Below are 105,486 nucleotides of genomic sequence, written 5' to 3'. Positions count from 1 at the left end.
ATTTAGAATTTCTTCTATTTGAAAGATATATTTAAACTGTATCAAGCTATCAGAATCTTTCTCCTGCCCCTCCAGTTCTTCTTTCAATGAATTTTTTTCATCAATAATAAAATAGATACATTGACACCCATATTCAACTGCCTTAGGCATAAAATAGTCAGCAACCCATTTAGTATCTTCTGGTATGTTTTCAAATCCAGTTCTGGTATCCGCAACATAATTACATTTGTATTGCTTTATAACCTCTAATGCATGCTCTAAAGGTTTTCTATAATTACCTTTACAACAAAACTTTTTCCACTTCACAAATACTACATTATACGTCTCTTCATAATTCACATCGCAATATTCAGATAAATACATTTACTCACCTCCATAACTTTCGAATCACCTATATCTTGCTTGCAATTTCATTTTCTATAAGGCGGTTCGCAATTTCAAATGCCTTTATCCGTCTTTTTGAAATTCCATTTTTACCTCCACAACTCCAAATTTTAACAGTTATAAGTTCAGGGAAAGCTTCCGGGCCATGCTGATGAATTCTTCAAGATGGCGCAGGCCTTGCTGGTCAGAAACAGGCGATCCTCCAGAATATCGATATCCACCTCTCATATCTATAGTTTATATTTTTATAAATCGTATAAAAGCAAATTCATTTGCTTCCAACTGAACCTCCAGAACAGCCTGCCCCTTCTTTACCTCTACTTTTTGAATCATCAGTTTCGGCTCACATACCCTTCTGAAATATTTGATATCACTTCGTGATAACTCCTTAACATAATCCATTTCTCCCCATATACTCAGTACACTTCCGCTCTGCTCGTTCATCCGGTATGTTTTCATCTGATAAAGGCCGTTGTCTAGATCTTTGAGTTCTATTTTTAATTCCATCCCGTCCTGGTCTTCAAAGTATTTCCATATATGTTCTTTTTCCAGTTTATCCTCCTCAGTGAAATAGTAATTGTAATTCAATTTTTTCTGGTTATGACATATAATACCGTATGCACGGCGTCCGTCGGTTGTAACCAAGTGATTTTGACTATGTCCGACATAATATCCGTATAGCTGGTTCAAAAAATCAAAAGCAAATCCGGCAGGCTTTAAAATACCGTCTTTGGTCAAGAGTCCTGTACCTCCGTGAAGCAGTGCATTAGAGTCAAAATATTCAGATACCCTGTCACTTCCCAGAAAATAACCCAGAACATCAATTTCACCATAAATATCTAATATATTTTTAATGATATATGCACCCTTAAAACAGGTATCATTAATATAATTCCTGTCAGAGACCGTCAGGTTCCATTCCGTTACATAGAGCTTGATATCTTCCATACCAGCTTCATTCATCATCTTTTTAACAGATGACACACCATGATAAAGAAAGGCATTATCCGTACTTCGCTTTGAATACATTTCCAAATCTTCTTCGCCTCTCATATAAGCATAATTCAGAATAGAAATAAAATCCGGCCGGCATTCCTGCTGATTCCATTTCTGTAGAAATTTCTCGGTAGAGTTTAAGGCAAAATTTGTCTGTATTCCGCAGCCACCGAGTTTAATTTTTCGGCTGTAGTTTTTTACTATTTTTGATATAAGATTAAACAGAGTAAAGTAATCATTGTAATCGTTATCTCTTTCTATCATTTGCTCATCCAGCCACAATTCCATTTGCCATGTATCCACCTGATCCTGTCCATATCGGTTTATCAGATGGCTCATTAATGCTTCCATTATCATCTGCCATTCCTGCAGTTCCGTAAATACCGGTGATACTTCTTCAAAATATAATGCTTTTCGTACACTTTTCTGTATCCTTCTTGGCTTCTGCCCGAGTTCAATAAGAGGTTTTATCCCCTGCTGTATCAGGAAGTCGAGAATTCCATCCAGTCTGGAAAAATTGTATTCAGCATCCGGGTTCTTTATATCAATCAACATCTGCTTTGAAAAAATATTCCAGAATCGTACGTATTCGAAACCAAGAGATTCATTTAGGAGTATAATATGTTCTCTGACTTCTGAACGGAGAAGATCCTCAGCCGGGCCTGCATTCAGAAGCTTCTTCCAACAGGTCTTAAGCTGTATTTTATGCTGAACCGAATAACAGGCGGATATCAGGTTTTTGGACTGACTTTTTTTCTGTTTTATATTCTGTGGTGCAAAAAAACTTTCCAGACGCTTTTCTACGGCATTAAGGCTCTCCGCTTTATCTTTTTCCAGTAATTGTTCTTTTGATTTTTTACGAAATACAGAAGGTGTCTCTCCATATGCCTTTTTAAAGGACTTATTAAAAATAGCAACACTCGCAAAACCATTATCATAAGCTATCCGGGTAATTGGAACATTGGAATACAATAGCTCGTCCACTGCATGATACAGACGGATATTAGCCAGATACTCTGCAAAACTCATTCCAAAATTTTTCTTAAAAAAACGTGACAGATAACCATTTGAGAGGTAGAGCTTATCGGCAAGATCATTCAGACTAATTGGCTGATTGTAATTAGACCGTATGTAATTGTTGATTTGAAGTATCCGGCTCTCAAACCGGTCCTTTTCCGACATATTGTCTCTATTCAGTGAACTGACCAGAAAATTTACGGTTAGAATCTCCATGATTCGATAGCAGAGTGAAATATGTCCAAAGTCAGCGGTATTGCCCCGGGTATTCAGATACTGGGAAAGCAGCTTTTTCAAGACTATACGGAGGTCTTCAAAACTTTCGCTTTCATCTCGTGTAGAATCACACCAGATTATAATATCCAGACTCTGATATACGTCACTGATCAGCTCATAGCTGATCAGAAGCTTAACGAATAAAATGTTATCCGATCCTGACAGACTATGCTTTTTATTTGCATTAAGGACCAGAATATCTTCTTCCGTCATATGTGTTGTTTTTTCACCTGTTTTTACTGTCAGGTTTCCTTCCAGTATATATAAAAGCTCAAAATCTTGATGAAAGTGCTCATCTTCTTCTGCTCTGTTCAGAATTTGTATCCTGAGTTTTTCTTTCCTTGCATACCCATCCATAAAATAGTATCCTCCCGTACCCATATATATCTATATGATAAGATTAAAGTACTTACTGCAATTTGTAAAGAAATTCTGACACTGGAAAAAGTCATGAACATTATTCTGTCCACAACTTTTCCATGAAATATGTTTTATTGATTTATTGTTTTTTTGGCTCTTTCATCCAGCTTTGCTCTGATTGCAGCATTTTTTTCTTCGTTTAATGGGTAAAGCCTTAATGGCAGGAGACACAGCAGGAACAAGATGCCAAATACAAGGTTTACTGTCAGGTTAATTCCAGCTAATGCTGAAGCACTCTGTTCTGTATTAGCTATATAACCTGTAGCCCCCATTATCAGCAATGCTCCGGACACTCCGATCGCAGAACCAAATTTAGTTGATAAGGATACCGTTGCATAAGAAGTTCCATCTGCCCGAATCCCCATTTTTTCTTCCTGATAATTAATGGCTTCCGGAATCATCGCCATAGGAATCGGGAAAGAGAAACAGAAGAATCCATATAATGCGTGCAGTATAAGTAAGACAGGTATATTCGTATACCCAATCGTTCTTCCGACAATATAAATGGCAATAAGGGAACATCCTGCGCCAATGTATCCAATGGCACACATTTTTTTCTTTCCTACTCTGATAATATAATTTTTTGTTACAATAATGCCGATTACAGTACATAAGGAAGGCAGTGACATGAATAAAGAAATTAGGTCAAAACGCTGTACATTATATATCAGATAATACACAATAACACCCATGCGCCCAAAGAATGCTGTCATTGCTAAAAATTGAATTGCGAAAATCAGCATGAGTGGTTTGTTGCTAAGTACAGACTTAATGCTTTTAGAGACTGGCACTCTTGTCGCATTTGCAGCAGGTATAATTGTTTCTTTACATTTTGCATATACAAAATAGAAAAGTGGAAGCGCACAGATTGAATAAATAATGGCTACTTTTGTATATCCGGCAGCAGTATACGTAGCAGAACCATCAGAAAACCTAAGTAACAGCGGCGCGCTCACGGCATTTATAAAAACAGAACTGATATTTGTTCCCATCATTCTCCAGCTGGTCAGTTGTGCGATATCTTCCGGATTTGTTGTCATAACGGTTGACAGAGATCCATAAGACAAATTTACTACTGTATAAAGCATGCCGCAGGCTATGTAAGTAAAAGCTGCCCATACGATTGCTGTTTTTCCGGTCCCCAGAGTAGTAAATGCTAGAACCGCAAACAATGCCAGAAACGGACTTCCATAAAATATATAAGGGCGGAATCTTCCTTTCTTTGTATTTGTACGTTCAGCAATTGCCCCAAACATCGGGTCATTGACGCCATCCCATATTTTTGCAATCAACATAATAGCAGATGCCGCCGCCGGAGCCATACCTACTACATCTGTATAGAAAACGCTCAGATAGCTTCCAATAAAGGTCCAGCATAAATTACTGGCAAAATCACCACACCCATATGCAAAAAGTGTACCCTTCGATAATCTCTTCTTTGATTCCATTTAAATCCTCCCAATATTGTCTTGACAAAATATATTTTAAGGAATTAATATGAATACGAGGTTGTTTTTCATCCTTAAGCATATGAGATATGGCACTATCCCATATGCTTTTTTGTCAAGAATTTATAGTTTTTTATCTTATTATGATCTTCCCAGTAGTTTTTTCATCATGGCAATATGTCTTCTGGTCATTTCAACTGCATTTCCTGATGCATGGTCTTCATACTCCGAAACAATATATCCTTCAAAGTCAGATTCTTCAATTACCGGCATAATTTTATGATATGGAATACTCGCTTCCTGCAGATCTTCGCTTAAATAGTGGAATTTTCCATGCATATGGAAACAGTATGGCATTATTTCTTTCAGACCTTCCAGTTCTGCTGTGCAGTCTTTTCTGAACTGTACAAATCCGTACATTCCCTGAAGGGCGCCAAAGGCCGGACCCGTTGCCCCGGCCTTTGCTAGACGGCCCATTGCTTCTTCCAGTGGTACTTCATTCAGCCTCATTTCCTTTGCCATTTCTAAGATTTCCAATGGTGTTCCGGCTTCTAACGCTTCGTCCCACATTGGTTTATTGGGTCTGGTAGCAAAAAGCCCGAAATCCGGTACAAAGCCCAGATATTTTGACCCGGTCTTTTCAAAAACTTCCAGATATTCTCTCATAATTGGTGTATTGGGAGTTTCCGGATTATGTATTTCGATACCAACTTTAACATCATAAGCTTCTGCATACGGGGCCAGTCTTGCCATTGCACCGGGACTTAAGAGAAACTGTTCTCTCATAATCTTACACCCCATTTTATTGGCACTCTTCACATCATTAATGGCCATCTGCAGCATTTCATCTTCTGTCAGGTTGCGGTCGCCTCTCATTCCACGGTCCATATTGGCTCCATAGCTGACAGGTTTGATATCATAATACTGTGAAATTGCCTGGATCTCCCCGAGAAACTTATCGCTGATATAGGGATACGATGGAATCATCTGTGTAGCAACAATTTCATATCCTTCTGCTCCGATTTCTTTTGCCTTACGAATGCAATCCTCCAGCGACATCTCTCCTCTGCAGTATTCTCGTGTAAAACAATAGAGTGTAATACCAAGTTTAATATTACTCATAATTTTTTCTCCCTTCTCAAAATTCTGCAAGCATCAGTTTCTTGATCCCGCAGCTGTCGATCGGCATATATTCTGTATCACTAAGCGGCATATAAGGGGAATGGAACATTAATGTGACATCAATTTCATGCTCTCCCGGTTCTAATCCACCATCATTAAAAACTTTTATTGTTGCCGGTTCCGTGATTGTCCAGAATTCTGACACGAGATCATGAAGCTGGCATATACCAAACTCTTTTCCATGTATACAGAATTTAATGTTATCTTCATGAACTTCCTGCCCGTCAACTTTCACTTTCAGTTCGTCAATCACGGATAGAAAATGTCCCCTGTAATAGCTGAGTCTGATATCGAACTGATATCCAGTTTTATTACCATTTGTAAAGATATTTTTCAAGCTGTTATCACATACTACATCTACAAAATTTATTCTCATTGCAAAAGCCATTGACATTTACCTCCCGTGTTTAAAATTTAATTTCCCTATTTTCTTTAGCTGACTGGTATATTGCCTCCAGAACTTTCGTTACGGTCAGGGCTTCTTCCGGTTTTACCAACGGCTGTGTATTATTTTTTACCGCATTCAGCCATTGTCTGCAGTCAATGGTTCCCTCTTCACCGCCGCCGCCGCCAAAATAAGCCACGCCTCCGACAGATGACAATGTTTCTTCCATTAACTGCCCGTTTCTTCCCCGGTTATAGATCAGTTCGTTCTTGGAATAACTCATTCCCGAGTGTATCTCGGCACCGGCAGCTGTACCACATAATGTGGCAGAGGCTTCTCTGGATTCCTTCATATTAATTGCCCAGCTTGCCTCAAGATGAATGGCTGCCCCGTTTTTCAATTTTATGTATCCCATAGCGGAATCTTCTACTTCAAAGGTATCAGGATCCCACGGCCCGAACAGGTTCCCTTCTGTTGCCTGCTGCAGATTTCCCAGTTTGTAAAATACAGAACCTGTTACACTTTCTATTTCATAATTGTTCATGCACCACAGAGTAATATCCAGCGCATGTGTCCCGATATCAATTAACGGACCGCCGCCCTGCTGCTCTTTGTCCATGAATACACCCCATGTCGGAACACCTCTCCTGCGGACCGCATGTGCTTTTCCATAGTAGATATCCCCCAGTTCTCCTTTTTCGCAGGAGGCATGCAGATTCTGTACATCTGGGCGGAACCGGTTCTGATAACCAACCGTGAACTGCATGCCGGACTTCTTCCATGCCTCTATCATTTTCTCTGCTTCTGCTGTGCTGTGCGACATTGGCTTTTCACAATATACATGTTTTTTTGCTTCGAATGACGCAATTGCAATTTCGCTGTGTGAAACATTCGGAGTACAGATATGTACAACATCTGCATCCGTTTCTTTGAGAAGCTTCTTATAATCAGTATAAACACCTGCACCCGGTGCGCCATATTCTTTTGCTGCTTTTGCCGCACGTTCTTCAATAAGGTCGCAGAATGCCGTGATTTCCGCCAGTTCTGTATTATTTTGCAGTGCGGGGAAATGTTTCTGATTTGCAATACCTCCACATCCAATAATTGCCACTTTTAATTTGCTCATTTTAACTCCTCCTAATTTTTTATTGTTTTAATATTTACTCAAAAAGTATCGCCTCACGGGTTTGTGCTGATTGCCGGGCAGCCTCCATGACTGAAAGCACACGGCGCACTTCAGAAATCTTAATGATAGATTCTTCCCTGCCATTCAGTACACCATCTACATTTTTATAAAAATCAACCCAGTCGGTATCTACTTCCGGCAGTTCTTCTTTTACGATCCCTCCTGGCGGGACTGGTGCAAACTGTCTGGTCGGGCCTGCTTCTGTCTCTACTATTTGTGAAGGCAGTTTTTCCAACATCTTGCCGGTCCGGTAAATATTTCCGTCGCATCCAAAGGATTTTACAATCATGGTTCCTTTATCTCCTGCTGCCAGCCATCTCGGCTGATACTCCAGAATGTAGGTGGAAAGTTCAATATGGGCCGTAATACCGTTATCTAACTTTAATATGATCTTAAAATAATCATCGACTTCCTCATGAAGGACGTTTTTTATATCTGCATAGACAGATTTGATTTTTGCTTCAGGCATCATAAACAGAATCTGGTCAATCAAATGGACCCCCCAGTCATAAATCATGCCGCCGCCATATTTTTGATATAAATGCCATTCATGCATATATCCGTTACCTGAATGAAGCTTTGACTCAATCGTAAAAATATTTCCGAGCAGCTTTTCATCAAAGGCTTTCTTGACTATGAGCATATCACGATCCCATCTTCTGTTCTGGTGTGCCGTAAATACAACCCCTGCTTTCTTACAGGCGGTTTCCATTTCATCCAATTCTGCCACAGACAAAGCCGCCGGTTTTTCTGTGATGACGTGTTTTCCGTATTCTGCAGCTTTAATACACATTTCTTTATGAAGATGGTTTGGAACTGTCAGTACAACTGTATTTACGTCAGGATCTTCCAGAAGTTCTTCTGCTGTCTTATAAAATTTATATCCCATTTCAGCAGCGTCTTTCTGCTTCGCTTCAGCAATATCACACACGGCAGCAATTTCAACTCCTGCCCGGGGGGCATTTTGCGCATGCCATTTTCCCATGCCTCCGAATCCAATGATTCCTAGCTTGATTTTCATTTTGTATTACCTCCTATCTCTAATTTGTAAGTTTATTTTATCTTTTTCCTGACTTTAATACATCTTCCCTTTCGTATTGATTTACCTTCCCAAAATGACTTTGTGAAATAAATGAATAACCTGAATATAAAAGAGGTCAAAAAAGTACACAACTTTTTTGACCTCTTTAAATTAAGGTTTCTGGATACATTTATTATATTAATTTTTTTATAAAGGTGATCTGGTGATTTTGTTTCCTGTTTTACTTGCTCTGCGCCTGCACAATAATCTGTTCCAGTAATACCCCCACCTGCGTCGCTATCTCCTCAATTCCGACATGGAACTGATCCAGAACATAAGACTCGATAACGCCGAGGACTGCCATTGCCATAAACTTGCGCAGGACCTCGGTATTCTTCTGATCCGGCACTCCCTCCAGCTTTTGGTTCAGCTGCTCCATAATGAAATCAAGCAGGCGGTGCCGGAATGTGATAGTGCTTTCTGTTGAAAACAAAGCGGCAAAAAAGGGCTTATGGTCTTCAAAATAGTAAAACCAAAGGACCGTGCCTTCCACGAATCCCATATCCTTCTTTTTTTCACAGAGGTCTGTAAGCTGTCTGATCATCTCGTCCACAATCCCATTCAGCAGATCATATTTATCCAGATAATGCAGATAAAATGTTTTCCGGCTGATATCGGCCTTTTCCGTCATATCTTTTACAGTGATCGCATCGAATCCGACATCCAGCAGCATCTCGAGAAAGGCTGTCTGGATTGCTTTTTCTGATTTGGCGATCCTGCGGTCTGTTATCTTATTCATAAACATCCTCCTAATTACACACATTAAAAAAAATGAGTATTACTACATAGATTCCTGAATCTGGTCATTGCGAATCAGTGAAATCTATTCTATAGTTATTATACATGAGAGTAATAATACACGCAAGTGTCAATAAAGGAGGTTTTCTATATGAAAATAACAAAGAAAGTTATTCAGTTTCCTGTCGGCGGACATAAGGCCGCCGCTATTTTAAATGTACCGGAGCAGGCTGAAGGGAAAAAGAATCCGGCCATTGTCTGTGTGCATCCCGGGAGCAGCTGTAAGGAACAGACTGCCGGCATCTATGCCGAAAAAATGGCCGAAAACGGTTATGTGACGATTGTCTTTGACGCATCCTGCCAGGGGGAAAGCGGGGGAGAGCCGCGGTTTGCAGAATTTCCCGCTCAGCGTGTCGCAGACATTCATTGTGCAGTAGATTACCTGACAACGCTTGATTTTGTAGATGAGAACAGAATCGGCGTGCTGGGTGTATGTGCAGGCGGCGGTTATGCGGTGAATGCGGCAATGAGTGACCACCGTATCAAGGCAGTGAGTACCGTAGTGGGAGCCAACATCGGACGTGTCCAGAGGGAAAGCTGTGGCGATATCATCCAGATGATGGAGGCTGCCGGAAAACAGCGTACTGCTTACCCAGCCGCTTCAGATCATTGTGGGTGATAAGCAGGGTGCCTTTGGTTCTTACAGGGATGGTCAGGAATTATATAAGCGTGCAGCTTCACAGAAGAAAGACCTTATGGTATTAGAAGGAGTCAGCCACTATGATTTGTATGACCAGCCGGAACCGGTTGGAAAGGCCGTTACAAAACTTACTGATTTTTATCAGGAGAATCTGTAAGTTTTTACGAGAGATAAGGAGAATAAGAAATGTCAAGAACCGCAGAGGAATTAATGACTCATCATATTGATTCTATGATGAATATGAAAAAAGATTCGAATCTGGACGAAGCATTGTCCGATTATTCTGAAGATTTGGTTGCAATTACCCGTCTGGACGGCCGCACCCGCACGATGGGGCACGATACCCTCATAAGTGTAATGCGTAATTCTTTATCATTTGCAGTTAAGCTGGGGATGGATATAGAACATGCCGTTGAGAAACTGAACTTCCTGTACCGTCAGAGTACAGAGAATTATATAACCCTTGTGGCCTCTCTCCCTCCATTTTCATCGTTTGCTTCTTTTACCTATATGGTAGAAGACGGAAAAGCGGTTTACGTGAGTGGCTATGCAAAAACGGCAGTCAGCATGCCGTCTCTGGGTATAAAGGCACACCCGTTTCCGCGAAATGAAGAGGCAATGGCGGTTATGGAAAAGCATTTTGCAAATTTAAAGGAGCATGATATTGATGCTTTAGCATCAGATTATGCGGATGATGCGATTGTACTTTGTAATCTGTGTGAACGTCCGATAGAAGGAAAAGAGGACATCCGTCGTTATTGTGAGGGGCTGGTCCAAAATGCCGGTACGGGAATTGATGCCCTTACCGATTCTTCCGCAAAAATTACAGTAAAAGAAGCAGTCGCAGAACTGGGCTGTATCGCTTTCCAGCACAGGGCGAAAAAGCAGGCAGGAGTGTTGACACAGCGTATCCGGGATGGGAAGATTATATTTGAATCACTCACATTTCAGAATGCCGTAACGGTAATATAAGGAATCTGTTCAAAAAAGGCCCGTACAAGTCCTATTGTTGTACGGGCCAAAAAGATTCCGTTATCTAAAAATATTTTTCGCCTGTGGGAACTTTCCTCCTATTCACACCATTCTTTCACATTTTTTAAAATCCAATCCGCAAGTTCATCCACACCCTCACCGGTCTTGGCTGAGATAAAGATGATATCAATGTCCGGGTTTCTTTTTTTGGCATATTCAACCACTTTTTCTTTATTAAAATCAAAGTATTCCATTACATCAATCTTATTGATTACAAGCAGATGGCACTTTTCATACATAAGCGGATATTTTAATGGTTTATCATGCCCCTCCGGAACAGAAAGTATGGTCATGTTTTTTACGGCACCTGTATCAAATTCAGCGGGGCAGACAAGGTTCCCTACATTCTCCAGAATAATGAGTTCGAGATCTTTTTGACCGAACTCCCGGAGCCCCTGCCGTGTCATATCTGCATCCAGATGACACATGCCTCCCGTATGAATCTGAACAGATGGTATGCCTGCGTTTATCACAGTTTCTGCATCAACAGCACCATCGATATCAGCTTCCATGACGCCCCATTTAATTTTTTTCAATTTGTCTGCAAGCGCAAGAAGCGTAGTTGTTTTTCCTGATCCCGGAGAAGACATGAGATTTAATAGAAATGTATTCTCCTGTTTCAATTGATCTCTCAGTAAGCCTGCGTCCTCATTATTATCTGCAAAAACGCTTTTCTTCACTTCAATTATTTTTAAGTCTGACATTAGCTCTCCTTCTTATCCGTAAATATTTTATGTGAATGAAACCTCACATATTTTGAGTTCCTTAATCATACATTCATTTCCGGTGAGTAAGTATGTCTTCTCACTTCCACAATTTGGACAGATGCGCCCATATTGGACTGTTTCATACTCTTTCCCACACTCTTCACAATAAGTAACTGCTGATAATGTCTCATATTGCAGCGTAGCATCTGTTAGAACCGTATAGTTTTTTCGGAAATAATTCCAGCAATCTATTAAGTATTCCCCTACAATCCCGGAGACCTCACCGATCTGCAATGTAACTTCAGCAATCTTTTGAATGTCGTTTTCATCTGCAATTTTACTCACAGACTTTGCCACATATGTGACAATTCCTAATTCATGCATATTTTTTCCCCAAACATTCTAGTTCTGTTTCATTTTAGACATGATGATTTCCTTACGCTTCATTGCATATGGCATTACGGCTTTCATCATACCTTCTTCTGAACTATACATCTGTGAATTTTCTGGAAGATCTCTGGATATATGTATTGCATCAAACTCACACTTTGTCGTACAGAGTCCACACCCGATACAACGGTTTTCATCTACAGTTGTAGCGCCGCAATGCAGACATCTTTTTGCTTCTGCCCTTACCTGCTCTTCGGTGAGCAAAAGACGCATATCTTTATATGTCTTTACGGCTTCTCCCTCCTGCATTGCAGGTTTCTGCCGTTTCGATGTATCATAAGATTCAATCAGAACATCATCTCTGTCAAGTTCGATGAACTCCCGGCGATCTCTTCCAATCGTCAGACTTTGTCCCGGATGTACAAAGCGGTGGATACTTACCATGCCCTCTTTTCCATCCGCAATTGCATCAATAGCAAATCTTGCACCATGACTGATATCGCCGCCTACAAAAATGTCTTCTTCTGCAGTCTGGAGTGTGACAGGATCTGCTTCGGCAGTCCCGTTTGAGCGCGTTATGACTTTAGAACCATCAAGAATATTACCCCACTCTGCCTTCTGTCCGATGGACATCAGTACATTGCTACATGGAATGGTCATGACTTCTTCTTCGTCATACTGCGGACAAAATCTGTGTTCTGCGTCAAAAACGCTAATACACTTTTTAAATACGATACCTGTGACTTTCCCATTTTCCGTTAAAATTTCTTTTGGTCCCCAGCCATTTTCAATCTGAATTCCTTCTTGTTTTGCTTCTTCCACTTCATCCACAGATGCCGGCATTTCATTCCTGCTTTCCAGGCAGACCATAATCGTTTCCCCGGCGCCTGCGCGAAGTGCAGTTCTTGCCACATCTACAGCCACGTTACCGCCGCCGACAACTACCGTCTTTCCAGTAAGTTTCTGTGAGGTATCAAGATTCACCCTTCTCAGGAAATCGACGCCTGTTTCTACACCTTCTGCATCTTCTCCCGGCACTCCGGCCAGTCTTCCGTCCTGCATGCCAATTGCCACATAAAAAGCTTTGTAGCCTTCTGCGCGCAGTTCGTCCAGCGTAATATCTTTTCCAACTTCAATACCACAGCGGATTTCAGCCCCCATTGTCCTGATGATTTCAATTTCTGCATTAATTACATCTTTTTCCAGACGGAAAGATGGGATTCCATAACGCAGCATTCCACCCGGTTCCTTTTCTTTTTCAAATACAGTTACTGTATATCCTTTTGTCCGCAAATAATAGGCTGCGGTCAGACCCGCCGGGCCAGAGCCTATAACAGCTATCTTATAATCATCGCCCCACTGCCTGCCCTCGTCATTTTCACAGTCAGGAATGTATCGTCCTTCTGCTTTTAGCTCCTGGGCAGCGATGAATTTCTTTATCTCATCGATTGCAACTGGCTGGTCTATCGTTCCCCTTGTACATCTGTCTTCACACCTGTGATTGCATATTGCGCCACAGACTGCCGGGAATGGATTGTCCTGCTTAATCAGTTTCAGCGCATCCATGTATTTTCCTTCTCCGGCAAGCTGCACATAGCCCTGAACAGCAAGGTGGGCCGGACATGCAGTCTTACATGGGGACGTACCGGTTTCATAGCAATTAATCTTGGCATCATCCCGATAATTAAAATTCCATTTATCGACACCCCACGGAGTCTCATCCGGCAGTAAGGCTTTCGGATATGTAATTTCATTACCATCTTTTTTGCATAATTTTTGTCCCAGTTTTGCGGCACCTACCGGACACACTTCAACACATTTTCCACAGGCCACACATTTATCAGCCTCGACATGGGCACGATATGCAGACGCGGACAGATTTGGCGTATTAAACAACTGTGAAGAACGGATCGCATTGCAGACACCCGGTGCACAGTTACAAATGCCGACTACTTTGTCTTCACCGTCAATATTTACAATCTGATGAACGAATCCTTTTTTCTCGGAGCGTTCCAAAACTTCCATACATTCTTCATATGTAGCGTAATGTGCCTCTTTGCCAGACTCTACAACATATTCTGCCATGTCACCAAGAGCAATGCAGAAATCGCCCTCAATATCACCGGTGCCTTCTCCGCGTATACTCTGTTGTCTGCGGCAGGAGCATACTTCTAATGCATATTTGTCATATTTTTTTAGCCAGTGAGAGAGATGTTCTACAGAGACAGATTTGCTTTCAGCCGGAATAGCCTTTTCTACCGGAACAACATGCATCCCCGTCCCACCGCCGCCGGGCGGAACATTATCAGCGACCGGGCCTCCTGCCTGCGACATAATGTTGAATAATGTAGCCATCTGGGGATGCTCTTCAATCAGAGTTTTATTCATCATCATGTATTCACCGGAGCCGACCACAAATTTTGGAATGAAATAGCGTTTGCTTTTATCCTCTGTTTCTCTGTCAAACTCCAGAATACCTGTGTGGCAGAGCTTGTCACAGAATTCCTGTGCTTCCTCCACGGATATGTTATTTTTCTCAGCCAGTTGTTCTACGGAGTAAGAGTTTACTCTTTTCTTTTCAAAGGATAGCATAAATCGTGCTTCCTCTTTGCTCATAATCATATCAAGCGCCCAGACTTCCGGATCATTTTCTGTAATGGACTCTGGACTGGGCTTGTCTCTGCGGTCTGTAATGAGTGCCCCCAATTGTTTCAGAAGTTCTAGTTTTTCGCTGTCTTCGACATGATAATTTTCTGGAAGAAAATCGTTTTCATTCAGCATGTAATTTTCTAATGATTTGTTTGTCATATAATATCCTCCTTCATTCAAATAATTTATCCCAGGATTGTGCTAATAAAAGTATAGCATTAACTTTGCCGGTACAGACTTACTTATTGTTGCGAATTAATGCTTGACTTATGCGGTTTTGGAATAAATAATAGGAAGAAAGGAGGAGTGCATTCGTGGATATTTCTTATATTTTAGAATTTGTTGTATTAGCCGACACAAAGAGTTTTAGCGCAACTGCTTACCAGATGCATATATCTCAGGCGGCCCTTTCCAGACATATCCAGACAATGGAACATGAAGCAGGTCACCCGCTTTTTATCCGCTCCACAAGAAATGTTGAGCTTTCCGATTACGGGCGGATTTACCTGCCTTTTGCAAGGCAGATTTCGGAATGTGTAAATAACGCTGAAGCTGCAAAAAAAATATATGAAGAACAATCTAATATCAAAACAATGATAGGAATATCCCGCTATCCGGATTTATATTTAACAACGGAACTTATTTCCGGTTTCCGGCGAAATTATCCCAATATTCCTATCCAGATTATTGAAACCTCTTTGAAGGAACTTAGGGAGGAATTTGAAGCGGGCCGTCTGCATATTATCAGTACGTCATATGCAAAATGGGAAAAACCTCAACATAAATTTATTCCTGCGGGTGAGAGCAGCCTTGTGGCGGTTATGCCCAAAAGTCATCCTCTTGCGGAATTAGAAAGAATACCTATTAGGCAGTTGGCAGATGTCCCTCTTTTGGTTCCGGAACAGATATCATTTACCTATCAATATTTACTGTATACTTTCCATCAGGAAAATATGAATCCAAATATTGTGTATCAGGGAAATACGTCAGGTGCCTGGCATTTGTTAAAAGAGGGCATGGGTATCTTTATCCAGGACATAGCAATCGCAAAGTCCCAAATCGATGAAAATCTTGTTATTCGTCGATTAATGCCTGATATTTCATATACATTTGGGTTAGAACATCAAGATAATCTTACCCCTAATGAACGGATTTATGTGAAATACATAGAGAAAGAGTTAGCAAAATTCTAGGAGGAACGTATTTTTTTCAATAATATGCTATTTAAAATGACTGCGGTAAACAGGATTATAAACAGCGGTATGAATGCAGATGAACTTCTATTATTTTGTGATAATAGTATATATCCCCACGTAGCCGGAAACAGCTTTCCTATATTTTCAAGGATTTTAGGAAGGAATTCGGCCGGAAACATAATACCCGATAGCATGATTGAGGGTAAAAATATAATCTGGCTGTACATTGTCAATTTTGCCTGACTTTTGACTGCCAGTCCCAATATACATGCAATACTTAATGATACTATGATAAACAAAGCAAGGGCCAGGAAGTACAGCGGCAGATTTGACGGTATACTTGCGTGAAATATGATTGGAGCCGCTGCAAAAATGATCAGTCCCATAACCATTATATGAATGAAAGCAGATACGAATAATGATACGAGGCCAAAATACATAGGTATCCCATTGGCAGAATACATTTTCTTTATATCTGTTCCATATATTTCTACTATTGAAGGCGGTACTCCGGCCAGCGCACCCATAGAAACACCCATAACTGTCATGGATTGTATCAGGGTATTCTTTGCTTCGGGCATGAGTGATGTAAAAATACCACCCATAACGGCAAAAAACAAAAGCGGCACAAGATAACAGGTCACCAAAAGCGTTTTACTGCGAATATCCATTTTAAACTGTAGTTTAATACCTAGTAATAAAGCGTTCATTGATTTACCCCTTTGCAATATCTATAAAATGTTGTTCTAATGTGCCGCGGTTTATTTTTAAATCAAGAATGGTAATGTTTTTTCGTTTATATTCTTCTAAAATCTTTAATAAACTATCGGCAATACTGCCTGTCGAATATTCTTTTTCGCCATCTTCACTCAATATTTTTATCATATACCGTTTTCCGACTTTAGATGCCAGTTCGCCTGTTGTTCCTAAAAAACTGATAACCCCGTCATTAAGAATTGCGATGCGGTTACATAAAGTTTCTACTTCTGACATATCATGGCTTGCTAAAATGATCGTTGTACCCTTTTCCTTTAATTTGCGGATTTCATTATGCAGAGAAATTCTTCCCTCTACATCCAGCCCCGCTGTCGGCTCGTCGAGGAATAAAACATCAGGATTTCCGATAAGGGCAAGGGCTAAATGCAGTCTTCTTTTTTGCCCGGTCGATAATTCTGTGTAAAGTTTCTTTTCTAAATCGTTTATTCCAAGAGCATATAATAAAGAAGTATCTGTATCCGCTTTTTTCCACTTTGTAAATAATTGTACTGCTTCTTTTACTTTGATATAGGAGGGCAATGAGGCGGATTGCAATTGGATACCGATCTTTCCTTTTACCTTTATGGTTCCGGAAGTATATTTGCGGAAACCTTCGATACATTCAAGGGTAGTCGTTTTGCCTGCACCATTGATACCCAGAATACCAAATATTTCGCCCTGTTTTACATGGAAAGAGATCCCTTTTAAAACCTCAGTATTCCCGTAACTTTTCTTTAAATCCGTGATTTCTATTGCATAAGACATCGTTATACCCCCTCAAACGGATTGATACCGGCTTTTTGAAAATATAATTCTAATGCCGGCTGTAGATATTCATTAATATTTTTTTGCTTTTCCAGCCATTCGTGGTTATCATCCGTAAGGTTTACAAAATCTATAAGTTTAGGAAGCATACTCATTTCCCCATTTGTAAATTCCATGACCATAGACCAGAATTCTTGTGCGAGCTCCTGTACATGTTCGTCTTCCGGAGAAATGTTTTTCTGTTTTAATTCCAAAACTTTGTCATTTAATTGATTAAACCGCTCCATAAATTTTATACTGCTTTCCTTATCAAAGCGGTTAGATATATGATCTAATGTATCGTCATCAAAATGCTTGATAAGCCAGTAGTATTCATTGTTCATTTGAAGGTTGACGATAATATCCGCATACTTTTTGAAATCTACGGTCTGCATTTGCAGCACTTCTGTTTTTAAGGCATCAATATTAGCAGCTACCTCTGTTAACTGCCGTATTTTTTCCTGAATGGCAAGTGACTGTTCATTAAGGACATTTGCAACATCTGCCGGTGTGTCAAGGGAAACCAGTTTACTCTTTATATCATCCAGGGAAAACCCTAATGACTTCATCGACTGTATCTGGTGGAGTCTGACCATATCTTTATGCGTATATAATCTGCGTCCGCCCTCACTTTCGCTGGTGGGTGAAAGAACGCCCTCCTGATCGTAGTATTGCAGGGTGCGTACAGTTGTTCCCATTTTCTTGGCAAGTTCACCGACTGTCATAAAATTTTCAGGTATAGCTCTTTTTTTGTTCATAGCTTATTCCTCCTGCTTATACTATAAATCACGACGTTACGTCATGAGCAAGAACTTTTTGAAATTAATATGTTACTTTCCATGTCATTGGTTCATAAAAAATAATCCCTCTTACGCAGAAAAGGTTAATAACCAAATCTGCCTAGGAGGGATCAATATTTATGATACGTCTATGGAAATAATCCAGGCTTTTTTCTATAAATCACTATTCTTTTTAACATCTGTTTTATCTTATTACGGATTATTTTTCTAGGTTCATTTCTATAGTTACTTTTGTATTGCGCTTTTTCATCAGAATAATACCTATTGCAAGAAGCAGTACTGCCATTACATCACAAAGGATGACTGCCACCTTCCAGGGCGCAATTCCATAAGAAATTATTGTTCCCGGCGCAATTCCATTCATTGCATTGCTGTTAACCTTTGCATACAGAATATGATGGGTGGACTCTCTTAATGAAGATACTGCAGTTGCGGATGAAGTGTCACTCATTGCCAGATCATATGCAAGCAGCAGGTCGGAACCGTCTCGAATAGCCTGATCTGGATTTGCATATGCATTAGATGCACCAATCGCATCTGTAATTGCAGCCCCATCGAGTCCCCATTCATCACGCAGGATTGTGTGTACTGTAGCTTCGCATCCTCCTGCCCAGATGGCACCTATCATGTTGTATGCTGTCATAATTCCGCCAATTCCCTGCATTTCAACAGTATATGATTTCCCTTCTTCATCTAAACATACGACTTCTGCAGTGCTATCTTTTGCATAGATTTCATAAGTCTTAAGATAAAGTTCTCTTGCTGCCTGTTCATTTACCCATGTACACAGTACTTCGTTACGGTGTGCCTCTTGGTTATTAAATGCATAGTGCTTTGCATATATCATAAGCCCTTTGTTTTCTGCTGCACTACATTCAGCAGCAGCTATTGATCCGCCGAGTAGGGGGTCCTCTGAGTAGTATTCATTATTTCTTCCACCAAAGGCTGATCTGTGTAAGTTTAAGCCAGGACCATACCATCCATTAATTCCATTCTGCAGTGCTTCTTCCCCAATACAGTTACCTCTCCCAGCGGCAACTTCTGTATTCCATGTAGAGGCAAGTACAGTTTCCGTTGTATATCCATTAGATACCAAATCTGGCTTAAAGAAATTTACAAACCCATTTGGACTGTCAATATCTGATGTTACAGGTGCACCGATTGATGCAATCTCTGATGTTTCAAAGTGGCCATATGCACAAATACTATGCATCTCTTCCACACTTAACTGGTCCAGAATATCGTCCCACATAGAGTCATCATAATCTTTGCCACGAAGGTTAATCAACTGCAGACCATTATCAGCCTGCGTTGTAGGCATTTCGTCTGATTCATCCATGCTGGCTTGGACATCATAATTGATCCCGCTAATCACATCATCACCGGCAATCAGATCGGTATCTGTTGGTGAGGTAGGAAACGAGCCTGCAAAATCTTCACGTGTCATATTATGTGCATAACCTTCATCTGCGTTATCATGTGTATAATCTACAAAATGATAATTTGTTATCTCGTCCATCTGATTTACAGCAGTAACTTCATCAGAATTGCGCTTTGTATCATCATTGTCATATACAATCCCATCAAGTGTATATTCAAAATATTTACTGCTATCTGTACTATCAATAGAAGCCCAGCTATGAGAATTTTCACTTAAGTAAAATTTATAAGTTCCTTCATCTAGCAAATAGCATTTCTCTTTTTGATAATCATAAGAGGCAAGGTCATCACGTGCAATTGATATTGTTACATTCTGACTTTCTCCTGGTTCCAGCCTCTCTGTTTTGGCGAATCCTGCCAAAACAACCTTTGATTTTTCAACACCACCGTATGTATAAGGAGTCTCTGCATATATCTCAGCAACCTGCTTACCGGGAACATCACCCGTATTGGTAACAGTTATCTCAAATGTAAATGTCTCATCTTCATAAACAGGAGTATTATTGTATTGCATATCAAATGATGTATAGCTTAATCCATAACCGAACGGATAGACAACAGCATCATCATAACTATAAGAATCGAAATTACCTGCCTGAGCCTCTGCCGCCGCAGTTTCATAGTAACGGTAACCTACATAGATTCCCTCTTCGTATTCTACCTGATAAGCACCAGACGCCGGAGAATTATTCTCATCTATATTTGAATACTGATAAGTACCGAAATTATTCCAGGCAGGATCTTTTGTAAGATCTGCGGGATAAATGTCTGCTGTTCTTCCTGAAGGGTTTACTTCCCCTGAGAGAAGCCTGCCAACGGCTTTTGTTCCAGTACCCCCAACACCGCCAATCCAAAGGATCGAGTCAACGCCTAGATTATCCACTGTCTTTGTCTCTGCGAGTTCCCCAAGTTCCATTACGTTTGAACTGTTAATCAATACAATTACCTTTGAAAAATGCTCTTTTGCATATCTGATCAGATTCTGTTCATCAGTATCCAGTTCCAGATAATGTTTTCCTTCTTCACCGCCATAGTCAGAATACTGTCCCATATCCGTTGCCAGATCTGAACCTTCGCCTCCAACCCTTGTCACTGTAACAATGGCCGCCCCGGAATAGTCTTTGTAAGTATTTTCAATCTCTTCTGTATATCTATCTGTCTCCACCTCGCCAATAATCCAAGGCTCGTCATTACTAAAACCAGCACTGTTATGTCCATACTGATATACTTTCGTAATAGCTACACTTTCATCAGTTGTATTCGTCAGTTTGGTTTCATACTTATAATTATCATTTTGACTCAGACCATTATATAATTCAATTGTAGACGGATTCACTGAAAAACCTGCGAGCTCAAGTCCTTTCTGAAGAGACGTAAACTCACCTGCCTGACCGCTGACATCCTCGCCCTGTGCTCCTGCACAAATATAGACGCTGTTAATTCCAAGCAGAGTGACATTCTTTTCACTGTCAGATAAAGGAAGGGCACTTTTTTCGTTTTTCATCAGAACAGCACCCTCTTCTTCTTCTGTTTCAGTCTGGTGCTGTCCATTCTCTATTGCTTCTTCTTTTGAGCTTGTGCCCGTCTTATTATACGCCGCATCCCAATCTTCACTGCCTTCTTCCTTTGTAATCTTAAGTTCACCTGTCCCAAAAGTCTTGTCCATTACCAGATTATATTTTCCGAGAGCCAGAACATTTGCAGCTGCGGTAATAAGGAACATAACAGATAATGTGCCGGCCATGATTCTATTATAAGCTTTCTTTCCAATATTTTTTACGAAATTCGTAATCAAAATTATAGCTATTACTAACGCAAAAATTATTCCTATGGCCACAATTGCATAAACAGCATATGTGTTTTTAGAATTGCTTGTTGTTGCTTCGCTATCAATTTGTTTCTTTTCTGCTTCAGGTTTTTCCATCGTCATATGAGACATGAAATCAGAAGATTCTTCCGAATTGTCCCCAGGTGTATCTGCTGCCTCTCCGTTTGATGGTGCACCTGAATCGTCTGCGGCTCCTGCATCTTCGTCAATCCCGGCCCCACCTGTTACTTCTGTTGCTTCAACTGCGTATACTATGCCTGATTGTCTGTTGCCAAGTATTAAAAAAGATGCTGCCAGTACAAACAGTAACGCTTTCCATTTCCCTTTCATAAAAACCTCCTTGATTAAAGACTTCTAACAAACTTCATTCTTTTAATGAGCTCTTATAAAGAATAATCAGATTGTATATTCTTTTTTTAAATCACGGAAGTTTTTCGGCAAACTGTTGTTTTTTTTGCACCAACGTTATCGATTATTACTTATTTTCTATTTTTAATTCTGGGGAATTACCTCTGTTCTCATCAGGAAGGGGTATGATCATCTTTAATTTGAACCACCCATCCTTCTGGACAATATCCATCTGACCATCGTATTTTTTTACGATATACTGTATACTTTTCAATCCATATCCATGCAGAAGTTTATTTTCCTTTGTACTAATCGGTAAACCTTCATATAATTTATGCTGTATTTCGCAATAATTTTCAAACATAAGTAGAACGAAAGAATGAACCCTGTATACTACTACGCGAATAATCCGTTGCTCTTTATCCAGAAGATTTTCTTCATATTCAATAGCATTGTCCAAAGCGTTTCCAAATATAGAGCATAAATCTGCAACTTCCATAAAATCAAGCTCTTTTCCGTCAACGACTGTAATAATCTGAATTTCTTTCTTTGCACAAAGTAGTGTCTTTTCTGTCAAAATAGTATCTATGACCTGATTTCCTGAATGTATGCTCAAATCAAACTGCTCCATCTGTCTGGAAAGCTCATCCATATATTTTTTGTACGATAAATCTCCGCTCGACATTTTCCAGATATTAATCTGCTGTTTAAGGTCATGATATTTCATATTGACCATATCGATACACTCTTGTGAAAACTGATATTGTTTCTCCTGATTTCTTAATATCGTGTGTATCGCATAGTTCTCTTGATTTACTTGTTCATTATATAACTGCATATTGTGAGCATAAAGCATTGTCACCCCTGCAAGGTCAATCAATGTTCTGACGCTAAAAAGAGCCATTCCATATTCCCCTGCAAGCTCTGCCGAGGCATATTTAATACCTAACCCACTTGTTATGTATGAACCGACTCCTATAATCAGACAGGAAAACAAACTTGCATATTTAATCTGAATCTTTTCGTTACCTAAAGATGCCTTTCGCTCTAAATTCCATAATAAAAATATAATTCCCAAATATACCGATAATAGTATGATTGTTTCTGTTAATCTGGATATAGGAAATTTCCTTACTAAAAAAAGATATAACGACCAGGCCATAGAAGCCATGAACTCTGCAAGCACCAGCGAACGAATTGTGCAATAAACTCTTTTACGCCAATCCATTCTGCACCCCACCATAAAAAAGAGGTACATTAATATAATAGTTCCCGCCATAAAAAAAGTACCGATTTTATTATAAATAACATCAGATGCAATAAAATAAAAAATATGTACCACGGATAGAACCATTAGTCCGACATACTGATATATTTGTCTTGTCTTCTGCCCAAATAAGATGATATAAAGCAGACAGGACAATATCTCTGCTATAACTGTATAGTACTTAGGTGTATTTAACAGTATCCCTGCCATTATTATTTTCCCTCCCAGTAACTCATAAGCTCGCGAAGAAATTCCCCTCTGCGCCCCCGGCTGAGAAGTAACTCTTCACCCTTTACAAATACGGACTTTTCTTCAACCGCGCTGACATATTTAAGATTAATCAGATACCCTTTATTTCCTCTGCTGAAATTATACTGCCGAAGTTGTTCCTCATAGTATTTCATTGTCCCATAGCTTTCAAAATTTCCTTCTGAAATATGTATGCATAACACATGCCGCAGACTTTCTATATAATAAATATCATCTATATTGACTCTTCTTATTCCGGACTTCACCCGAAACGAGAGGAATGCCTTTTCATTTTTCTCAAGTTTCATACATGCCTTTTTCAGGCTTTGTGAGAATGGGAAAAAGGCAACTGGCTTCAGAATGTAATCGAGCGCTCCAACTTCATATCCTTTTATCGCATACTGCGCAACCGTTGTCACAAAAATAATAATCACCTTACTATCGCTTTTGCGAATTTCTTTCGCTGCTGTAATTCCATCCACCAGTGGCATCTGGATGTCCAACAGGATAATGTCAAACTGCGCTTTGACTTTCTGCAGTAATCCATCTCCGTCATAGAATACAGAAACATCAAATTCTGTATGATATTCCTTTTCATACTGACTTAGGTAATCTTTTAATTGTCCGCAGTAATCCCTGTCGTCCTCAACAATTGCTACTTTTATCATTTAACTCCCCACCTTTGCATGTCCGTTATTCTTTCAACGGTAAATTACCGTTAATTATACCATTAATCTATCCGTAACAGACAACTGATTTTATAAGTTTTGATTTGCGGTAAGTTTAGCTTGATCATTTTTAGACTGAGTTAATGCACAGACGGCTCATAAGCCAAAGGGGCAGGACTTTATTATCACACAATTTCTGACAGAGCATGACAAAAGATCTTCAAAAACAATCGTAAAACAGCCTGCACCCATGCAAAGGTAAGAGAGTATTAAATTATGATTCAGGAAGAACAGAAGAAGCAGGCCTATCTGGATACAATACGTGAGACGGTCACTAAAAGCCGGGATGAATTGCAGTTTAAGTTCTATCTGGATTTAATCTATGATGTCCCATTGTCTCAGGATGAAATTGTAAAGAAAATGGAAGCATACCAGATACCCACGGGTGGATTTAATTGTGTCCTGATAAAAATCCGGATTATAGACGGTACTTCCCAGCCCAAAGAAGATTTTATTCATTTGGTCTCTACGTTCCTCCGAAATATATTTGCTGATGTGAAACCGGTTATATTTCCGCTTCAGTCCAGATATCTGTGCGTTGTTTTATACGATAACGGGAAGTTGGAACATACGCCATTTATCCCATCATTAAACCAATTATTTATTTTTGCGGGAAGTTATCCGGCCTATAAACTGGATGCGGCAGTCAGCTGTCTGCATGCCTCGATTACAGAACTAAATACTGCATATTTGGAATGCTGCTATTGTTTCAAACACAATGTCAGGGCTGTTCAAAAAAGAAGTCGGGGAACCCATCACAGAATATCTCACCAGATATCGGATAGAGAAGGCGAAAGAGCTTTTAAAAGATAACACGATGAGATTAAGGGAAATTGCGGAAATGGTCGGATTCAATGATGTAAGTTATTTTTCTAATACTTTTAAAAAAGTTGCAGGGATGTCTCCTACAGAATACCGGACACTCTCTGAAATACTTTAAAATACGGGACCATAGGTCTTTCATATATTATTCTATTATGGTATTTTTATCATGCATGCCTTTATTTAATGTTCTATATATAAAAGAGGGTACTGTGATGACAAATGAATCACAATCCCCTCTTTTGAAACTATCTATCCCAAGCTTCTGTCAAATATCTCCGCATCCGCCAACGATCCTGTAGAGATCTTTCTAGCCTCCTGTTCCCATATCTTTCCGTTATACATATATTCCTCGGCCTCTTTGATTAAGTTCAAAGAGCCATCATGAAAACCGCCGTCATATTCTGTATTTAAAAATGTTTCTAAAATATCAAGCGCTTCCCATTCTCCTATAGTTTTGCCTCCCATACATAAGATATTTGCGTCATTATGCATTCTTGTCATCTTTGATAAGTAAGTACTTGTGCACAATGCGGCCCTGACACCTCTAAATTTATTTGCCATCATGCTGATTCCAATTCCGGTCCCACAAATCAGGATACCGCACCTGGCTTCTCCCCTTGAAACGGCTGCAGCTACTTTAGCGGCAAAGAACGGATATCTTGTAGATTCAATGTCTGGATCATTCTCTGAGCCGCAGTCTGCATAAGGAATCTTTTTTCCTTCTAAATATTCTATACATTTCATTTTTAATTCATAACCCGCCGTATCATTTCCTAAATAAATCCTTTTTCCCATTCTCGTTTACCCTTCCTGATAGATCCTGATATTTTGACCTTTCAAACCAATAAACGCCCCTTCTCCTGCTTCCGGAGAATCAGGATGTGCAAGCAGCCATTTATTACAGCCTGCCAGCAATTGATCTTCTCCTTTTTTGTCAAGTGCCGGACACTGGCCGTTCGTCCCAAGGAGAAGTCCGTTTGCCACATGATAGCCCTGACCTGCATGAGCATTGCACGGTGCATAGTGCAGCGTTGTCGCATATAATTCAATACCTGTACCAGCCGGAACAAAAAAAGCTTCTGCTTTACCTGCGTCATAAGTATAGTCTGTTCTGTCAATGTCAGAACGCTGCCCCAGCAAAAGGACTACATCCTCTGCCATAACACATAGTTCACTGCAGGTATGATATTCCAAACAATTCAGTGTATTGTTATACCCGTTGCAGTATCCTAATTGCATTGGCATCCCTCCAAATACACGGTTCTGTAATTCTGAAAATATGGTCAGTGATTCCAGTTCCTTACATGAACTAAGATACACAAATCCCGATTCAGGAAGAGGAGTATGGTTTCTTAACGTGTTAACTAATTCTGTGAAATCATACTCCGACAGTACCCGCCCATAATTCTGGAATTTCTTCTCATATATATTGTGGCTTTTCATCTCTTCCCTCTCTCTGATTTATTCCATATGCATCTTAGTAATTAGGTTGCAATTTTCCAAAGTCCTTTGTGTTTGTTTCACCAGTGCCTCTGTCATTCCAACCGCCAACTGTTCTAAATCGGGGTCTGGATTTGCTTTGAGACAAGTATCTGTCCATTTTGAGGGAATAGCCTCGATACCCCCAAAGGCCCCTGCTATGTACCCTGCCATGCATGCAATCGTATCGCAGTCTCTTCCGAAGTTAGCTGCACCGATAATTGTTTTTTGGAAGTCACCTGCTGTGTTTAAGAACATTCCGATGGCACAGGGAATGGACTCGTATGCTTCGCAGCTGTCATTATGACGCCCGTCTGTACAAAGAGGCTTGCCTCTTCCGCACCAGTCAATCAGAAGCTGGTCATAGTATAATTTTGTGAGTTCTTCCGTGTCCTTTGCCTCTTTTGCCAGCTTTACCGCCAGATGAAGCGGCTGATACATCTTACTGCACTTTCCGCCAGGTACATTCTCCAATGCAGCGGTAACCACGCTGTCCACAGTGCTGTCAGGATTCATCGCCTCAGCCACGGCTGCCGCAATAATCCCTGCTGCATCTCTGGAATGGTCATGATGTATAATAGACATCAAATCATAGGCATCCAAAGAGGCCTGTCTGGGGTTGCAGGCATTTATGATTCCCACTGGTCCGATGCACATAGCGGAGCTGTTTTCCCCGATATTCCCTGCACCTGCCTGACGCGCCGGCATATAGGTCATCACAAGCCGCCAATAGGAAGCTGCACTGCTGTACCAGCATCTGTTCACATCCAGATGCTTTACCCAGTAATCTCCCAATTCATCACAGGTTATCCTTCCCTCATGTTCAATCATGCATTGTGCATTCACAGTTGCAAAATAGCTGTCATCCGTATAAGTTCCCGGCTGGTCCGACCAGGCATACGCGCTGGGCGATTCTGGCATGAAAAAATCGTCCGGACGGGTCTTGTAGCTGATTAAATCTGTTACCGGACCGTCATGAAGCTTCCTTATAAATTCAGCATCCATCCCTTCCACAGGTCCGCCGAAAGCGTCTCCCACTACGCCTCCCATGATACATCCAAATACCTTTTTATATAACGCTGTCTGTTTGTTCATAAATACCATCCTTTCTTTTTACAACTTAGGTTTCTATTATCCTTTCACACTGCCAGATGTCATTCCTTCAACAAAAGTATCCTGCATCAGCATATAAATAATGAGGATAGGAAGCACGGAGATTACTGCCGCTGCATAGATATACGCTGGATCACCGCTATTTTTGCCTACAAAATTATAGAACCTGAGTGCCACTGTCCGAACGTTCTCATCCTGCAGGAATGTATTAGCAAATAAAAATTCGTTCCATACATTTACAAATACGATCAGCATAACTGTAGATAGTATGGGTTTCGCCAATGGCAGCACATTATACCAAAAATTCTGTATCTCTCCTGCTCCGTCTATTCTGGCGGCTTCATCCAGTTCTTTAGGCATTCCCTGAAAAAAGGCATGTACAAACATGAAGTTAAAGGGAATATTAATAGCTGTATAGATGACAATCATTCCCAGACGGGAATTCACAAGCCCGATTTTGTGGAACATGAAGAATAAGGTGGCAATGATAGCGAATCCCGGTATGGACAGTCCCGCGGTAAAATATGTACGGAATGCATTTTTCCCAAATGCTTCCAGTTTTACGATTCCGTAAGCTGCCAGTCCCGTCACCGTCAGTACAATCACTGCCGCCGCCAGACCGATAACCAGATTACTCAAATATGCCTGCAGATACCCTCCTTTCCTCCAGGCTATCATAAAATTTTCCAAATGTATGCTTTCCGGAAATGCAATCAGCTTCTTTTTTATATCCTCATTAGACCTGACAGAGTTGAGGAACATTACTAACAAAGGGACCATTTGTGCTACCGCAATCATAATCAGGACTAAGTAGGAAACTATTTTTACAAGTTTTTTCTTTTTATTCAAACTTCTCCCCTCCTTCTCAACTTCTGGACCAGTGTAAAGAGCAGATATATAGCCAGACATCCCCCGCAAACCGTAGTGCATAATGCGGATCCATAGCCTACTTCATAGGATATGAAGCTCTTTCTGTAAATCCATGTGGATACCAGTTCTGTAGCGTTCGAAGGTCCCCCCTGGGTCATAATCCACACATAGTCAAAGGTTGTAAATGATGCGATAAGAATAAAAGTAAAGTAGGAAATTATTGTCGGTTTAATCTGAGGAACTGTCACGCTGAAAAATTTTCTTAACGGACCGGCGCCCTCCATAGTTGCCGCCTCCAGAAGGGAGCGGTCAACCTGATGAAGTGCTGAGAACATAAGCACCAGTACGAATCCCCACCAATGCCAGTTGTCCACAAAAGCCACTGCATAGAGCGCCAGTTTTCCATTCCCAAGAGGAGCAAAATTACTGAGGCTTTCTATGCCCAATGCTTTAAAAACGGAGGCAATTCCTGAATAAGGGCTGTAAAAGGTTGCAAAAATCTTGCCTGCAATAGCCGCCCCTACAACATAAGGCAGGAAATAGATGGTACGAAGAAGCATCTGCCCTCTGCTGATGTTGGATAAAATCACCGCCAGTATAAGCCCTATAGCCAAAGGGATCACCAGAAACATCGCCATCCAGATTAAATTATTTTTTAATGCGTGGAAAAAGGAGGTGTCCGACAGCATAGTTACATAATTCTGAAGCCCTATAAACTTAGGTGCCTTCAGGCCATTCCAGTTAGTAAATGAATACCAGACCATTCCCACTGCAGGTATCAGTACAATGCCCACATGGATTAAGAACGCTGGCAGTACAAATACCATTCCCTTTAATTTCCTTCTGTCAAATTGTTTCATGATTCTCCCCCCTTAAGCCTACCCTACAAATACAAATCCTTCTGCCAGCTCCTTGTCCAATACCTTCTGGGCTTCCTCGCAAAACTGTTCTACCGTGTAATCCCCGTAATAAACCTTATCCAGATTGTTCATCATGTAAATATTTGTATCAGACGGATAAGAGGACCAAGGTGCATACCCGACTGTGTCCTGCCCCAGGATATCTCCCAGAGAATCCAGAGTCTTCCGGATATCATCGGCCATATCAGCCGGATACAGGTTCTCATCCACATCTCTGCATAGCGTAGGATATCCTGCTGCAATGGCATCAGCAAGCCGCTGCTCATCCTCATATAGATAATTGATCAGTTCCGCACATAAATCTGCCTGTTTTGTATTTGCATTCACTGACATAACTGCGCCAATCCCTGCAGAGCCAGATGCCGGAATACCATCCTTCATCGAAGGCCATACCGTGCATTCCCAGTCAAATTTCAAACTTCCCGGTGAGATAGTTTCCAGTGTAAGCCATGTGCCTTCTGTGCAGAATACAGCCTGTTCGTTCTGGAAAAACGTTCTAGCCTCATCGTTGGTAATGGCACCGCTCTGGCCCTGATTAATCCAGCCGGCATCCCAGTCCTTTTTCAGCAGTTCAAACGCCCCTTTAATCTCGTTATCCGTAAATTTAAGTTCTCCGGTAAACAGTTTCTTTATATTATCTCTTCCTGCATAGTTTCCCAAATAATGGTCATAAATCCATTGCTGGAATTCATTCGCACCGGAATAACCATATTCAATCGGGATATATCCCTGGGTAGCCGCCTTTTCACATACATCCTCAAATTCAGCTCGGGTCTTTGGAACATCACAGCCCAGTTCTTTTAAAAGGTCAAGATTGCAATACATGGAGGTTGCCTCTGAAGAATGAGGAACACCGTACAGCTTTCCTTCTACAGTAGCCGCATCCAGCCCCCAGTCATAAATCAGGTCCTCCCATTTATACTGGTTTTCATAATTGCTGAGATCTAACAGAGTTCCCGCCTCAACGTAATCCGGAATATCAAAACAGTCCAACATAAAAATATCCGGGCCGCCTCCGGCAGCAAGCTGTACGCGCAGAGTTTCCTGAACATCAGGCAGACATTGGAAATCAATATTCACCCCGGGATGTTCCTCCATAAATGGTTCGAAAAAATGGTCGAACCACACCTGCTGCATATCATCCTCCAGGCTTCCCCAGTAAACGGAGATTGTAGTTTCCTCACCTTTGTCACCGGACTTTGCCTTATCATCTCCTGTTGTACTGTTTCCTGAATCACCTCCACATGCTGTTATGCCACCTAATATTGTCACAATAAGCACCATGATGATTGTTTTGCGAAGCATGTTTTTCATACTCTCACATCTCCTTCCTCTTTTTAAGAGTTTTTATGGTTGACGGTTTTCTTATATCCCTATTATAAAATTCCTTTTATAGTTAGTACATTTACAATTTTTGGTAAAATTTTATATTATTTTTAGATACTTGATAAATAGTAAAATTTTATAATTTACCTGATTATTCCAGATTTATACGTTTGTTTTCGCTAAATTCATTTATTTTATGGAATTTATTTCACTGATATGATACAATACATTTTAATATATCTGAAAATAGATTTGATGGGAGGCAGGCGGTTTATGAATCAAAAAAAGTTCAGAGTCACTTTCAGAATACGGTTTTTCCTTTTGGCATTCAGTTTTTTATTTCTACTCATCATCTCTGTCCTATTGTTTATAATCCCCTATGCGCTATATACGCAGCTATATATATATCAGGCAGAGTATTATTGCAATAACTTTTTAGCCCAGGCCAATGTAGGTGTAGAAAGTGCCCTGGAAGAATTTAACCTTAAAATTCAGGAAGTGATGGACGATGAGGATATCCTGACTATGTTAGCCCACAAAGAGCCGCAGTCAGACTGTCAATATCAGTACCAGACAGCAGTGGCAAAATATTTTCAGCCAAAAACTCTGGATGAATATTATCTGCAGGAGCTGGATTTATATATCAAAGACACCGGTGAATCAGTATACTATGGCACAAAGCCTACCACACTATCGGATCCTTTTAACAGCATTTATTATGAGAGGGCGCTGGCCTATCCCACCCGGGTAAACTGGCTGCGCTATAATCCTGAAAATGACTGTTTAGAGCTGTCCGCCTTAGTTTACAATAAAGAAAACTATCAGGTCACAGGGCTGATGATTGTACGGCTCTCCACGGACTTTCTTATGTACAGCTTCAATGTTTACAACACACTGGATATTGACCGACTTTACATAACTGATCAGAATGAGCAGATTCTCTGTACCACAGAATCCGGATTTTTAGGGTGTTCTCTTAAGGACTTGGAATTAGAACCTGATATAGGGGTGCAGAGGACTGACACCGGTATCGCTATACTCCGGCCTCTCTCCAGAATTAATACCAATTTTCCCTATGGTGAATGGAAAAGTGTAATTCTTTTGGACCGTCAGACACTATTGAAGCCATTTCACCAGATTGCATGGGTATTCTATGGAATTGCTCTGTGCCTGCTTGGAATATCCATTTTCCTGATACTTCGTTTCTCCAGTTTTATTACTAAACCGATTACTGCACTGGTTTCTGCCATGAAGGAGGTGGAAAGGGAACAGCTGGATATTACTCTGCCGGAAACCAGTCCCCTCAGGGAGATGTCCGAGATTAACCAGGGTTTTAATAAGATGGTTTCTCGTCTGGATATGCTGATTAACAGTGTATACAAAAGCCGTCTGGCCAGACAGGAGGCCCAGCTTAAGTCCCTTCAGTCACAGATCAACCCCCATTTTCTGTTCAATACACTGCAGCTGATTAGTTGGAAAGCCTACGAATATGAAGCTACGCCTGTCTGCGATATGCTGGGCAGTTTAAGTTATATGCTTGAGACAGATCTCTATTCCGATGACAAGAATACTTTTACTCTGGCGGAAGAGGTGGAATATATACGCCAGTACAGTAAGATTATCAGGTGCAAATATAACGATAAGATTCGTATAATATTAGATATACCGGAAGAATTGTTGGACTGCAGGATTCCAAAACTGATTCTGCAGCCGTTTCTGGAAAATTCTATTACGCACGGACTCGCTCCGAAACCATCCCCCGGGCAGGTTTGCCTTTCTGTCCGGCGTGAAGGCCCTGATTTAAACATTACTATACAAGATGATGGAACCGGTATCCGAAGCGGTATCCTGCAGACAATAAAACAGCCATCTGCATCTCAAGGCGGCCACCATATCGCTTTGAACAATATACAGGACCGTATTCATCTCCTTTATGGAAATGCTTATGGGTTCACCATTGAAAGTCAGTTAAATGAAGGAACTACTATATATTTAAAAATACCTTATATCAAGGAAGGGAATGAAGATGATAAAAATATTACTGGTAGAAGATGAAGACGGTATCCGCACCAGCATAGCTAATGCGTTCTCTTGGAACAAGCTTGGCTGCGAGCTTTACAGAACAGCCGCATCCGGACTGGAGGCTCTGGAAATATGTATTCAGAATCCCCCTGATATTGTAATCTCTGACATTGTCATGCCTGGCATTGATGGACTTACTTTTGTGAAATACATAAAGGAAAAGCAGCCGGATATGCAGTTCATCATTCTTACGGGTCACCGTAATTTCGATTACGCGAAGGATGCTCTTAACCTTGGTGCCGCTTATTTTATGCTGAAGCCGGTTAATTATAACGAACTGAAGGAGGCAATTGTCTCCTTAGTGAGCCGGATTACAGATACACAGGAGGGAAGGAAACAAGAAATCCAGAAAGAGCAGCTTCTTTGCGGGCTTCTTTCTGGCCGTCTCCAGCCAGAAAATCTCCATGAAACACCGCTTAGTTCATGGTTTCAGCGTGTATCTTGTTATCAGGTTTTAACCCTTGCCTTTGATAATGGAGAGGAGACGGCTGATAACGTCCTCAGGCTGGAGAACCTTTCCATATTTGCCGGCCATATGCTAAAGGACTATTCCTGCCTTTTTACCAAAATGGACTCAGGATATTTCATTATTATCTTTCCTTATTATCAGAAGGAAGAAAACATGTTTGCCCAAAAGGAACTATTCCTCCTTTTACAACGCAAAACTGCTGATTTTTTCCGGACTCCTGTTTCAATGGGGGTAAGTAAACTGCTCACTGGTTTTTCTCAGTTACATGAAGGATACATTCAATCTATGCGGGCACTGGGGCAAAAGTTTTTCTCTGGGAATTCCAGTTTAAACTTCTTTCTTCCTACGCATTCAGAGGATATCTGCCAGATTACCGATTTTAACCTGCCCAGCCTCTCTGCCCAGAAAACCGCAGACCTGCTCAAGCGGTCCAATGGCCTTCTGTTGGAGCAGCTGGCCAACGATTTATTCTTTGAACTGTTTTCCCCGTACCACCAGAACATCGGCCTAATTAAAAGCTCTTTTATCATTGTAGCCATCCTATGCATCAAGAAGGTGGTGCGGGAGGATTCCCGCCAACTGGCATTGATTCTGGAAAAATACGGTAACTTCCAGATGGCAGTCAAGGCACAGACACTTCAGGACCTGAAGGATATCTTTATTAATCTGGTACTGGATCTCAGTGAATATCAGGCATTGAAGCTCAGTCCGAAACAGACAGTAATAGATAAGGTAATCGTCTTTATCGAAGAAAATTACCAAACCAATATCTCTCTTAATGATATTGCAAAGACCGTATACCTTTCTCCCTCATATCTTAGTTCTATGATTACCCGGGAGACAGGAAAGAGCTTTACTGACATACTAAATGAAATCCGTATTCAGAAGGCTATTGAACTCTTGAAGGATCCCAAACGGAAGATAGCGGATGTTGCCTATAACGTTGGATTTAACGAACCACAGTATTTCAGTATTGTATTTAAGAAAGTTACTCAGCTGACTCCCAGAGAATACAGGGAAATGTTCCTCAACGAACCGCGGGATATCTGACTCTCGCGGTTCGCTGAAGCTACATTTTCTAAATATCTAATGCCGCATGATACCCCAGATATACCGAATCGTTTTATTCATATAAAGATGCCCCGTTGCTCGCAATTACATCCCGGTACCATCCGAAGCTCTTCTTTTCATATCTGTTCAACGTCCCGCTTCCGTCGTCATTGCGGTCTACATAAATAAATCCATAGCGTTTTGCAAGCTCTGCTGTAGACGCACTGACAAGGTCGATGCATCCCCACGAAGTATACCCCATTACTTCCACCCCGTCTTCGATTGCCTCGCCAACCTGAATCAGGTGGTCCTTCATATATTCAATGCGGTAATCATCGTAAACGGTCATGCCGCCGTTTCCATCGTCTGTCAGCCGGTCTTTGGCGCCCAGCCCGTTTTCTGCGATGAAGAGTGGTTTCTGATATCTGTCCCAGAGCACATTCAGCTCATAGCGCAGTCCCTGCGGGTCAATCTGCCATCCCCATTCACTGGCTTTGAGTATTGGATTCGGCACGCCGCCGAGAAGATTCCCCTCCCCGCGTACATTCTTTTTGGGGTCTGCAGTTGCACAGACACTGACATAATAACTGAAAGAGACAAAATCCACAGTATTTTTCAGAATCTCTTTTTCCTCTTCTGTCACTCTGATATGGATATTATTCTTTTTAAAGTAACGGTTGAGGTATCGGGGGTATTCCCCGCGCACCTGCACATCTGCAAAAAATGTGTTGAAATGGTCCTGTTTCATTGCTTCAATTACATCGGAAGGATCCGGTGACAGCGGGTAGATCGGCATACTGAGTATCATACAGCCGACCTGAAATGCAGGATTGATGGTATGTGCGATCTGAACCGCAGATGCACTCGCCACTAATTCGTGGTGAATGGCCTGATATAAGTCGGATTGTGACAGTTTCTCTTTTGGCGTATTGATTCCCCCGCTCATGAACGGGGAGTGCAGCACAGAGTTGATTTCATTAAAAGTCAGCCAGTATTTCACCTTATCTTTGTAACGTGTGAAAACAGTTGTCACATACTTCTCATAAAACCCGATCATTTTAGGATTGATCCAGCCGTCATAATGTTCCGCTAAATATAGCGGTGTCTCATAATGGGAAAGCGTCACTAGTGGTTCTATGCCGTATTTATGGCATTCGTCGAATAAATCATCATAGAACCTAAGTCCCTTCTCGTTCGGCTTTGACTCATCCCCTTTCGGGAAGATGCGGCTCCATGCGATGGAAGTACGGAATACTTTGAATCCCATTTCCGCAAATAGTTTGATGTCTTCTTTATATCTGTGGTAAAAATCAATTCCGATCAGCTTCATGTTATCTTCTGTCGGTTTTTCTGTCCTCGGCCCTTTAATGCCGCGGGGCATCACATCCTGAATGGACAGCCCTTTCCCGTCTTCATTATAGGCGCCTTCACACTGGTTTGCGGCCACCGCCCCGCCCCATAAAAAATCTTTTGGAAACATCCTGCATTTCCTCCTGCTCTTTTTACTTAATTTGTACTCAAAAGTTCCATCAGGTACTGCCCTTCCCGTCTGTCTTTGACCAGTTCCAGCAGTTCATTTATCTTATCAATATCAATTTTCTGTTCTTTTGATTTGATGTGCACGTAAACGGCGCCGATCAGATTGGCGTCATTAAAAAATCTGCAGACAGAGACATCGGCGACCGGCAGGTCCCACGGGTAAACGGCATTGATCTTTTTTAACTCCTCTTTGATCATCTGCAGGAATAAAGGCTGTACACTGATTCCTCCCCCGATGACAATCTTTTCGGGATCCAGAATAAATTGATAATTATTAATCTGAATCGCGAGGCGCCTGACGTACTCCCGGATTCCGGCGATTGCCCTCTCATCGCCGCAGTTCGCCATTGAAAATACCTTTTCCCCGTCTAATTCTTCCGCCGGGATGCCGGTATGGTCAGAAACCGACTGAAGGAGGGACTTGATTCCTGTGTTGCCCGCCAGTGAATGGTCCAGAGAATATTCCGGCTGGGCCTCTGTCATCACATAGCTGAATTCTCCGGTCATATTGTGGATTCCGTTTAATACTTTCCGGTCATGGATGACTGCCCCGCCAATGCCTGTCCCGCAGACGACGACTACTGCATCGCTGCAGTCCATCAGCGCCCCCTTCCAGACCTCTGCAAGAGCCGCACATTTGGCGTCGTTTTCTACGGTCACATGTACACCACAGCGTTTTTCCAGTACTTCCACGATGTTTAAGTTGGTAATGCAGGTCAGATTGCCACCGGTGTACATGAACCCGGTCTCACTGTCAATAATCCCGGCCATACTGAGAGCAATCCCGTCTACTTTGTCCCTGTATTTTTCGTAAATAAGAACCAGCGATTCAATGAAGTCCTTAAGCGGTTCGGTTACCGTCGGCGATTTATCTTTTTCAAGGATCTGGCAATCTTCTGAAATCACTGCATACTTCGTAAATGTACCGCCCACATCAATTGCTAAATAATTCATTTTCCCAGACCTTCCTTAAAAATTTTCTGTTTATTATAGATGATATTTCCTTCTCTCTTGTCCGCACGGATAAACTGTTTATCGGCTTTTTTGGCAATATAATAGGTATTCCCCATGAAAGGAAACGCTTCGTCATCTGCGTTCCCTTCCATGATGTCACTGCAGACTTCCGTCACATTTTTCAACAGGTCCTTAGAAGCTTCCATCTGGTGGTGCATCATGAAAACCCGGTCAAAACGCCCTTCCAGTTTCTGCTGTAACCGGAGGAGGTTTTCTCTGTATGCTTCTACCGGAAGAGAATTTTCATCAAATAAAAACGTAGCCGTATTGCAGGCATCCCCGGTGATCAGAATGCGTTTTTCTGGTATCAGGACGACCATCGTGCCTTTTGTGTGCCCTGCAAGTTCGAAGACTTCAAGGGAAATCCCGCCAAGCTCAAAGACTGCCCCGTCCTTTAATTCGTGATAATCTGGCGGCATGGGCGGTACAAAATTGTCATCATCCAGAAGCCACGGCTCTTCCCCGCCGATGCTGGCTGCAATATAGCCCCTTCTTTCCTGAAGGGGACTGTGCTGCCGGCAGACCTCCTTGTCCTTGTGATTCATATACACCGTATCAAACTCCGGAGCTCCCATAGCATGGTCCACATGACCGTGTGTCAGGATTACGCTCAGAGGTTTCTCTGTCAGCGTTTTTATCAGCTTTTTCAGTCCCCTGATGCCAAGACAGGTGTCGATGAGGAACGCCCTTTCAGTTCCTTCGATCAGATACATGATTTCTCCGCTACGGCTTCGGATTGCTGTCAACTGGCCGTCAATTTTTTCCGGTTTATAATAATCTATCATTTCGGCTGCCCCTCTCTTCCTGCTCTTCGTCCAGCGCTGTGAGTTCCAATGCCAGCTTTTCAATCTCTTCCTCAGAGAATCCAAGGAACGACATTCCCTGAAGCGTCATCAGGCTTTCATTCAGGAATTCCTCATCACCGCTGCTCAGGAAATGCTGCAGAAGCGGGGAAATGCGGTCGATGATTTCTAAAGCCTTTGGATTTTGCATCATATCTTTAAATAAGGTCTTTTTTGTATAGAGGCAGCGCAGATCCGTGGATGGTTTATAATCGTAAGCATAAACACCTGCCGCAACTTCCTGTGTTCCGCCATTATAGAATGGCAGTCCGACCACGGCACTGCAGCCAAACGGCACCTCAACTGCCACATGTACGTTCCCATCCTTTTTGATTTCCCATTCTACGCGGTAAGTACCATATCCGCACTCATAGGACATCTTCATATATTTCAGTTTCTGGTTCATCAGCGGGGTAATCAGTGCTTTTTTGAATCCCGGTTCCAGTGCTTTCAATCCGGCCACATCCCGGTAGAGATATTCCACGATAGAACCAAACGAATAGTGATTTAAGGAATTCATTAAAACACCGCTTATCATCCCGTTATCCAACACGGAATTCCAGCGTTCCCAGACGGTAGTCGCGCCAAGGTCAATACAGTGCATCCATCCCGGATACCCTTTTTGCAGAAGGAAATAAAAAGCTTCTTCTTCCAGGCCATTCTCGGCTAATACCCGGCACATAACCGGTGCGCCTGCGAAACCGCCTTTCAGCTTATAGCAGTCTTTGTAAAGCCTGCTTTTCAAACCTTCGACCACCCGGCTCTTATCTTTATAGATTCCACTGTACAGTGCAATGATATAGCCGGTCTGCGTATCAATACTAAGGCGGCCTGTTTCCGTGTAATACTCCCGGATAATGGCCTCTTTAATTTTCCCGTACAGTTCACGGTAATATGCTTCCTCCTCACTCTTCCTCAGTATGGCCGCGGCATCCGCTGTTTTTTTCACCGACATTGCGTAATAGCAGGATCCAAGATAATATTCATCCGTGCCGCCCTTCATGCTCTGCTCGGTTCTTCCGTCCAGCGCCAGCCAGTCTCCGAGCTGGTTGCCAAAATCATATAAGAATTTCTGCCCTCTGGCTTTGTCTTCTTTCGTGATTTTATCTACCCAGTCCTTCATCATGGGATAAGAAGCCTCTAAAGCTGACTTATCCCCGAAATGCTCATACAGGACAGTGGGAAGGAAGGTCGCGATATCCCCCCATATACTGCTGAAAATCGGTCCGTTAGGATCCAGTACCGGAATCACTCCCGGTACAATCCCATCATATTTCTTCTGTTCTGTCCGAAGGTCGTGGAGGAACTTGTGATAAAAAGCCGCCGTATCCATATTATAGCTGGCCGTCCCGGAGAATACCTGCACGTCCCCGGTCCATCCTAACCGCTCATCCCTCTGCGGGCAGTCTGTCGGGAAATCGATGGAATTTGACTTTTGGCCCCACATTGTATTGGAAAAAAGCTGATTGACTCCGGTGTGCCCTGTCTCAATCTTCCCAGTCACTTTCATCTGTGAGTAAAGTGCCTTTCCGGTAAAATCTTCTGCCTTAAGTTCTCCCTGCCATCCGGTAACTCTAACATACCGGAATCCAAAATATGTAAACTGCGGCTTTACCTCCTCTTCTCTCCCGTCTGAAATATAGGTAAACTGGGACTTTGCAGCGCGGTAATTATCATTATAAAAATTGCCGTTTTGAAGGATTTCTCCAAAATCCAGCACTACCTTTGCCCCTCTGGGCTGTTTTGAATGAAAGGAAACATACCCTGCAAAGTTCTGCCCGAAGTCCAGAACGGTTTCCCCTGCCGGTGTGTGGATTACGTCTTTTACCCGTAATTCTTCCATCTCCATCACCGGAAGACTGTACCGCTCTGTAAGTGTCCCTTCTGCTTTTGCCAGGACAGCCTGTTTCATTTCATTCTCTTTCCCATCCCACAGCAAGCGGTTGATGGTTTCCCCATCATAAATATCACTGAGCTGTGTATCGGTTCCCTGATAGAGCCATGATTCGTCCGTTCCGATGACTTCGCTGCTTCCGTCTTCGTAGTTTAAGTGTATCTCAGCAATCATCTGAAAACGGCTGCCGAAGTTTTCCGCCTGACCTGCCAGACCGAATTTCCCTTTATACCACCCGTTGCCGAGGGATACCTTAAGTTCATGTTTTGTCTGTCCTTCTGCGAACCGGTCTGTAAGGTCATACGTGATATACTGGATTTCGTCATGGTAGTTGCTGTAATAAGGTGTCAGCACCTCTTCCCCGAGCTTTTTCCCGTTGAGCGAAGCTATAAAAAGTCCAAGCCCTGATATGTATAATCTTGCCGATGATACCTGCTTTTCTGCCGAAAATTCTTTCACAAAAACCGGATGGAAGGTATCGGCATCTTCTGTAGTAATCCATTTACCGGTCCACTCATCATCCAGTTTTGCCGTCTCAAAAAAGGCCGGCTCACTGACTGCTGTTTCATCTAAATCAGTAGTAACTGTCACACGTATAAAGTATCTTCTGCATGATTCGAGAGCAAAGTCCAGAACTTCTCCGGTCTGGCAGAGCGCTTCTCCTTCTTTCTGAAAGATAATATTTTCAAACTTCAGGTCTTTTGCAGCCTCGATCTTTACACTCTTCTGTTTCGCAGCTTTCGTATCTTCTACTTTCCATGAACAGTTTACGCTCTCCATCAAATAACCTAAGGGATTTAGAATCCCATTTATTTTTACATTAGATACTTTCATACGCTATCTCCTATTTCATTCCTTTTTCTTCCTTCAGCTTCTTCAGATCTTTGTCTAAGTTAAAGAATACGAGCATCATGACAAAGATTAAAGCACACATAATCATCGGTATGTAGTTGTACATAAATTTAATGGCTGTTATTACACTTTCAGGCTGTGCGCCCCCCTGTGTATCCAGCGCCGCATCAAAACCTGCCCCTGACAGAACCCATCCGAAGATCGCCTGGCCAAGTCCGAGACCGATTTTCTGTGCCGCCGAAACACCTGCATTTCCCATACCTACCGCATTCACTCCTGATTTCAGCTGTCCGTAAAAAATCGCGTCTGCGACCATACCCATAGCCATTCCGCCTGACATACCAAGACCGATACCCTTTATAGCATTGAAGACAATCATAAGCGGAACACTAAAATCAACAAATCCGAATCCCAGAAATCCCAGTGTCAGGCATAACATACCCGCTGTATAAATCGGGCGCTTTCCAAACTTTTTCATAAAGAATGGTGTAACAAACATAATCGCAAACTGTGCAATAGAAATGGCATTGTTCATCCAGCTGACCTGCCCCATATCGCCGAAGATATAAATGGCATAATACACGCCGCCTATGGAGTAGAAAATGATAACAAAGAAAATACACAGCATTGCAAAAAACATCATAACCCAGTATTTATTCGTTAACAGCGATTTGACTGCGGTCATAGTGCTTACTTTTTGTTCTGGTTTTTCATTTTCTCCTGAAGGTCTGTCTGTGACACGTTCCTTTGTTGTAAATACCGTAACTAATGTAACGAGTACCATAATCAGGCAGAGGATCGCGATTGTAACTGTAAATGCCTGCTGTGTAAAGTAAGTTTCTGCACTGCTTGAAAACTTCACCAGCATAATCGTAAATACAGAATTGATGAAAACATTACCCAATGTCTGGAAAATCTGCTGAATATTGCCGAGAAAACCTCTCTCATATGCATTTCTGGTCAGCAGCGAAATAAGTGAATAATACGGAACCTGCATTGCCGTCAGACATACGGTATTTACAATGTTGTACATAATGAAAACATAAACATATTTCACTGCAGTCGGAAAACTCTGTGGCACAAAGAACAGTAATACCGTTGCAATTGCAAACGGGATACACATGCGTAACAGCCAGGGCCGTGCCTTTCCCATTTTTGACTTTGTATTATCAACCATACGTCCGACAATCAAGTCTGAGACACCGTCAAATAATTTTGAAACTGCAATAATCGTAGAAATAATCGCTGCATCTAAAAATGCGACGTTTGTAAAGTAAACCGTAAGAAACGTTCCGATGATGCCGTTAATCATATTCCATCCAAACGCAGCAGAAGCATAGCCGATCCGTTCATTCCACCCCAGCCTTTGTTCCGGGTCATTGTGTTTTGTTGCTAAATTTAACATGATACTTTTCTCCTTCCCTTTGGTTAAACAATAACTAAAAACCTGCATGCACTTTGTTTTTATGTATGTATCCTATAGCAGATTGGGAGATTATTATATCTTTTTTATGTTATTTTTGTTCTTTTTCTGTACAAAATGGGGTTTCGCTTGCGAAAAGAGCACCCATGTTTCAGAGTGCTCCCATGAATCTTATCGCGGCAGAGTATACTTCGTATTTTTTCCTTTGCCTTGCTGCTGTAGCTGGCCGCTTTGCAGCATTTGTTTCAAAATCCGGCCTGTCGTGGTTTGACTCACATTCAGCAGTGTTTCCACATCCCGTCGTGAAATTTCGCCTTGTTTCTGAACCAGACGCATAATCTGTTCTGTTTTATCATTGCCGATTGCAGCTTTGGGTGCGGGAACAGGGGCAGCGTTCACGTTGAGATTAGGAAGTACAATTTTAAAAGCATTGTCCGTGGTCTGAATATTTGGCGCTTTCCCGGTGTTCTGATAAGCTCCCATGATTTTTCTCATTCCGGTGCCGTAAGCCTCTATGAGCTGCAGACGGTAAAATACATTTGCCAGCTTTGGATTGCGGCATACAGACAGGCCCATCATTACGTCATCCAAAGAAACCCCGGTGAGCAGGCCGCCGATGGAAACAAATTCAATGCGGTCTGTGTAAACACCGATAATAGTACTGGCGCTAAAGGAATAATCCCGGTGTACCAGCGAATTCAGCAGCGCTTCGCGCACGGCTACCTCGGGGTAATCCTTGTTATCAATCCGCAGCAGCTTGTCGAATGTGGCATGTGTCTGATTACGTAAGTCAATATACTCGTAAACTTCATCCATCTGCGCCAGCAGAGAGCCAGAAAATTCCCGGCGGTCTTTGAATACATTTTGGTCAGTGCCCTCGAAGGTGGCCGCCTTGACGGTGTGGGTACATTGGTCAGACAGCAGCAAGCCTAAATCCGTGTAAATCCCATCTGTGTTTAGTATCCCCAGAGTTTTCATCTGCGTCGGGCCAAACTTTAGCTTTCTCTTGGAAAATTCGGCACTGGCCGCATGGAAAGTCAACTCCTGCTCTAAAGAACGCATGTCTTCAAAACTGTCGCCATCTGTTTCTTTTATCATGCGGCGGATGGCTGTATCGGTGGCAGGCACTGACGATGTACCCTGACGTACATAAACACCCTCGGGCCGCAGCCCTTTTCGTGCCAGATAATAGGGCCTGTCTGTCCCACGCTGCACGTGGACGGCTACAATCTGTTTTCCATCTGTTTCCAGTGTTTGATAACGGACGAACATGGTCACATCCGGTTTGATAGAATCGCGCACCATATTGGTAAGCTGCTGTGTTGTCTGATCCGGACTTTCCACGCCGACAACCGCACCGTCGTCTGCCACGCCTACATACAAAATGCCGCCCTTGCTGTTGGCAAACGCCACGATTTCCTTTTTTATATCTTCTACGACAATCTGCTTTAGTTCTATTGTTTCACTTTCTTGAAACTTCATAAAATTGCCTCCATGCTTTTTATTCTACCCACATTCTAACCATTCTAACCAATTTTGTCAAGCGCGTGGTTAGAATGTGAACAGAATTAGTTACTGTTCAAAATTCTGCCGGCTTCTTCAACTCTCTGTATTTTTTCGGTGACATTTGAAATCTTGCCTTGAATACTTTCCCCAAATAACTTTGTGAAGGGAAGTTTACATATTCTGCAATCCGGGCAATGCTCTCATCTGAATAAATCAGCAAATTGGCCGCGTGTTCCACCCTTACCTGTACAATATAATCCTGCAGGCGCATCTCCGTCTCCCGGTGGAACAGCTTTGAAAGATAAGTCGGACTGATCCCCAGCACATCTGCAATCTCTTCCTGATATATCTTCTCACGGTAATGCTTCTCAACGTAATCCTTGCATCGCTCCACATAGTTGGACATGCTTCTGCTTTTCTGCTGTTTCAGGACACGGCTGGTTAATTCTTTGACTGCCTGATTCCGGTATTCAATAATCTGTGCGATATCACTGCTTGAGTCACTTTTCTGAATATAAAAATCGCTCAGGCGGTAGGCAATCGATGGCGAAAGCCCTCCTTCGATTGCCGCCCTTGTACAAAGTGTGATCGCCACTACAGCCACATTTTTCCAGTGGCTGATCTCCTTTTCCGAAAGCTTCCCGAGGTCTACGTCCATATTCCGGGAATACAGAATCGCATCTTCAACAGCTCCGTTCCTCACACAGTCCAGAAGTTTCCGTTCTTCCTGATATGTATGGTGATAAAGTTCATCCTCGTCTTCTTTTAGCTGGAAAAATACCTGCTCCTTTTCTATCTGCTCTTTTGTGTCCTGAATGAAATGATTTGCACGGTTCAGTTCGTCATAGCTATATTCCCGTAGCAGGATTTCCCCGGCCAGCAGACCGGCAATATCCAGCACCTCAGAAAAAGTGAAGTGCCGTAGTCTCTTTTCGTTATCTCCGTTTATCCCATAATGCCGATAATACTGATGCAGTTCCAGACGGCTCAGTAGCTTAAGGCTCATGGGACCTGCAAAATAATAAGCGCCGCCGCTTTTCAGACAGGCAAAACAAACCTGATAATCGTCCTTGTAAATATACGGTTCCGTTTGTGCTTCTGCCTGTTTCATTAGATCTTCCCTGAGAGCATTGGATAGATAGAGCGGGTTACTTAAGTTATGTTCCTGACAACAGCAGACTCCCTTTTCTGTTATGTAAAAAATGCCTATCTTTAGCAGGCCTGCGATTTTTTGTAATTTATATTCTGGCGGGTTGTTCATCTCATCACCTCTGTGCGTTTTTATAGCAATATGTTCTTAGCTAAGTATAACATAAAAGAGGGCATGGCTGGTATGTCCCTCAGTCCTAAGAGGGGATCCCCATCCCCACCGGTAAAGTTAGCCAGTCTTTTTTCTATATCGGACAATGACAAATGCACCAATCAAGATTACCAGAAGTCCAATCCCAACATCAACACCGATGAAAATCTTGGTCATAGTATCTAATCCGCCTGCATTCGTATCTTTTACTGTGTAGTTTCCACTGTTTGCCACAGTGTACATAATATTTTTGGATGCCTGGCGTAGTGCTTTTGCCAGTGTGGCAGAATCTGTGTCTGTAAGTTTATTGGATTCATGCTGCATAAATCCAAGCATACCATCATTGCCATTGCGTACACAGTCATCCGTATTCTGATATCCATAAGAACCATTCCAGTCTGTCAGTACCATGCCACGGAATCCCCATTCCTCACGGAGCACGGTATTCAGCAGATTCGGGTTGGCACCAGACCATCTGTCTCCTATGAACACGAAGGAAGACATTACTGCAAGAGGTTTGTTATTTTCAAAGTCAAAGTTCTTTACAGAAATTTCAAACGGTTTTAAATAAATCTCACGAATTGTCTGCTCATTGGAATATGTAAGCAGCATACTGCAGCGGTTTCCTTCCTGCTCGTTCAGTGCAAAATGCTTGATGTACGCATATACACCTCTTTCTGCTGCTGCATTCACCTCACTGGATGCAATATGCCCGGAAAGCACGCTGTCCTCTGAGTAATACTCAAAGTTACGCCCACCGAACGCTGAACGGTGTATATTCATAGCCGGTCCATACCAGCCATAAATACCGCAGTCTGCATACTCTGCTGCTAATGCATCGCCCACATCATATGCCAGCTCTTTGTTCCAAGTCTGCGCAATCAGTACCTCTACCGGATATGCTGTTCCATATACCTGAATATACCAGTCATTTAAGCCTGATGTTCCGTCACTGTCTAATGTAGCCACCTTCCCTACTGATTTGACAGCTACCGTCTGGAATCCTGCCAGATTGACCAACTGAGTCATATCTTCCATGGAAAGCTGGTCCAGCAGGTCTTCCCACAATGGGTCGTCATAATCCTTCCCTGTCAGGTCTGCCAGTTCCACTCCATGATCCTCACCCATTACCGGCATTTCATTCTCTGGGTTATTGTATTTTGCTGGGTCATAGAAGGCAACTGATTTTTCTGTCACGCTTGCCAAGGTTGCTTCATCCATGGCGTAATCTTCCTCGGATGGGGCAGCGATAGCCTGGCTGTAATTTGCAAATCCATTGGCACGGGAGAGATATGTCACATCCCCGGCAGAATAATCTTCAAACTGGTTTGTTGCTGTCAGAATATCTGATTCTCTCCCTTCTTCGTTATAGATGATATCCTCATCTACGATAAAACGCTCCTCTGCAATGACGGTATGAGAATCGGAGCGAAGAGAAATCGCATATTCTCCCTGTTCCAGAATATATCCGCCTCCCGGTACTTTGAACTCGGAAGAATCATAAGAAGCCATATTTTCTTTTGAAATCTCGAAAGATAAAGTCTCCGACTCGCCCGGCTCCAGTATATCTGTTTTTCCAAATTCAATCAGATTTACAGAAGCTTTTTCAATTCCACCTTCTGTATATGGTGGTGTGTAATAGATTTCTACTGGGGTTTTCCCAGATACTTCCCCGGTATTGGTTACAGTCACATCCATAGAAATACTATTTCCATTGTCCGCAAAATTTGCAATCTCCTGTGTAAAGGCTGTATAAGAAAGACCATAGCCGAAGGGGTATTGTACCATTTCACCATAATTAATCAGCCCTTCTTCCGCAGCCGTCTCATAGAATTTATACCCTACATAGATACCTTCTGTATAGTTTACAAACGCCTGTACTCCCTGATAGGCCGGATCTGCCTCTAAAGAGGCCTCAACCAGTTCCTGAGTATTGTTAAATATAAAACTTCCAAAATTATTATAAGTTGGTGTGCTTGTCAAATCATACACATAGGTATCCACGGTCCTGCCGGATGGATTCATGGTGCCGTTTAAAATTTCTCCAAGTGCCGCCATTCCGGTAGCGCCTGTTCCCGGAGCCAGTATGACAGCATCAATAGCTTCATTTTCAACCCACCCAAGTTCCAGTGTATTATTTGCATTAATTAATACAATCACGTTCTCAAATTCAGAGCTTACCATTTCAATCATGGCTTCTTCTGTACTGGAAAGCTCTAAGTAGTGCTCTCCCTGCTCGAAATCATCATAGTCACCATTATTGTTATATATACCATCGTAATAATCATATAAAGCGTTCCCATACTCACCCCGCGGATCGTATGTACCATCGATCAAAGCCTTCATATCCATAGGCTCATCTCTTCCTTCACCACCGGTTCTTGCAATTGTCACAACTGCAGTATCGGAAAATTCCTTTGCCTCATCCATAATTTCATCCGTATAATAATCGACTGGCGGCTCTGGCAAAGACCAGTCTGTCATTCTCCAGCCTTCTTCGTTCTCAAAAGCTCCCGGTCTTTCGTCCGCATATTCTTTATACAGATTAATCAAAGTATCATTCGTCTCAAAGCCTGCCATTTCAAGAGATTCCGTTATGCCTATGCTGCCCGTACTATCGCTGGCACCGGATCCTGTTCCGCTGAAAACTGGTGACACAGAAGCCCAGCCAAATACATTGACCGTTTTAATATCTGATGCTAATGGCAGAGTACCGTCATTTTTCAGCAGCACCATACCCTCTTCCCCGACTTTCTGAATAACCTCTTTGGAATGTTTCACCGTCTCTTCGGATACCGAACCCCGTCCATTGATAATTGGAGCAAGGTTATTATACATCGGTCCAAAACTAATGATATTGGCAATTACTGCAACTACTAATACCCATGCCAGCCCAGCACTCCAGCGTACCACATGGCGGGTTCCTTTCTTTACAAACCAATGCGCTGCAATCAATATAATAGCTACAAGGACTGACACTCCCAGAACCACATAGACATAACCACTCAACTGGTTCGCATAGTTATCGATGTCTGCCTGACTGACTCCCAGACTTAAAAAGAATGGTGACAGAAGTTCCACTAAAAACTCAATCATTTCCTTTTCCTCCTATAATCCTCTTATCTTACATTTCCCTGAGTACCGGCTCTCATTTATATGCAATTATAACAAAGGAAAAGGATTTTTACCGTTATCCCGGAAAGTGGTTACTTTTTCAGGATAACTGGTTGTTTTCAGGGAGAAGAACATTCAAAATAAATTTGCCGTCACGCACATTCATAAACATCTCTCCATGATATTTTTCAGCAATATAGCGAATACTTTTCACACCAAATCCATGATAACGTTTATCTTTTTTGCCCGTAACCGGCAGACCGTCCTGAAATTCGGGTACAATGCTACAGCGGTTTTCAAGACGTATCAAAAACGTATCCTGATGTTTTTTAATATGCAGACTGATGCTGCGCTCCTCTTCCTTCTCCAGAAGAACCCGTTCTATAGCATTATCCAGCGCATTCCCCATCAGGGAGTAGATATCTGCCGGATGCATGAAATTAATAAGCGTACCATCTGCCATACAACTGAAGGCTACCTTATATTCATTGAAAATCAGACTTTTTTCCCGCAAAATGTAATCAAGTGCTTCACATCCAGTGTGGAAAATCGCATCATAAATGGAAACTGCCTGCTGCACTTCCTTCATGTATTCAGTACGGTCTCTTCTGTCTTCCATTTTTGCAAATGTCTTTAGCTGATGTTTCAGGTCATGGCACTTTATATTAATAATATCAATTGTCTCCTTGGAACTTTTTTGCTGGGCATTTGCCAACTGCAGAAGCTGTTCCATAATTTCCTGTTCTTTTTTCATACGATTCTCTCTAAGGACATAATATTCCATGCTCAGAACCAGCATACAGCATAAAAATCCATAGGCCGGACAAAGCACTGCCGTATAAATATTGACTGGGGCATTCTGTGGATAAGAGTAAAACACACTAAGCCCTACTGCCGCCACTGCCAATACCAGTGCAAATATGGCAATACGGATATCTTCGCTGCGTAATCCGTCTTTATCCTGATTCTTTTTTACCAGTAACAGATATATCAGCCACGCCCATAAAATATATAAGAAATACTGCGTAAGTATACGCAAGACACCCTCAACCTCTAGTGACTGTCTCGTTATATACAGTAAAATCCTGAGTAATGCATAACACATATGCTGCGTTGCATACCCTCCGGCAATTACAAATACTGTCTCCAATATACTCAAATCATAACTAATGAAAATGGGCAGGACAGTAATTACTGCATATCCCAAATATAAAAACACATAAGGTATCAACGATTCACCACTAATATAGTCTATAAAATTCATCCAAAGTCCAGACAGCACAATCGTTATGAACATTGTTCCTGTCATTCTGGGAATAAAATGTTCTCTTCTTGGCTTTTTTGCCAGAAATGCAGCTTCACAAATCAGAAGCTCTGCCGGAAAATGAATAAAGTTTAAATTCAATATACTGTAAATATCCACTAGAAACCTCCTCCTATATATTCTGCGTATTCCTCGATAAACTGTTTCCTCATTCTTCTGGAAAGAGGTAATTCTTTCTTTCCAACCAATACCATATCTTTCCCTATATAACGAACATTCTCAAAATTTACCAGACACCCATGCGTGCATTCTGAGAATGACATATTTCCTAGTTTATCCTTCAATGTCTTGATGGTGCCCGGCACCCGTATTGTCTCACCTAACGTATGGAATACCAGATTATCTTTCTCTTTTTCCACATACAAAATATCTGACAATAGAATCCGGTGAACCCCTGCTTTGCTGTTCAGGAGAATTTGGCGCTGTTCCCTTCTTTTTGAAAACCTGATTGCCTTTTCCAGTTTTTCTGAAAAAAGGTAATAACTTACCGGTTTAACAATAAAATCAATGGCATTTACCTCGTAACCACTAATGGCATACTGTGCCATATTTGTCACAAAAATAATTCCGACAGCCTGATCCTTCTTACGAATTTCATGGGCCACCTGCAGCCCGTCACTTCCCGGCATTTCAATATCCAGAAAGATAACATCATACTGACTGTTGTACTCTTCCAAAAAATCAAAGCTGGCCTCATATACATCGGCCTGTATCGTATCATTTCGTTCGACCTGAAATTTCTCTATGTACTTCACCAATATCTGTGCATCCGATTTTGTATCATCTAATATTGCCACCTTCAAATCAGTTCCCCCTATCTTTTTATAAACAAAGGTCACAACATGCTCCGTCACAGAACCCCCCCCCAGCTTTTCTAACCTGCTGATTTCTTCCGGGGTCAGCTCAATCTGTGACACTGCCAGCGCTTCTTCCACTTGGCTGACTTTTGTCACACCGATAATGGGAAGTGTTCCCTTAGCAATTGCCCAGGCCGTTGCTACCTGTGCTGGACTGGCATCAAAGCGTGTTCCTATGATTTTCAGTTCATGGATAAGTGCAGTTAGTTCTTTCAGATGTGGGTTATAGGAATCTCCCCGTCCTGTTCCTGCCGGGAAAGGATTTGCCTCGGTATATTTTCCTGTGAGCGCCCCCTGTTCCAGTAGATATCCATTACATCCGTGTGAAGACGCGCCTTACTGCCGTTGATCATCTCTTGCATGGCATCCGGCGAGTCACTGGCAGTCTGTGGGGTAAATTTCGTGGAGATTATCACATCATCACGCACTACCTCTTTCACGAAATTACCAAGAACATGCACCTAATGCTATATGTGGTATCTTTTTCTTGTTATCCATTATATAATTCCTCCGTTATGTTCGTTCTGTTTTAATCTAAAGGCTAGATAATCTAAACAATCGATCTCTTTCTGTTTGGAGTGGACTGTTTCCAACAGATCACGCTTATGAACAGAAAGCAGCCGCAGCAGTTCTTTCCTGTCATTTTCTGTGGCTAAAGCCATACATTTGCTGATTGTTTCTTCACTACATCCGGCGTCCTTTAGGTTTTGGAGTAAAAGTCCTCTCCGATCTGATGCCTCTGCCATATGGTTCACCTCCTTACAAGTAAAGTGTATAGCATACTCTCAGAAATGTAAAATACCTGTTTTTCATTTCTAGTTATTCTTGAAATGAATTTCTTCTCATGGTATACTTTTCATATTTAAAATCAATGAGGAGGATTGCATGGAAATCCGAGTTTTAGGATATTTTTTGGAAGCTGCACGAGAAGGGAATATCACCAAGGTTGCTGGACGTCTTCACATTTCCCAGCCCACGTTATCCCGGCAGTTAAAAGAATTGGAAGAAGAATTAGGAAAAAAACTGTTTATCCGAAGTAATTATTCCATTAAGCTCACAGATGAGGGGATGCTTTTGCGTAAACGGGCAGAAGATATCCTTGATATGGTTGCCAAGACTACGGATGAATTCAAATCTTTAGATGACATCAATGGCGGGGATATCCATATTGGATGCGCTGAGTCAGAAAATATCAAGTATTTTTCCCGGATAATGAAAAAAATCCAAGAGAAATACCCCCGTATCCGCTGTCACTTTTACAGCAGCGGTACCGACGCTGTAAACGAGCGGATAGAGCGGGGGCTTCTGGATTTTGCCATTATTGTTCAGGAAGTCGATCTGTCCAAGTATAATTATTTGAAAATGCCCTCCTCCGACACATGGTGACTGATTATGAGAAAAGACAGTCCTCTGGCACAAAAACCATTCATTCAGCCAGCGGATCTGCTAGACCACCCACTGATCTGTTCCCGGCAGAGCATGACGGAAGAAATGCAGAAATGGCTGGGTGAAATGCTGGACAAACTAAATATTATCGCAACATATGACCTGCTTTTTAACGCCTCCGTCATGGTGCGGGAAGGTCTGGGATATGCACTGGGATTTGACAATATTATCTACACCGGGCAGGAAAGCCCCTTATGTTTCCGTCCATTGAATCCGGCCTTACAATCTCCTATGTACATTATCTGGAAAAAATATCAAGTGTTTACTCCTGTTGCCTCTGTACTACTGGAAGAAATGAAAAAACAGTTTTCTGACACTGATTTAGAATAACGGGAAACTTTATTACGAGAGACTGCATAAGGCTGCCAACTATCGTGACAGCCTTATTTTAATTAAGCCATAAGTTTCTTTGTAAAGTCTTCCACTGCCTCTGATATTTTAATCTGCTGCGGGCAGACCGTCTCACAGTTTCTGCAGCCAATACAGGCATTGGGGCTTTTTCCTCTAATGTCATTTTATTGATCAAATCTTGATGTTTCATCTGCTCACCTCTATTCTACAAAGAGACCTGAGACTATCTCTGTCTCAAGTCTCTTCTGACTTACCTGCTATTCTTCTACAGTCTCAACGGTAATCTTAGAATTTTTTTTTCTTATATAGTTTCGTATTACAATGACTTCAAGTGCAATTAAAATCACTGCAAGCGCTGCGTCTACACCATAGAATATCTGCATCCATACAGGAATCGTTCCAGGTGTGTAATCTTCATAGGCCACACTGTTTACCACTGTGTACATAATATTCTTGTTCGCCTGACGCATAGCCAATACAGAAGTAGCGCTCTTCTGGTCTGTGATCAGTGCCTCTCCTCCAGTTGTCCCTAACATACAGTCGCTTCCGCCGCGGATGGCTCTGTCTGCATCCATATAACCATAGTTTCCAAAATAATCTGTCAGAACCATTCCCTGGAATCCCCATTCATCACGGAGGATATTGTTCAGAAGCGGAGCATAACCGCCTCCCCATTCATTTCCTATATAATTAAATACTGACATGACTGCCAACGCTTCTCCGTCATTATTTTTCACACACGCTTCAAATGGCTTCAGGTAATTTTCTCTTGCTGACTGCTCCGTGAGCCATGTGTTCAACATAGCATTACGGTTCGTTTCCTGTTCGTTGAAACCAAAGTGCTTCAGATAAGGATACACACCATTCTCATATGCTCCCTGAATGGTATTGACTGCCATTACAGCGCTCAGAACACCATCTTCTGAATAATACTCAAAGTTTCTTCCTCCAAATGCAGAGCGGTGAAGATTCATGGCTGGCCCGTACCATCCGGCAAATCCAAAGTCCACAGCCTCGTTGGTGATTCCAAGACCTACTTCATGGGCAAGTTCTTCATTCCAAGTCTGTGCAATCAAACTTTCTGAACAGTATCCAGTTCCATAAGAGCCAGTAAAGAAGGAATTAATACCTGCCGGTCCGTCAGTGTCCTGTGTAGCAACTTTTCCTACCGATGTCACTTCTACTGTCTGGAACCCGCCATATCCGATCAGGTTCACCATGTCATCTATTGAAAGGTTATCAAGAAGCTGTTCCCATCTTTCATCATCATAATCAGCATCTCTTAAATCAAACAGCTCAATCTCATTATCGGCACCTGTTGTGGGCATGACGTCTTCTTCTTTGTTGTATTCCGTTGGATCATATGTACCATTTGCCAGTATCTCAGCTTTTGCTTCTCTGTCCGCATCTGTAGGGCCGGCTGTGGCTGATGCATAATTTGCAAACCCATCTGCACGTGACAGATATTCCACATCTCCTTCCGCTGACTGCATCTGATTGGTGGCAACGGTCACGTCATCCGTTCTTGGATTTGACTCATCATATATGATGGTTTCCGCCACATTGTAATTCTGTTCACTAACTACTGTATGGGAATCTGTCCTCAGACTAATTGCGTAGTCCCCGCGTTCCAAAACATAACAACCATTTCCATAAGTGTCATAGGACGCCATATCTTCTTGATTCCATGTAAGTGTTAAAGCTTCACTTGCACCTGGATCAAGCATCTGGGTCTTATCCAATGCGATCAGATTCACAGAGGCTTTTTCAATTCCGCCATTGGTGTAGGGCGGTGTATAATAAAGTTCCACTACGTCCTTGCCTGCAGAATTTCCTGTATTCGTAACTGTAACTTCTACTGTCAGATTTCCATCCCTATCTGTGGTGATATCACCCATTGACTGCTCAAATTCTGTGTAGCTGAGGCCATAGCCAAAGGGATACAGCACAGCTTCTTCATAATTAAGAAATCCTTCTGCATCTGCCGTTTCATAAAAACGGTAGCCTGTATAAATATTTTCAACATACCTGACAAAGCCTGCCACTCCGTCAGCAGCCTCCCACTCTGCCTTTGCAGCATCCAGCATGTCCTGTACATTTGTGTAAGTCATACTTCCGATGTTATGAAAATATGGTGTCTGTGTAAGGTCACGTACCCAGGTATCCGCTGTTTTTCCGGATGGGTTTACCTCCCCTGTAAGAATCTTTCCAAGGGCATTGAAGCCGGTGGCACCTGCGCCTGGAATAAGGAATGCTCCCTTAATCTGCTCATAATCATCCAGCCAGTCCAGTTCAAAAGTATTGGATCCGTTATAGACCACAACTACATCCTCAAACCGGCTGCATACCATATCTATCATCCTCTGCTCTGTCTGACTGGGCTCAAGATAATGCTGTCCATCTTCAAAGTCTGCGTATTCCTCAGAAGTGTTATCATACTTTGCATTCAGATATTTTGTACCCGGCTCATTCCATGAACCGTCCATTACAGCACCCATATCATGAGGCAGATCGGAACCTTCTCCTCCTGCACGTGATATAACAACTAATGCCGTATTTGAAAACTCCTGTGCATTGGCCAGCATCTCCTCGCTGTAATCCTCTGCCGGTATCTCCGGAAGTGTCCAATCCTGTCCCTCCTGGTTAATCCCTATGACCGGACGTTCACTGCGGTATTCTGTATACATATCAGATAATTCTGTGTTAAGTGAGAACCCGGCATTTTCCAGTCCATCTAAAAGACTCACTGCCGTACTCGCATCAACTGTTCCTGATCCGCTTCCGCCATATACCGGATTCGCAGATGACCAGCCAAATACGTTTAAGCTTCTTGTCTCAAGCGGCAAAGCACCGTCTTCGTTCTTCACCATGACAATTCCTTCTTCTGCCACACGTTCTATCACATCTCTTGAATTTGCCACAGATTCCTCTGTCAGCGTTCCCATCTTAGCCATCGCACCGTTAATTGTGTTGTGCATAGGTCCCAGACAAATTGCATTTACTGTAACTACCAGAACCAAAAGAAATGCAAATACCGACTGTAAACGTACAAACCCTTTTAAAGGTTTTTCCAATTTCTTTACTGCCACTAAGGCTACTACTAAAGCTACAAGCATCACTCCGATAAAAACCAGATATCCCTTAATCTGTGTAATGACACTTATGACGTCTTCCCAAGCTATTTCCATAATGTCCTCTCCTTTTCCTTATCATTACTGAACACACGGCCATGCAGTTCTTATGTAATAAAAATACCACTATTCTATTTAAAAAACGTGTTGTGGTATAGTTGGTTATTCTGGAGGTAAAACCGGTACATCTCTTTTATATATAAGACAAAACGTCTGCGCATAGAAGAGAACTTTCTTGTTTCTTCCATGCGCAGACGCTCATCAAAACCTGTTAATAAAACATAATATCTACCCGAAAACGGTTATCCACTTTCTGCATCAGCACATCTCCCTGATACTTTTCTACAATGTATTTAATACTTTTCACTCCGAATCCATGATATGCTTTATCTCTTTTTGTTGTCACCGGAAGGCCGTTTTCAAAAACCAGTTCTTTATTACAGTAATTTTCCACATGAATATGGCACCCCTCGTTTCTTCTTGAGATATGGATACTAATGATGCGCTTTTCCCGGTTTTCTTCCTTAATCACACTTTCAATCGCGTTATCCAACAGATTTCCAAACAACGCATACACATCCGTTGTTTGCATAAAATTCAAAAGCGTGCCATCCACCATAGAACTGACTTTTATACCATTTTCTTCACACATCAGACTTTTTTCCGTGAGTATCAGGTCCATTGCACTGTTACCAGTCTGGTAAATATTATCGTAAATCGTAACTGCTTTTTTAATTTCCTCAATATATTCTTTTTGTTCCTGATCATCTTCAATCTTCGCAATTTTTGAAATTCTGTATTTTAGATCATGGCTTTTAATATTGATGATGTTTACTGTTTCCTTTGACAGTTTCTGCTGCTCACCCATATTGTGCAGCATAGTCTCCATCATCTCATTTTCATGCGTGATCCTGTTCTGCCAGGACAGTGAAAATGCTATAAATATAGAAAGGACGCTGCAGATGATCGCATATACTTTACACAGAACATTCCGTAAAATGCCTGCTTCATCGCCAAATGTGCCCGTATCCACTAATACACTGATAAAAATGACCGTAAGCAGTATCACGAGCGCAAGGACGATCATCCGCATATCCTTATCCACCAGCTCCCCCCTTCCTTCGTATCTCCTTATGAGCAGACAATACACAATCACTGCTGCTAATATATATGGAAAAAATCTGAGCAGCAGGAAATCCCATACAGCCGGCAGCCTCAGGTTTGTCAGCTCATGGAAAATAGTATACGCTGCATAAGCGATGTGCTGTGTCGCATAGCCGCACACACCTGCAAAAAGAACTTCCTTTTTCTTTACTTGAAAACAGAAGAACATAACCATAAGGGTTAGTACAAATAAAGCAATATAATATGACATATATGTAGCCGGATTATTTCCCGGAATGGAACGAAATGCAGTAAAAGCCGACAACGCCATGATAAAATATCCAACCAATGCCAATATAAAGCGTCCAGCAAAAAAGTCTTTTTTCTTCCAGTAAATCACAAAAACAGACTCAGCAATCATAAGCTGCATGGAAAAACGCACGCAGGAAATATACTCCATTCCCTCCATCAATACACACCCCCTATATATTTCATAAAATCTTCCCGAAACTCTTTTTTCCGCTGCCTGCTCAAAGGAAGGCAGATCTGATCCAGCCATACAGTATCCTTCTCAATTTTTGTAATGTGGCGTACATTCACCAGACACCCATTAATACACTTAGAAAATCCTTCGGACGCCAGGACTTCTTCAACCTTTTTCATCGTTCCCCTGACACGATAATCTGCATCTTCCGTATGATACACCACATAATTCTTATCCTTCTCTATATAGAAAATCCTGGACAAATTAATTTTTTCAACGGAATCCTCCGTCTCAATTATAATATTCCGCTCTTCATTCAACTTTAACAGCTGTATTGCTTTCTTCAATTTATCTGCAAAAACATAATACTCCAAAGGCTTTACGATAAAATCAATGGCATTCACTTCATACCCCCTGATGGCATACTGCGCCATATTTGTCACAAATACAATTCCTGTCTGGCTGTCCTTCCTGCGGATTCTCCTTGCCGTCTCCAGACCGTCCATATGGGGCATTTCGATATCAAGAAAAATAACATCATAGTTTCCTTCATAATCTTCTACAAAATTAAGACCATTGAGAAATAACGTTACCTTACACCGTATTCCTTCTTCTCTTTCATAACGCTTAATGTATGACTGCATTAATTGAAGATACCCTGTATCATCATCCACCAAAGCAACCTTAAGCATACTTATTCCCCCTCAAAAAAGTGGACATGGCCAGTGCCATAAAAATGCCAATGGGTATTTTTTCATTATTTTCTCCTTTTTCTGTGAAACAATTTGTCAGTACCTGCCTGTGCTTTGGTCAGCAGCTTAGCAGCATAATAGCCCAAAATGACAAACAATGCCATGATAGCCAGATAATCCAGAAAGAAGAATGCAAGTGGCTCTAAAAAGTCGAAAAAGACAAACTCAGTCCGCAGCAGCATATAATCAGCCAACCCGCGCTGTACAAAAGCATAGATTCCATAGACGGATAGCAATGCAGCGGCAATGTGTAACATGATCCGCCGTTTGGAGGATGCCTTTTCCATACGGAATGCCTTTCTCAGCATCCCCATTATCATCCCTCCATGAAGTCCAAGATGGACAGAGGTCAGCACATAGCACCAGTAGGATGCAACCAAATGTACGGTTCTTGCAAGCGAAGCGCCGCTTTCAATGGAGAGGAATGGAAACACATAGTGGCTCATTATAATACCACTTGCCATAAGGGAAAGCATCAGCAGGAATATCAGAAGGTTCACCGTAGTCCCCAGTATCCTTACACCGCTGTATTTTCCCCGAAACAAGTTCTTGTGCCACTTAAAGTTCAGTACATGATGGAGTATAAACAGCAGAAACATGGCAACTCCTGCCCACTCGTGGATGTCTTTTCCCAGCAGCGAATAGGCCATTAAGACGGGAAGGAGCACTGTCATGAGGATATCTATTATTTTTTTCATTGGCCATCATCTCCTTTTTGGTTTTCAGTTGTCGTAAGCGCTGTCGTGAGCTATCCAGATGGGCTATTGCAACCCAAGCCCGTTTGTTTAACCATTCTTCGACGTCAGCCTGCGCACCATCCACGCTGGAGCCGCTTACAGCCAGGCTGTCAGGAAGGACGTCATCTGGTACCAGGCTGGCAATATCACCCTCACTTCTCCCCAATGCACTGCCGCCGTGGGTGCAGAAGGGAACGATTGTCTTACCGGAAAAGTCGTATTCTTCCAGAAACGTGAACACCCTGTTTCAGTATTCCTGTCCTCTGTATCATTCTCTTCTGTTGACTGTATCCTTTGCTTTTGCTCTTTTTCCTCTTCCGCATCTGTCGTGCCATACGCTCCCAGCAGGCTCATCAGAATCACTGACACTAAAACAAATGCTGTTTTTTTCATATCCCGCCACCTGCTTAAAAGAGAGCTGTTTTAAACTGTACGAAATCCAAAAACATATCGCAAACATCCCCTTTATTTTCTGCCCCTTTTTCTCTCATTCTTATATATTACAAAGCCAATCCGCTAATCCACCTTGTCAGTTCCTCTACCGAAACACTGCCCGAAAATCTTTTTCCGGGAATCCATTTTGCTGTATCAGCTACACAAGCCTCTAAGTTTTTCTGACTGTTTCCAAGCCCGCTTCCCCCTGATGTGGCAAACAAAATTATATTTTTCCCTGCAAAATCATAACTTTCCAAGAATGTATTTATGATAGTCGGTGCAACATACCACCACACCGGAAATCCTACAAATATGGTTTCATATTGTTCCATATCCTGTACTTCCGTTGCAATGGCAGGACGTGAAGCGGGATTCTTCATTTCTACTGAGCTCCGGCTGTTCTGATCGTTCCAGTTTAAGTCAGCCCTTGTATAAGGCTTCTCGGGTTTGATCTCATATAAATCTGCTTCCGCTGCCTCTGCCAGTTTTTTTGCAACTCCTTCTGTCACTCCGCTTGCTGAAAAATACGCCACCAATTTTTTACTCATCTGTTCTTCCTCCCTATTGATAAATTTGTAACTGTTCAGAATCATGAACTTACATGGTTATTCTAAAACAAGGGGCACGTCGGTCCCTTATATATTGTTGATCATTCCTCCAGACTTCCCAGCCATTCAGTGACTGCATCATCTGGATTCGCCGCACCGGAATCACTGACAGAAAGTCCATTTTCAATTACTTTTGCATCGGGTTCCATTTCCTGTATCGTTGCTATAGAACCGGAAAAACCACTTCCTCCGCTGGTGCAGAACGGCAGGATTGTCTTGCCTGATAGATCATATTCATCTAAAAAGCTGTAAAGGATCATAGGCATATCGCCCCACCAGTTGGGGAAACCTAAGTAAATAGTGGAATACGTATCCATATTGTCAATGGTTCCGGAAATTTCCGGTCTTGCATCGTTTCTCTGTTCATCCTGGGCAATGTCCAAAAGATCATTGTAATCATCTGTGTAAGGATCAGCAGGAACTATTTCAAAAATATCTGCGCCAGTCTGGGTCTGAATTGACTCCGCCACTGCCTTTGTGTTTCCGGACCAGGAAAAATATACGACTAATGTACCGGATGTCTCCTCAACTTCACTTGGCTGCTGTGATGCCTCTTCCTGAACCGCTTCTTGCTGATCTTGTGTATCACGTTCCTGTTCTGTTGCCACGGTCTCTTTTGCTCTGCCTTCCTTTTGTTCTGTATTATCGCTGTTTCCACATGCTGCAAGCGACATCATTAATATACCTGTAATCAAAATACTTACTAATTTTTTTACCATAAGTCCTCCTGTTCGTTTTAACGATTTCTTTTTACTTCCTGAATCCTTGTGTTCTATTTGAATTGTCATAGATTTTTGCCCATATCGTATGCCTTCTGTGGAAATTCGGAATGTTCAATCCCCGACCTGCTTCCACAGCCAGCTGCAAGGATCATTCCTGCATCTTCCCATTGCATATAGCCGGCAAGGGTTTTGTAATAGCCAGTCAACGCCTGCATGGTCCATTCGTTACTGTCAAATGCGGTTGCCATAAGTATTGATTTTTTGCCGCCTGTAAATTTGTAGGTATTCGCATAAAAACGGTCAATCACTGTTTTTAACTGTGCAGAAACCGTAAAATAATAAAGCGGGGTCACCAATACTACCATATCAGCGTCTGCCATATGTGGATTTAATTTTTCCATGCCATCTTTCCAGACACATGGCGCTGAACCCATGCCGCATTTATCACAGCCAAGGCAAGGATGCAGTTCTTCAAATGCTGCGTCAAAACGATAGACTTCATGCCCGGCCTCTTTTGCCCCACGGATAAATTCATCCGCCAGCAGCGCCGATGTCCCCTTTCTATGAGGACTTCCTGTAATCACTGTTATCTTCATCTTTTTCCATCTCTTTTCTAAATAAATAAGACTATTTTCCTAAGGTCATACACTTTGTAATTACATCACCAGCAGCCAGATAATTATAATTTGGCATTTCAAAGTGCACCGGTTTAAATTTTGTGTAATCGGTCTTTCCGTTTTGATTGATGATGGACTCTTCCACAAAGGTATGCTCAATTTTTGCACACTTCCCGAAATAGCAGGGCGGGCAGCCGGATCATTTTGATCTTTTTATCGTGTCACCTCAATCCTTTTGATTACTTTTGCCGGTACCCCACCTGCAACCGTATTTCCCGGAACATCTTTTGTCACGACTGCACCGGCTGCAATAACTGTATCGTCACCGATAGTAACTCCTGCAAGAATCGTTGCATTGGCCCCGATCCAGACATTTTTACCGATATGGATCGGGGCTGGGACCATGTCTGCCCTGTGTTTTGGGTCCAGACTGTGATTTAGGGTTGCAAGGACTGTGTTGTGCCCGATCAGGGCCCCATCTCCGATCGTGATCCCACCCTGATCCTGAAATTTACAGCCGGAATTGATAAATACATGCTTCCCTATAGTAAGGTTTTTACCGCAATCAGTATAAAAAGGTGGAAAAAGCGTGAATGTCTTATCCACTGGTTTTCCGGTCAGCTTCTCCATAATCATCCTGGTTTCTTCTGGTGAATGATAACTGCCATTCAATTCGGCTGTAAGCCGCAGTGCTTCCTGAGATAACATATGCATACACTCATGTACTTTTGATTCCGCAGTTATGGCTGCACCGCTGTTCATCACCTTTATGAATTCTTTTACTTCCATATATAAATTCTCCAGTATCTACATCTTCTCTTTCTCTATGCGGAGATCATTGTCAGCCAGAAATTATCGCTGAAGTTTATAACCCTCTCCCCATACGGTATGCTCTTTCGAGTGCCGGATGGCCCTCAATCTCCCCCGCTTTGTCTGCGCCGCCTGCAAAAATGCTTCCTGCAAGCCGTGCTTTTTCAAAGCAGGAAATCCATCCTTTAAGTCCTGTAAGTGCTCCGTCCACAGCATGTTCGTCTTCGTCAGCCGCTGTAGCCAGTAAATACACATCTCTAAACCGGTAGTCCAGGAAAAAGAGCGGGTTTGCCCGGTCGAGCATGGTTTTCATCTGGCCGCTCATCTCGTAATAATAGACTGGTGTAGCGAAAACAAGTACATCAGCCGTCAGCATTTTACGTGCAATTATATCGCCATCATCCTGAATCACGCATCTGCCAGCTTTCTGACAGGCGAGGCATCCCCGGCAGAAAGCGATCTCTTTCCCACGGATACTCACTTTTTCCACATGATGCCCTGCCTCCTTCGCTCCGCATATGAGCTTATCAGCCAGAATCTCAGAATTGCTTTCATTACGCAGGCTGCTTGAAATAACTAAAATATTTTTCTCCATCTTTCTCTTCTCTCCTTTTGTTTTATTCCCGGTAGTTTGCTATGGGGTCTTTGACTTTTTAAGCTGGTATACCAGATAATCCAGGCAGTAAATCTTTTTCTCTTCGCTATGTACAACATTTAAAAGCTGCTTTCTGTGCTTTTCTAACAATGCAAGCTGCTTTTCCTTTTGGTTTCTATCAAAGTATAATAGAAAGTTTTCGATTGTATCCTGACTGCATCCCGCATCCCTCAGGTTTTGGACAACAGCTTCTCTGGATTCTAAATTCATCATTTACTTCACGACACCCTCCTGCATTTTCCTTCTACTAACTGTGCGTTTACAAGTTCCTCTTTGATATAAGCATATTCATATTTCATAAAAATAGCAAATACTTATATTTAATACATTTGTATAATTGAAACCTATTCATTTTTATGATAGACTACTGTTAAAATGAATTATCAAATATACCCAGAGGGCGTAAGGAGGTATCAGATGGAATTACGGGTTCTACAATATTTTCTTGCAATTGCAAGAGAGCAAAGTATTATACGGGCTGCAGAATCACTGCATCTTTCCCAGCCTACACTTTCCACACAGATGAAAAATCTGGAAGAAGAACTGGGCAAGCAGCTGCTGATCCGTGGGACAAAAGGCTCACGGAAAGTGACTCTGACCGAAGAAGGGATGATCTTACGGAAACGGGCAGAAGAGATTCTTGATCTGGTAAAGAAAACGGAAAAGGAAGTTACCCTTGCCAATGACATCATCCTAGGGGATATTTATATCGGAACCGGGGAAACCGATGCAGTGCGGATCTTAGCGAAAGCGGCAAAGAGTCTTCAGGATACCTGCCCCGGAATTCAATTTCATATTTCCAGCGGGAACTCCACCTTTGTAAAAGAACGTCTGGATAAAGGCCTGCTGGACTTTGGCATTGTATTTGGGGCCGTAGATTTAACGAAATATAACGCGCTGAAATTACCAGCCAAGGATGTATGGGGCGTCTTAATGCGGAAAGATTCGCCGCTTGCGGAAAAAGAGGCAGTGTCGCCGGAAGACTTGTGGGATAAACCTCTGATCATATCCCAGCAGGAAGAAAAAGGTGGTATCGTGATCCAATGGCTGGAGCGCCAGATGCCGGATTTGAATATTGTTGCTACATATAATCTTATTTTTAATGCATCACTTCTGGTGGATGAAGGTCTTGGTTATGCCATCTGTTTCGATAAGATTATCAATACGACTGGAACCAGCAGCCTTTGTTTCCGGCCGCTGGTTCCGATGCTGGAGCAAGAAATGAGTGTGATTTGGAAAAAATATCAGGTATTTTCAAAACCGGCTGAAAAATTTATTGAAGTGCTGCGGGAAGGTTTAGATTAACTCAAATCCCCACACGCGTAACGCTTCACAGCTTACGCGCATACACAACTGTCCCATGATTTTTTGTATAGGAATATTGCAATTCTATATATCATATGCTATAATGCCGATAGGCAACAAAAAAGATGATAGTGTCCATGCGGCACAAAAAGAACGAACCCCCGGAAGTACGCTACTACTTCCGGGGGTTCTTCTTCTTTTTCGGTGAAGTCAACCGTTTGGGCTATGTTACCGCTACTCTTCCTCGTCTAGCCACTTGCATATGTAGTAGGCAACTACACCTGCCAACACGGAAAGAATAAAAGATGATAGAGAATCCACGCAGCACCCCCCTTCCTGTTACCAGTATAGGGGCGGTAACATGTCTATTCTATCATATTCCTTATATTTTTCAACAAATTTAAATCCCAATAGCACGCATCTGCCCCATGATTTTTTCTATCCGCTCCTCATGTTTTTTCGGCTGATACTTCGGAAAATCCAGTCTGCTGACAATTTCCCCGTCCCGCATGAATAGCACGCGGCTGGTTCTGGCTGCAACGCTGGCATCATGGGTGACCAGCAGCACTGCAGTGCCTTGTTCATTTATTTTTGAAAGAAGTTCCATGACTTCTTTTGCCGACTTAGAATTCAGCGCCCCGGTTGGTTCGTCGCCGAAAATAATCTCCGGGTCACTCATCAGTGCCCGGCAGATCCCCGCCCTCTGGAGCTGCCCGCCGGACACCTGGGTGATGTCTCTTTGTTCCAATTCCCCGATTCCCACCTGCTTCATCAGAAGCCTTGCCTTTTTCGTAAGTTCCTTCACATTTTTACGATGGTCTCGCATAAGCGGTAAAATAATATTATCCAGTATATTCAGGTTCTTTAATAGTGTAGGCTGTTGGAATACAAATCCCATTTTCTTTCTGCGCAGATCGGAAAGCGCGTCATCTGATAATCCTGACAGGTTCTGATTTTCAAAGACTACATTTCCGCTGTCTATTGCATCCATGCCGCTGAGTGCGTAGAGCAGGGTCGATTTTCCGGAACCGGAAGGCCCCATTACAGATACAAACTCTCCGCTTTCTATTTCCACCGACACGCCATTTAACACATTACGCTTTTCTTTTCCGGCACCAAAAGACTTTATGATTTTATTGCCACATAGTAATTGATTCATTGTTTACTCCTTTATTGATTCGTAAATATGCACATCGCCCGCCCGGAATGTTCCGCACACAGTTGCAAGCAGTGCCGCAAGTGCCATGATAACCGGAGACAGTAAATAGGTGAATAGTGGGTTGACTGTAAAATGGAAGGCGGCTGCACCTATGGAGGACATCGCCATGCCGGATATTTTTTCACCGAGCGTACCTGCCAGTATTGTACCGGCAATGATTCCGGCTGCCAGTATAAAAGCGGCACGCCATGCATACTGGGCCCTGATATCTGAGCCTGTGAAGCCGGAGGCTCTCATGACGGCAATCGAATAACGGTCCTTTACCGCCAGCAGCTTCATGAACAGCAGTGTTACAAGCAGTGTGACAGCAAAAGCCGCCAGAATGGCTACCAGTGACGCTGTCTTTACCGAGTGAAGCGTCTGCCCGAATGTCTGTGCCATATATTCCTCAATCCCGGATATCTTTGCAAAGCTGAATTGATTAGAGAACATCTCTATCTTGTCAGAGAGCAGCCTCTGATCGGCCAGTGTGACACAGATCATACTCCATGCCGTTTCAGCAGTATCATCCTGAAAAACCGCTTTGGCTGTTTTCCCGCCATTGGTGATGTCCGGGTAAATTCCGCAGACTGACAGTTCTTTCTCGCCATTTGCTGTCAAAAGTATGAGCCGGTCCCCGACATTTTTACCAATCTCTTCTGCATTCATCGAGGATAATGCAATTTCATTTTCTTTTACCGGCATCCTGCCAGAGGAATATTGGAGCGGAAAAACGGAATGATCCCCAAGTTCAATTTTCATATTTTCTGCGGTATCACTGTCCGTCTTTACTCCGAACGTTTTGGTGGTAAACAGGGCATATTCTTCCACATCCTGATCACCATTCAGATATGTTCCGATATCTGCCGTCTTTTGGTCGATCTGGCTGGTCTGCTGGATGTCAATCCGCATATCACAGCGGCCCACCCCAATATACGCAACAAAGTCATCTCCTGAAATTGTATGATACAGGTTCTGCGGCACGATCATAATAAAGCTTGCAAGTATAATGACTGCCAGCATTGTAAAATACAGACGCTTTCTCGACAGGACATCCTTTATCCCAAGAAATAAATTCGTAGATAGCAGACGATTAGCTGATAATTTCATCCTTCCGAACCCGCTGACAGGTTCCTGTACTGCGCCGAAGCTGAGCGCCTGCACCGCCGATATTTTATGGAAACGCCGCAAATTCATATTTACATAGAAAAGAACCAGCAAAAACACGAGGGCCGCACCTGCTGACCCAAGCATCATAGTGAAAGCACTGCTGCTGCCATTCCCAAAATTCAGACGAATGCTCTCCTGCATTGATTTTTTCAGTAAAAGTGATAATAAAAATCCGATGATACATCCCATAGCAGCTATAGACGCATAAATCGCCAGATAGATCCTTCGAATATCAGATGTCCGCATCCCAACTGCCTTCATGGCTCCGATTTCCCGGTAGTCTTCCTCGATCTTTGCAAGGAGTGTAAATCGTATGCATAACAATGCAATCAGGATGACAAGCAAACCAACTAACATGATTACGGCGATCATGATGCCGTCAGAAACAGCGCTGATTATTTTAAACAGCGGCCACGTGAGCGCTGGTCCGCCGGCCGGAAGGCCAGCGGCATTGTATGCTGTTTCAAAGGCGCTTAACTCTGATAGATCATACAGGCGGAATTCTATCAGATATTCCACACTTCCAATCTGTTCCAACAGGTCATAGTCTGCTTCACTCACAACAAATCTTTTTGAGGACGCAAGTGCCGAGTTCATCTGCGAATCCCGGACAAAGCCAGCTACTGTAAATGTCCTGTCGCCGATGCTGGCCTGGTCCCCTTCCTTGACAAGACCGTCTTTAAAATAGCAGACAGGAACATACACTTCCCCGTCTTTAGGGGAAATCCGTCTGTTATCCAGATCAAGCAGAAAATCAAACCTCTCGCTCTGCACGCAAAATCCGTTATCCTGTACACTGCCTGCAAGAGTATTCTTCCCCAGAGTAATCTTGCTGTTATCCACATTCAGGAATTCAATAGTCTGATAGTCTTCCACATTGCTATTATTCTCCGCAAATGCTTCCAGATCTGATCTGCCAATTGTTCCGGAATGCATCTGCATGAAATGGGGCGTTTTAGCGTCCGCCATGAGACTGTCAATTGCTCCGAGCATATCCACGGTGAGCATCGTAGCCAATGACATCAGCATTGCCGCCACAGTGACAAAAAGCACCGTGGTAAACGAGACCACTTTATTTCTCAAAATATTTTTATAAATAATCCTACTATTCATACACACCCCTATTCTTATTTACATATTAATTTTTTCAAAACATTTGCCTGAAATAAGTAAGCTGCCCTTCCTCTACGCCAAGAAGCCTTTCCAGACAAAAGATAAATGCTTTGATTTTTTCGCGGCTTTGTTCCCCTGTCAATTCAAATACGTCGTCATCAAGCATTAGATTCAGATAGCACACCGCAATTTCCATACACTCAAGAGGATAAGGGGTAACATATAACCCTTGTGCAATTCCGTCGTTAACAATCCCGGCCATGATCGGGGGGACACGTTGCAGGATGATTTGCTTTGTTTTCTGATTCATTAGCGCATTCTGTGGTTTATGCAGGTGATCTATGATTTCATTCCCTCCCGTTTGGTCAGTATCTTCTATATGAAGTGCTGAAATTGTGGCAATCATACGTTCCTCTACAGACAGGCTTGTATCTCCGGCTGCTTTTCTGGCCCTTTCCAAAATTTGTGTTGTCTGTCGTTCAATGAGTGAATCCATGATATCTTCTTTGGATTTGAAGTGGTGGTAGAGAGTTCCCTTTGCAATCCCTACAGCCGACATAATGTCGCTGGTGCTGGTATTATCAAATCCTTTTTCTGTAAATAGTCTTGCAGCAGCATCTAATATTTCATTCTTCCTGACATTCGCTTCTTTAACGACTCTCATAGTAATGCCTCCTTTTTTTCGCAGACCGACCGTCGGTCTACAAAGGGATAGTAACATAAGTATAGACCAATGTCAAATATAATATTTCACAGAATCAAAATAGCTATAATAAAATAAGAGTGATTGTAATTCTGCCATAAATCGAATCACAACACTCATATCTTTTTTTATCACTTGTTAATCCAGCCCGACATGCCCGCTGTTTATTCCGTCAGCCCCTGTCTCCAAAGGAAGCCATTCGAGTACTTTTTTCAAATGGGTATTCCAGAAATCCCATTCATGCCCTCCGGCCGACTCTTCATAGGTTACATGATAGCCCAGATCTGACAGATACCTGCTCAGATCCCGGTTTGCTCCCAGCAGCGAGTCTTCTGTTCCGCAGCACAAATAAATATCTGGTTTACATGTTTCCGTCCCTGCTAATCTGCGGGCCAGCCACTTGGGGTTCATATCACTTTCCGGCGCTTTATCCAAATCACCAAAACAGCTTTCCGCATAATCACGCCCCTCTATCCAAAACGGTACATCATTCGTTCTTTTTTCGATGCCATCCATAATACTGGCTGCTGACAGACCTGCTATGTATCCAAAAGTATTATGGTATTTCAGTCCATTCCTGATGGCCCCAAAACCGCCCATTGAAAGTCCGGCAATAAATGTATCCTCTCGCTTTGTAGATAACGGAAACATTTTTCTCGTCAATGCGACTAATTCCTGTCCGATAAATTCGCCATATAAGTTATGGGCTTTTTGGTTATCAACGTAAAAACCGTTCTCCCCAGCGGGCATTACCACTGCCAGATTTCTTTCCTCGGCCCATCTTAAAATATTGGTTCCTGTGACCCAATCCATATGGTTTCCGAAGATTCCATGCAGAAGATATAAGGTTTTAAACGGTTTCTCTTCTCTTTTTGGCATTCCCGGGAAATCGATCTTATCTATTGGAAGGATTACATTTACAGGAACTGTTCTCATTAATGACTGTGACATGATATTCATCTGTATAAAAGCCATGACGTCTTCTCCTTATTTTCAGAAATTTTCTCCTAGTTTTTAACATCCTGATTTTTCACTGTTGCAGCAGGCACATCCCCTGACTTGAAAATCCTCCTGAGCATCACGATCGAAGCGATCGACAGCACGAACTCTGCAACGAATTGTGCATACGGGAGTCCATACAGAGGGAACAGGTAATTCAGCACATACAGCATCGGGATCTCTAAAACGATCTTTCGCAGGATGGCAAATGCAAGCGCTGACCGGCCGTGCCCCACTGCCTGAAATACACCAACTGCGATAAAATCCATACAGAGGAACGGCAGGCAGAGGCAGGCGCCCCGCAGGAAACGGGTCCCGTAAGCGATAATACTCTCATTATTCATAAAGGCATTGATAATCGGCCCGGCTCCTACGCTGAAAATAACGAGCACTGCGGCCATCATCGGGACAACTGTCTTGATCGTGAACATGATGGATTCTTTCATTCGCTTCCGGTTGCCGCTGGCATAATTATAGCTGATTAATGGCATAACCCCCTGGGAAAATCCCAGAGCAACCTGAAGCGGCACCATATTCACCTTCTGGGCGATTCCCATTGCCGCTACTGCATGGGCACCAAAGGGTGAGGTGAAATTGTTTAAAATCGTCATGCCGGTCACATTGAGCAGATTCTGGATTGACGCTGGAATTCCTACGCCGCAGATTCCCAGTACAATCTCCTTCTGAAAACCGAACTTCTTCGGAGAAATGCATACCACGGTACTCTTCCTGCGTACATACAGCAGGACAAAAAAGTAACAGCACGCCACACAGTTTGACAGGAAGGTGGCAAGGCCGGCACCGGCAGCACCCATATTAAGCCCCCACGGCAGGATGAAAATCGGGTCCAGTATCATATTTAAAAAGCATCCGCTCATCGTTCCGATACTGGCATGCAGGGATGACCCTTCCGCCCTCACCATATAAGCCATTACGACATTCAGAATCGCCGGAGCCGCGCCGCATATTACCGTCCAGCGAAGATACTCAAGAGTCGCCCCCGCCGTACTGGCGTCAGCTCCCAGTAAGGACAGCAACGGATTCTGTAAAGAAAAGCAAACAAGTGAAAATAGCAAGCCGGACAGCAACGAGCAGTAGAACCCGAAAGCCGAGCTCCTGCTGACCTTATCATAATCCTTGCTCCCCAGCGCCCTGCTCATCATACTGGAGCTTCCGACTCCGAACAGGTTGTTAACTGCGTTGAACGCTAGCAGCACCGGCCCCGCAAGTGTCACCGCAGCGTTCTGCACCGGGTCATTCAGCATTCCAACGAAATATGTATCTGCCAGATTATAAATCACCATGACCAGCGAGCTGAGCACGGTGGGAATCGACATCTTCATGACGGCTTTCGAGATAGGCATTTTTTCAAATAGCTGTATTTTTTGGTTATCTTCCATTTTGATAGTTCCTCCTCTATTAAACAATCATAAGACTTATAGCGTATGATTTCAAGGAAGATTTTTACTGTTCCTGGCTCCGGAGGTCGACTGCCTGCTTTTGCTTCCTTTTGTATTTGCTGAGCTTATTGATTCGAGATCTTCTGCTTGCGGAATACTTTCCATGTAATGGGCAAACAATGCCGCCCGCAATCTTAATGAAAGGGGCGGCAATATGTTAAATCATCTGGTTCTAATCTCATTCGTCATGTCCTTTTTCATCTGCTGTGTGTATTTTTGGATGAGCTGCTGCATTTTCTGTATTGATTCCAATTCACCTTTGCACAGGACATAGGTCATCAACGAAATATCACCATTTTTTTCATATTGGCGGAATGCCTGACGGTATTTTCCTTTTGGTTCAATTGCTAATGGCAGCATACCCTGATTAATTAATTGCTGGTTGAGCATCATTCTTCCAACCCTTCCATTCCCATCCTGGAAAGGGTGGATGCGTTCAAATTGGATATGCTGCATTGCCACCCTCTCCAGAATTTCTTTCACTGTTCCCCCTCCGCACTGCACTTCTTTTAAAAATTGTTCCATCAATGCCGGAACAGAGGCATGATCCGGGGGATAGTAAACAGCCTCTACCAGAGTACCTATATAAACCTGTTTTGTTCTGTACTCGCTATTAATCCCCCTGATGAAACCATTCGCGTTTTTCAGCCATTCCTCAGTAACCATTCTCTTTTTGAATGGAATTAACATCTGCTCGATTGCCTTGTACATATTTTTTGCTTCTTGATATTCCGAATACGTATGACCGCTCCTTACTTCATCATACTCAATCAGGGATACCGTTTCTTCCAGATCCAGTGTATTTCCCTCTATCGCATTGCTTGACCAGCAGAATCGTAAGGAAAAATCCCGGATAAAAGGTTCCCTGACCATTGGATCATCCCAATAAAATTTAACTTTCTTCAGTTCTAATTCAATTTCCTTTATGTGATGTTCATTATTTATAATCGCCATACTTCTCCTTTTCATTATGCTATTGCATATCGCTGCAGCACTTTATATGAAATGTTTCCCATTATGGTTTCCGACACCAAACAGGTTGTTAACTGCGTTGAATGCCAGCAACACCGGTTTCGAGATAGGCATTTTTTCAAATAGCTGATTTTTGGATTATCTTCCATTTTGATAATTCCTCCTCTATTAAACCATCATAAGACTTATAGCTTATGATTTCAAGGAAGATTTTTTCCTCAGAACTGTATATATCGACCAGAGCGTGTTTGATAAATCAAGTCTTTTGAAGGTGTTTCTTTTTATAACGATTAACAATTAATACAATTGTCAGTGAAAGTATATTCGACAGTACAATTCTGGCAATTTGTAATTCATCAGTTCCGCTTTCTGTCACAACGTGAAGTGTGTTCCCAATGAAATTATTAAAAAAGTGTTCGGAAATTCCTACCCAGAGGGTGCCGGTCAGGGATACACACAATCCCCATTCAAGGCCTAAAATACCGGCCAATATCACATATCCAACTGCCATAACCACAGCTGTTGGAATTTCCATTAGTCCGTCATATACACCAAGCACCACCATTACAATATGCCATATTCCAAACAGTGCCGCTTGTATCCAGTTGGCTTTGGAGAAACCGAAACGGTCTTTCCCGAGTTATAGAATGATGCCGCGAAACAGACCTTCTTCCGCTAATACATTGATAATATTGACAGCTACACAGATGGCCAGTGCTGCAAAGGTGGCTGTAACCTGCGTGGTTGCGCCGGTGAGTGCAAAGTTGCTTACGAAGAACTGTAAAGAAACATGATGCCCCTGTAACCGCAAAATCAAAATTTCAACAAAATAAGATATCCCGAAGGTAATTATGCCAAGGGCCAGTCCCGACAAAATACTTTGCTGCATTCGTTTGGTGCGAAAACCAATATCAGTCAACCGCAATTGGGAACACCTTAGCACAATGAAGACTGCAAGTATGCAAAAAAGTTTTGTTCCGATATTATCTGCAACAATAGTTTGGTCTGTGCGAATATATAGAAATTCTATATACTCCGCAATAGAGCAAAAACCAAAAAGTGCCGCGATTTTTAAAACGGTGCCGCCCTTTTTCTCAATCATTTCAGCAGGCCTCCCTTTAGTTGTGAAAGGATATACTCCATTTGCTGTTCAAGAAATTCCTCATCTAACGTAAGTACAGTACTGGAAATGCGGAGTCCTTCCAACAAAAGCACGATATTTTGAGCAGCAGCATCGGGGTCTGTCGAGAATTCGCCATTATCCACACCGCTTTGAATTATTCGCCTCAGCTGGCTTCCCGCATGATTAAAGTTGTTTTGCATTTCTGCTTTATCAAGTACCTTACTGTGTGCAAACAGATATTCATAAGTAGCAATAATCAGGCTGTCAGCTGGATTTAGAAGTTCCCTTTTTTGTGCGTTTAGAAAATGTCTCATTTGCTCCTCTGCACAGAGAGTACCTTCTGCCTGCCCAGTACAAAGGTTTTGTTCTGTCTTTGCCCGCAGTTTTAGTACAGCCTCAAAAATTTCCGAAGTATTGTTAAAATACAAGTATATACCTCCACGGCTAATGTTGCAGGCTGTTACAATGTCCTTCATAGTAACGTCCTTAAAGCCTTTTTGTGCAAATACTCTCTGTGCTTGTTCAAGAATGTATTCCTGTTTTAAATCTGATTTTTTACCCATTTAAATTTAACTCCACGATAAAACTGACACAAGTGTCATATTTATAATATGACACTTGTGTCAGTTTTTGTCAAGGCTATTTTTCTGCGATTAGGATTATTTCGTTCTTCCTGCCCCCTTCTGTGCTGACCATTACATGGATTTCTCCGGGTTCAAAACCGGCCCGGACGACAGCCAGAACATAACCGTCATATAACTTCCATGTCGTATTGTCATAGTAATTATCAGTTTCTGGATCTGCACTACCCATGCCCTGTAAGGTTCCTGCCCCTGTGACAGTTACGGTCACTTCTTTTACTTCCTGCATATTGCAGGTTCCGTTTTCATCCTTCACAGAGATCATAAGATAGGACAAATCCGCGCCGTCCGCCTTCAAAACAGTGCGGTCGGCCTCCACGCTGAGTTCTGCCGCAGTATTTGCAGTCTTCAATGTCATTTTTTCAGCTTCCACACCTGCTCTGTAATTTACTGCCTTCAGTATTCCCGGCTGATAGGGTGTTTCAAAAGAAGCATAGAAGTCATGTTCTTCTCCGGCGGGCTTTCTTCCCAGTGAAATGCCGTTCTGATAAAGCTCCACCTCGTCCGCATCAGAATAGACATTTATCACGGCACCCTTTCCTTCGTATCCCTTCCATGTCCAGCTTTCCAGTTCATCCTTCCACGACCAGGCGCTTATGGTCGGTTTTTCCCCGTAATGATTGACACGTTCTACTGCAATGTATGGTTCCTTGCGAAGGCCAAAGACGATTTCCCTGTAATAGCTGATTGGACGGCGTCTTCCGATCAGGTCGATATCGCCCATGCCAGACAGGCTGATCGGCCAGTTCGGCATGAACCCCTGCCGCCCGTCATAATAGAAGCAGCCAGCTCCGGCCTCCCCGATATAATCGTAACCTGTCCATGTCATATCCCCGATCACATGGGAATTATTTTTTACAATCTTCCACAGACGTACAAGATCCGATGGTAATGTTTCCGTACCGAGAATCACGCGGTGAGGAAACAGTTCGTGCTCCATTTCGTGACGGGCAGTTAAATAATTATATCCGACCAAATCTGTGACTGAGGCAAATTCATCTAATAATTCAGTGACTATATGGTTCGCTGCAAACGCGTCCGCCAACGGTCCTTTCATCAAATCGGTACTTCCATTCGCTGCATCCGCGCCTGCATCTGACTTCGGCGTTTGTGAAGTCTGTCCCTGCATCTGCATCATTTCTTCCATCGTCATTCCTGTTATGTCACACATGATTTCTCCCATATGGTCCATACAGGAGAGTAAGCCGTTGATAGCTACTGTTACATAGCGGCTGTCATCCAGCTCATGGATTTTTTCCGTAATCAGCCGGTTTAACTGTGCACCTTTTGCAGTTGCTGCCTCCTGAATCTCATTTCCGGAAATATACATGATAACGGAAGGGTGGTTATAATCCTTGGCAATCATTGCCTCTGCATCCTGCGCCCAGTAATCCGGGAATTTGTCTGCATAATCGTTATTGTTTTTAGATCTCGTCCAGAAATCGGACAGCTCATCTAAAACAAGCATCCCTTCCCTGTCACATGCCTTAAGCATCGCTCTGCTCATCGGGTGGTGGGAACTTCTGAGGCAATTGAACCCCGCTGCTTTTAACTGCTGCACTCGCCGCTCCTCCGCTCTTTCCAGAGTCACAGCACCAATCACCCCGTTATCATGGTGGATGCAGGCTCCCCGGAGATTAACTTCTTTTCCGTTTATCCGGAATCCCTTTTTCGCACTGAGTGAAATCTTCCGGATACCGAATTGCTCTGTTGTCTCATCCAGACATTCCTCATTTTCCATAACTTTTACGGTACAGCTATAAAGCGCAGGTGTCTCACAGCTCCACAAATCCGGATTCTCAATCTGGATTCTGGTGCGCAGATGTTCTTCGGCACCGCCAAATACCGTAACAGGCAGGTTTACGGCTGCGGCCTCTTCCCCTTTTGGATTCTGCAGAGTAATAACAACCTTCGTTTTTCTCTTAGAGATTCCTTTATTGGTAAGATGCATGTCCACTTCAACCGATGCAAGATCACTCTCCACTTCCGGTGTTCTAATACGCAGCGAATCTGCCTTAACGTGGACCTGGTTTGCTACATATATGCATACATCCCTGTAAATACCGCTGCCTGAGTACCATCTGCTGTTTTCTTCTGCGGAGTTATTAGCAATTACAGTCACTGTATTGTCTGTGCCATAATTTAAAAAATCATTCGCACAGAGCAGGAATTCCCGATATCCGTTCGGGCAGCCCCCCGCATAATCTCCATTTATATAAACTCTTGCATTTTCATATACACCTTCAAATGCGATGTATATCATTTTTTCACTCCATTCCTGCGGAGCTTCAAAAACTTTTGTATAAGTATAGCATCCGCCCGGATAGAATCCCGTCTGATGTTTATTTTTCGTATTTTGCGTACGATGCTCATGTATCATTGCATCATGCGGCAGTGTCAGCTTCTCCATATCTGCCTGTAATCCCATCACAGCTGCCATCATCGGGTTTTCCCCCGGCTTGGACATTATCCAGTCTCTATTCCACTTCTTTCTAATCATAGTTTTATCCTCCTCTATGCAAAACGAATCATTGTACGAATCATATAGGCCACATTGCTCTGCAGTCTTGCCAGCTCAATTCTTCCGTCCTCAACGCCATCTACTATCTGGCTTGTATAGGTGTCATCTTTGGATCCCGGGGTAATCCAGCAGTTTCCGGCCTGGACCATCTCGGCTACATCAACGGTATCATAGCTGGTCCAGTCTGTCATAATAAAACCGTCAAACCTGTTTTCTTCCCTGAGCAGACCGCAAAGCAGTTCAGGATCTGCAGCTGTCGGCCGTCCGTTTACCGCATTATATGCTGTCATAAAGGAAGCCGGCATGTGTACCTCCATCGCTATTTCAAATGCTTTGAAATAGATTTCCCTGATCGCACGTTCTGAGATGATACTTTGGTTCCTCTTTCTTGTAGATTCACAGTTGTTTGCCATCAGATGCTTCATACAGCTTGCAGTTCCGGCACTCTCCATCCCCTTGCTGTATTCCCCGGCCATCACACCGGCGAGGTACGGGTCTTCGGAAAAATATTCCGGCTGGCGTCCGTTCAAAGGATTTCTGTGGATATTGAGGGCCGGAGCCAGAATCATCGGTACTCCGAACGCCTTTGCTTCTTCCCCGATTACTTTTCCCACCTTGGCAGATAATTCTTTATTAAATGTTGCACAAATGGTGACTCCGGAAGGCATTCCAATATTTTTCATATTGAGGTTCACTCCGGAGTTTCCATCAGAAACAGGAAAATCAGGGAGATTCAGCCCTTCTGCCTGAAAGACTTTTCCGGCCTCTCCGATTCCTTCCATTCCCCAGCCTGCCGATGCACAAACGGAAATTCTGGCAAGCTCCTGAACGGAAAGCTGTGCCACAAAAACATCCACATTTTCAGGATTTTTCTTGATATCCTCATAAGTGAGCGGCTGAATCGGTTTTTCACCATGAAATACTGCGGGATATTTCTTACGCTCTTGATAAGGCTGGAAAGTTGTCTTTCCTTCTACAACACCGGAATCCTTTCCTTTCGGATAAGTCTTCTCCGGATTTCTTTTGGAAAGAGTCTCTATCTCTCTGCCCGGTATCATCAGATTCGTTACTTTCTTAATCACTTCTTCCGCAGCCACATAGAATTCCCCACAGTTTGGAGCTTCCGAACTATTTCCGATAAATATCCGATAGTTACCTGATTCCAGAATATAGGATGCATCCTCGCCACGATAAGAAGTAAGATGCTTTTTAGGAATAACAAATGTAAGTTCCTTTTCTTCCCCTGCTGTAAGTTCTTTCGTTTTCTCAAATGCCACAAGTTCCCGCTCCGGCTTTTCTAACGTTTTGTCAGGTTTCCCGATATATACCTGAACGACTTCTTTCCCAGGCAGATTCCCCATGTTCTTAACATGAACAACACAAGTCAGATTTTCCCCATCATAACAGAATGATTCCGGCTCTATCACAAAAGTGGTATAACTTAAGCCAAACCCAAATGGGAAAGCCGGTTTTTTGTGAAATGTGGTGAAGTAGCGGTATCCCACATAGATATCTTCTTCATAAACGGTATCTGCAAACAACTCACATTCTGCATCCAGCCGTGGTTTATCGGCACAGTCGTAAAAATTCTGCGCGGCTGGAATATCGAAATAGTCCTGTGCCCATGTATCCGGAAGTTTCCCGGATGGATTTACATCACCTGAAAGGATATCCATCAGAGCGGGACCGGCAAGCATTCCGGCATACCCGAGATAGATGAGTCCGTCCACTTTGTATTTTTCCGCAAAGGTAACATTGATGGGGTATCCGACATTTAAGATGACTACAGTTTTTGAAAATGTGTCTGTCAATTTCCGAATCAGAACATCCTCTTCATCATCCAGATAAAACTCCCCTTTTGCCGTGGAGCAGTCCATATTCTCTCCCGCAGCCCTTGTAATCAGCATGACTGCAATATCAGATTTTTCTTTTGCTCTTTCAAGCATATCTTCCGGCGGAATCAAATCTTTGTCACATCCATAGAAAACAGATAATTCTTCATTTAGTGTATAATCCGTCCGGTCATGGACTGCTTCTGCCAGATTTGTGCTGTATCGAGGATTAATTTTCCCTGCTCCCACGGCTCCGATGCGAAATTCATGTACACCCTTTCCGAATAGGTTCAAAGTTGTATTTCTTTTAAGCGGAAGTACATCGTTTTGATTTTTCAATAGCACGATCCCCTCCTGTGCCGTCTGAAGTGCAATTGCTTCATGTCCGGCATACTCTGCTTTCGGTTCTTCCCTGTCAATTCCGGTGACCGTCAAGTCCTGCGGATTCATCTCATTTCCATCTGTATCCCGGAAGCCCTCCACATGTAAGGTATAGTTCTTAGCGTATTCCGTTACGAGACCACGGAGCGGTACACCGAGAATCCACATGTTTCCCATAAGTTCCATTGACTCTAAGACATAACCTTCAATAGGTTTTCCGTCTAAAGTGACCTTACCTTTCACGGAGTCATCCATCTGCTTTGCCCACATCAATATCAGGCATCCGGATAATCTGCGGTCAAGCATAAAATACAAACCATCAATGTCGTGAAAATCATAGACCAGCGGTCCCGTGGCAAAAAGAAGCGGTTTATCATTCTTTCCTGTAGGTAAACTTGCGAAAAAATCTTTCATTCCTGTATTGTCCTCCTTTGAGACGTCATTATAATCGTTTACTAATAGAATTATAATAAAAAAGTAACATGGAAGTTTTCCTCCATGTTACTTTTATGTCATCATTGTTCTTTTTGTCTGCCAAACTCTAAAACACAATCGTCTGTTGATGTTTATTCCTGTATTCTTTTGGAGTCATACCATAAAATTGCTTAAAGTTCCTTCCAAAATGGCTCTGCGATGAAAAGCAAAAATACTCTGCAATCAAAGCAATGGAATAATTCGAAAATTTAAGCATATTTGCGGCATGTGCACAGCGCTCTTTCATAATATAATTCTGAATCGTGATCCCCTCTACTTCCGAAAATCTTCTGGCAAGGTAACTCCTGTTAATTCCGATTGCAGGGGCGATATCTCCGACCTGAATTGGTTTTCTCAAATTTTTTGCGATATATTCCTTACACTGCTCTATATATAGCACATTGCTGTTTTCCTCTTTCGACTGCCGTACACATAGGGTGAACTCGTACTCGGCTTTTGTGGCAAGGGCATACATTTCTTGAATATTCTTACTTTTTTCCAGCCGCTGCAGGTAAATATCTGCAAGGCTGTAAGCCCGTTCCTGTTTCATTCCTCCCTGTGCTGCTGCTCTGGCCATAAGGCTGATTAATGTTACGGTAAGATATTCTGCCTGTTTTGCGGCATTTTGAGCTACAATTCCGACATGTTCTGTATCTAAATTATCCGTTCCCCGGATAATTCGATTCATAGCATCAATATCTCCGTCACGTACGGTCTGCATCAAACGGTTTTCAAATTCTATACTATTGTGGTCCCACTCTATTTCGGACTGTTCCAGTTGGTATTGTTCTTCTTCTGCCAGAGAATTCCATCGAAATATCGAATCATTTTGTGAGGCAGTCTGTATCTTTTCTACCGGAATCTCCTCGCCTGTTTCCAGATACGTTAAGAAGGATAAGATTTCCATTACAGTTTTAATTTCCATACGATGAATGATAAATTCATGCCCCAAATGGTGCTTATGGCAATATTTCATTGATATAGCTTCACTGACAGGATTTCGCGAAACCGGGCCAAGTAATATTAGTTTATCTTTGCTGTCTCTTATTGCACCAAAATAAATATTCTCATCTTCCTGAAGTAAAACAGGAACCTCTTGTTCTTTTGTGACTTCATCAATAAATTGAAATGTTTCTGTTTTTTTATTTAAACTAAATTTATTATGATCTGGATAGCTAAAAACCGAATTCTGATTATCATAAACGGAAATAGGAATATTACAAATTTTACAGATTTTTTTTAATATTATTTCTTCCATAGTAATCTCCATAACATAATCTTTTTCATAATGAATCCGGTCGTTCACCGGACAAACCATCGTCTTACTTTAAAGGAAGCTGTCCTCTATAGCCAGCTTCCTTTATTATACACGATTATGTCCATAAAATTTTATATTTTTTGTAGCTTTACTTCCGAAAGTTTTTGTTCCAGCTCAGAAAGCATCTCATCTGTCAAATCATCTGGTGAAAATTGATTCATAATCTTCAAAGAGTACGCTCCGGCCGATGGATTTATGGGTGGCTAGGCGTTATGATTCCGTCTTTCTTCAAGTTCAGCCTGAATCTTGCCTGTTTCTTTTTCCAGCTTATAGAAATGAAGAATCACCAGCATAATGACACAGAGAATTGCGGGGATAAGGCTGTATGACCACGAAATCGCCATTTTTGCTGAGGCTGTCTGCTGTCCGGCGCCACCTATAAATCCTGATACTGCCATTAAAAGACCGAGCAGTCCGCTTGCCAGTCCGCCGCCGACCTTTGTTGCAAATCCATATACAGAGTTTACCATGCCTTCTACCCTGACTCCCGTTTTCCATTCACCATAATCCATACACTGTATTACAAAGATACTGCCAATCATCATTAATGCCGATGCCCCTGGGATTCCTGCAATGAGAGAACCAGCCAAAATCATAGTTACATTTGCACCTGCAAAATATTTAATTATATTTCCGATAATTGCCGTAACAAGCCCAATCCTGACAAAATTCATTCCACCGATTTTACGGACTGCCAGCGGGAACAATAATAGTACAAACGGTGTCAATATCCCAAGCATTCCAATTAGGGACATGGAAGCCAAATCACCAACTATGTACTGAAAATAGTAACTTCCAACACCTGAGCCAAGACTATTATACACACTGCATAAAAGTGCTGCCGCCGCCAGAATAAACAGGTATTTATTGTGACTGATACTTTTAATAGAATCTTTAAATGAAATAGTAGATATATTCTTTTGCGTATCATCCTCCGCTGTCTCTATTTCTTTTATACAGAAGAAACGGATTAAACCAATAATTGTAAACGGAACACCAAAAACTAACATGATTTTCGTCCATCCTCCCGGCTGTGTTCCCCAGGATGCCATCAAAATTGGCAGAACAATACTGACTGCTGTTGGGAAAAGAGTAGCCATTATACCGGCTACTGTCAGCGCTTTTGCCCGAAGTCCTTCATCTGTAGTAGAACGTGCGAGAAAAACAGCTTCTGAGGAACTAAGAAATGTAACACACACTGCATTAATCAGCACATACAGCACAAAAAAGTATATTGCCTTGCCTGTAGTACCCATACTGGCAGGTGTACTGAACAATAGTACCGTCAGTATCCACGTTGGAATTAAAAACAGTTCATACGGCCTTGCTTTCCCTAACTTAGTATGTGTTTTGTCAATGATGAAACCTGCAATTAAATCGGTAACTCCGTCAAATATTCTTGAAACCAGCAGTAATGTTCCTACAAGTCCGGCAGATAACCCGGCACTTTCTGTCGCATAGAAGGTAACCTGCATCAGAAGCATAGTGTTAACTCCAAGCGCAAATCCTCTTGTACTCCACGCCCACGGATACCAGCGGTTTCTTTTTTTCTGTGTTTTAACTTCCTTCATTTTCCAACTCTCTCCTATCTTCTTAATTATTTCTGCTTTTACAATTCTGACATTGATTAAATAATAATTGAAGTTACAGCTCTTAAATATCATGTATGTTGTTATTTTGACATTAGTGTCGCTTATTCATCAAATGTATATCAGCTACCGAACTTTTATCACTGCTCCTTCTGTAATGCCATTTTCATTGAATGTATCAATTCTCGCATAGACACTTTGTCCTTTCACAAGTGCAGCAATCCGTTTTTCATTCTTTTTATATACAATACAACTGTGATACAGCTTGTCTGGCACATATCCCCAAAGGATATTTACCCCCACAGCATCTTCCGCATTCCAGGATACATCCATATCCAGATCTCCCTCCAATTTGATTACAACATTTTCGGCTTTCTTCGGAAGATCTCCATTTCCGTTTCCAAATACACGGATTCCCGATACAGTTGGAACCATATCGTAAGGTAATTTTACAATTGTGAGCTTTATAAAACGGAGTTTTTCTGTCTCCGGTAGCTCAATAAAATCATCACTGTAATCTGTATTTGTTCTGCTCTTATCCATAAGTATGTGATAATCTGTACCATCCTCAGAACCTTCCAGTACCCAACAGGTCTGCTGCTTTTCCATGTCAATGTACCGTTCGTCAAGATATGACTTCACCGCCTCTTTACCTTCCGGTATTGGAAGATATAGTTCGTCTTCTACGAAATGAAGTTGTATCGCTGCTACATCCTTTGCTGTTCCCAAATCTATCTGTAGCCATTCTCCTGATTGACAGGTATCGGCTTTCCAGAATGTTCTGATATCCTCATCCGTTACATATTGCATTCCATTTCCAGATGATGCTGTCACTTCTTTTCCATAAGAAAGCAACATCCAGTCTGGTTTCTCAAATGGTTCTGCATCCATCGCAATCGGCCAGTCTGCATATCTCTGATCACAGAAAAGTTCTCCGTCCTCGTCCACTCCTGCCTTCCACAAGCCTAATCTCCGTTCAAATTTTTCACTGTGCGCAATTCGCATAGACGCTATATGCCACATCTTTCCTTCCTTATCTACCAATGTAGAACCATGACCTGCGGCTGTAATGAAACCATCCGGCACATAGGAATACGGGTTATTTTTTGCCGAAACAAAGGGACCAAGCGGAGAATCTCCTACATATACTGCATCTCCATATACGTTATACTCTGTTCCCGGAAATGCGTACTGCAGATAATATTTACCCTGGTATTTTGTCATCCATACCCCTTCCAGATATGGCTTGTTTCCAAATGTTATGCGAAACTTTTCACGGTATGTCTCCTCATCAAACTGTTCCGACATACCCTGTCCATCCATCTGCCGTTTTACAAATACAAGTACATTGTCTACTTCCGCTTCAATCTCTTCTTCCGTCTTTGGCGGAATATGGTCTTCGCCCATCCGTTCATATCCCCGTTCCTTTTCGCTGGCTGTAACCAATCCCTGTTTTTCTCCAATAGGTGCCATCGTTTCTGGATTCAGTTCCACACCATAAATCGGTTCCGTATTGGAGCTTCCCCAATACAGATAAATCCTTCCATCATCATCCACAAACAGGTTAGGATCCCAAAAAGGAAATGTTCCCGGAATTTCTTCAAAGGATTCTGTTCTCGGATCCTCTGTCCGATAAAAAGAGCAGTTCTTATCTGCGCTCGATGCAGAAAAATACATATACTCACCCACTGCCCTGACATCCGGCGCATAATCATATGCCGGAAGTTCAGGACCGAATTCATAAAACTTCCAATCATACAAATCTTCACTTGTAAAAAATCCAGCCGTCATGGATGGGAAAAGATAGTAGAGCCCTTTGAATAAAATCAAAGTTGGATCTGCTGCCTCGCGAAATACAGCAAATGGTTTTTCTTCCCCTTCATAATTAACGGAACGTTTAAACTGATATCGATATTCTAAATTCATCGGATTACAGTAATGCTTTTTACTTTTTTTCAATTTCCATTCTCCTCCTTATCAATAAAAGATATAGCTGTTCAGAACGCTGCCTTTTGTTTTGTTAATAAAATAATAATAAAAAAGTAACATGCACGTTATCATTCATGTTACTTTTCTGTTACTATTGTTGTTTGTTTTAGTGTAAATACAAACATAGATGTAAAATTAAGAGTATCATCATACAGAATACAGCCATTATATTGTATCTCAAGAATTTTATTAAACACTCTTTTGTATACAAACCGCCTCGTCAGATAGAGGCTTTCTTGAAGTATCTCGCAACAGTAACTTTGTCAATACAAAGAATACGGTACAAGTCAGTGCCGCGCCGACAGACACGTCTGATAAAAAATGCGCTCCCGCTATAATCCTCGCCAGCATCACACAGACAATCCAAACCAATGCTGCCGCATACAGGAACTTAGCTTTCTTATGTAACTTCGGAACCAGTCCCGCCAAAAGCACGATTGACAGGATCATACATGCGTCGGCCGCATGACCTGACGGGAACGATTTAAATGTATCATCCAACGGTGTTCCTGCAATACGATACCACGGTGAGAAACGTGAAAAATCATCCAGCATACTATAAAACCGTGGTCGTCCCCAGATATTTTTCAAGATTCCGCAAATTCTGCCGACTCCAAAAAACATAAGGATAAGAGTCAGGCTGGTTCTGATTAATATCCCTCTTTCGTTCACCTCGGCAATTTTCTTTGCCCCAAGCTCCATACCTGCAAATACCAATATCGCAAATATCATCATAGCTGCTCTTCCGACAGTTCCCCACTCCAGAAAGTATCCAGCGATAAGAAATGGGAGCACTGCATAGTATAGTGATGCCACACCTAACACAAGTATAATGACTACACTAAGCAGCTTCTTGCCTTTATCTCTGACTGCAGATAACAGCATAAACCCAAAGGATACTGTCAGCATGGCCGGAACCTGCCCAAACCCATAAAAAAACTTTCCAAACAGATTATCAGGATTATAAACTACCTGCGATATCTGCAGATCGAAAAACGTTCCGCATAAAAGAAATACTGCCAGAACCCCCATTACACATCCATATACTTTTTTACTCATAGAGCATCCTCCTTTTTTGTAAATTATATATAATACTTTACAAAATGATTTCTGCCCCACATAGCATCCCTGTGCTTTTTTTTACATCTTTATACTTTTTCTCCAACGTTATTGCCGCACTTTTTTGATTACGGTATTCTTTTGGTGTCAGCCCGGAATATTCCTTAAATCGATTTCCAAAGTGGCTTTGTGATGAAAAGCAAAAGTATTCAGAGATAATGGAAATCGGATAATCTGAATTTTTCAGCATATTAGCTGCCCGGGCACATCGCTCTTTCGTAATATACTGTTGAATTGTTATCCCTTCCGCTTCCATAAATTTTCTGGAAAGATAGCTCCTGCTCACCCCAATTGCAGGCGCTATATCTCCGACTTTTATTGGTTTTTGCAGATACTGGTTAATGTATTCTTTACAGCGTTCAATATGTGGAAACCGACAATTTTCCATCTTAGTTATTTTAACCTTTTTCGTGAATTCAATCTGAGCTCTCGATGAAAGCGCTAGCATTTCCTCTGCTTCTTTACATGTTTCCAGTCTCCTGAGATATACATCTGCCAGTCCATACGACTTTTCATAGCTCAATCCGCCTTTTGTTGCCGCCCTTGACAGCAGAACAATCAGCGTTACAGCAAGATATTCCACACGTTTCCGCTCGTCAGCAGCTACATCTCCGATATGCCTATCCTCCAATTGCTCTGTCCCGAGAACAAGCTTATACATTGCATCCATGTCTCCGTTTTCTACAATCTGTATCAACTTATTCTCATATTCCATGCTGTTATGGTCTCGTTCATATTCAGATTGGTTTAGCTGCTGATATGCAGTGTCCCCGGAAGCACTCCATTTTATAATTCCCTCATTGCAATTTGCAATTCTAATTGAATCTGTCTCTATATCCTTGCCATTAATCAGGAAGCCGGCTAAAACAAGAAGTTTAGCCATCTCCTTTTTCGATTGCTGCTTCAAAAGCGGATCCTCATTTAAATGATACCTATAATGATACGAACGCTTTCTCTTTTTATCTGCTTTTTTCTCCGATGCAGGACCAAAGATAATCAGGTTTTCTTCCTCATCTTTTAGTACCCCGTAAAAAATACTATCATCCTCAAACAGCAAAAATGGCAGTTCCCTGAAAACTGCCATTTCTTGCATATAATCAAATAATTTTTGCGCCTTGTCATGCAGACATTTGCTTTCTGATGTCAATTGCGGTTCAGACACACAAGTATTTCTACATGCAAATACTGACCGAAAAATATTTTCCGGAGGATATTGTTTTATTTTCTCACTGTCCTGATATACAATGACCGGTACCTCAAATATCTGATACAACTTTTTTAGTATTCTAGTGTCCATTTTTATTTTCCTAAATCCTCCTGTTTTTATATATTGTATAAAGAGAGTCTGTCGAATAAAATATCATGCATATTACTTTTTTAACTTATATGTTTTATAAAACAGATGAATTTTGGAAAACGTCAAGTCTAAACAGACAGGATATTATTGTACACAGGGGATTAATTTTGCCAAAATGAAACCGCGCGTTCTATCCAACCCTCTGCTAAAGTTCCGTCTCCCGCCCCCCATCCATGATTATCACTGTCAAAGGTTTCATACTTATGCGGAACATTATTTTCAGTCAGTGCATTTACTAACATCTGGGTATTTTCAATCGGCACAGTATGATCCCTCGTGCATTGCCATACAAATGTCGGTGGATAGTCTGGTGTGATTAGCAATTCTACAGAATATCGGCTTATTATTTCCTCATCATAAATATTTTCTTTGCCAAGAAACATTATTCTTGAAGAATCATGTGATTTTTCTCCCATTGTTACAACCGGATACCCTAAAAATACTGCTGACGGAGAGGGCAGGTTATAGTGTTTCCACCCTGCCGACTCGGTTCCAAAGCAGGCCGCCAGATGTCCCCCTGCCGAGAACCCGGTGATAGCATAATCCGATATATCAATTCCCAGTATCTCTCCATTTTTCCTAATATAATCAATTGCATATGCCATGTCATCTAATGGATTCGGCGCTTTCGCATTTTCACCACAACGATAATTCAAAGAAAATGCATGGTAACCTAATTGATTTAAATGTACACATGTAGGGTAAGCTTCAATCATAGATGCACACCCCAGATATCCCCCTCCTGCACATACAATTACGAATGGCGCTTTCTTTTTCACCGGAAAATGGATTAAATATCTTTCTTTTATGGAGGGATCGGTATCTGCGTCACCCTGATCCCATAGTGGATAGTATATTTTTTGTCCTTCTTCAACTATTTCCAGCAGCCGGTTATATCCATCTGTTATACTCTGCGCATTCCAGCAGGATAGTCTGGAAAATTGTTCTAATGTCATTTCTGATAGTGCCCCCTCAGATGGTGCAATTATGCTCCCATAACCACTAAAATCTGATAATAGACTGATTTGTTTTAATGTATTTGAAGTTGTCAGCATGATTCTCCTCATTTTTTCAAATTTGTCTCTCTCATATTGTTGTATAAAACCTGTATTCTCCGCTGCCTTTTTCGTATCTTTTACCATCAGGCAAAATAATAACAGCAGTTGTGTTACAAGGGATTTTAACATATAATTCAAAGGCCTCTTCTTCCTTCTTCCATTCTGATACAATATCACCATATTCCGATGTAAAAGTTCGCTTAGCCCAATTCAATCTGTCATCTAACTGTGGCTGAATCAATATTCTTTTGAAACCAGGTTCTTCATAATTAATCCCATTTATATTTCGAAACATCCAGTCATCCACACACCCGAATGCATAATGATTCAAACTCATACAGAATACCATACCGTATATTTCAGACACAAAAGGAGCTCCGTTTTCGTCCAGTGCAAACCAACTCTCCCAGATAGTTGTTGCTCCATGTTTCACTTCATATAACCATGATGGTGCCTTTTCATTAAATAACAAATCATAGGCCAGATCCTGACGTCCTATCTGGCACAACGCATCCTGCAGAATTGGCATTCCCAAAAATCCTACATCCAGACATCCCTTGTTCTCCTCTATCTTCCGTATCAGATTTCCTGCGAACTTCTCCTTATAATTTTCCGGTACTAACCCATAATACAGCGGCATAGCATATGCCCCCATCAAGTCAGCGGGCATATTTCCTTCTTCATCTATTACCCCTTTGTGAAATGATATTCTCATCCTATCAGCCATTTCTCTATAATATTTTTCATCCTCGGTATTCCCAAGAATTTTTGCAATCTCGGACATACTCGAAACGGAATAAAAACCATAGATTGGAGCTACATATCTGGTCGAGACCCGGATTGCCTCAAATGTGCTTTCTCCATATCCGTCTTTAGAATAACTAGGTATCAGATGTTCGCCAAAATGATGGCCTGTGTTCCAAAGATACTGTTCTACATCTTGCGGGAGTTCACTGTCTTCAGGCTTTTCTTCTTTTGCCGTCTTAATCACAAAATCACACCAGTGCTTCATAGAATTGTACTGTTTCTTCAAAATATATGTATTCCCTGTCAGACAATACATATAGTAAGGAATTAAAATGGCTGCATCTCCCCAGCCTGCAGGTGCTACTGCGTCCGGAGTTTTAAATTGATCTGCATACATCTTATACTGGCCAATATAGGCTCCCGCCAAAGGCACTACAAATGGCACTGATCCATTATCTTTTTGTTCACAAATAAGATTTTCCAGCCACCTTGTCAAAAATGGGGTGACATCTTCATTTAACAGTGCAGTCTTTGTGTATACCTGGATATCACCTGTCCATCCGGCTTTTTCACGCTGGGGACAATCCGTTGGTATAGAAATCATATTTGCGTACTGTGACCAGCGTGTATTTTCATACAATCTATTAACATCTTCGTTGGAACAAGAAAATGTTCCGGCATTTTCTTTTTCAGAACATAAAACAACAGCTTTAATGTCTTCTCCCTTTAAATCTTCTATTCCCTCAACCATGACATATCGGAAACCCTGAAATGTAAAATGTGGTTCGTACTCCTGCGCCAGTCCAGCGGAAATATATTCAATCCTCTGATCAGCCGAGGGATTATTATCAAAAAAATTTCCTTCTGCATCTAGTCCTTCTGTATGAATAATTGTTACCTGAGTATCTTTTGGGACATCAATCTTTATTCTTACACGCCCCGCAATTACCTGACCAAAATCTATTATTCGTTCCCCTTTTGGAGAGATAAGAAATTGTTTCACAGGCAGTGTAACAATTGGGCGGACAGGTTGTCCATATTGTGCTTTCAAATTATTGTATCCGAATGCCACAGGTATAGCATCTGACCAATCCTTATCATTGAAGCCTGATATTTCCCATCCATATGGGTTCAAATTTGCGTCATAACGCTCTCCGGCAAACAAATCTGAACACCGGACCGGACTTTCTTTTACCTTTACTGTTTTATCACTGCCAAAACAATCCACCTCACCATCTGTATAAGTGACTTCTAACTGCGTCAGAACTGCAAATGCCGGATCATAAGCTTTATCTTCAGCCTTTGTCATAAATCCATGATACCAACCGTCACCTACATGCATGCCAATGATATTTTCTCCAGGCTTTAAATTTTCTGTGACATCATAAATCTGATAGCATAAATAATCCCTGTATACAGTACATTCTGGCGCAAATTCGCGATTGTCCGGACGATTCCCATTTATGGTTAACTGGTAAACACCATGACAGGTTGCATAAAGCCTTGCTTTTTTTACTTTTTTATTCAAAATCACTCTCTGACGAAACAGGACTGCTGGTGGCTGCTCCCCTAAATGTGCCTGACGTCCTATCACAGGAAACGGTGACTTTACCCACCGTGCCTGCCAGTCTCCCTCGTGTAAAAATGCTGTTTCAAATTCAGAGCTCGCTTCTGCCCGGTTTCCATGATTATCCTGTATGCTGATCGTCCAAACGTACTTTGTTCTGCTCTTTAATTCTTCTCCTTCATATTCTACATATGTAGATTGTCCTGAGACACATCTTTTACTGTCCCATACAAGCCGGTTTTCCTCATCTGTCACTTGCAATTGATAGGACACCTGCACGACATTCTCATCATTACTTTCCAGAACCCATGAAAAATATGGCTCCTTATCTATTCCTCTCGGACACTTCATGTGCATACATCTTAGTTTTTTTATTTCCAACATAATTTTCTCCTTCTATTTTTATAAAAATAATCTATTTAATTTCTGATTCTACCTTCATGTTTGCATAGATGAATATTGTAATAATTGAAAAAATTAACGGAAATCCGAGATACAAGAAGTTAATTGCATTACCGGCCGTTGATGTCTGAACTGCTGCCGTGCCATCGAATCCGCTCCATGTAAGGATCCATCCGCAAATCGCGGTTCCGAATCCCTGCCCAACCTTAGTGCCGACTGTTGCGCAGGAAAATAAAGAGCCGGTAACGCGGTGCCCTTTTTTCTGAAAATGATATTCATCTGCTTTTACCAAAAATGGTGTATAAGTTGCAGAACCCGGAACCATTCCTAAAGCCTTAATCAGCAAACCTGCAATCAGTATCAGCATTCCTGCAAACTGCCCGGCAGCAGCAACTGCACAACCTGCGGTCGATATAACCGCACCCAGTACACAGGCTTTTCTCATGCCCAGCTTATCAATTATCTTAGGCATAAATGGCAGTCCCAGAATCAGCGGAATAGTCGTACACATTCCTAAGACCCCCATAAGCCCTGCATTTCCCAGTGAATATGTAGCATAATAGGCCATACTCGACTGCATAATGCCGGAATTCGCATATCCGACAAAATATAATAATAAGATTAAAATAAAGTATTTATTTTTCAACAATTCAACAATTGTCTCGCCAAAAGAAATAACTGGTGTATTTACGGAATCCCCTATTCCTGCTTCCTGAATCGGTACAATAAACTCTTCTTCCGGTAATTCTTTCAGTGAAAAAAATGGAATCAATAAAATAATGACACCGACTACTGCATAAATCAAAGCAACTATTCTCCACCCAGTCTGTCCGCCTCCGAATGATTCAACCAGTCCGGAGGTAATTGAGGCAACAATGACACCTCCAATAGTTCCGCTTAACATTGCCGCGCCGCTCATAGTAACCTGATCATGCTGATCCTTTGTTACACGGGCAAGCATCATATTGTACGCAACTTGGTTCATTGTGTAAAAAACAGCGCTTATTAACAGGTAAAAAATAAATATCCATATACTTTTTCCCCGTTCGCCCATTGAACCCGGTACATTAAAAATCAAGAACATGCAGACTCCCATTGGTATACAGCTAATCAGATACCAAAATCGGGTTTTTCCCATTTTCACTTTGGTCAAATCGATAATTCTGCCCATAAAAATGTCTGTAATACCATCCAGTAATTTTGCCGCCATCAGCAGTGTGCCTATGATTGCCGCGCTGACTCCGATGACATTCGTACAATAAAGCAATAAAAATGTTGTAATTGTTCCCCAGGTAAATCCTCCCCCCGCATTTCCCAGTCCATAGGCAATCTTTTTTGCCATTGACAATGAACCTTTCTTTTGTTTGCTCATACCATTTCCTCCTTTTAAAACTGCTTAATGATAGATTCATTTTAAATTTTGTTTTTGGCTTCTACAATTCACATAGCCCGACTTCTGCAAAAATGGAATGACTTTAATCCGACTTTTTATTTAATTTTTCCTGAAAGAATGATACAATTCAAACATACTATTGATAGTTTATCGTATTGGAGGACGCCGTATATGAAGCAAATTTTAGAATATATCGAATCTGTTTTCAAAAATGAGCGAATTAAAAATTTTAATAATTACGGAACAGAGTACCTGTCATTTACAGAAAAGCAAAATACATGGAATCCGTACACTTCAAAAGGATATATAGACAAGATTCTGCAAATCCCATATGAATATTTTATGACGGTAGAATACTGTACCCCTGCTGAGGGAAACGACTATCGGCTGTCTACGTACTCTCCCTGCCCCCTGCCCATATCTCAGAAAACTTATCTTTTGGAAAATAATTATGAAGATGATAATTTACACAGACATGATTTTTTTGAAATGATTTATGTATATAAAGGTATGCGCACAACACAGATTGAAAATCAGATAATCCATTTATATGAACATGATATCTGTATTTTTGATACTAAATGTGCCCATCTGGATATACGCTCCCAAAGCAACGGCATAGCCTTTTATTGCTGTATTACAAGTAAAATACTGGATGCTTATTTTTTGAACAACCTGACAAATAAGAGAATACGTAATTTTTTTCTTCTAAGGGACAGCATCAAAAATGATGTCAGTTATTTACAACTTCACGCTTCTTCCGATGCAGCCGAAAAGATAGAAAAAAATCTTGTTCCTATATTCTATGAAATGGAATCAACCGAGCCCGGATATGACAGAATTTCTCAAATATATACGTTACGCATTTTGAATGCTATCAAACAAACCGATACTGCGAATATTCATACATTTTCGAAACGTCTTCAGGGAACTAAATTATTTCAGGCTGTTTCGAAATATATCAGCAGTAATATAACTGATATTAGTTTGGAAAAACTCTGTAATCAGTTTCATTATCAAGCAGATTATTATAGCCGACTGATTAAAAAAAATACCGGATTAACCTATTCTCAATATGTACACGCCCTAAAGATGGATAAAGCCAAAAATCTATTAATAAATACGGAAATGACAGTGAATGAAATATTAATTTATCTCGGCTATCAACATCATTCTTATTTTTATAAAGCATTTCAACAGGAAATGGGAATGACACCCTCTGAATATAGAAAGCAAACAAGAAAAATTACTATTTAAAGCTCATAGTGTCAAATTCTATATTTTTAGCAATCCCCTTAATAATTAATACAACTGCCACAAGTGTCCTGTTTACTATGTGACACTTGTGGCAGTTCCGTACACCATTATTTCGAGTGATATAATATTAAAATCTCCTATTCGAATTCTTCTAACGTCCATTCATCCCGCCACTCAATATAAGCCCTTTCTCCATCAAACCTGATCGGGAACCATACATAATCTGAAAGGGAGGAGTTTATTCGCATTGCTTTTGCGTCTTCTTCTGTAAAGACAAACTCTATTTCAGGGTCAAATATCTCCTGAAATTTTTTATGTACTCTTGCATATGCTGCACCGCTATAGAAGTCTTCCCCTTCCTCTTTCGCCAGATCTGGCAGCCAGCGGTCCCCCAGAGCGATATACAGGTCCTTCTTTTTGGGATGTTTAAACACAGAGGTAATCTGGCAATTAAATGAGGTACGTGATTTATCGTTTACATGTGGGTCGCCCTGTACTGTATATGGGCCATGCCATAATTTAGAAACTGACACTTCTGATGGATTTGGATGAATAGCAGCGTACACCCCAATGCCAGATATCATCCCGGCCTGTTGTCTTTTCTTTATTTTCACCATACCAATAGTAAGTATCGTCTACTGTTATGATACTTCCGCCATGAGCCTGAATTCGTTTTCCTTCCGTATCAAGCCATATCTGACCCGGTTTTATAGATTTATACATTTTTTTCTCTCCTTATTGTATACAGAATGGGAAACAGGTTATAATGGCCGGAAATTTTATACTTGAATCCCGGCATTTAATTCCTTCGTTTTTACAAAAACATCTGCCTTATTTATTGACTCAGTCTTTTTAATAATTGCAAGTGCCCGGCCATGAAATAATTCTGCTGTTGTTTCTGTAAAATTGTTCTGAGGTTTTGGATTTCCACTGCCAAATCCGGCCAGCGCCGCACCTTTGACCACAATATGTACTTCCATATCTTCATCTGTCACGATGATACCGTTTTCATCCTGCAATTCTATATTTACAAAAATGAATTCAGCACCTATTTTAGCAGGCTGCTCTGCATATAGCACCAGTTTTCTATTGCTTCCGGCCGTTTTTAGCTCATCTTTTCCGATTTCTATCCCATTTTCATATGAAATTGCTGTCAATGTTCCTGCTTCATAAACGGTTTCAAAGTATACTCTGTATTCTGCATCTCTTCCTGCTGTTTTTTTACCCAAAGATTTCCCGTTACACAGGAGTTCCACCTCATCTCCTGCTGAATAGATTTCTACAATTACTGGTTTGCCGTCACAGTCTTTAAAAGTCCAGCTGGCAATACTATCGCTGAGTACCCAGGGGGTCTTGATTAGATTTTCACTGTATTTCTGCGGGTTTTGTACGGTAATATAGGGTGCCTTTCGAAGTCCGAATACGATTTCACGATAGTAGGATGCAGGCCGTCTATAGCCTGTGATATCAATATCGCCGCAGTACGCCAGCTGACAGGGGAATCCTGCGCCAAATCCGCCGTCTCCCCAGTTATATGCGGGTATGCCGACACCTGCTTCTCCAATATAGTCCCATCCGGTCCATGTAAAATCGCCGATTACATGTGAACACTTTTTCACAATTTCCCAGTTTTTTGCAATTTCCGGCGGGTAAGTCTCACTTCCTACGATAACTCTATTGGGGTAATTTTCTCCATCTTTTTCATATCTTGCAGTCATATAGTTGTATCCGGCAATGTCTGTCTCGGCACAGGCTTTTTCCAGTCTTTCCGTGATAGCCTCATGCATTACAATTTTATCCATATACTTATCCATAACAGACATAAAAACATTCACATTACCTTCTGCCTGACCTTTTATGCCTGCCTGAGCTGCAACCTCGGCCACAATCTCATTGATTGAGTCTCCGGCTGCATAAACTCCATTAATAGCGGCAAGTGTATATCTGGTGTTATCTAAAGATTTGATCTTGCGGCTGATTTGATAGGCAACCCGGGCACCATGATTTGTCCCGATTTCGGGAATTTCATTTCCAATAGAATATAAGATGACACATGGGTGATTATAATCCTTTCGGACCATAGCCGTTACATCCGTTTCCCACCATTCATTGAAATAAAGACCATAATCATAATCAGATTTACAGCGATTCCACATATCAAATGTTTCATCCATTACATACATCCCCAGTTCGTCGCAGGCCCGAAGCATTGCCGGTGCCATCGGGTGATGTGACATACGGAGTGCATTGAAACCGGCCTCTTTCAATTTTTTTACCTGTCTGTATTGTACTTCTTCATAAGTCGCTGCGCCAAGCAGCCCACTGTCATGATGAATACAGGCTCCGCGAAGTTTGACCTCTTTACCATTGACACAGAATCCTCTGTTTGCACTTAATTTTAAAATACGGATACCAAATGATGTCAAATTCTCATCAATCAGGGTATCTCCCTGATACAATTTGCTGCTGCATGTATATAAAACGGGCGTTTCTTCCGACCATAATTGGGGTGTCATTATAGCAATTCTCTGTGATGTTTTTCTTTCTTCCTGACCAAATAATGTCATTTCATAGCGGTCAGATGCAACAACCTGACCGTCAGAATTCTGAATAATAGTTTCAAGTGTATAGTCCTCTGATGCATGGCCCAGATTTTCTAATTCTGTGCTCACAAGAATCGAAGCATAGTCATTAGCCACATTCTCTGTTGTAATTTGAACGCCATCCTCTTTGATATGTACAAGATCTGCAATGAGTATATAAACATCCCGGTAAATACCACCGCCGGAATACCAGCGGCTGTTTGTCATTGCCCCGTTTCTGACCTGTACACGTATTTCATTTTCTTCCCCATAACGCAAAAACTCATCCAGACATGCATAAAAGGTTGTATAACCAAACGGTGACTTTGCAGCCAGTTCCCCGTTCACATACACCATAGCGTTCATATAAACGCCTTCAAATTTTAATTTTACAGTTTTATCCCTGTACTCCACCGGTGGTGTAAATAGCTTTACATAATTATAAACATCTCCATCACGGAAACCCGTATTTCCTCCATTGGGACTTTCTGCATATGCCCCTTTCTCAATCATTGCATCATGAGGCAGGGTGATATCATTTGCAATTTCGGGTATATTCCATGTCAAAGCAAAGGCATCTTTATCTATCCAGTATTTCCATGAGTCGTTATATAGTTGTTCTAACATACTTATCTCCTTCATTACGCCAATTGAATGACCTCTCCCTCTGTGATTCCTGCTTCATTAAATGTATCTATTCTTATATAGCAAGATTGATTTTTACGAATGGCACTGAGTATATACTTACATGAATCAAATACCATGCAGCTATGGTAAAGCTTTTGAGGACGATATCCCCATAATATATTATATCCAACTGCAGGAACCTCAGCCCATTTCACTTCGAAATCAAGTTCTGATATTTGTTTTATTTTCGCTTCGCTTATTTTATCCGGCAGTTCCTCACCGCCTGTGCCGAATACACGGATCGCCGAGACACATGGAATTTCATCAAATGGGAGTTCCAGAACTGTCAATTTGATATATCTTATCATATCACCTTCAGGAATTATAACCAGATCATGCGGCAAGTCTGATTCAGCGTTTCTTAAATCCTTAATGGTAAAATAATCATTGCCATTTATTGATCCCTCAAGGAGCCAGCGGGTTCGCCTGTCTGTAGTATCAATATATCGTTCTTCCATTGCGAGGTTTACAGGGTGGGCTCCATATGGCAGTTCATCTGCCATTAAATCATCATCCATAAAATTAATCTGTATTGCATGAACCTTCTGTTCTTTCCCCAGATCAACCTGTACCCACTGCCCAGATTGATTTGGTTCAGCTTTCCACCAAGTTCTAATATTTTCATCAGTAATATATTCACAGCCGTTCCCTGATGATGCCGTGACACACTTTTTATATGATAAAAGCATCCAATCCGGTTTATCAAATGGTTTTGCATCTGCACGTACTGGCCAGTCAGCATATCTTTGATCACAGTACAAATCCCCATCCTCATCAATACCTGCTTTCCAGAGACCTAAACGGCGTTCAAACATATGGTTGTATGAAATCCTCATACTTGCTGCATGCCAGAAAATTCCTTCCTTATCTATTATGGTTGACCCATGCCCGGCACCGTTGATAAATCCTCCTGGTTTATATGAATAGGGATTATTATCCGCAATTTCAAATGGGCCAAGCGGTCTGTCTCCAATATAAACACAATCATTATATATATTATATTGAGTACCAGTTACGGCATACTGAAGGTAATACCTTCCTTTATATTTGGTCATCCACGCCCCCTCAACATAGGGAGCATTTCCCATCATTCTTGGAACAAACTGTTCAATCGGGACAGCCGAATCGCCAAGCATATCTTTGCCAATCTGTGGATTTTCTCTTATTTGGGCAAGTAATTGACTGGAAATGCTCTGAATCTCTTCTTCACTTTTCGGAGGCCTGTGATTATCTCCGGTTCTTTCAAAACCATACAACTCAGCATGTGAATCAATGAGTGGGATTGGTTCTGTTAACGGATGCATTGTAAGCGGATCAAGTTCAACGCCATAGATTGGCTCTGTATTTGTACATCCCCAATAGAAATACACTCTTCCGTCTTCATCACAAAATAAATTTGGATCCCAAAATGGAAAAGTACCTTTTATTTCTTCAAATCCCTGCGTTATTGGATCTTTTGTCCGAAAGAAGGAACAGTTTTCACTTCTTTTTGACGCTGAAAAATATAAGTAATCTCCTATCACTCTGACATCCGGAGCATAATCATATACAGGCATGTCTCCTATATAATTATGCATTGTCCAGTGAATCATATCATTGGATGTCAGAAAACCTGCTGTCATAGAAGGGAACAGATAGTATATCCCGTTGAATTCGACTATAGAAGGATCGGCGGCCTCCCGAAAAACACGGTATCTTACGCCGGATTCTCCCAAAGCCCTGATAAAGGAATACCGATAACTAAAATTAATTGGATTACAATAATAACATTCTTCCTTCTTTTTCATAACTTACTCCTTGAATCCCTTGCTTTTCTAATATAACCACCTGCGTATGAGACGGGGTCTTTAGGTTCCTGCCATCAAAAGTATACTCAATTTCCTGCGGTACCTTAAGTTCTGCTTCCACGGTATTACCCTTCGCCTTAACTTTAACCCTGATTTCCCCGTACCTTGTCTTATAAGTACAGCAGAATTCGTTCATCGTTTCAGGCAAATAAGGACGGATTACGATTTTCTTAAAACCGGGCTCTATCGGAATGATTCCTGCGATTCCGTTATAGTACCATTCAATGATATGTCCCATCATATCATGGCAGTGGCTGCGCGGATTCTCTTCCCAGTATTCCCCGAGTGTCGTTTCTCCGGCCAGTATAAAGGCATAATAACTCGGATGCTCCGGTTTCAGAATATACTGACAGATTAAATCGTTCATGCCATATCTGCGTGCAGTCTGAATCACATAGGGAAGTCCGACTTCTCCGGCAATGAATGCCCCCTTTTCTTCTAATACACAGTGGAATGCCTTTACAATATCCTCTTCTTTATCTTCCGGAACCAGCCCCCAGTAAAGAGGGAGTGCCTGTCCGGCCTGTGTTAAGTATAGTTCGTCAGGATGGTCCCATGTCCGGTAGCACCAAAACCCTTCGGGATGCTGTACAAGCAATTTTTTATTGTAATTATCCCGGATGTCCGCGGCATCCCGCTGAAGCATAATCAGGTCCTGTTTTCTGCCGGTTATTTCGGCAAATTGCATCAAAACCACGGCGTCTGCATAAAGAAATGCAGTTTCTATATTCTCTCTTGCCAGTGCCCCTTCTTCCGGATTTCCCCAGTCACCCAGACCGTGGTTGATAAAGCCATCTTTATTTAGCTTTGTTTTCAGATATTTATAGTAACGCAATCCAGCATCGTAATTTTCTTCGATGATTGACCGGTCTCCGTAGAACATATAATGCCAGTATGTTCCCAGAATACATGTGCTCCCCCAGGGGATGATATCGTAGAAGCTGCCCATCCCCGGCACAGGCAGGACATTGGGAATATAGCAGGGCGCCTGACCCGGCATCATTCCGTCACCCGGATAAAACTTATTTCCTGAGAAATCATAGAAATAATCCTCCTTGGTATGCTGCCCCACACGCATATCCTGAAGGAATTTTCTCCACAGGCTTTCCCCATTTTTCATATACATAATGGAAGCGGCCATCAGGTGGTTCGGTTCCTGCCATGCAAATCGTTCGATTGTCGGACAATCCGTATGCACACTCACCATATTGGCTTCTACTGTTTTTTCAATCATGTGATAAATCTGATTGTATCTCTCATCATCACAGGAAAATGTTCCGCTCTGTTCATATGCACTCGTAATGGCATATGCCCTTAAATTACGCATCTCTGTCCGGCCAGTATCCTCATCAGTTAATCCTTCGACAGCAATATATCTTCCGGCAAAATAGGTGAATTTCATCTCACAGGTTTCCCACTGGTTTTCCTGCCCGATTATGTAGGTAATGCAGGAGTCTACAGTAACCCATTCCTTTGCAATCTGGTCAGCATCTCCTTCCGGCGTCAGTTTTTCAGCCGGATAGATTTTAATGATTTTCCCTTTTTCCCCCTTTACCTCTAAGGAAAGTATGCCGGACATGTTTTGTGAAAAATCATATATTTTCCGATTGTTGAAATCATGCAGGTAAAGTCCTTCGTATTCCTTAATGATTCTTATCGGGGGCTGGGACTGGTTCTGCAATTTTCCCACGGGTGCTTCACATGCCGGGACAATATATGCATGTTCCCATCCGGAATCATCAAAGTCCTGTCTGTTCCATCCATTCTGGGCCTTAGAACCGTCTATCGTTTCGGAACCGTATACATTGGAATGCTGTACCATGTGTTCTTTTACTTTCCATTTATCGTCGGTTTGAATGACTTCCCTGCTGCCGTCTTCATACTCTATATCCACTGTAACTGCCAGTACCAGATTTTTGCCGTAAGGCTGATAGGGGTTGGGATTGGGCGGCATGAATCCGGGGAATGTAAATGTGTAATGTTCGTCATCTTTGATAAACCATCCATTTCCAACCTCTGCGCCCAATACATTTTCGCCTCTTTTCAGATAAGAGGTAACATCGAACGTAACGTATAAAATGATTTTACGATAGTCTGTCCATCCCGGGTCAAGGATATGGTCATCCACCTTTTCCCCATTTATATAGAAGTTAAACTGGCCTAATCCGCATACCTTTGCCGTAGCTTTTTTGACTTCTTTTGAAACCTTTGCTGTTTTTCTTGCATAAAATGGAGTTTTACTGCCATTCGTAATCCACTGTTTTAGTTCACTCATCTTTTCGCCATACCCCTTGTGCCTATTCTTTCGCTTCGTGAAATATAATGTTTTTTATATGCAGCTCCTGTGCTTTGAGAAAATGAAGTTCTGCTTCCATCTTATCGCCGCTGGTTTTATCAACTGTAGCCTCTGTTTTGCCGTCTTCTGTAATCCGTACATTTCCAACACAGTTTCCATCCAGAAGTACTTCAATCTCTCCGGTTCCTTCCGCCTCAATGACGATGTTTGTAAAACCAGATTCACTTTTTACATATCGGAAGACTGCGCGGTCACCCTCTGCGATATGGGTCAGATGTTCACTTCCCTGTCCATCCGTATCAATATACATACGTCCGCTTAGTCCGCATGCCTGATATCCATAAATGATTTCTCCGGCTCCAAATGGTTCACCGGGGCCCTGAGAAGTCATCTTCACCTCATCAATCGTTCCATCGGCATTGATTGTGATTGGCTCGATGCAGAGTCTCCGATATTGCTGCACACCTCTGCTGCACCGATGGTAAAATACATACCACTGTCCATTCACGCATTCGATAGAACCGTGATTATTCCAACTGGCCGGGTCACAGCCGTCATTATCAATGATTATTCCCTGATATGTAAATGGTCCCAGCGGTGATTTGCCCGTAGCATAGCCCAGTGAAGTCGGTTTTCCGCGTTCCATATCTGCATAAACATAGTAGTAGGTATCGCCGATCTTACGCATGGAGGATCCTTCATGAAAGAAGTGTTCTTCCTCTGTAACTAAGTCATCAATAATTGTGTCAGCATCAAAGGATACCATATCCGTGTTCATTTTCACGCCATGTGAGAATAATTGCCCCCAGTAAAAATATGCCTGCCCGTCATCATCCATAAAGACGGCGGGATCAATCCCCCCACAGGGCAATTGAACCGGATTCACGAACGGTCCTTCCGGGGAATCTGACACTGCCACGCCTTCACTGTCGTCCGGCATGCAGAAATACAGATAATATTTTCCGTTCCGGAAGATACAGTCCGGTGCAAAAAGAAGCGGCGGCCTTACTTCATCTTCCTTTGATTCAAACTTTTCTTTCTCCCCGGCCATATCCATGTTCTCCAGCATTTTCCGGATAAACGGAGTCGGACATGACCAGTCAATCCCCGGATATTTGGGCGCATCCGGATCATCAAACCAGGGTACATCCTTTCCTTCAAATGAAATATCATGGAGCGTCCACTCCTTCATGTTAGCAGTTGAAACTACATGGTATTTTTCACTGCAATAGATATCCCCACGGTCATCAAAACTTCCATAGATATAGAGTCTTCCATCCGGCATCACATGCCCCTCACTGTCGGGAATGTGATATTCCAATGGCAGGATTGGATTGTGGGTGTTATTAAATTTAATAGACATATTGTCCCTCCATTTCAAATGCTGTAAAATTATTTACTGTTTTCTTTTTTTCTCTTTTCCAGTTCGGCCATAACCACTGGTTCTTCTTTGTCATAGTGGTAGATGAACTTAAAACAGATGATGACTACAATAAGCATAATTGCCGGAAGCCATGCGAACATTGCCGTAATCCCGAAGATGGTTGCCTGACTCTGTACTCCGTTTGCCACATATCCTGTCAGTGCCAGAATCCATCCGACACAGCCTGCCGCTAATCCTGAGCATACTTTCTGGGAAAACGAAACAACTGCAGACCCGATTCCTTCAATTCGTTTGTTTGTCAGATACTCACCGTAATCTACAGCATCTGCAGATAATGTATTGACCGGGACTGAAAGCGGGCCGGTAGCAAGTCCGCAAATAATCGTTCCTGCCACTAAGAGCGGAATGTTCGTGGCTGAAACGGCAATTCCCCTAAGGACATAGCCAACAATCTGTCCCGCTGCACCCACATATACACTTCTTTTCTTTCCAAAGAATTTCAAACTCGGTCCTGCGAGAAAAACGATTCCCAGTACTGTTGGAATTAAACTCACCATGCTGAGAGAAGTCATTAACATTGCGTCGTTCATTGCATATGTATAGAAGTAAGTCTGGGAGCTTGAGTTTATCTGAACAGAAAAATTCACTACTATAGTCATTGCTAATGCAAATATAAAATATTTATTTTGAAAGAAATTTTTGATTCCTTCTGTAAATGACATTTTTTCTTCCGTATCTTTTTTTACTACTGATTCTACAGACTGTACATTTTCCTTAGTAAATGCGAAAGCTAACAGAAGTCCTATAGTTGTAATAGCGCCATAAATCGTAAACAAGATTCTCCATGCAGTGATGTCTCCGCCAAAAAGATTAATTAGAGGAAATGTTGCTGCTGTCCCTAAAATTGCCCCGCCAAGCCCAAATATGAGTGAATATTTTGCCAGTGCACCTCTTTGAACGCCGTCCTGTGTCATAAGCGGCATCAATGCTGCTTTAGCCACGCCGACAAGTGTATAAAGAATAGATGTAAACAGGTTATATGTAACAAACGCATAAATCATCTTTGCCGTCCCGGATGCATTTTGCGGAACCATAAAAATCAGAATTGCTGACAAGCCAATCGGAACAGAAAGCCATAGCAGCCACGGTCTTGCCTTTCCCCATTTAGTTTTCGTTTTATCAATCAGGCTGCCTGCTATTAAATCTGTGATTCCATCGAATAACTTTGAAATGAAAAACATGGTACCTACTGCCCCTGCAGCCATCCCTACATTATCTGTGTAGAACATAGTCAGGAATGCAGCCAGAATTGAATTCATCGTCCCCGGCAGTTCTCCTAAGCCATACCCCAGCCTGTTTTTGAATGTTAGTTTACTTGCGTTTCCCATAATCTTTCTCCCTTCACTTTGCTTTGGTTTAATTTACTTTGATTTATATCAACCTTATCATGGTTTTTCTTTATTAGCATTTGTATAAAAAGACAACTGCATTTGCATTATCTGACATCGCCAACATTTAGTATCCACAAATTTCTTTTATCTGTTATACTGTTATTGACCATATAAGGAGGAGTCACGTCATGGCAATAGATGAAATGAAAGAAGTTGAGCAGCAGCTGAAAAGCTTGTATATGAAATATCCGGAGCTAAACCTGCAGAACCCAATGACAGAACAGGATCTGGCCTCCATTTCTGATACTGTTCATATGGATTTGCTCCATTTGATGAATATCCCTTTAGATACAGACCTGCTGGAAAAATCTTTTTTTCGCAGTAATGAGGACATCGCAATATACCAGCATGTCCGTTACCTTCCGGCATTGTACCACCGCCAGAAGTTTTTCGAGTTAGTATATATCATGTCCGGATCATGCACCAATTACTTTGAGGACTCTTCTATAACACTCAAGGAAGGGGATATCTGCGTCATTGCCCCCAATGTAACACATGCGCTCAGCGCCTTCTCGGATACGGCGGTCGTTTACAATTTTCTCATCCGGACAAGTACGTTTGACACATCTTTTCTTGGCCTGTTAACCGATAAAGATGTATTATCAAACTTTTTTTCACATGCGCTCTATGCAAATGAGAAGAATTCATATCTGCTTTTCCAGACTAATGGTGATACAAATTTACAAAGTTTTATTCATTTTATGACAGACGAATATTCTCATAAGTATAAGTACAAAGACCGGATGATGAATTCTTTATTAAACTCCTTTTTCGTCACTTTATTGAGGAATCATGAACAGAATGTCATACTGCCGTCCAAAGACGGACAGAAGATGGATGAGAACCTGATGTACATTTTAAACTATATTCAGTCAAACTATACACATCTGACACTTTCAGAACTGGCGGAATTTTTCAACTACAGTGAGCGCCAGATGGCCCGTATTATTAAAGACAATACAGGAATGAATTTCAGTGAGATGATTCGTGAACTGAAGCTGCATAAGGCTGCAGATTTACTTCATAATCCGGATATTTCTATTGCAGAAATCATGGAGAGGGTTGGATATTCAGATTTGAGCAGTTTTTACCGCTCTTTTAAAACGTATTATAATATAACACCTGTAGAATATAGAAAAAACTTGTAGGAAAACTGGGGAAGTGAAATGTTTTCGATATAAGTATTTATATAAGAAACAGGACTTTGCCATATGACATCTATTTGCAGAATGCACATGGCAAAGTCCTGTTAATAAATACTTATCTATCCTTCCACATTTTTCCTAAGATATCTTTCAGAACAAGAAAAGCATCCAAATCATTATATCCGTATTCTTTTTTCAGGTCATCGAGCATCCTTTTTAATTTAACTGCATAGGCAGGTACATTTACCTGCTCCTGATACTGGAGCAGAATCGGATATTTCTTCCCCCATGCACTGGTCCAGTCGATTTTTGCTTCCAGTTTTGGATTCGACTGCTCAATCACCTGCTCGATCTCCTTCAGATCAATATCAAATGTAATCAGTTCGTCCAAAGTTGTGTGATAGAGTGACGACATTTTCTTAGCCTGATGGACGTCCGGAAGTGTTTCATTCGTCTCCCACTTCGATATTGTCTGCCTGCTCACGCCTAATTTTTCGGCTACATCTTCCTGTGATAAACCACTTTTCTTTCGTGCATGAAATAAACTATTTCCTAAATCCATATTTTTCTCTCCTTCCATGTGATACCTATATCATAGAATAATATGGAGGAATAATCTATCTGGTTTTGTTTGCAATTTGGCACGTTTTCTTAACAACCATATTTAATGGCCTGTTCCTGTTAGTTTTAGTATTACATACTCACAATGTCCTTCAGTCCTGAAGGGATATCCCCACCCGGTAAATCCGGAAGAAACAATGACTTTGCAGTCTCCCTTCTGGTACTCCCCATAATTAAGGACCCCGGTCAATTCAGACAGAAGCCCGACCGGCCAGATCTGCCCGGCATGGGTATGTCCGGATACTTGCAGGTCCACTCCCTGTGTAGCATTTTCTTCTGACTGTGCCGGCTGGTGGTCGGCTGTAATAATGTAATGGTCCCGGTCAGCACCCTGTAAGATTTCTTCCATAGACTTTCTGCCGTAAGCATAACTCCACAAGAAATCTTCCCGTCCGGCAAGGATGAGCTCTTCGCTTATTTCCACATAGGAATCCTTAAGTATGGTGATATGGTTTCTTTCTATAGCCGCTGTAAGTTCTTCATCTGTGTAAGTACGATTTTCCGTATACGGCTGCCTGTCATGATTTCCATAGACATAATAAATACCATATGAGGTTTTTATTCCTCCCAGTACCTGAAAGGCCTCCTGCATTTTTTCTTTGGAAGTATCCTCTTCTACAATGTCGCCGCCCAGAATCACCATATCTAAACCCTCCTGATTCAGTTCCTCTACGGCTTTCTTCAATATTTCCGGATTCTGGATAGTTCCATAGTGGGTATCCGTGATCAGGGCTATTTTATAATCGTTCAGTTTTTTCTCTGTTGTGACATGATACTCTGTTTTTACAACGTGGCACATATTATAGAAGCCATATGCCAAAAGGATTGCGGTAATAATGACGGGAATCAGCCCACACCTATAAACAGACAGGATCCTTTTTTCAATCCGACCGTCCTGCTTTCTATATACTTTCCTGAAAATCATAAAAATTAGATCACAGATTACTGACAGGGCCAATATATGCAGAATGATCATGGTTGTTATGCTCCACACATTTAAACATCCAGCAGCTACAGCCGCCGCAATGCATAAACAAATAACTCTGGAACTTCTGCGGGTCATATTTACGCCCCAAAATGCGAGGATTCGTTTTATGTAAAAGTATGCGTATATTACTACGATACCGGCCAGCATAATCCCCATAATGCTATAAATATTCATTTATCCTCTCCAAAAAGATATTTTTTTCGCAAAAAATCGGCATGTTCTTTTGTAATAGCTCCGTCATCAATCTCTGCCGCATTGATACTTCCATATAACTCCCCCCAAAAACAATCGAGCAGATCTGAGTGTTCTTTCAATCCGTTCTTGTAGGCATCCAGATCATGCTGCAAATATTCCGGCAAACCATATTCATAAGCACGCTCTCTTTCTGTCTGCCGGATAGCGGCTGATGTTAGCAGTTCCATGGAAACAGACAGTGCTTTTGCTATTTTATATACTGTCTCGGCACTACATTTTTCCAATTTAGTTTTCCCACTGAAAATATCATTCAATGTGGTATGGGGAATTCCGGCCTCTACAGCAAGTCTGTATTTTGTCATATTCTGTTTCTTCAAAAGATCATCAAGTATCATATTCGCCACCTTACCTTTTTGCAATTGTCTGCACGTAATAATTGTATGTATTTTCATTATATCGGCACACCGAAATATTATCAAGCATCTATACAATTTTTCATTTAGTTTACTGTCACATCCGTTACTGTGTACAGCACGGTCTGAACAGTAATATACTGGCCTCCTGCTTCAATTTGATGCAGGATATACAATCACGTGAATTCCAAAACTGAACCCTGTATGCAAGACTAAATCCCACGTACCATTAAAAAACGTACTGATTTAAAGAAATTTTTCATCACATTTGCGCCATTACGTGCTAAAATAAATATGAATTTATAAGAAACTCCATAAACCGGGTACAGCAAACAGACCTCTGGGAGATCGACTTGCAAGACTAACTCCTACAGGTCGGACATGATGATGTGAAAGTTGTCCGGGATATGGTGGCTTGTATTTTTATCGTTTAATGCTTAAGCAGCTTCGGGCTTAGTACCACATCATCAGGTGCTATGTACTGAAGCTGCAGTGCTTTCAGCACTTCTTCATCAAACATTTTAAACGCCT

General features: G+C 41.9%; 87 protein-coding genes and 3 pseudogenes. 12 read left to right on the top strand and 78 right to left on the bottom strand.

The features are described 5' to 3' along the window. The 8 genes from A8806_RS23660 to A8806_RS23625 form a co-directional block, all read right to left on the bottom strand. A partial coding sequence (locus A8806_RS23660) for a hypothetical protein (RefSeq protein WP_109733630.1) occupies positions 1-363 on the bottom strand: 363 nt, incomplete at its 3' end. Positions 364-621: 258 nt separating this feature from the next. Beyond that, positions 622-3,030 (bottom strand): GH39 family glycosyl hydrolase, encoded by a 2,409-nt coding sequence (locus A8806_RS23655; RefSeq protein ID WP_109733629.1) that lies wholly within the window; start codon positions 3,028-3,030, stop codon positions 622-624. Between the two features lie 134 nt (positions 3,031-3,164). Then, a complete protein-coding gene (locus A8806_RS23650) occupies positions 3,165-4,541 on the bottom strand; it encodes an MFS transporter (protein ID WP_109733628.1) in 1,377 nt (458 codons plus the stop codon). A gap of 141 nt (positions 4,542-4,682) precedes the next feature. Beyond that, positions 4,683-5,663 carry a sugar phosphate isomerase/epimerase family protein gene (locus tag A8806_RS23645; protein WP_109733635.1) on the bottom strand — a complete coding sequence of 327 codons (981 nt, stop codon included), beginning with the start codon at positions 5,661-5,663 and terminating at the stop codon, positions 4,683-4,685. Between the two features lie 16 nt (positions 5,664-5,679). After that, positions 5,680-6,111 (bottom strand): C-glycoside deglycosidase beta subunit domain-containing protein, encoded by a 432-nt coding sequence (locus tag A8806_RS23640; RefSeq protein WP_109733627.1) that lies wholly within the window; start codon positions 6,109-6,111, stop codon positions 5,680-5,682. 19 nt (positions 6,112-6,130) lie between these two features. Next, positions 6,131-7,234 (bottom strand): Gfo/Idh/MocA family protein, encoded by a 1,104-nt coding sequence (locus tag A8806_RS23635; protein ID WP_109733626.1) that lies wholly within the window; start codon positions 7,232-7,234, stop codon positions 6,131-6,133. A 34-nt stretch (positions 7,235-7,268) separates the two neighbouring features. Continuing rightward, positions 7,269-8,315: a Gfo/Idh/MocA family protein gene (locus A8806_RS23630; protein WP_109733625.1), complete on the bottom strand. Its 1,047-nt coding sequence runs from the start codon at positions 8,313-8,315 to the stop codon at positions 7,269-7,271. A 241-nt stretch (positions 8,316-8,556) separates the two neighbouring features. Further along, the gene (locus A8806_RS23625; RefSeq protein WP_109733624.1) at positions 8,557-9,114 is read right to left on the bottom strand and encodes a TetR/AcrR family transcriptional regulator; all 558 of its coding nucleotides are present in this window, start codon (positions 9,112-9,114) and stop codon (positions 8,557-8,559) included. 150 nt (positions 9,115-9,264) lie between these two features. On the opposite strand from A8806_RS23625, the gene A8806_RS23620 reads away from it, so the two are divergent. Both A8806_RS23620 and A8806_RS23615 read left to right on the top strand, forming a co-directional pair. Next, a complete protein-coding gene (locus tag A8806_RS23620; RefSeq protein WP_207657878.1) occupies positions 9,265-9,792 on the top strand; it encodes an alpha/beta hydrolase in 528 nt (175 codons plus the stop codon). Between the two features lie 207 nt (positions 9,793-9,999). Then, positions 10,000-10,785 carry a nuclear transport factor 2 family protein gene (locus A8806_RS23615; RefSeq protein WP_109733623.1) on the top strand — a complete coding sequence of 262 codons (786 nt, stop codon included), beginning with the start codon at positions 10,000-10,002 and terminating at the stop codon, positions 10,783-10,785. Between the two features lie 98 nt (positions 10,786-10,883). Here A8806_RS23615 and hypB read toward each other — a convergent pair whose 3' ends face one another. The 3 genes from hypB to A8806_RS23600 are packed head-to-tail and all read right to left on the bottom strand — an operon-like array spanning position 10,884 to position 14,723. Further along, positions 10,884-11,549, bottom strand: coding sequence for a hydrogenase nickel incorporation protein HypB (gene hypB, locus A8806_RS23610; RefSeq protein WP_109733622.1), 666 nt, complete (start codon positions 11,547-11,549; stop codon positions 10,884-10,886). Positions 11,550-11,576: 27 nt separating this feature from the next. Then, positions 11,577-11,936 carry a hydrogenase maturation nickel metallochaperone HypA gene (locus A8806_RS23605; RefSeq protein ID WP_109733621.1) on the bottom strand — a complete coding sequence of 120 codons (360 nt, stop codon included), beginning with the start codon at positions 11,934-11,936 and terminating at the stop codon, positions 11,577-11,579. Positions 11,937-11,954: 18 nt separating this feature from the next. Next, the gene (locus A8806_RS23600) at positions 11,955-14,723 is read right to left on the bottom strand and encodes an FAD-dependent oxidoreductase (protein WP_109733634.1); all 2,769 of its coding nucleotides are present in this window, start codon (positions 14,721-14,723) and stop codon (positions 11,955-11,957) included. Positions 14,724-14,905: 182 nt separating this feature from the next. Between A8806_RS23600 and A8806_RS23595 the strand changes: the two genes are divergently transcribed. After that, on the top strand, positions 14,906-15,784 hold the full coding sequence (locus A8806_RS23595) for a LysR family transcriptional regulator (RefSeq protein ID WP_109733620.1): 879 nt from the start codon (positions 14,906-14,908) through the stop codon (positions 15,782-15,784). On the opposite strand, the gene A8806_RS23590 is transcribed toward A8806_RS23595, so the two are convergent. The 6 genes from A8806_RS23590 to A8806_RS23565 form a co-directional block, all read right to left on the bottom strand. Further along, on the bottom strand, positions 15,781-16,497 hold the full coding sequence (locus A8806_RS23590) for an ABC transporter permease (RefSeq protein WP_109733619.1): 717 nt from the start codon (positions 16,495-16,497) through the stop codon (positions 15,781-15,783). The genes A8806_RS23595 and A8806_RS23590 overlap by 4 nt on opposite strands. 4 nt (positions 16,498-16,501) lie before the next feature. Continuing rightward, complete coding sequence (locus tag A8806_RS23585) at positions 16,502-17,308, bottom strand: ABC transporter ATP-binding protein (protein WP_109733618.1); 807 nt, start codon at positions 17,306-17,308, stop codon at positions 16,502-16,504. A gap of 2 nt (positions 17,309-17,310) precedes the next feature. Then, positions 17,311-18,105 (bottom strand): MerR family transcriptional regulator, encoded by a 795-nt coding sequence (locus A8806_RS23580; RefSeq protein WP_109733617.1) that lies wholly within the window; start codon positions 18,103-18,105, stop codon positions 17,311-17,313. Positions 18,106-18,346: 241 nt separating this feature from the next. Continuing rightward, positions 18,347-21,745, bottom strand: a complete 3,399-nt coding sequence (locus A8806_RS23575) for a beta-glucosidase (protein ID WP_109733616.1) — start codon at positions 21,743-21,745, stop codon at positions 18,347-18,349. Between the two features lie 145 nt (positions 21,746-21,890). Next, positions 21,891-23,240, bottom strand: a complete 1,350-nt coding sequence (locus tag A8806_RS23570; RefSeq protein ID WP_109733615.1) for an ATP-binding protein — start codon at positions 23,238-23,240, stop codon at positions 21,891-21,893. Between the two features lie 2 nt (positions 23,241-23,242). Next, positions 23,243-23,947 (bottom strand): LytR/AlgR family response regulator transcription factor, encoded by a 705-nt coding sequence (locus A8806_RS23565; protein ID WP_109733614.1) that lies wholly within the window; start codon positions 23,945-23,947, stop codon positions 23,243-23,245. 276 nt (positions 23,948-24,223) lie between these two features. On the opposite strand from A8806_RS23565, the gene A8806_RS26030 reads away from it, so the two are divergent. Together A8806_RS26030 and A8806_RS27165 are read left to right on the top strand one after the other, a co-directional pair. Continuing rightward, positions 24,224-24,820, top strand: coding sequence for a hypothetical protein (locus A8806_RS26030; protein WP_146203322.1), 597 nt, complete (start codon positions 24,224-24,226; stop codon positions 24,818-24,820). Continuing rightward, positions 24,726-24,947 carry a helix-turn-helix domain-containing protein gene (locus A8806_RS27165; protein WP_109733613.1) on the top strand — a complete coding sequence of 74 codons (222 nt, stop codon included), beginning with the start codon at positions 24,726-24,728 and terminating at the stop codon, positions 24,945-24,947. Before A8806_RS26030 ends, A8806_RS27165 begins: the two co-directional genes overlap by 95 nt. A 134-nt stretch (positions 24,948-25,081) precedes the next feature. Here A8806_RS27165 and rpiB read toward each other — a convergent pair whose 3' ends face one another. Genes rpiB through A8806_RS23530 form a run of 6 tightly spaced genes read right to left on the bottom strand, consistent with a single transcriptional unit; the run spans position 25,082 to position 30,528 of the window. Next, entirely contained in the window at positions 25,082-25,627 is a 546-nt protein-coding gene (gene rpiB, locus A8806_RS23555) for a ribose 5-phosphate isomerase B (RefSeq protein ID WP_109733612.1), read from the bottom strand. A 6-nt stretch (positions 25,628-25,633) separates the two neighbouring features. Further along, on the bottom strand, positions 25,634-26,275 hold the full coding sequence (locus tag A8806_RS23550; protein ID WP_109733611.1) for a DUF4867 family protein: 642 nt from the start codon (positions 26,273-26,275) through the stop codon (positions 25,634-25,636). Positions 26,276-26,293: 18 nt separating this feature from the next. After that, a complete protein-coding gene (locus A8806_RS23545; protein ID WP_181368858.1) occupies positions 26,294-27,406 on the bottom strand; it encodes an ADP-ribosylglycohydrolase family protein in 1,113 nt (370 codons plus the stop codon). A gap of 36 nt (positions 27,407-27,442) precedes the next feature. After that, positions 27,443-28,273 (bottom strand): carbohydrate ABC transporter permease, encoded by an 831-nt coding sequence (locus A8806_RS23540; RefSeq protein WP_109733609.1) that lies wholly within the window; start codon positions 28,271-28,273, stop codon positions 27,443-27,445. Beyond that, entirely contained in the window at positions 28,270-29,154 is an 885-nt protein-coding gene (locus tag A8806_RS23535; protein WP_109733608.1) for a carbohydrate ABC transporter permease, read from the bottom strand. The genes A8806_RS23540 and A8806_RS23535 overlap by 4 nt, the downstream gene beginning before the upstream one ends. Before the next feature lie 18 nt (positions 29,155-29,172). Further along, positions 29,173-30,528, bottom strand: coding sequence for an ABC transporter substrate-binding protein (locus A8806_RS23530; RefSeq protein ID WP_109733607.1), 1,356 nt, complete (start codon positions 30,526-30,528; stop codon positions 29,173-29,175). A gap of 285 nt (positions 30,529-30,813) precedes the next feature. Here A8806_RS23530 and A8806_RS23525 point away from each other — a divergent pair, with 285 nt between their 5' ends. Next, positions 30,814-32,595, top strand: a complete 1,782-nt coding sequence (locus A8806_RS23525; RefSeq protein WP_181368857.1) for a sensor histidine kinase — start codon at positions 30,814-30,816, stop codon at positions 32,593-32,595. Further along, positions 32,567-34,141, top strand: coding sequence for a response regulator transcription factor (locus A8806_RS23520; protein ID WP_181368856.1), 1,575 nt, complete (start codon positions 32,567-32,569; stop codon positions 34,139-34,141). Before A8806_RS23525 ends, A8806_RS23520 begins: the two co-directional genes overlap by 29 nt. 73 nt (positions 34,142-34,214) lie before the next feature. On the opposite strand, the gene A8806_RS23515 is transcribed toward A8806_RS23520, so the two are convergent. The 13 genes and pseudogenes from A8806_RS23515 to A8806_RS23460 form a co-directional block, all read right to left on the bottom strand. After that, positions 34,215-35,621, bottom strand: a complete 1,407-nt coding sequence (locus A8806_RS23515) for a glycoside hydrolase family 1 protein (RefSeq protein ID WP_109733604.1) — start codon at positions 35,619-35,621, stop codon at positions 34,215-34,217. A gap of 26 nt (positions 35,622-35,647) precedes the next feature. Next, a complete protein-coding gene (locus A8806_RS23510; RefSeq protein WP_109733603.1) occupies positions 35,648-36,634 on the bottom strand; it encodes an ROK family protein in 987 nt (328 codons plus the stop codon). Further along, complete coding sequence (locus A8806_RS23505) at positions 36,631-37,479, bottom strand: MBL fold metallo-hydrolase (RefSeq protein ID WP_109733602.1); 849 nt, start codon at positions 37,477-37,479, stop codon at positions 36,631-36,633. The genes A8806_RS23510 and A8806_RS23505 overlap by 4 nt, the downstream gene beginning before the upstream one ends. Continuing rightward, complete coding sequence (locus A8806_RS23500) at positions 37,463-40,264, bottom strand: alpha-L-rhamnosidase (protein WP_109733601.1); 2,802 nt, start codon at positions 40,262-40,264, stop codon at positions 37,463-37,465. The genes A8806_RS23505 and A8806_RS23500 overlap by 17 nt, the downstream gene beginning before the upstream one ends. A gap of 10 nt (positions 40,265-40,274) precedes the next feature. Further along, the gene (locus tag A8806_RS23495; protein WP_181368855.1) at positions 40,275-41,687 is read right to left on the bottom strand and encodes an MFS transporter; all 1,413 of its coding nucleotides are present in this window, start codon (positions 41,685-41,687) and stop codon (positions 40,275-40,277) included. Positions 41,688-41,876: 189 nt separating this feature from the next. Further along, positions 41,877-43,187: an RNA-binding domain-containing protein gene (locus tag A8806_RS23490; RefSeq protein WP_109733599.1), complete on the bottom strand. Its 1,311-nt coding sequence runs from the start codon at positions 43,185-43,187 to the stop codon at positions 41,877-41,879. Between the two features lie 97 nt (positions 43,188-43,284). Further along, positions 43,285-44,322, bottom strand: coding sequence for a helix-turn-helix transcriptional regulator (locus A8806_RS23485; protein ID WP_181368854.1), 1,038 nt, complete (start codon positions 44,320-44,322; stop codon positions 43,285-43,287). A 267-nt stretch (positions 44,323-44,589) separates the two neighbouring features. Next, the gene (locus A8806_RS23480; RefSeq protein ID WP_109733597.1) at positions 44,590-47,607 is read right to left on the bottom strand and encodes a beta-glucosidase; all 3,018 of its coding nucleotides are present in this window, start codon (positions 47,605-47,607) and stop codon (positions 44,590-44,592) included. Between the two features lie 118 nt (positions 47,608-47,725). Then, complete coding sequence (locus tag A8806_RS23475; RefSeq protein WP_109733596.1) at positions 47,726-49,048, bottom strand: sensor histidine kinase; 1,323 nt, start codon at positions 49,046-49,048, stop codon at positions 47,726-47,728. Then, on the bottom strand, positions 49,048-49,866 hold the full coding sequence (locus tag A8806_RS26450; RefSeq protein ID WP_207657877.1) for a LytR/AlgR family response regulator transcription factor: 819 nt from the start codon (positions 49,864-49,866) through the stop codon (positions 49,048-49,050). The genes A8806_RS23475 and A8806_RS26450 overlap by 1 nt, the downstream gene beginning before the upstream one ends. 9 nt (positions 49,867-49,875) lie before the next feature. Further along, positions 49,876-50,109 (bottom strand): annotated as a pseudogene (locus tag A8806_RS27160) (aldo/keto reductase); the annotation flags it as partial. Then, positions 50,019-50,246, bottom strand: a complete 228-nt coding sequence (locus tag A8806_RS26445) for an aldo-keto reductase family protein (RefSeq protein WP_207657876.1) — start codon at positions 50,244-50,246, stop codon at positions 50,019-50,021. The gene A8806_RS26445 and the pseudogene A8806_RS27160, both read right to left, overlap by 91 nt. Positions 50,247-50,303: 57 nt before the next feature. Beyond that, positions 50,304-50,552 carry a hypothetical protein gene (locus A8806_RS23460; RefSeq protein WP_109733595.1) on the bottom strand — a complete coding sequence of 83 codons (249 nt, stop codon included), beginning with the start codon at positions 50,550-50,552 and terminating at the stop codon, positions 50,304-50,306. A 139-nt stretch (positions 50,553-50,691) separates the two neighbouring features. On the opposite strand from A8806_RS23460, the gene A8806_RS26945 reads away from it, so the two are divergent. Both A8806_RS26945 and A8806_RS26940 read left to right on the top strand, forming a co-directional pair. Continuing rightward, positions 50,692-51,192: a LysR family transcriptional regulator gene (locus A8806_RS26945; RefSeq protein WP_330405457.1), complete on the top strand. Its 501-nt coding sequence runs from the start codon at positions 50,692-50,694 to the stop codon at positions 51,190-51,192. 6 nt (positions 51,193-51,198) lie between these two features. Beyond that, positions 51,199-51,582, top strand: a complete 384-nt coding sequence (locus tag A8806_RS26940; protein WP_330405456.1) for a LysR family transcriptional regulator substrate-binding protein — start codon at positions 51,199-51,201, stop codon at positions 51,580-51,582. 62 nt (positions 51,583-51,644) lie between these two features. Here A8806_RS26940 and A8806_RS27080 read toward each other — a convergent pair. From A8806_RS27080 to A8806_RS23390, 13 genes and pseudogenes are all read right to left on the bottom strand, one after another. Next, positions 51,645-51,752: pseudogene (locus A8806_RS27080) on the bottom strand (4Fe-4S dicluster domain-containing protein); the annotation flags it as partial. A 108-nt stretch (positions 51,753-51,860) separates the two neighbouring features. Then, positions 51,861-54,791: a beta-glucosidase gene (locus A8806_RS23445; RefSeq protein WP_109733594.1), complete on the bottom strand. Its 2,931-nt coding sequence runs from the start codon at positions 54,789-54,791 to the stop codon at positions 51,861-51,863. A 214-nt stretch (positions 54,792-55,005) separates the two neighbouring features. Further along, entirely contained in the window at positions 55,006-56,307 is a 1,302-nt protein-coding gene (locus A8806_RS23440) for a sensor histidine kinase (protein WP_109733593.1), read from the bottom strand. Then, positions 56,307-57,014: a LytR/AlgR family response regulator transcription factor gene (locus A8806_RS23435; protein WP_109733592.1), complete on the bottom strand. Its 708-nt coding sequence runs from the start codon at positions 57,012-57,014 to the stop codon at positions 56,307-56,309. Before A8806_RS23435 ends, A8806_RS23440 begins: the two co-directional genes overlap by 1 nt. A gap of 65 nt (positions 57,015-57,079) precedes the next feature. Then, positions 57,080-57,724, bottom strand: coding sequence for a DUF4405 domain-containing protein (locus A8806_RS23430; protein WP_242996250.1), 645 nt, complete (start codon positions 57,722-57,724; stop codon positions 57,080-57,082). Beyond that, positions 57,633-58,010 (bottom strand): NADPH-dependent FMN reductase family protein, encoded by a 378-nt coding sequence (locus A8806_RS27075; protein WP_242996249.1) that lies wholly within the window; start codon positions 58,008-58,010, stop codon positions 57,633-57,635. The genes A8806_RS23430 and A8806_RS27075 overlap by 92 nt, the downstream gene beginning before the upstream one ends. Beyond that, the gene (locus A8806_RS26700) at positions 57,908-58,204 is read right to left on the bottom strand and encodes a hypothetical protein (RefSeq protein WP_242996251.1); all 297 of its coding nucleotides are present in this window, start codon (positions 58,202-58,204) and stop codon (positions 57,908-57,910) included. The genes A8806_RS27075 and A8806_RS26700 overlap by 103 nt, the downstream gene beginning before the upstream one ends. A 107-nt stretch (positions 58,205-58,311) precedes the next feature. Then, the gene (locus tag A8806_RS23415; RefSeq protein ID WP_109733589.1) at positions 58,312-58,794 is read right to left on the bottom strand and encodes a flavodoxin; all 483 of its coding nucleotides are present in this window, start codon (positions 58,792-58,794) and stop codon (positions 58,312-58,314) included. Positions 58,795-58,895: 101 nt separating this feature from the next. Next, positions 58,896-59,573 carry a flavodoxin gene (locus A8806_RS23410; protein WP_109733588.1) on the bottom strand — a complete coding sequence of 226 codons (678 nt, stop codon included), beginning with the start codon at positions 59,571-59,573 and terminating at the stop codon, positions 58,896-58,898. Between the two features lie 65 nt (positions 59,574-59,638). Then, positions 59,639-60,172 carry a flavodoxin family protein gene (locus A8806_RS23405; protein ID WP_109733587.1) on the bottom strand — a complete coding sequence of 178 codons (534 nt, stop codon included), beginning with the start codon at positions 60,170-60,172 and terminating at the stop codon, positions 59,639-59,641. A gap of 234 nt (positions 60,173-60,406) precedes the next feature. After that, on the bottom strand, positions 60,407-60,982 hold the full coding sequence (locus A8806_RS23400) for a sugar O-acetyltransferase (RefSeq protein WP_109733586.1): 576 nt from the start codon (positions 60,980-60,982) through the stop codon (positions 60,407-60,409). A 76-nt stretch (positions 60,983-61,058) separates the two neighbouring features. Beyond that, positions 61,059-61,598: a flavodoxin family protein gene (locus A8806_RS23395; RefSeq protein ID WP_109733585.1), complete on the bottom strand. Its 540-nt coding sequence runs from the start codon at positions 61,596-61,598 to the stop codon at positions 61,059-61,061. Positions 61,599-61,637: 39 nt separating this feature from the next. Further along, on the bottom strand, positions 61,638-61,871 hold the full coding sequence (locus A8806_RS23390) for a hypothetical protein (protein WP_109733584.1): 234 nt from the start codon (positions 61,869-61,871) through the stop codon (positions 61,638-61,640). A gap of 204 nt (positions 61,872-62,075) precedes the next feature. On the opposite strand from A8806_RS23390, the gene A8806_RS23385 reads away from it, so the two are divergent. Next, the gene (locus A8806_RS23385; RefSeq protein WP_109733583.1) at positions 62,076-62,963 is read left to right on the top strand and encodes a LysR family transcriptional regulator; all 888 of its coding nucleotides are present in this window, start codon (positions 62,076-62,078) and stop codon (positions 62,961-62,963) included. A 400-nt stretch (positions 62,964-63,363) separates the two neighbouring features. Here the strand turns inward: A8806_RS23385 and A8806_RS23380 are convergent, their stop codons facing one another. From A8806_RS23380 to A8806_RS23290, 19 genes and pseudogenes are all read right to left on the bottom strand, one after another. Next, a complete protein-coding gene (locus A8806_RS23380) occupies positions 63,364-64,122 on the bottom strand; it encodes an ABC transporter ATP-binding protein (protein WP_109733582.1) in 759 nt (252 codons plus the stop codon). A 3-nt stretch (positions 64,123-64,125) separates the two neighbouring features. Further along, entirely contained in the window at positions 64,126-66,444 is a 2,319-nt protein-coding gene (locus A8806_RS23375) for an ABC transporter permease (RefSeq protein ID WP_109733581.1), read from the bottom strand. 34 nt (positions 66,445-66,478) lie between these two features. Then, a complete protein-coding gene (locus A8806_RS23370) occupies positions 66,479-67,108 on the bottom strand; it encodes a TetR/AcrR family transcriptional regulator (protein WP_109733580.1) in 630 nt (209 codons plus the stop codon). A 177-nt stretch (positions 67,109-67,285) separates the two neighbouring features. After that, positions 67,286-68,122 (bottom strand): alpha/beta hydrolase, encoded by an 837-nt coding sequence (locus A8806_RS23365; RefSeq protein WP_109733579.1) that lies wholly within the window; start codon positions 68,120-68,122, stop codon positions 67,286-67,288. A 32-nt stretch (positions 68,123-68,154) separates the two neighbouring features. Then, the gene (locus A8806_RS23360; protein ID WP_109733578.1) at positions 68,155-69,546 is read right to left on the bottom strand and encodes an MATE family efflux transporter; all 1,392 of its coding nucleotides are present in this window, start codon (positions 69,544-69,546) and stop codon (positions 68,155-68,157) included. Between the two features lie 222 nt (positions 69,547-69,768). Continuing rightward, on the bottom strand, positions 69,769-70,560 hold the full coding sequence (locus A8806_RS23355; RefSeq protein ID WP_109733577.1) for a Fic family protein: 792 nt from the start codon (positions 70,558-70,560) through the stop codon (positions 69,769-69,771). Positions 70,561-70,834: 274 nt separating this feature from the next. Further along, positions 70,835-71,188: pseudogene (locus A8806_RS23350) on the bottom strand (CPBP family glutamic-type intramembrane protease); the annotation flags it as partial. A 30-nt stretch (positions 71,189-71,218) separates the two neighbouring features. Then, positions 71,219-71,680, bottom strand: a complete 462-nt coding sequence (locus A8806_RS23345) for a hypothetical protein (protein ID WP_109733575.1) — start codon at positions 71,678-71,680, stop codon at positions 71,219-71,221. Then, positions 71,677-72,264 (bottom strand): TetR/AcrR family transcriptional regulator, encoded by a 588-nt coding sequence (locus tag A8806_RS23340; protein WP_109733574.1) that lies wholly within the window; start codon positions 72,262-72,264, stop codon positions 71,677-71,679. The genes A8806_RS23345 and A8806_RS23340 overlap by 4 nt, the downstream gene beginning before the upstream one ends. Positions 72,265-72,340: 76 nt before the next feature. Further along, positions 72,341-74,842 (bottom strand): glycoside hydrolase family 2 protein, encoded by a 2,502-nt coding sequence (locus tag A8806_RS23335; RefSeq protein ID WP_109733573.1) that lies wholly within the window; start codon positions 74,840-74,842, stop codon positions 72,341-72,343. Between the two features lie 14 nt (positions 74,843-74,856). Beyond that, the gene (locus A8806_RS23330) at positions 74,857-77,490 is read right to left on the bottom strand and encodes a glycoside hydrolase family 3 protein (protein ID WP_109733572.1); all 2,634 of its coding nucleotides are present in this window, start codon (positions 77,488-77,490) and stop codon (positions 74,857-74,859) included. Between the two features lie 127 nt (positions 77,491-77,617). Further along, positions 77,618-78,808 carry a helix-turn-helix domain-containing protein gene (locus A8806_RS23325; protein ID WP_181368853.1) on the bottom strand — a complete coding sequence of 397 codons (1,191 nt, stop codon included), beginning with the start codon at positions 78,806-78,808 and terminating at the stop codon, positions 77,618-77,620. A 263-nt stretch (positions 78,809-79,071) separates the two neighbouring features. Beyond that, positions 79,072-80,439 (bottom strand): MFS transporter, encoded by a 1,368-nt coding sequence (locus tag A8806_RS23320; protein WP_181368852.1) that lies wholly within the window; start codon positions 80,437-80,439, stop codon positions 79,072-79,074. Positions 80,440-80,583: 144 nt separating this feature from the next. Further along, the gene (locus A8806_RS23315) at positions 80,584-82,416 is read right to left on the bottom strand and encodes a family 43 glycosylhydrolase (protein ID WP_242996247.1); all 1,833 of its coding nucleotides are present in this window, start codon (positions 82,414-82,416) and stop codon (positions 80,584-80,586) included. A 219-nt stretch (positions 82,417-82,635) separates the two neighbouring features. Next, on the bottom strand, positions 82,636-83,505 hold the full coding sequence (locus tag A8806_RS23310) for a phosphatase PAP2 family protein (protein ID WP_109733569.1): 870 nt from the start codon (positions 83,503-83,505) through the stop codon (positions 82,636-82,638). A 37-nt stretch (positions 83,506-83,542) separates the two neighbouring features. Beyond that, positions 83,543-84,862, bottom strand: coding sequence for a helix-turn-helix domain-containing protein (locus A8806_RS23305; protein WP_109733568.1), 1,320 nt, complete (start codon positions 84,860-84,862; stop codon positions 83,543-83,545). A gap of 161 nt (positions 84,863-85,023) precedes the next feature. Then, complete coding sequence (locus A8806_RS23300) at positions 85,024-85,878, bottom strand: alpha/beta hydrolase (RefSeq protein WP_181368851.1); 855 nt, start codon at positions 85,876-85,878, stop codon at positions 85,024-85,026. A gap of 130 nt (positions 85,879-86,008) precedes the next feature. After that, the gene (locus A8806_RS23295) at positions 86,009-88,678 is read right to left on the bottom strand and encodes a family 78 glycoside hydrolase catalytic domain (RefSeq protein ID WP_109733566.1); all 2,670 of its coding nucleotides are present in this window, start codon (positions 88,676-88,678) and stop codon (positions 86,009-86,011) included. Positions 88,679-88,709: 31 nt separating this feature from the next. Next, on the bottom strand, positions 88,710-90,068 hold the full coding sequence (locus A8806_RS23290) for an MFS transporter (protein ID WP_109733565.1): 1,359 nt from the start codon (positions 90,066-90,068) through the stop codon (positions 88,710-88,712). 192 nt (positions 90,069-90,260) lie between these two features. Between A8806_RS23290 and A8806_RS23285 the strand changes: the two genes are divergently transcribed. After that, positions 90,261-91,346 (top strand): AraC family transcriptional regulator, encoded by a 1,086-nt coding sequence (locus tag A8806_RS23285; RefSeq protein WP_181368850.1) that lies wholly within the window; start codon positions 90,261-90,263, stop codon positions 91,344-91,346. 137 nt (positions 91,347-91,483) lie between these two features. Here A8806_RS23285 and A8806_RS26695 read toward each other — a convergent pair whose 3' ends face one another. The 7 genes from A8806_RS26695 to A8806_RS23255 all read right to left on the bottom strand — a co-directional run bounded on the left by A8806_RS26695 (position 91,484) and on the right by A8806_RS23255 (position 101,530). Then, positions 91,484-91,780 carry a cyclin family protein gene (locus tag A8806_RS26695; protein WP_242996246.1) on the bottom strand — a complete coding sequence of 99 codons (297 nt, stop codon included), beginning with the start codon at positions 91,778-91,780 and terminating at the stop codon, positions 91,484-91,486. An 85-nt stretch (positions 91,781-91,865) separates the two neighbouring features. Continuing rightward, positions 91,866-92,069, bottom strand: coding sequence for a hypothetical protein (locus A8806_RS26690; protein WP_242996245.1), 204 nt, complete (start codon positions 92,067-92,069; stop codon positions 91,866-91,868). Between the two features lie 56 nt (positions 92,070-92,125). Beyond that, complete coding sequence (locus A8806_RS23275) at positions 92,126-94,555, bottom strand: glycoside hydrolase family 2 TIM barrel-domain containing protein (protein ID WP_109733563.1); 2,430 nt, start codon at positions 94,553-94,555, stop codon at positions 92,126-92,128. 14 nt (positions 94,556-94,569) lie between these two features. Next, positions 94,570-96,402: a family 43 glycosylhydrolase gene (locus tag A8806_RS23270; protein ID WP_109733562.1), complete on the bottom strand. Its 1,833-nt coding sequence runs from the start codon at positions 96,400-96,402 to the stop codon at positions 94,570-94,572. Next, positions 96,371-98,737: a family 78 glycoside hydrolase catalytic domain gene (locus tag A8806_RS23265; protein ID WP_109733561.1), complete on the bottom strand. Its 2,367-nt coding sequence runs from the start codon at positions 98,735-98,737 to the stop codon at positions 96,371-96,373. The genes A8806_RS23270 and A8806_RS23265 overlap by 32 nt, the downstream gene beginning before the upstream one ends. Positions 98,738-98,759: 22 nt before the next feature. Then, entirely contained in the window at positions 98,760-100,121 is a 1,362-nt protein-coding gene (locus tag A8806_RS23260; RefSeq protein ID WP_109733560.1) for a family 43 glycosylhydrolase, read from the bottom strand. Positions 100,122-100,150: 29 nt separating this feature from the next. Beyond that, the gene (locus A8806_RS23255; protein ID WP_109733559.1) at positions 100,151-101,530 is read right to left on the bottom strand and encodes an MFS transporter; all 1,380 of its coding nucleotides are present in this window, start codon (positions 101,528-101,530) and stop codon (positions 100,151-100,153) included. Positions 101,531-101,721: 191 nt separating this feature from the next. Between A8806_RS23255 and A8806_RS23250 the strand changes: the two genes are divergently transcribed. Continuing rightward, entirely contained in the window at positions 101,722-102,741 is a 1,020-nt protein-coding gene (locus A8806_RS23250; protein WP_109733558.1) for an AraC family transcriptional regulator, read from the top strand. 112 nt (positions 102,742-102,853) lie between these two features. Here the strand turns inward: A8806_RS23250 and A8806_RS23245 are convergent, their stop codons facing one another. From A8806_RS23245 to A8806_RS23235, 3 genes are all read right to left on the bottom strand, one after another. Then, positions 102,854-103,300 carry a helix-turn-helix transcriptional regulator gene (locus A8806_RS23245; RefSeq protein ID WP_109733557.1) on the bottom strand — a complete coding sequence of 149 codons (447 nt, stop codon included), beginning with the start codon at positions 103,298-103,300 and terminating at the stop codon, positions 102,854-102,856. Between the two features lie 102 nt (positions 103,301-103,402). Beyond that, positions 103,403-104,521, bottom strand: a complete 1,119-nt coding sequence (locus A8806_RS23240) for a metallophosphoesterase (RefSeq protein ID WP_109733556.1) — start codon at positions 104,519-104,521, stop codon at positions 103,403-103,405. Next, a complete protein-coding gene (locus tag A8806_RS23235; protein ID WP_181368849.1) occupies positions 104,518-104,937 on the bottom strand; it encodes a helix-turn-helix domain-containing protein in 420 nt (139 codons plus the stop codon). Before A8806_RS23235 ends, A8806_RS23240 begins: the two co-directional genes overlap by 4 nt. Positions 104,938-105,486: the final 549 nt, after the last annotated feature.

It is taken from the genome of Faecalicatena orotica (assembly GCF_003149245.1).
Classification (GTDB): Bacteria; Bacillota; Clostridia; order Lachnospirales; family Lachnospiraceae; genus Faecalicatena_A; species Faecalicatena_A orotica.
Note: the sequence above shows the minus strand (reverse complement) of the source record. Positions and strands in the feature narration are given on the sequence as shown.

Bases quoted from the DNA above. Each gene is read 5' to 3' on its own strand.
- A8806_RS23395 (WP_109733585.1), bottom strand. From the start codon at position 61,598: ATGGAGAAAAATATTTTAGTTATTTCAAGCAGCCTGCGTAATGAAAGC.
- A8806_RS23310 (WP_109733569.1), bottom strand. From the start codon at position 83,505: ATGAGTAAAAAAGTATATGGATGTGTAATGGGGGTTCTGGCAGTATTT.
- A8806_RS26940 (WP_330405456.1), top strand. From the start codon at position 51,199: ATGAGAAAAGACAGTCCTCTGGCACAAAAACCATTCATTCAGCCAGCG.
- A8806_RS23345 (WP_109733575.1), bottom strand. From the start codon at position 71,680: ATGATTGAGAAAAAGGGCGGCACCGTTTTAAAAATCGCGGCACTTTTT.
- A8806_RS23365 (WP_109733579.1), bottom strand. From the start codon at position 68,122: ATGGCTTTTATACAGATGAATATCATGTCACAGTCATTAATGAGAACA.
- A8806_RS23585 (WP_109733618.1), bottom strand. From the start codon at position 17,308: ATGTCTTATGCAATAGAAATCACGGATTTAAAGAAAAGTTACGGGAAT.
- A8806_RS23590 (WP_109733619.1), bottom strand. From the start codon at position 16,497: ATGAACGCTTTATTACTAGGTATTAAACTACAGTTTAAAATGGATATT.
- A8806_RS23400 (WP_109733586.1), bottom strand. From the start codon at position 60,982: ATGGAAGTAAAAGAATTCATAAAGGTGATGAACAGCGGTGCAGCCATA.
- A8806_RS23415 (WP_109733589.1), bottom strand. From the start codon at position 58,794: ATGAGTAAAAAATTGGTGGCGTATTTTTCAGCAAGCGGAGTGACAGAA.
- A8806_RS23270 (WP_109733562.1), bottom strand. From the start codon at position 96,402: ATGAAAAAGAAGGAAGAATGTTATTATTGTAATCCAATTAATTTTAGT.
- A8806_RS23480 (WP_109733597.1), bottom strand. From the start codon at position 47,607: ATGATTGAGTTTTTAGTGGAACTTCTGTCACCATTCTTTTTAAGTCTG.
- A8806_RS23655 (WP_109733629.1), bottom strand. From the start codon at position 3,030: ATGGATGGGTATGCAAGGAAAGAAAAACTCAGGATACAAATTCTGAAC.
- A8806_RS23385 (WP_109733583.1), top strand. From the start codon at position 62,076: ATGGAATTACGGGTTCTACAATATTTTCTTGCAATTGCAAGAGAGCAA.
- A8806_RS23265 (WP_109733561.1), bottom strand. From the start codon at position 98,737: ATGAGTGAACTAAAACAGTGGATTACGAATGGCAGTAAAACTCCATTT.
- A8806_RS23550 (WP_109733611.1), bottom strand. From the start codon at position 26,275: ATGAAAAGCCACAATATATATGAGAAGAAATTCCAGAATTATGGGCGG.
- A8806_RS23355 (WP_109733577.1), bottom strand. From the start codon at position 70,560: ATGGCGATTATAAATAATGAACATCACATAAAGGAAATTGAATTAGAA.
- A8806_RS23275 (WP_109733563.1), bottom strand. From the start codon at position 94,555: ATGTTAGAACAACTATATAACGACTCATGGAAATACTGGATAGATAAA.
- A8806_RS23445 (WP_109733594.1), bottom strand. From the start codon at position 54,791: ATGGAAATAGCTTGGGAAGACGTCATAAGTGTCATTACACAGATTAAG.
- A8806_RS23520 (WP_181368856.1), top strand. From the start codon at position 32,567: ATGATAAAAATATTACTGGTAGAAGATGAAGACGGTATCCGCACCAGC.
- A8806_RS23525 (WP_181368857.1), top strand. From the start codon at position 30,814: ATGAATCAAAAAAAGTTCAGAGTCACTTTCAGAATACGGTTTTTCCTT.
- A8806_RS26690 (WP_242996245.1), bottom strand. From the start codon at position 92,069: ATGTATAAATCTATAAAACCGGGTCAGATATGGCTTGATACGGAAGGA.
- A8806_RS23495 (WP_181368855.1), bottom strand. From the start codon at position 41,687: ATGTTAAATTTAGCAACAAAACACAATGACCCGGAACAAAGGCTGGGG.
- A8806_RS23605 (WP_109733621.1), bottom strand. From the start codon at position 11,936: ATGCATGAATTAGGAATTGTCACATATGTGGCAAAGTCTGTGAGTAAA.
- A8806_RS23490 (WP_109733599.1), bottom strand. From the start codon at position 43,187: ATGAAGTTTCAAGAAAGTGAAACAATAGAACTAAAGCAGATTGTCGTA.
- A8806_RS23505 (WP_109733602.1), bottom strand. From the start codon at position 37,479: ATGATAGATTATTATAAACCGGAAAAAATTGACGGCCAGTTGACAGCA.
- A8806_RS23300 (WP_181368851.1), bottom strand. From the start codon at position 85,878: ATGACATTAGAACAATTTTCCAGACTATCCTGCTGGAATGCGCAGAGT.
- hypB (WP_109733622.1), bottom strand. From the start codon at position 11,549: ATGTCAGACTTAAAAATAATTGAAGTGAAGAAAAGCGTTTTTGCAGAT.
- A8806_RS23535 (WP_109733608.1), bottom strand. From the start codon at position 29,154: ATGAAACAATTTGACAGAAGGAAATTAAAGGGAATGGTATTTGTACTG.
- A8806_RS23630 (WP_109733625.1), bottom strand. From the start codon at position 8,315: ATGAAAATCAAGCTAGGAATCATTGGATTCGGAGGCATGGGAAAATGG.
- A8806_RS23235 (WP_181368849.1), bottom strand. From the start codon at position 104,937: ATGATACTTGATGATCTTTTGAAGAAACAGAATATGACAAAATACAGA.
- A8806_RS23340 (WP_109733574.1), bottom strand. From the start codon at position 72,264: ATGGGTAAAAAATCAGATTTAAAACAGGAATACATTCTTGAACAAGCA.
- A8806_RS23375 (WP_109733581.1), bottom strand. From the start codon at position 66,444: ATGAATAGTAGGATTATTTATAAAAATATTTTGAGAAATAAAGTGGTC.
- A8806_RS23645 (WP_109733635.1), bottom strand. From the start codon at position 5,663: ATGAGTAATATTAAACTTGGTATTACACTCTATTGTTTTACACGAGAA.
- A8806_RS23260 (WP_109733560.1), bottom strand. From the start codon at position 100,121: ATGTCTATTAAATTTAATAACACCCACAATCCAATCCTGCCATTGGAA.
- A8806_RS23460 (WP_109733595.1), bottom strand. From the start codon at position 50,552: ATGGCAGAGGCATCAGATCGGAGAGGACTTTTACTCCAAAACCTAAAG.
- A8806_RS26030 (WP_146203322.1), top strand. From the start codon at position 24,224: ATGATTCAGGAAGAACAGAAGAAGCAGGCCTATCTGGATACAATACGT.
- A8806_RS23625 (WP_109733624.1), bottom strand. From the start codon at position 9,114: ATGAATAAGATAACAGACCGCAGGATCGCCAAATCAGAAAAAGCAATC.
- A8806_RS23440 (WP_109733593.1), bottom strand. From the start codon at position 56,307: ATGGAGGGAATGGAGTATATTTCCTGCGTGCGTTTTTCCATGCAGCTT.
- A8806_RS23250 (WP_109733558.1), top strand. From the start codon at position 101,722: ATGGCAATAGATGAAATGAAAGAAGTTGAGCAGCAGCTGAAAAGCTTG.
- A8806_RS23380 (WP_109733582.1), bottom strand. From the start codon at position 64,122: ATGAATCAATTACTATGTGGCAATAAAATCATAAAGTCTTTTGGTGCC.
- A8806_RS23580 (WP_109733617.1), bottom strand. From the start codon at position 18,105: ATGAACAAAAAAAGAGCTATACCTGAAAATTTTATGACAGTCGGTGAA.
- A8806_RS23570 (WP_109733615.1), bottom strand. From the start codon at position 23,240: ATGGCAGGGATACTGTTAAATACACCTAAGTACTATACAGTTATAGCA.
- A8806_RS23565 (WP_109733614.1), bottom strand. From the start codon at position 23,947: ATGATAAAAGTAGCAATTGTTGAGGACGACAGGGATTACTGCGGACAA.
- A8806_RS23575 (WP_109733616.1), bottom strand. From the start codon at position 21,745: ATGAAAGGGAAATGGAAAGCGTTACTGTTTGTACTGGCAGCATCTTTT.
- A8806_RS23635 (WP_109733626.1), bottom strand. From the start codon at position 7,234: ATGAGCAAATTAAAAGTGGCAATTATTGGATGTGGAGGTATTGCAAAT.
- A8806_RS23545 (WP_181368858.1), bottom strand. From the start codon at position 27,406: ATGAACAAACAGACAGCGTTATATAAAAAGGTATTTGGATGTATCATG.
- A8806_RS23430 (WP_242996250.1), bottom strand. From the start codon at position 57,724: ATGGCCTATTCGCTGCTGGGAAAAGACATCCACGAGTGGGCAGGAGTT.
- A8806_RS23640 (WP_109733627.1), bottom strand. From the start codon at position 6,111: ATGGCTTTTGCAATGAGAATAAATTTTGTAGATGTAGTATGTGATAAC.
- A8806_RS23325 (WP_181368853.1), bottom strand. From the start codon at position 78,808: ATGGAAGAAATAATATTAAAAAAAATCTGTAAAATTTGTAATATTCCT.
- A8806_RS26945 (WP_330405457.1), top strand. From the start codon at position 50,692: ATGGAAATCCGAGTTTTAGGATATTTTTTGGAAGCTGCACGAGAAGGG.
- A8806_RS23485 (WP_181368854.1), bottom strand. From the start codon at position 44,322: ATGAAACAGGCAGAAGCACAAACGGAACCGTATATTTACAAGGACGAT.
- A8806_RS23510 (WP_109733603.1), bottom strand. From the start codon at position 36,634: ATGAATTATTTAGCAATTGATGTGGGCGGTACATTTACGAAGTATGCA.
- A8806_RS23620 (WP_207657878.1), top strand. From the start codon at position 9,265: ATGAAAATAACAAAGAAAGTTATTCAGTTTCCTGTCGGCGGACATAAG.
- A8806_RS23330 (WP_109733572.1), bottom strand. From the start codon at position 77,490: ATGAAAGATTTTTTCGCAAGTTTACCTACAGGAAAGAATGATAAACCG.
- A8806_RS23320 (WP_181368852.1), bottom strand. From the start codon at position 80,439: ATGAAGGAAGTTAAAACACAGAAAAAAAGAAACCGCTGGTATCCGTGG.
- A8806_RS23515 (WP_109733604.1), bottom strand. From the start codon at position 35,621: ATGTTTCCAAAAGATTTTTTATGGGGCGGGGCGGTGGCCGCAAACCAG.
- A8806_RS27165 (WP_109733613.1), top strand. From the start codon at position 24,726: ATGTCAGGGCTGTTCAAAAAAGAAGTCGGGGAACCCATCACAGAATAT.
- A8806_RS23285 (WP_181368850.1), top strand. From the start codon at position 90,261: ATGAAGCAAATTTTAGAATATATCGAATCTGTTTTCAAAAATGAGCGA.
- A8806_RS26700 (WP_242996251.1), bottom strand. From the start codon at position 58,204: ATGAAAAAAACAGCATTTGTTTTAGTGTCAGTGATTCTGATGAGCCTG.
- A8806_RS23255 (WP_109733559.1), bottom strand. From the start codon at position 101,530: ATGGGAAACGCAAGTAAACTAACATTCAAAAACAGGCTGGGGTATGGC.
- A8806_RS23435 (WP_109733592.1), bottom strand. From the start codon at position 57,014: ATGCTTAAGGTTGCTTTGGTGGATGATGATACAGGGTATCTTCAATTA.
- A8806_RS23335 (WP_109733573.1), bottom strand. From the start codon at position 74,842: ATGATTAGAAAGAAGTGGAATAGAGACTGGATAATGTCCAAGCCGGGG.
- A8806_RS23390 (WP_109733584.1), bottom strand. From the start codon at position 61,871: ATGATGAATTTAGAATCCAGAGAAGCTGTTGTCCAAAACCTGAGGGAT.
- A8806_RS23240 (WP_109733556.1), bottom strand. From the start codon at position 104,521: ATGAATATTTATAGCATTATGGGGATTATGCTGGCCGGTATCGTAGTA.
- A8806_RS23530 (WP_109733607.1), bottom strand. From the start codon at position 30,528: ATGAAAAACATGCTTCGCAAAACAATCATCATGGTGCTTATTGTGACA.
- A8806_RS23245 (WP_109733557.1), bottom strand. From the start codon at position 103,300: ATGGATTTAGGAAATAGTTTATTTCATGCACGAAAGAAAAGTGGTTTA.
- A8806_RS23405 (WP_109733587.1), bottom strand. From the start codon at position 60,172: ATGAAGATAACAGTGATTACAGGAAGTCCTCATAGAAAGGGGACATCG.
- A8806_RS23305 (WP_109733568.1), bottom strand. From the start codon at position 84,862: ATGGACACTAGAATACTAAAAAAGTTGTATCAGATATTTGAGGTACCG.
- A8806_RS23370 (WP_109733580.1), bottom strand. From the start codon at position 67,108: ATGAGAGTCGTTAAAGAAGCGAATGTCAGGAAGAATGAAATATTAGAT.
- A8806_RS23360 (WP_109733578.1), bottom strand. From the start codon at position 69,546: ATGGAAGATAACCAAAAAATACAGCTATTTGAAAAAATGCCTATCTCG.
- A8806_RS23410 (WP_109733588.1), bottom strand. From the start codon at position 59,573: ATGGTAAAAAAATTAGTAAGTATTTTGATTACAGGTATATTAATGATG.
- rpiB (WP_109733612.1), bottom strand. From the start codon at position 25,627: ATGGGAAAAAGGATTTATTTAGGAAATGATACGGCGGGTTATGAATTA.
- A8806_RS23600 (WP_109733634.1), bottom strand. From the start codon at position 14,723: ATGCTGAATGAAAACGATTTTCTTCCAGAAAATTATCATGTCGAAGAC.
- A8806_RS23295 (WP_109733566.1), bottom strand. From the start codon at position 88,678: ATGTTGGAAATAAAAAAACTAAGATGTATGCACATGAAGTGTCCGAGA.
- A8806_RS23500 (WP_109733601.1), bottom strand. From the start codon at position 40,264: ATGAAAGTATCTAATGTAAAAATAAATGGGATTCTAAATCCCTTAGGT.
- A8806_RS23615 (WP_109733623.1), top strand. From the start codon at position 10,000: ATGTCAAGAACCGCAGAGGAATTAATGACTCATCATATTGATTCTATG.
- A8806_RS23290 (WP_109733565.1), bottom strand. From the start codon at position 90,068: ATGAGCAAACAAAAGAAAGGTTCATTGTCAATGGCAAAAAAGATTGCC.
- A8806_RS23650 (WP_109733628.1), bottom strand. From the start codon at position 4,541: ATGGAATCAAAGAAGAGATTATCGAAGGGTACACTTTTTGCATATGGG.